91 protein-coding genes and 3 pseudogenes (1 of these 94 running past the window's edge) are annotated in these 115,343 nt (G+C 44.5%); 79 read left to right on the top strand and 15 right to left on the bottom strand.

Features of this window, described 5'->3' with window-relative positions; translation table 11 throughout:
* The 65 genes and pseudogenes from K8S19_05110 to K8S19_04790 form a co-directional block, all read left to right on the top strand.
* Nucleotides 1-406, top strand: the end of a protein-coding gene (locus K8S19_05110; protein MCD4813051.1) for a 4Fe-4S binding protein. Its footprint begins 668 nt before the window's first position; the window shows 406 of its 1,074 coding nt (coding positions 669-1,074); the start codon falls outside the window, past its left edge; it ends in the stop codon at nt 404-406.
* Nucleotides 375-1,676: a hypothetical protein gene (locus K8S19_05105; GenBank protein ID MCD4813050.1), complete on the top strand. Its 1,302-nt coding sequence runs from the start codon at nt 375-377 to the stop codon at nt 1,674-1,676. Before K8S19_05110 ends, K8S19_05105 begins: the two co-directional genes overlap by 32 nt.
* A gap of 235 nt (nt 1,677-1,911) precedes the next feature.
* Nucleotides 1,912-4,212, top strand: a complete 2,301-nt coding sequence (locus K8S19_05100) for an MMPL family transporter (GenBank protein ID MCD4813049.1) — start codon at nt 1,912-1,914, stop codon at nt 4,210-4,212.
* Nucleotides 4,209-4,997 carry an outer membrane lipoprotein-sorting protein gene (locus tag K8S19_05095; GenBank protein MCD4813048.1) on the top strand — a complete coding sequence of 263 codons (789 nt, stop codon included), beginning with the start codon at nt 4,209-4,211 and terminating at the stop codon, nt 4,995-4,997. The genes K8S19_05100 and K8S19_05095 overlap by 4 nt, the downstream gene beginning before the upstream one ends.
* Nucleotides 4,994-6,238: a hypothetical protein gene (locus K8S19_05090; protein MCD4813047.1), complete on the top strand. Its 1,245-nt coding sequence runs from the start codon at nt 4,994-4,996 to the stop codon at nt 6,236-6,238. The genes K8S19_05095 and K8S19_05090 overlap by 4 nt, the downstream gene beginning before the upstream one ends.
* Before the next feature lie 216 nt (nt 6,239-6,454).
* Nucleotides 6,455-8,638 carry a patatin-like phospholipase family protein gene (locus K8S19_05085; GenBank protein MCD4813046.1) on the top strand — a complete coding sequence of 728 codons (2,184 nt, stop codon included), beginning with the start codon at nt 6,455-6,457 and terminating at the stop codon, nt 8,636-8,638.
* 192 nt (nt 8,639-8,830) lie between these two features.
* Entirely contained in the window at nt 8,831-9,856 is a 1,026-nt protein-coding gene (locus tag K8S19_05080) for a hypothetical protein (protein MCD4813045.1), read from the top strand.
* Nucleotides 9,857-10,068: 212 nt separating this feature from the next.
* Nucleotides 10,069-11,340 carry a hypothetical protein gene (locus K8S19_05075; protein MCD4813044.1) on the top strand — a complete coding sequence of 424 codons (1,272 nt, stop codon included), beginning with the start codon at nt 10,069-10,071 and terminating at the stop codon, nt 11,338-11,340.
* A gap of 17 nt (nt 11,341-11,357) precedes the next feature.
* Nucleotides 11,358-12,221 carry a T9SS type A sorting domain-containing protein gene (locus K8S19_05070; protein ID MCD4813043.1) on the top strand — a complete coding sequence of 288 codons (864 nt, stop codon included), beginning with the start codon at nt 11,358-11,360 and terminating at the stop codon, nt 12,219-12,221.
* A gap of 568 nt (nt 12,222-12,789) precedes the next feature.
* A pseudogene (gene topA / locus K8S19_05065) lies at nt 12,790-15,078 on the top strand (type I DNA topoisomerase).
* Nucleotides 15,075-16,220, top strand: a complete 1,146-nt coding sequence (locus K8S19_05060) for a hypothetical protein (GenBank protein ID MCD4813042.1) — start codon at nt 15,075-15,077, stop codon at nt 16,218-16,220. Before topA ends, K8S19_05060 begins: the two are co-directional and overlap by 4 nt.
* Nucleotides 16,220-17,083: a tyrosine recombinase XerC gene (gene xerC, locus K8S19_05055; protein MCD4813041.1), complete on the top strand. Its 864-nt coding sequence runs from the start codon at nt 16,220-16,222 to the stop codon at nt 17,081-17,083. The genes K8S19_05060 and xerC overlap by 1 nt, the downstream gene beginning before the upstream one ends.
* An 82-nt stretch (nt 17,084-17,165) precedes the next feature.
* Entirely contained in the window at nt 17,166-17,699 is a 534-nt protein-coding gene (hslV, locus tag K8S19_05050; GenBank protein MCD4813040.1) for an ATP-dependent protease subunit HslV, read from the top strand.
* Between the two features lie 17 nt (nt 17,700-17,716).
* Nucleotides 17,717-19,090: an ATP-dependent protease ATPase subunit HslU gene (hslU, locus tag K8S19_05045; GenBank protein MCD4813039.1), complete on the top strand. Its 1,374-nt coding sequence runs from the start codon at nt 17,717-17,719 to the stop codon at nt 19,088-19,090.
* 163 nt (nt 19,091-19,253) lie between these two features.
* On the top strand, nt 19,254-20,120 hold the full coding sequence (gene argB, locus K8S19_05040; protein MCD4813038.1) for an acetylglutamate kinase: 867 nt from the start codon (nt 19,254-19,256) through the stop codon (nt 20,118-20,120).
* A gap of 55 nt (nt 20,121-20,175) precedes the next feature.
* Nucleotides 20,176-21,345, top strand: a complete 1,170-nt coding sequence (locus K8S19_05035) for an acetylornithine transaminase (GenBank protein ID MCD4813037.1) — start codon at nt 20,176-20,178, stop codon at nt 21,343-21,345.
* A gap of 92 nt (nt 21,346-21,437) precedes the next feature.
* Nucleotides 21,438-22,421 carry an ornithine carbamoyltransferase gene (gene argF, locus K8S19_05030; GenBank protein MCD4813036.1) on the top strand — a complete coding sequence of 328 codons (984 nt, stop codon included), beginning with the start codon at nt 21,438-21,440 and terminating at the stop codon, nt 22,419-22,421.
* Between the two features lie 106 nt (nt 22,422-22,527).
* The gene (locus K8S19_05025) at nt 22,528-23,736 is read left to right on the top strand and encodes an argininosuccinate synthase (GenBank protein MCD4813035.1); all 1,209 of its coding nucleotides are present in this window, start codon (nt 22,528-22,530) and stop codon (nt 23,734-23,736) included.
* A gap of 51 nt (nt 23,737-23,787) precedes the next feature.
* A complete protein-coding gene (gene argH, locus K8S19_05020) occupies nt 23,788-25,218 on the top strand; it encodes an argininosuccinate lyase (GenBank protein MCD4813034.1) in 1,431 nt (476 codons plus the stop codon).
* 198 nt (nt 25,219-25,416) lie between these two features.
* Nucleotides 25,417-26,517, top strand: coding sequence for a sn-glycerol-3-phosphate ABC transporter ATP-binding protein UgpC (ugpC, locus tag K8S19_05015; protein ID MCD4813033.1), 1,101 nt, complete (start codon nt 25,417-25,419; stop codon nt 26,515-26,517).
* Nucleotides 26,518-26,542: 25 nt separating this feature from the next.
* Nucleotides 26,543-28,780, top strand: a complete 2,238-nt coding sequence (locus K8S19_05010; GenBank protein ID MCD4813032.1) for a hypothetical protein — start codon at nt 26,543-26,545, stop codon at nt 28,778-28,780.
* Nucleotides 28,781-29,267: 487 nt separating this feature from the next.
* The gene (locus K8S19_05005) at nt 29,268-30,557 is read left to right on the top strand and encodes a UDP-glucose/GDP-mannose dehydrogenase family protein (protein ID MCD4813031.1); all 1,290 of its coding nucleotides are present in this window, start codon (nt 29,268-29,270) and stop codon (nt 30,555-30,557) included.
* A 33-nt stretch (nt 30,558-30,590) separates the two neighbouring features.
* The gene (locus K8S19_05000; GenBank protein MCD4813030.1) at nt 30,591-31,331 is read left to right on the top strand and encodes an NTP transferase domain-containing protein; all 741 of its coding nucleotides are present in this window, start codon (nt 30,591-30,593) and stop codon (nt 31,329-31,331) included.
* An 8-nt stretch (nt 31,332-31,339) separates the two neighbouring features.
* Nucleotides 31,340-32,359 (top strand): dTDP-glucose 4,6-dehydratase, encoded by a 1,020-nt coding sequence (rfbB, locus tag K8S19_04995; protein ID MCD4813029.1) that lies wholly within the window; start codon nt 31,340-31,342, stop codon nt 32,357-32,359.
* Between the two features lie 283 nt (nt 32,360-32,642).
* Nucleotides 32,643-33,665 (top strand): GDP-mannose 4,6-dehydratase, encoded by a 1,023-nt coding sequence (gmd, locus tag K8S19_04990; GenBank protein MCD4813028.1) that lies wholly within the window; start codon nt 32,643-32,645, stop codon nt 33,663-33,665.
* Nucleotides 33,666-33,747: 82 nt separating this feature from the next.
* Nucleotides 33,748-35,439: a hypothetical protein gene (locus K8S19_04985; GenBank protein ID MCD4813027.1), complete on the top strand. Its 1,692-nt coding sequence runs from the start codon at nt 33,748-33,750 to the stop codon at nt 35,437-35,439.
* A gap of 28 nt (nt 35,440-35,467) precedes the next feature.
* On the top strand, nt 35,468-35,818 hold the full coding sequence (locus K8S19_04980; GenBank protein ID MCD4813026.1) for a hypothetical protein: 351 nt from the start codon (nt 35,468-35,470) through the stop codon (nt 35,816-35,818).
* 188 nt (nt 35,819-36,006) lie between these two features.
* Nucleotides 36,007-36,780: a glucose-1-phosphate cytidylyltransferase gene (gene rfbF, locus K8S19_04975; protein ID MCD4813025.1), complete on the top strand. Its 774-nt coding sequence runs from the start codon at nt 36,007-36,009 to the stop codon at nt 36,778-36,780.
* A gap of 6 nt (nt 36,781-36,786) precedes the next feature.
* Entirely contained in the window at nt 36,787-37,665 is an 879-nt protein-coding gene (rfbD, locus tag K8S19_04970) for a dTDP-4-dehydrorhamnose reductase (GenBank protein ID MCD4813024.1), read from the top strand.
* Nucleotides 37,666-37,883: 218 nt separating this feature from the next.
* Nucleotides 37,884-38,912, top strand: a complete 1,029-nt coding sequence (locus K8S19_04965) for a flippase-like domain-containing protein (GenBank protein MCD4813023.1) — start codon at nt 37,884-37,886, stop codon at nt 38,910-38,912.
* Nucleotides 38,909-39,853, top strand: a complete 945-nt coding sequence (locus K8S19_04960; protein ID MCD4813022.1) for a GDP-mannose 4,6-dehydratase — start codon at nt 38,909-38,911, stop codon at nt 39,851-39,853. Before K8S19_04965 ends, K8S19_04960 begins: the two co-directional genes overlap by 4 nt.
* A 79-nt stretch (nt 39,854-39,932) precedes the next feature.
* Nucleotides 39,933-40,868, top strand: a complete 936-nt coding sequence (locus tag K8S19_04955) for a GDP-L-fucose synthase (GenBank protein ID MCD4813021.1) — start codon at nt 39,933-39,935, stop codon at nt 40,866-40,868.
* Between the two features lie 31 nt (nt 40,869-40,899).
* Nucleotides 40,900-41,655 carry a hypothetical protein gene (locus K8S19_04950; GenBank protein MCD4813020.1) on the top strand — a complete coding sequence of 252 codons (756 nt, stop codon included), beginning with the start codon at nt 40,900-40,902 and terminating at the stop codon, nt 41,653-41,655.
* A 24-nt stretch (nt 41,656-41,679) separates the two neighbouring features.
* The gene (locus tag K8S19_04945; protein ID MCD4813019.1) at nt 41,680-43,032 is read left to right on the top strand and encodes an O-antigen ligase family protein; all 1,353 of its coding nucleotides are present in this window, start codon (nt 41,680-41,682) and stop codon (nt 43,030-43,032) included.
* A gap of 71 nt (nt 43,033-43,103) precedes the next feature.
* Nucleotides 43,104-44,471 (top strand): flippase, encoded by a 1,368-nt coding sequence (locus K8S19_04940; GenBank protein MCD4813018.1) that lies wholly within the window; start codon nt 43,104-43,106, stop codon nt 44,469-44,471.
* Complete coding sequence (locus tag K8S19_04935; GenBank protein MCD4813017.1) at nt 44,468-46,822, top strand: polysaccharide pyruvyl transferase family protein; 2,355 nt, start codon at nt 44,468-44,470, stop codon at nt 46,820-46,822. The genes K8S19_04940 and K8S19_04935 overlap by 4 nt, the downstream gene beginning before the upstream one ends.
* Before the next feature lies 1 nt (nt 46,823).
* A complete protein-coding gene (locus K8S19_04930; GenBank protein ID MCD4813016.1) occupies nt 46,824-47,990 on the top strand; it encodes a glycosyltransferase family 4 protein in 1,167 nt (388 codons plus the stop codon).
* Nucleotides 47,987-49,156 (top strand): glycosyltransferase family 4 protein, encoded by a 1,170-nt coding sequence (locus K8S19_04925; protein ID MCD4813015.1) that lies wholly within the window; start codon nt 47,987-47,989, stop codon nt 49,154-49,156. The genes K8S19_04930 and K8S19_04925 overlap by 4 nt, the downstream gene beginning before the upstream one ends.
* Nucleotides 49,153-50,319, top strand: a complete 1,167-nt coding sequence (locus K8S19_04920) for a glycosyltransferase family 4 protein (GenBank protein ID MCD4813014.1) — start codon at nt 49,153-49,155, stop codon at nt 50,317-50,319. The genes K8S19_04925 and K8S19_04920 overlap by 4 nt, the downstream gene beginning before the upstream one ends.
* Before the next feature lie 368 nt (nt 50,320-50,687).
* Nucleotides 50,688-50,981, top strand: a complete 294-nt coding sequence (locus tag K8S19_04915) for a nucleotidyltransferase family protein (protein MCD4813013.1) — start codon at nt 50,688-50,690, stop codon at nt 50,979-50,981.
* Nucleotides 50,978-51,313 (top strand): DUF86 domain-containing protein, encoded by a 336-nt coding sequence (locus K8S19_04910; GenBank protein MCD4813012.1) that lies wholly within the window; start codon nt 50,978-50,980, stop codon nt 51,311-51,313. Before K8S19_04915 ends, K8S19_04910 begins: the two co-directional genes overlap by 4 nt.
* A 293-nt stretch (nt 51,314-51,606) precedes the next feature.
* Nucleotides 51,607-52,191 carry a T9SS type A sorting domain-containing protein gene (locus K8S19_04905; GenBank protein MCD4813011.1) on the top strand — a complete coding sequence of 195 codons (585 nt, stop codon included), beginning with the start codon at nt 51,607-51,609 and terminating at the stop codon, nt 52,189-52,191.
* A gap of 105 nt (nt 52,192-52,296) precedes the next feature.
* Nucleotides 52,297-52,674: a GxxExxY protein gene (locus K8S19_04900; protein MCD4813010.1), complete on the top strand. Its 378-nt coding sequence runs from the start codon at nt 52,297-52,299 to the stop codon at nt 52,672-52,674.
* A 65-nt stretch (nt 52,675-52,739) separates the two neighbouring features.
* Nucleotides 52,740-53,543, top strand: a complete 804-nt coding sequence (locus tag K8S19_04895) for a hypothetical protein (GenBank protein ID MCD4813009.1) — start codon at nt 52,740-52,742, stop codon at nt 53,541-53,543.
* A 476-nt stretch (nt 53,544-54,019) separates the two neighbouring features.
* A complete protein-coding gene (locus tag K8S19_04890) occupies nt 54,020-55,945 on the top strand; it encodes a glycosyltransferase family 39 protein (protein MCD4813008.1) in 1,926 nt (641 codons plus the stop codon).
* A 38-nt stretch (nt 55,946-55,983) separates the two neighbouring features.
* Nucleotides 55,984-56,685: a glycosyltransferase family 2 protein gene (locus K8S19_04885; protein ID MCD4813007.1), complete on the top strand. Its 702-nt coding sequence runs from the start codon at nt 55,984-55,986 to the stop codon at nt 56,683-56,685.
* Between the two features lie 199 nt (nt 56,686-56,884).
* Complete coding sequence (locus K8S19_04880; protein ID MCD4813006.1) at nt 56,885-57,523, top strand: hypothetical protein; 639 nt, start codon at nt 56,885-56,887, stop codon at nt 57,521-57,523.
* Nucleotides 57,520-58,314, top strand: coding sequence for a nucleotidyl transferase AbiEii/AbiGii toxin family protein (locus K8S19_04875; protein ID MCD4813005.1), 795 nt, complete (start codon nt 57,520-57,522; stop codon nt 58,312-58,314). The genes K8S19_04880 and K8S19_04875 overlap by 4 nt, the downstream gene beginning before the upstream one ends.
* Nucleotides 58,315-58,343: 29 nt before the next feature.
* Nucleotides 58,344-59,522 carry a glycosyltransferase family 4 protein gene (locus K8S19_04870; GenBank protein ID MCD4813004.1) on the top strand — a complete coding sequence of 393 codons (1,179 nt, stop codon included), beginning with the start codon at nt 58,344-58,346 and terminating at the stop codon, nt 59,520-59,522.
* Nucleotides 59,523-59,623: 101 nt separating this feature from the next.
* Complete coding sequence (locus K8S19_04865) at nt 59,624-61,000, top strand: sugar transferase (protein ID MCD4813003.1); 1,377 nt, start codon at nt 59,624-59,626, stop codon at nt 60,998-61,000.
* Nucleotides 61,000-62,337, top strand: a complete 1,338-nt coding sequence (locus K8S19_04860) for an O-antigen ligase family protein (GenBank protein ID MCD4813002.1) — start codon at nt 61,000-61,002, stop codon at nt 62,335-62,337. The genes K8S19_04865 and K8S19_04860 overlap by 1 nt, the downstream gene beginning before the upstream one ends.
* The gene (locus K8S19_04855; protein MCD4813001.1) at nt 62,334-63,077 is read left to right on the top strand and encodes a glycosyltransferase family 2 protein; all 744 of its coding nucleotides are present in this window, start codon (nt 62,334-62,336) and stop codon (nt 63,075-63,077) included. The genes K8S19_04860 and K8S19_04855 overlap by 4 nt, the downstream gene beginning before the upstream one ends.
* Nucleotides 63,074-64,507, top strand: a complete 1,434-nt coding sequence (locus tag K8S19_04850) for a flippase (GenBank protein ID MCD4813000.1) — start codon at nt 63,074-63,076, stop codon at nt 64,505-64,507. Before K8S19_04855 ends, K8S19_04850 begins: the two co-directional genes overlap by 4 nt.
* A 5-nt stretch (nt 64,508-64,512) precedes the next feature.
* A complete protein-coding gene (locus tag K8S19_04845; protein MCD4812999.1) occupies nt 64,513-65,538 on the top strand; it encodes a glycosyltransferase in 1,026 nt (341 codons plus the stop codon).
* A 397-nt stretch (nt 65,539-65,935) separates the two neighbouring features.
* Nucleotides 65,936-66,421, top strand: a complete 486-nt coding sequence (locus K8S19_04840; protein ID MCD4812998.1) for a hypothetical protein — start codon at nt 65,936-65,938, stop codon at nt 66,419-66,421.
* Nucleotides 66,422-66,474: 53 nt separating this feature from the next.
* On the top strand, nt 66,475-68,583 hold the full coding sequence (locus K8S19_04835; protein MCD4812997.1) for a methyltransferase domain-containing protein: 2,109 nt from the start codon (nt 66,475-66,477) through the stop codon (nt 68,581-68,583).
* Nucleotides 68,580-69,716: a glycosyltransferase family 4 protein gene (locus K8S19_04830; GenBank protein ID MCD4812996.1), complete on the top strand. Its 1,137-nt coding sequence runs from the start codon at nt 68,580-68,582 to the stop codon at nt 69,714-69,716. The genes K8S19_04835 and K8S19_04830 overlap by 4 nt, the downstream gene beginning before the upstream one ends.
* A 761-nt stretch (nt 69,717-70,477) precedes the next feature.
* The gene (locus tag K8S19_04825) at nt 70,478-71,587 is read left to right on the top strand and encodes a glycosyltransferase family 4 protein (GenBank protein ID MCD4812995.1); all 1,110 of its coding nucleotides are present in this window, start codon (nt 70,478-70,480) and stop codon (nt 71,585-71,587) included.
* 1 nt (nt 71,588) lies between these two features.
* Complete coding sequence (locus K8S19_04820) at nt 71,589-72,728, top strand: glycosyltransferase family 4 protein (GenBank protein ID MCD4812994.1); 1,140 nt, start codon at nt 71,589-71,591, stop codon at nt 72,726-72,728.
* A 4-nt stretch (nt 72,729-72,732) separates the two neighbouring features.
* On the top strand, nt 72,733-74,226 hold the full coding sequence (locus tag K8S19_04815; protein MCD4812993.1) for a glycosyltransferase family 39 protein: 1,494 nt from the start codon (nt 72,733-72,735) through the stop codon (nt 74,224-74,226).
* 2 nt (nt 74,227-74,228) lie between these two features.
* A complete protein-coding gene (locus tag K8S19_04810; GenBank protein ID MCD4812992.1) occupies nt 74,229-75,362 on the top strand; it encodes a glycosyltransferase family 9 protein in 1,134 nt (377 codons plus the stop codon).
* Nucleotides 75,363-75,493: 131 nt separating this feature from the next.
* Nucleotides 75,494-76,648, top strand: coding sequence for a glycosyltransferase family 9 protein (locus tag K8S19_04805; protein MCD4812991.1), 1,155 nt, complete (start codon nt 75,494-75,496; stop codon nt 76,646-76,648).
* 53 nt (nt 76,649-76,701) lie between these two features.
* Nucleotides 76,702-77,799 carry a glycosyltransferase gene (locus K8S19_04800; protein MCD4812990.1) on the top strand — a complete coding sequence of 366 codons (1,098 nt, stop codon included), beginning with the start codon at nt 76,702-76,704 and terminating at the stop codon, nt 77,797-77,799.
* A gap of 4 nt (nt 77,800-77,803) precedes the next feature.
* Nucleotides 77,804-79,210 (top strand): undecaprenyl-phosphate glucose phosphotransferase, encoded by a 1,407-nt coding sequence (locus K8S19_04795; GenBank protein ID MCD4812989.1) that lies wholly within the window; start codon nt 77,804-77,806, stop codon nt 79,208-79,210.
* Nucleotides 79,211-79,336: 126 nt separating this feature from the next.
* A complete protein-coding gene (locus tag K8S19_04790; GenBank protein MCD4812988.1) occupies nt 79,337-82,807 on the top strand; it encodes a hypothetical protein in 3,471 nt (1,156 codons plus the stop codon).
* A gap of 91 nt (nt 82,808-82,898) precedes the next feature.
* On the opposite strand, the gene K8S19_04785 is transcribed toward K8S19_04790, so the two are convergent.
* The 6 genes from K8S19_04785 to K8S19_04760 form a co-directional block, all read right to left on the bottom strand.
* Nucleotides 82,899-84,146: an ISNCY family transposase gene (locus tag K8S19_04785; GenBank protein ID MCD4812987.1), complete on the bottom strand. Its 1,248-nt coding sequence runs from the start codon at nt 84,144-84,146 to the stop codon at nt 82,899-82,901.
* Nucleotides 84,147-84,396: 250 nt separating this feature from the next.
* Nucleotides 84,397-85,047: an HAD family hydrolase gene (locus K8S19_04780; GenBank protein ID MCD4812986.1), complete on the bottom strand. Its 651-nt coding sequence runs from the start codon at nt 85,045-85,047 to the stop codon at nt 84,397-84,399.
* A gap of 20 nt (nt 85,048-85,067) precedes the next feature.
* Nucleotides 85,068-85,376 carry a helix-turn-helix transcriptional regulator gene (locus K8S19_04775; protein ID MCD4812985.1) on the bottom strand — a complete coding sequence of 103 codons (309 nt, stop codon included), beginning with the start codon at nt 85,374-85,376 and terminating at the stop codon, nt 85,068-85,070.
* 58 nt (nt 85,377-85,434) lie between these two features.
* A complete protein-coding gene (locus tag K8S19_04770; protein MCD4812984.1) occupies nt 85,435-85,800 on the bottom strand; it encodes a type II toxin-antitoxin system RelE/ParE family toxin in 366 nt (121 codons plus the stop codon).
* Nucleotides 85,801-86,014: 214 nt separating this feature from the next.
* Nucleotides 86,015-88,450, bottom strand: coding sequence for a metallophosphoesterase (locus K8S19_04765; protein ID MCD4812983.1), 2,436 nt, complete (start codon nt 88,448-88,450; stop codon nt 86,015-86,017).
* 18 nt (nt 88,451-88,468) lie between these two features.
* Nucleotides 88,469-88,819, bottom strand: coding sequence for a hypothetical protein (locus K8S19_04760; protein MCD4812982.1), 351 nt, complete (start codon nt 88,817-88,819; stop codon nt 88,469-88,471).
* A 227-nt stretch (nt 88,820-89,046) separates the two neighbouring features.
* Here K8S19_04760 and K8S19_04755 point away from each other — a divergent pair.
* The 3 genes and pseudogenes from K8S19_04755 to ahcY all read left to right on the top strand — a co-directional run bounded on the left by K8S19_04755 (nt 89,047) and on the right by ahcY (nt 92,184).
* Nucleotides 89,047-89,418 (top strand): annotated as a pseudogene (locus tag K8S19_04755) (TrpB-like pyridoxal-phosphate dependent enzyme).
* 74 nt (nt 89,419-89,492) lie between these two features.
* Entirely contained in the window at nt 89,493-90,473 is a 981-nt protein-coding gene (locus tag K8S19_04750) for a transposase (protein ID MCD4812981.1), read from the top strand.
* A 280-nt stretch (nt 90,474-90,753) separates the two neighbouring features.
* On the top strand, nt 90,754-92,184 hold the full coding sequence (ahcY, locus tag K8S19_04745) for an adenosylhomocysteinase (GenBank protein MCD4812980.1): 1,431 nt from the start codon (nt 90,754-90,756) through the stop codon (nt 92,182-92,184).
* 107 nt (nt 92,185-92,291) lie between these two features.
* Here ahcY and K8S19_04740 read toward each other — a convergent pair whose 3' ends face one another.
* Nucleotides 92,292-92,684: a nucleotidyltransferase substrate binding protein gene (locus K8S19_04740; protein MCD4812979.1), complete on the bottom strand. Its 393-nt coding sequence runs from the start codon at nt 92,682-92,684 to the stop codon at nt 92,292-92,294.
* Nucleotides 92,672-92,956: a nucleotidyltransferase domain-containing protein gene (locus K8S19_04735; protein MCD4812978.1), complete on the bottom strand. Its 285-nt coding sequence runs from the start codon at nt 92,954-92,956 to the stop codon at nt 92,672-92,674. The genes K8S19_04740 and K8S19_04735 overlap by 13 nt, the downstream gene beginning before the upstream one ends.
* A gap of 106 nt (nt 92,957-93,062) precedes the next feature.
* Between K8S19_04735 and K8S19_04730 the strand changes: the two genes are divergently transcribed.
* The 5 genes from K8S19_04730 to K8S19_04710 all read left to right on the top strand — a co-directional run bounded on the left by K8S19_04730 (nt 93,063) and on the right by K8S19_04710 (nt 97,590).
* Complete coding sequence (locus tag K8S19_04730; protein MCD4812977.1) at nt 93,063-93,311, top strand: hypothetical protein; 249 nt, start codon at nt 93,063-93,065, stop codon at nt 93,309-93,311.
* A 206-nt stretch (nt 93,312-93,517) separates the two neighbouring features.
* On the top strand, nt 93,518-94,318 hold the full coding sequence (locus tag K8S19_04725) for a DUF3575 domain-containing protein (GenBank protein MCD4812976.1): 801 nt from the start codon (nt 93,518-93,520) through the stop codon (nt 94,316-94,318).
* 21 nt (nt 94,319-94,339) lie between these two features.
* Nucleotides 94,340-95,317: a HEAT repeat domain-containing protein gene (locus K8S19_04720; protein ID MCD4812975.1), complete on the top strand. Its 978-nt coding sequence runs from the start codon at nt 94,340-94,342 to the stop codon at nt 95,315-95,317.
* The gene (locus tag K8S19_04715; protein ID MCD4812974.1) at nt 95,317-96,657 is read left to right on the top strand and encodes an amidase domain-containing protein; all 1,341 of its coding nucleotides are present in this window, start codon (nt 95,317-95,319) and stop codon (nt 96,655-96,657) included. Before K8S19_04720 ends, K8S19_04715 begins: the two co-directional genes overlap by 1 nt.
* A gap of 15 nt (nt 96,658-96,672) precedes the next feature.
* Nucleotides 96,673-97,590 (top strand): PorV/PorQ family protein, encoded by a 918-nt coding sequence (locus K8S19_04710; GenBank protein MCD4812973.1) that lies wholly within the window; start codon nt 96,673-96,675, stop codon nt 97,588-97,590.
* Between the two features lie 202 nt (nt 97,591-97,792).
* Here the strand turns inward: K8S19_04710 and K8S19_04705 are convergent, their stop codons facing one another.
* The 4 genes from K8S19_04705 to K8S19_04690 form a co-directional block, all read right to left on the bottom strand.
* The gene (locus K8S19_04705; GenBank protein ID MCD4812972.1) at nt 97,793-101,053 is read right to left on the bottom strand and encodes a T9SS type A sorting domain-containing protein; all 3,261 of its coding nucleotides are present in this window, start codon (nt 101,051-101,053) and stop codon (nt 97,793-97,795) included.
* A 21-nt stretch (nt 101,054-101,074) separates the two neighbouring features.
* Complete coding sequence (locus tag K8S19_04700) at nt 101,075-101,461, bottom strand: hypothetical protein (GenBank protein MCD4812971.1); 387 nt, start codon at nt 101,459-101,461, stop codon at nt 101,075-101,077.
* Nucleotides 101,462-101,830: 369 nt separating this feature from the next.
* Nucleotides 101,831-103,189: an Ig-like domain-containing protein gene (locus K8S19_04695; protein MCD4812970.1), complete on the bottom strand. Its 1,359-nt coding sequence runs from the start codon at nt 103,187-103,189 to the stop codon at nt 101,831-101,833.
* Between the two features lie 18 nt (nt 103,190-103,207).
* Entirely contained in the window at nt 103,208-104,911 is a 1,704-nt protein-coding gene (locus K8S19_04690) for a hypothetical protein (protein MCD4812969.1), read from the bottom strand.
* 282 nt (nt 104,912-105,193) lie between these two features.
* On the opposite strand from K8S19_04690, the gene K8S19_04685 reads away from it, so the two are divergent.
* The 6 genes and pseudogenes from K8S19_04685 (at nt 105,194) to K8S19_04660 (ending at nt 109,497) form a co-directional block, all read left to right on the top strand.
* Nucleotides 105,194-106,129: a sugar nucleotide-binding protein gene (locus K8S19_04685; protein MCD4812968.1), complete on the top strand. Its 936-nt coding sequence runs from the start codon at nt 105,194-105,196 to the stop codon at nt 106,127-106,129.
* A gap of 54 nt (nt 106,130-106,183) precedes the next feature.
* A complete protein-coding gene (locus tag K8S19_04680) occupies nt 106,184-106,378 on the top strand; it encodes a YwbE family protein (protein ID MCD4812967.1) in 195 nt (64 codons plus the stop codon).
* Nucleotides 106,379-106,586: 208 nt separating this feature from the next.
* Nucleotides 106,587-107,585: a hypothetical protein gene (locus tag K8S19_04675; protein ID MCD4812966.1), complete on the top strand. Its 999-nt coding sequence runs from the start codon at nt 106,587-106,589 to the stop codon at nt 107,583-107,585.
* Nucleotides 107,586-107,627: 42 nt separating this feature from the next.
* Nucleotides 107,628-107,933 carry a hypothetical protein gene (locus tag K8S19_04670; protein ID MCD4812965.1) on the top strand — a complete coding sequence of 102 codons (306 nt, stop codon included), beginning with the start codon at nt 107,628-107,630 and terminating at the stop codon, nt 107,931-107,933.
* 49 nt (nt 107,934-107,982) lie between these two features.
* Nucleotides 107,983-108,312: a hypothetical protein gene (locus tag K8S19_04665; GenBank protein ID MCD4812964.1), complete on the top strand. Its 330-nt coding sequence runs from the start codon at nt 107,983-107,985 to the stop codon at nt 108,310-108,312.
* 291 nt (nt 108,313-108,603) lie between these two features.
* Nucleotides 108,604-109,497: pseudogene (locus K8S19_04660) on the top strand (ORF6N domain-containing protein).
* Between the two features lie 79 nt (nt 109,498-109,576).
* Here the strand turns inward: K8S19_04660 and K8S19_04655 are convergent.
* The 3 genes from K8S19_04655 to K8S19_04645 form a co-directional block, all read right to left on the bottom strand.
* The gene (locus K8S19_04655) at nt 109,577-111,526 is read right to left on the bottom strand and encodes a TIGR03545 family protein (protein ID MCD4812963.1); all 1,950 of its coding nucleotides are present in this window, start codon (nt 111,524-111,526) and stop codon (nt 109,577-109,579) included.
* Nucleotides 111,523-112,044, bottom strand: a complete 522-nt coding sequence (locus K8S19_04650) for a TIGR03546 family protein (protein ID MCD4812962.1) — start codon at nt 112,042-112,044, stop codon at nt 111,523-111,525. Before K8S19_04650 ends, K8S19_04655 begins: the two co-directional genes overlap by 4 nt.
* A gap of 185 nt (nt 112,045-112,229) precedes the next feature.
* A complete protein-coding gene (locus K8S19_04645) occupies nt 112,230-115,175 on the bottom strand; it encodes a T9SS type A sorting domain-containing protein (protein ID MCD4812961.1) in 2,946 nt (981 codons plus the stop codon).
* Nucleotides 115,176-115,343: the final 168 nt, after the last annotated feature.

Below are 115,343 nucleotides of genomic sequence, written 5' to 3'. Positions count from 1 at the left end.
TACAAATATTTATAAACATTATGGGCCGTTTAAGGTGGCTTTTAATTTGTTTTCTCCTAATCTGATCGGTTACATTTTATTAGGCGTACTGTTGCTTAGTTCTTTGTTCATTTACCGCCCATTTTGTCGGAGTATTTGTCCGATCGGCTTGATTTTGGGTTGGATTGCAAAAATTCCCGGGGCCAGTATTTTGGGGATTAATCAGACCTGCATAAGTTGTACCAGCTGCAACACCAGCTGCCAAGTCAATGCGATTACCCGCAGTCCGGAAAAAATCAGTCATTTGGATAATCAGGATTGTATTGTCTGTGGAGATTGCCTCGATGCTTGTCCAAAATCGAGTATTTCATTTTATCGAAAAGGAAATGAACATCATGTTAAAATTAAAATGCAAAAATCTAAGTAGGCTAATACTGCTGGGCCTGGTGCTTGGTTTGGCGGTGAATGCCAATGCCAAGCGGGAGTGCCGGAGTATTTTAGGCGCTCATTTAACTCCGGTGATGGAAAAATCTTCTTTGTTGTGGGCGATCGAAGGGACGATGGGACCGGGGAGAATCGGCGATAAAATGATAACCGGCGGGATGCTTTTGGGTGCGCTTAACTACACTTTTTTTTCATCACACCAACTCTATTTAGAAGGCGGGTATAAACATTGGAGTGTCACTGATATCAGTGGATCGGACGACAGTAACCAACCAGCGGTTTTGGAATATGAAGACAGCCGGCATGTAGGGTTGCGGCAGGTTTTTTATCATTATCAGGAAAAGGATATCATCGCCCGTCTCGGGTTGCAGGAGATGAAGATGGGTAACTCCATTCTGTTGGATGAACGGGTTTTGGGGTTGAGCTATAATCAGAGCTGGCAAGCTTTCTCAGTGCAGGCACAGGCCGGTACGGTGACGGACCATTTTGCCCGCATGGGAAAGTTTTGTGCCAATCGCCATCTTTATAATCTTCTGGCATTGGATTATACCGGGGGTGTGGGGGAAGTCATGGGTGAGACCAATTTGTTAGGGCTAACGATTAGTTGGAACCCGGGTTATGTGCCGGGTGATGACGCGGGCAATGAGTTCAGTGAGTTTTCGGACAGTGATAGTAGTGGACCAGTAAGCCACATTAGTGTCAGTAATCTGAGCGTACTTTTTTATGAGGAGTTTGGAACCATTATTGAGGATAACCGGGTTTATGTTGGGTTGCTGATGAACGGTAAATTACACAATGCTCTGGATTGGGCCATTAGTGGTATCAATCAAACTATTGACAGTGAAAGCACATTGGCTTATACCATAGAATTAGGCAAGGACTTTATTTACGACTCAGGAGCTTTAACCAGCATCAGTGTTGGCTATCTGGGACAATCTGAATGGAATGGAGATGCAAAATTCCAACCAACTTTTAGTAATCTGTTTTTTGGAGAAGTCATGCGTTTAGATGCCGTTAATTTACCTCTGGCATTTGCTGAAGTCAGACATCGATTCCCCGGAAAACTCAAACCTTATGTACAGCTAAAAGGTGTAAAACAACTGGAAGATCAGCAGACTATGGAAATGAATTTTGAAGCCGGCGTAAGTTTATTTGGTCATGTTGAACCGGCGGTGATACTTAGCCGAATAGAGGCGCTGGGGTTGGAGGAGGTGATCCATATGGTGCGATTAGAGCTGAAAGTGGCTTTTTGATGGGCGCGCCTATTTTAGTAGAGATAGAGGTTAATTAATAAAACAGATTTTATAAAAGCTTTAAAACAAAGAGATGATCCACAGATTTCGCAGGTTTTTTGGATTAGGTCATAAAAACAAATGTTTTGAAGTGTCTTGAAATCGGAGTAATCTGTGTAATCTGTGGATAGGATTTTGATTTTGTTTGGACAAGAATGATAGTAAGTATAAAATTATCCTTGAAAGGACTTAGACTATGGAAAAAATATTCAATAAACTGCTGGAGAGGCCCAAGACGGTTTTGGTTTTAATTCTAATTACTTCGATCGCCTTTTTTGCAGTCATGAAATCAAATACACGCATGGAGACCGATCTGGATAAATATATGCCTCAGAGCCATCCGGCATTTGTGTACAGCAACCAGGCTGAAGAATGGTTTGATATTAAAGACGGCATCATTATTGCTGTTGAAAATCCGGATGGAATTTACAACACCGGAACTATTCAGAAAATAAAGCAATTGACCAAAACATTACAAAAGATGAAAGAGATCAATAAGAACGATGTTACGTCGCTGTACACAGCGGATAATATTATTGGTACCCAAGAGGGTATGGACGTAAAAGCATTTTTTAAGCGTACACCGAAAACAGAGGAAGCATTGGAGCAACTTCGTTCCAATGTCCGCAATAATGAGATGATTTTCGGGCGATTGGTATCAATCGATGAAACAGTGACCATCATTGTTGCTGAAATTGAAGATGATGTTTTTTCTCAGGAATTTTATCACCAGATTTTGGAAGTAAGCAAATCTTTTGAAGGACCTGAAAAAGTATATGTGGCCGGCCGTCCAATTGTGGAAGGCAACCTGGCGATGCTGGGTCCGGCTGATATGAAACGCATGGTCCCGATTGTTATTTTGGTTATTGTCGTGGTTCTTCTGATTGTTTTGCGAAGCTTCAAGAGTACCTTTTTCACATTGTTGGTGGTTTTGTTCAGTGTGGTTTGGTCGTTTGGGCTCATGGCGGCAGTGGGTATTCCGATCTATGCGGTTTCAACCATGCTCCCGGTCATGCTCATCGCCATTGGCGTGGCCTATGGAATCCATTTGTATAATCATCTCCACCTTTTTATGATTAAAAATCCGATTGCTTCCAGAAAAGAAGCGGTGTTGGATATGATTCAGGGGATGTGGAAACCGGTACTCATGACGTCGGTGACCACGGCGGTGGGTTTTATTTCATTGCTGACTTCGCAAATTTATCCAATTAAATATTTTGGGATGTTCACAGCTTTTGGTGTGATGATGGCAATGGTGTTTTCGTTGGTATTGATTCCCGCATCAGTGATGGTTTTTGGTTTACCCCAATGGAAGAAAAAGCAGGAAAAAAGTAACGAAAACAAACATAACGACAATTTGACATTTTCAGAGAGGATTATTAAATACAAATATATAACCATTGTTTTAACAGCGGTTATTATTGTTTTTTCGGTCATTGGCATTGGAAAAATATGGATCAATTCCAGTTTTTTGGAAAAATTTGAAAAAGACAGTGAAATTGTGATAACGGATAAGTTTATTAATGAAAATTTTGGCGGCACATCTACGCTGAACGTTATTTTTGATTCCAAAGATAAGGATGCCTTTAAAAATCCGGACATTCTTAAGGCTATTGATAAATTGCAGGACGATGTTGTCGGAACATTGGATGTTGTGGGTAATTCATTCGCTTTGACTGATTATTTAAAGCGGATGAATAAAGTCATGCATGCTGACAAAGAAAAGTACAATGTTATCCCTGAATCGCAAGAGCTGATTGCCCAGTATTTACTGCTTTATGAAATGTCAGGGGACCCGGAAAACTTGTGGAAGGTTGTGAATTATGATTACCAAAAAGCTAATTTGACATTTCAATTGAAAAGCGATAACTCCAAGGCGATTAATAGTGCTATCGCGATCATTGAAAAACATATGCCGGCATTTAACGCGAAAAATGTTGAGCTTAAATATGCCGGATCCGGTTATAAAAGCCTGGTATTTACCGACTTGATTTTAAAGGGGCAAGTTACCAGTCTGTTAATGTCTCTGGTGATTATTATTATTTTGCTTTCCTTAATGTTTAAAAATATTATGGCAGGCTTAATTGGTGCAGTGCCGGTTGTGATTACAGCCGTCATTAGCTTTGGGGTGATGGGATTGCTGAATATTCCCTTGTCCACAACCACGGCCTTGGTTTCCAGCATCGCCATCGGTATTGGTATTGATTACGCGGTTCATTTTATAGATCGCTACAAGATTTCCGCGGCCGAAACAGGCGACAAGGTATTGGCCGGTCAGTATACGATGCAGCATACCGGCAGGGCAATTGTGTTTAATGCGATTGTGGTGATTGCGGGATTTTTAGTGCTGCTGTTTTCCGGATTTCCGTCAAATCGTGCATTGGGTGCATTGGTTTCCTTGAATATGTTTACAAGTTTCCTGGGGACAGTGACGATTATGTATCTGGTGCTATTTGGCTCGAATATTTATTTCAAAAAAAATGGAGGCTTAAAATGATTATTAAAAGAACACTACTCATGGTAATGGCACTGTTAATCATTGTGCCGACGCTGGGGCTTTCGCAAGAAAAAATAAGCGGCTTGAAGATTATTGAAAATGTTTACAATCGCGAAACCGGTAATGACATGCAAGGTGATCTGACCATGTCGCTTATTAATTCCCGTGGTGATCAACGCGTGAGAAAAATTAAACAGTTTATTAAGGATTTTGGAAAAATGGAAAAGAAAATCATGTTTTTTGTTTCGCCGGCGGATGTGCGCAACACTTCTTTCATGAATTGGGGCTACGACGAGGCCGGCAAAAATGATGATCAGTGGATTTATCTGCCGGCTTTGAAAAAAGTAAAACGCATTTCCAGTGACAGTACCAGTGATTATTTTATGGGATCTGATTTCACGTATGATGATTTGGGTGATCGCTATCCGACCGATGATACCCATAAACTGGTGCGTGAGGAAAAAACGGGGGATGAAGATTGCTATGTTGTGGAAAGTATTTCCAAAAATGAAGAGTATATGTACTCGCGGACTGTTTCCTGGATCATTAAAGACAAATGGATCAGTCTTAAAAAAGATTTTTATGATGAAGACGGTGAATTGCTGAAAACACTGACCGTAAAAAAATATGATAAAATCGGGAGCTATTGGACAATACTGGCAAGTGAAATGCGTAATGTTCAGAAAGACCATACGACAAAAATGGAACTGGATAATGTTAAACTGGACACAGGACTTTCGGCGAACAAGTTTACGGAACGAATGATGAAAAGAGGTTTGAAATGAGAACGTTGTATTTCGGACTATTCGGGGGTGTTCTTGCGCTGTTAGTTTTCATAAGCGGGGCAGCGGCGCAATCGCTGAATTGGTCGGGTTATGTGCGCAATTATACCGGAATGCTGTTAACCGGCGACAATGAGTATCCCATTGTTCAAAACACATTTAATTTGAACATTGAACAGAGTAAAGAAAAGGTGGCTTTCAAAGCAAATCCTTATATTTATCAGTATCCCAATCAGGAAATGGAAATCGGGTTACGTGAAGCATATGTGGATATCTTTTTTGACTCAATAGATTTACGCCTGGGAAAGCAGCAAATTATTTGGGGAAAGGCTGATGGTGTGTTTATCACCGATATTGTTTCTCCCAAAGATTTAAGTGAATTTTTGTTGCGTGATTTTGACGAAATTCGTATGGGTATTACAGCCCTAAAGGCCGATTATTATTTAGGTGACAATACCATTGAATTTGTATGGAACCCGATGTTTACTTCGACTCAAATGCCTGGGGAAGGTTCCATCTGGTTCCCGGGATTGGATTTTCCCGTGTCACCATCCTTTGATTATAGTCAAAAAGAAGTTGGCGCGGCATTGGAAAATAGTGAGGTGTTTGCAAAATATTCAATTATCACATCTGCGATTGATTTTGAAATTATGGGTGGATACATGTGGGACGATGATCCGACGATGCACATTACAAAAACCATTGATCCTGTGACATTTCAACTGGCAGGGATAACCGTCACACCGAGGCATCATCGTCTGGGATTGGGGGGCGGTAGTTTCAGCACCGCGCTGGGTGGCTTTATAGTGCGCGGAGAAGGAGCCTATTATCACGATAAATATTTCAATTCAGAAGATATGACACTTATTGATGGCACGGTACGGAAAGACTATATTCATTATTTGGTAGGATTGGATTTTGTAATGTGGGACGTGCGGTTTAGCGCCCAATTTGTTCAGCAGGCAATTTTGCAGTATGATGAAGCCATAGCGAATGATGAATTTGAGAATACGATGACTTTTCTGGCGAGCAAAGATTTTCTGCGGGAAACGCTGCGATTGGAATTGTTTTCATACATTGGACTGAATAATTCCGATGCCCTGATTCGTCCCAAAATCACTTATGCTTTGGTCGATGGATTTGAATTGCTGCTGGGTGCCAATATTTTTATTGGGAGTGAAGGCAATTTCGGGCAATATGATGACAATGATATGGTTTATGCTAAAATAAAGTACAGTTTTTAGAAGTGATTCCGGGGATAGTAACTAGTGTTTTTGCTGCAAAATCTCCTTTTGCTGTCATTGCGAGGAGCGATAGCGACGAAGTAATCTTGATTTTATAAGGATGAAATGAGATTGCCACGCGCCCTCCGCTCGCTCGCAATGATTTTTTAGGGGGGCAGCAGAATCACTAGCAAGGAAAACAATCATCAGGCGCCGGAAAGGAACGAAAGACTTCTCATGACGAATCGATTAGGTCTGTCTTTGATCTTTTTCTTTTTTGGCGCTCTATTGGTAAGTGCGCAACCGGTTTTTTCAACAGATGATCCGAAAATCGGCTTGGTTTTAAGCGGCGGCGGTGCCAAGGGTTTGGCGCATATCGGTGTTTTAAAAGTGTTGGAAGAAGAACAGATTCCCGTCCATTATATTACAGGGACCAGCATGGGTAGTCTTATTGGCGCCTTGTATGCAATTGGATATACTGCCCAAGAAATCGAAACCATCGTCATCTCTCAGAATTGGGATCATTTATTAAATGATCAGCGACCCTTCCGTAATTTATTACTTACTGACAAATATCAGGATACAAAATATTTCGTTACCCTGCCGATTAAAAATTGGCGGATTGGTTTACCGGTAGGTGTTGTAACTGGACATAATATTCAATCCTTACTCGCAAGACTTACCTGGCATAGTCGCCATATCAGGGATTTTGATGATTTCCCCATTCCTTTTCGATGCATTGCAACGAACCTGGTCACCGGAGAAGCCCATGTGATGAGCAAAGGAGATTTGGTAACAGCACTGCGTGCCAGTATGTCCATCCCGGCGGCTTTTACACCTATAGAACGGGACGGGCAATTATTAACTGATGGCGGTGTGGCCAGGAATTTACCGGTGACCGATGTTTTGGCCATGGGTGCGGATATTGTCATCGGTGTTGATGTAGGGAGTTTCACTTATCAAAAAGATGAACTGGATGATTTGGGTAAAATTCTTGAACAATCCATGTCCATACTTGAGCAGTCCAAATCCACAGCAGAGCGGGAACAGTGCCGTGTTTTGATCCAACCGGATATGAAGGGTTACCGTTCGAGCAGTTTTGCGGCTGCTTCAGAACTGATTATGCGCGGCGAAGAAGCTGCCCGGAGAGCGATCATCCAGCTGCGCGCCATAAAAAAATCCCTCGCTTTGCAAACGCAATTTCGGCCACAAAAAATATCCCGCCCGGATGATGCGGCGGTTATAAAAAAAGTGGAATTGATTGGTTTGGGGCGCTCATCCCATGCCATGGTCCGCGGTCCGCTGGGGATTAAACCCGGTCAAGAAATAACAGCTGAGCAATTGGATAAAAATATTCAAAATATTTTCGGTACGGGCTATTTCAAAAGCGTTCATTATGTTTTAACACCCACGGAAGATAAAGAAGAAATATTGCAGCTTTTTTTAAATGAATTAGACCAGGATGTTTTTCAATTTGGATTTAGCTATAATTCAGAATTTAAGTCATCACTCTTATTAAATCTGACTTTTTTAAATCGATTGGGCAGTGGATCAATTACAAAGCTTGACGGCCGGTTAAGTGAAAATCCGGCGATTGAATTGGGTTATTTATATAAATTGGGCTGGAATCCCGGTTTTGGTTTTGGGCTTAATTTAAGGTACGATCAAGAAAAAACGTCTGTTTATGCCTTGGACGGTAAAATTAACGGTCTCTTCGTTTTTTCGGATTTCGTAGGTGAAATTTATACGGAGATGTATTTATGGAATTCAATTGCTTTGGGGCTTGGTATTGCCAGAGAAAAAGCACTCATTGAACCTTTGGTTGGCAGTAATTTCAGCACCCATTTCGTGAATTATAGTGATGTTTTTGCTTATATTAATGTGAATACTCTAAATCGCTCTTTTTTTCCTTCGCGGGGTTTTCAGTTGGATGGCTATTTAAAACTATTTAATGATTTTGAAAATTCTAATAGAGTATTTGGACAACTCGATGCTAAAGGGCAATTCATTATTCCTTTACCTGCCGGATTTTCCTGGAAGAACCTGTTTTACTTCTCAGCCATAGGAAATAGCCCTGTCACTGAAGGTGATTTATATTATTTAGCAGTTTCTTTTTTTTCCAGGCAGCGTCAAATACCGGCACTTAAATTTTATGCAACAGAAGAGGCCATTAAAAATCACGCTTTTTTTGAATCCTCAGTTCAATTTAAAGTATGGGAAACCCTTTACTTTCGATTATCTGTTTATGATGCTGTTGCAAGCAATAGGCTGGAAAAAATAAGTAATTTAGAAAAACTTGCCGGTGGCTATGGTTTGAGTTTTGGATGGATGACACCCATTGGACCATTGGAATTGAATTTTTTAAAAACTTTTTATCGGGAAGACTATATTAGTGAAATACAATTCGGTTATCGTTTTTAGAGCGCTTTATTAAAGTCAAGGTGATGTGAATAACCAACCCGTCATTTACGATTACAAAAAAAAGCTGGCTCTTGTAAATCCGGTGCAGCTTTTTTCCCTGAGTCGGATGGCGTATGATAAAATTGGTGAAAGATTTTAATTTTGTATCTGTCGAATAGATGGCGGTTGGACAAATTAAAAGGGGGATGGGAAATGTTACAAGCAAAATGGATTATTGGTGTTTTAATTACAGTAAGCATGTTGGTCGTATCAGGTTGTGCAACTACGCGAGTCAATCAAGCTGCATTATCCAATTTGAAAAAAGTAGGTCTTTGTGCAGTCACCATGGATAAAATGGGACAACCCTCAGCCAATAATCAGGCAATTACGCAAAAAGCTGCTGATTACGCATTGAAGCAATATGATCAAGCTTTAAGTAGCATTACCAGTTTTCAATATATACCCAGACAGCAGTATCAAAGCCATGCCAGTTTACGCAGTATTACTGATTTTAAAAATTCTCCGGTCATGAAGAAGATGTTGGAGAAAAATGCCGGTCAAGCAGCCGCATCTGCCATGATGTTGCGTTTGATGGGTAAAAAAGGCGGGAGCACCGAAGAAGTATTGATTAATACGTTTAAGGATGATTATGTTAAAAAAACCGGGAATCAATTAGCTGCCCGAGGATGTGCCAATGTTACGTACCATTTATTTAGAGATGATGCCGAAGGGGTGACAGTCAAAAAAGTCTCTTATGGAAATGCTGCAAAGAATAATAAAAATAAAATGAAGCAGGTGATGTTGGATTCCGTTGCGTATGCCTGTCAACAAACCGGTTTGGACGGCATGTTCGTGGTTTGGAATAAAGCTGCCGCTTTCAAACATGTGAAGGGTGTCAATGTGGTTAATATTAAAACCCGACGAACCAATGGTACGATTCGCTTGAATCCAACATTGATGCTAATTGATAAAAACGGGGAAATTGTGGCGGATTTAGGCTGGCCGGGATTTGATGATTTATCACCCACCAAAGGAAGTATTCCGATTATGGTGGTGGTCCCCAAGGACCCTAAAAAAGCCAATCGGAGAAATTTAAAATTAAAAGACCTGAAAACGACAAATGAAGTTGATTTGAAAGATTCCAAAGGTTACGCGTATAAAGCATTGCGCGGGCTTATTGATGAAACGTCGGTTAAATTAGTGACAAAATTCCGGAAAACCATTGGTGAGATCGAATAATTGTTTTTAAAGCATAGGTCGGATCATGGTTTGGTTGTTGTTTTTAATCCCGCTCCACAGAGCCCCCCGGGCTTGCCCGTGGGGCTCCATGTGATAATGCAATACGATGATGTGTTGGTGAAGGGATTGATTTCTGATGACCAAGCTGTTTGATAAAAGGAGTCGTCTTAAACATACTCTGAAATAATGCTGGATAAATAAAAGGAGGGGAAATGAAACGACTAGTTTTAATCAGTTTGTTATTATTTGCGGCAGTTGCGATATCTGTACCTGGTTTTTCCGATATTAACCAAACCATGAGTTATCAAGGTCAGCTGACAGATAGCGGAGGTAGTCCGTTAAATGGAACCAAAAATTTAAGATTTGTGATATATGACGCCTTAACCGGCGGAAATATTTTGTGGTCGGAAACGCATAATAGTGTTCCGGTTATTAATGGTATTTTTAATATTATATTAGGTCAGGGTACAGTGCCAATGCCAATTAAGCTTGCCATGCGTAAAAATTTATTTCTGGAAATCCGGGTGGATCACACCGGTGCTGGTGCCTGGGAGACCATGTCACCTCGTCATAGCCTGGTATGCGGCGCTTATGCCATGTCTACGCTTAATGTTGTTCATCGTCAGGTGTTGACTGTTGCGCATCACGGCGGCGATACCACGACTGCCAGTCGTGCCATTGATATGCTGCTTGGTGTGGGCGGTTATACAGCGCAGGGTGCTTTGTCACCCACGCCATCAGCTGATACACCATGGGTAATAGAAGTAAAAGCCGGTGATTTTATAGAACCAGGTACAACCGGCGGCGGTGGTACTATTGTGATACCTGACTATGTTACTTTGCGCGGTCAGGGCTGGGATGCAACAGAATTAAGAACCGGTGGTATTGGTATGGCAGGAGTTGGCAGGGCTTTGGAAGCATTATTTATAAATTGTACTTTTGATTCTTCCACAGTTATTAATATGAATAGTGCTATGGAATGCTATGTCAGGGAAGTTAAAGTTGTGGCTTCATGTCCTGTGCCGATAATTGATATGAGCAATGCATCTTTTTGTGAAGTTATGGAAAATCATATGATAGGTCATGGTCCCATGTCAGCTCAGGGGATAATGACGGACGGCATGTCTGAATCCAGAATTGAAGACAATGTTATTAATTTAAACCATGCATTGATGGGCTCCTCCGGCACGATGGGTTCCTATGGCATTAGTGATAATGGAGCAGCAATGCTCAATTGTTTTATTCTTGAAAACACCATTCGTTATGTTACCACCGGTGTGGCAGGACCAGGACCTTCGTATGGTATTGGTTTGTCAGGATCAGGTATAGCTCAGGTTAGTTATAATGTTTTTATGGATGGTACAATTAATAAAGATATTATTGACGCTAATAGCGGCAATCCTCCACTCTGGACAGCACCGGGTACTGGAGAACATGGTATTGATAATCAGCATAGTGACGGCACACGAGTAACGTCATTCTAAATAAAGGAGCAAAGCTTATGCATAAGCCTATGATGATGGTCATCATCATGCTCCTTAGTATGATGGCGCCCTTAACAGCAAGCAGTCACAGTAATTTTTCATCCACCAATTATACTGGTATTGATGATGTTATTGATAGTGGCGGTGGATTCACAACTTCGACCAATTATGATGAATTAGCAGCCATTGGCCAGAGCGGGCAAGGTACGGTAATATCAAGTAATTACAGTTTGCATGCAGGGTTTTTACATCCGATTCCACCCAGCCCAACGCCGACTGTGACACCAACAGCAACTCCTGTTTTTTCGCAGACATCCACCCCCTCGTCGACAGTAACACCGTTTGTCACTGAAACGCCAACATGGACAGTGACGGAAACATCAACCGCAACCCCGAATTATACTGCGACAGAAACACCATTTGTAACCGAAACACCTACGGCAACAGTTACATTAACACCAACGATAAGCGGGACGTTTACGCCGACATCGACAACAACAGTGACTGCGACCATTACACCCACCGCAACCACATCTCCAACCGCAACTATTTCAGCAACACGGACAATAACAAGAACTCAGACGGCTACGGCAACCAGACAACCTTGGTCCGGGGATGATGTTGTTTTTTATCCTAATCCCGGTCTGGTTGGACAACCTTGTTGGTTCCAGATTAAGATTGATGGTGATGAAGCAAAAGCGGTCACGATAAAGGTTTACAATATAGTCGGTGAACGTGTTGTGGCGTTACAGGCAACCTGTTCCAGTGGAATAAATCAAGTGGCTTTTGATTCCGGCGATTTATCGCCGGGTATTTACTTCTATAAAGTTAAGATCGGAGATAAAGAGGCGGAATTCAAAAAACTGGTATTAATAAAATAAAAGCAAAGACAAAATGGCGTAATTGTAAGGGCGTATTGTTATACGCTCTTACAATTGTTTGTTCGGAATGAAAAGGGCCGGGTTTAGTAATGCGAGGTGTTGTTGGAAAATTTGACGTTTAAGGAATTTGGATGTCCTTTGTGGTAACGTTTTTTTGTTCATTGAGGAAGTGTTTTTTGATTTCATCTTTTCAAAATCTGTGTCCATCTGAGTAATCTGTGGACAAATCTCTTGATTTTATCAGTGGCTAGTAGGGTAAAGGCAAAAGGACATGGCTGGATGCTGTGTTCTTTTTTATATAATATAGAAGGCAGTTTGTATCAAAATCTGAAAACCCTGTTATTTCCAGTGTTTTGCTTTTTATTGACTTTGGTTAATCCCTATGCTTAAATTGTAATTCAGTACCTTGAACGGTCCTGGGATGTAAAAGGGGGCTGTTTGTACGGATTTTCTCCGCTGGATACGGCGGGATGTTGAGAATCGCTATTTTTAATCCGCTTAATACCTATCATGATGCTGGTATGAAGCTGGGAAAAGGAATAAGGATTTGGCTACTAAAAAAACACAAAAAAACCTCGTTATTGTTGAATCACCGGCAAAAGCCAAGACAATCAACAAATTTTTGGGAAAAAAGTTCAAAGTGGTGGCCTCAATGGGGCATGTGCGGGACTTGCCCAAGAGCAAGCTGGGTGTGGATATCGAGAATAATTTTGAGCCGCACTATATTACCATCCGGTCACGTTCCAAAATTTTGAAAGAGCTTAAACGTCTGGCCGGTGGTGTGGACAATATTTACCTGGCGCCTGATCCGGATCGTGAAGGCGAAGCGATTTCCTGGCATTTGCATCATGAGCTTAACAACAAAAATAAAAAAGTTTACCGCATCACGTTCAATGAGATCACCAAGCATGCGGTTGTGCAGTCAATTGAAAATCCGATGGAGATTGACCAGAATATGGTCGACGCCCAACAGGCGCGCCGGATTCTGGACCGGATCGTGGGTTACTCGCTCTCACCGCTGCTCTGGAAAAAAGTGCGCAAGGGTTTGAGTGCCGGCCGGGTACAGTCGGTGGCAGTTCGGCTGGTGGTGAATCGCGAACGGGAGATTGAGGCGTTTAATCCCAAAGAGTACTGGAAGATTGAGGTGGACCTCGAGACCGAGGAAAAAAAGAAGTTTACCGCCCTGGTGCTGCATAAAGATGGCAAGAAGTTTGAAGTTCATACTGAAGATGAGAGCAAGACGGTTGTAGATGTGCTGGAAACGGCTGATTATAAAATCGTTAAGATTGAGAAAAAAGAGCAGAAACGCAATCCGGCACCGCCGTTTATCACCAGCAAGCTCCAACAGGAAGCTGCCAATAAGCTGCATTTTACCGGAAAAAAGACCATGATGGTGGCGCAGCAGCTTTATGAAGGTTTAGAGATTGGAGACGAGGGTCCGGTGGGTCTGATTACCTATATGCGTACTGATTCGGTGCGCGTGAGCGGGGAAGCCCAGACCCAGGTGCGCGAGTTGATCACCAGTGAGTATGGCGGGGAATATGTGCCTGCCAAGCCGCCCAAGTATAAGTCCAAGCGACAGGTACAGGATGCTCACGAAGCCATCCGGCCGACTTATATTTTTGCGGACAAGTCGCCTGATGCGCTTAAGAAATTTCTTTCGCCGGACCAGTTCAAGCTCTACCGTTTGATCTGGCAGCGGTTTTTGGCTTCGCAGATGAACCCGGCCAGGTTTGACGCGACGTCGGTGGATATTCAGGCGGATCGTTACACCCTGCGGGCCGGCGGATCTATCATGAAGTTTAAAGGTTTTATGATGATCTATACAGAGACTGAGGAAACGAACGGTAAAGAAGTTGAACCCGAAGGTGATCGGTTGCTGCCGCCGCTGGAAGAGGGGCATCCACTCAACAAGTTGGAGGTCAGGCCGGAGCAAAAATTCACCCAGCCGCCGCCGCGTTACAATGACGCCACCCTGGTGAAGGCGCTGGAAGAAAATAATATTGGACGCCCCAGTACGTATGCGCCGATCATTAGTACGATTTTGACCAGGACTTATATTGAACGTTTAAACGGACGGTTTATGCCGGCAGAGATCGGGATTATCATCAACGACCTGTTGGTTGAAAATTTTCCGGATATTATGGACATAGAATTTACCGCTCAGATGGAGAGCGGACTGGATGACATTGAGTCCGGCAAGGTTGCCTGGGTGGAGGTGTTGAAAAAGTTTTACAAGTCTTTTAAGCAGGAGATGGACAAGGCACAAGTGGATATGCATGATATTAAATCCGAGGTTGAGGTCGAGCTGGAACAGATTTGTGAGAAGTGCGGGGCCAAGCTTACGGTTAAATGGGGTAAGCATGGTAAATTTATTGCCTGTTCCAATTACCCGACTTGCCATAATACCAAGGCCATGGGTACGGATGACGAAGGTAAGATTGTAGTGAAGGCGGAAGAGACGATTGAGGAAAAATGTGAAAAATGTGGGAGCGTACTCCAAATAAAGTACAGTCGTTTTGGCAAGTTTATGGCATGCAGTAAGTATCCGGAGTGCAAGTACACCAAGTCCATCAATAAAGAGGTCGGTGTGGGGTGTCCTTTGGACGGGTGTGACGGTCAAGTGATTGAACGTAGAAGCAAGCGCGGCCGCATGTTTTTTGGATGCAGTAAATACCCTAAATGCAATTTTGTTTCCTGGGACCGGCCGGTAGCGGAAAAATGTCCCCAGTGCGGCAAGGACTATTTGGTACAGAAATATTCCAAAAAAGCCGGGGCTACGATTGTCTGCCCGGAAGCAGGCTGTGACTATAAACGTTCGGTTAATCCCGAAAGCGCTGAGGAAGAAACGAAATGAGTCATGTCAAATTGCCCTCTGTGCGGACTGTGGTGGAGAACATCCCGTTAAGCACCGCCAAGCTGGATAAAATTCTCGCTGAAAGTCAGAGCCGGGTGGCGAGCTATCTGGATGTGCGCTATGAGGACTCGCAGGACATTATCTTTCTGTTGGGCGGCAGAGGTGTCAAGGCCGGACGGTTTTCGGACGGGCATCGTGAGATTATGACTGTGAGCGAGGCGCTCAAAAAGCTGCGAACAGAGAAGCAAGGAACCATCAGTTTTTGTGAAATTTCCAAGTTGCTCATGGTGGTGATTATGGGTACGTTTATTTTTGAACCCACTCATGGCGGACTCAAAACCAAGCTGATTAATTTTAACCAGTTGTTAAGCCTGTTTGAGAGAAAAAAATTTACCGGATATTTGGAACTCAAAATTAACAATGCCCTGCATTACCTCACGTTTTTTATGGGTCAGTCGCGGGAAGGTTACTTCTCGCGGGAGGTCACACCCGAGCAGTCTGAGTTCCCAGTGAAATTGATTTCTGAAATGCTGGAAACTGCAAGTGAACGCGATGAAATTTCAGTGTATGAATCCGTCGGCGAGGAAGATCTGCATGATGACAGCACGGCGCGGCAGCAACAGCAGGCGGAACCAGTCGCTCAGGATGAAGAAGAAAAAGACCAGTTTACCACTGAGATTTTAGATTTGTGTCTGGTGGCGATTTATGAGGAACTGTTTCGGATTATGGTGAAAACCTGTTCCAGACATTTGGCCAAGGACGAGATTGATGTTATGTTTACCGAGAGTTTTGAGCAGACCCGATTTAAGCACACGGCGATTTTTAAGGGTGTGGACCGGCGTGATGACGGCTCGCTTCTGTCGGGCGGGTTGGTTAATTTTGAGATTTTGTTGAAGATGAAAAACAGTCTGCCGGCCTCCGGGCGTGATGAGGAGTTTCAAAAGGCAATGAACGCGTTGGTCTGGTTTAGGTTGGTTGCCATGAAAAAGAAATTACCTGCCAAAATTTTGAAGCAAGGTTTGACGGACCTTGCGGATAAAATTTCTTCCAGCAAGAAGAACTATCAGGGAAATTTCACCATTATTAAGTATCTTTACGAGCTTTCAAGACTATTGGAGAAAATTCAGTCGGAGGAAAGCTAGTGGCTGACCCGGTCGGGGAATTTCTCGCATACCTGCAACATGCACGGAATGTTTCTATGCACACACTTCGGGCTTATCGTCAGGATCTTGAAGATTTTCACGGTTTTGCAGGAAAGATTTTTCCGGTGGATGTGACGTTTAGGACAATACGCGCCTATTTGGCAAAACTGCGTGATACCCATCAAGCCCGTGCCAGTATTATGCGGCGGCTTGCGAGTTTGCGGTCTTTTTACCGTTATCTCAAGCGCGAAGGCGTGGTGAAGGATAATCCGGTGGCAGGGGTGAGTACGCCGAAAGGCGACCACGCGCTTCCGCGTTTTTTAGATCAGGAGACCGTCACCATACTTTTAAATGCACCGGACGCAACGACACTGCAGGGCAAACGGGATGCCGCGATTTTGGAGACCTTTTATTCGACCGGTATGCGCCTTTCGGAATTGACCGGGTTGACAGCAAGTGCGATTGATTTTTCCGGCGGGCTGGTCCGGGTACTTGGCAAGCGCCGTAAAGAAAGAATTATTCCGTTGGGGAATCCGGCAATGAAGGCGCTGCGCGTTTATCTGCAAGCTGAAAAACCGGCCGGAGACAATAAAATTTTTCGCAATGCGCGCGGAGGCGCTTTGACGCCGCGCAGTATTGAACGGATTGTCGGTAAGTATATCCGGCAAGTTAGTGAACAAAACGGGCTCTCGCCGCACAGCCTGCGGCATTCGTTTGCGACTCATTTATTGGATAATGGCGCAGACTTACGCTCAGTCCAGGAGTTGTTGGGACACGCCAACCTGACAACCACCCAAATTTATACTCATGTGACGGCGGAAAAACTCAAAGCTGTTTATCGCAAGGCACATCCCCGGGCTTGATAAGCAGGTGAATCGGCGGTGTTCCAAAAGCGAGGGCAATATGGTTTGTGAAAGAAAAAAGGTAGGTGACGATTGTATGACGATTGAACAATTTCATGCGACAACGATTGTGGCAGTGCGCAAGGATGGTAAAGTGGCGTTGGCGGGCGATGGTCAGGTGACCCTGGGTAATATTAAAATGAAGCGCAAGGCGCAGAAGATTCGGCGTTTGGGTGAGGATAAAATTTTGGCCGGGTTTGCCGGGTCTGCGGCAGATGCGTTTACGCTGTTTGAGCGGTTTGAGGAAAAATTACAGCAATACAGCGGGAGTCTCACCCGGGCTGCGGTTGAATTGGCCAAGGATTGGCGCATGGATAAATATCTTCGCCGTCTTGAGGCCTTGCTGCTCATCGCGGACAAGGAACGTACCCTGATGATTAGTGGTTCAGGCGATGTGATTGAACCGGATGAAGAAGCGGCAGCCATCGGTTCGGGCGGGCCTTATGCTTTGGCGGCGGCTCGCGCACTATTGCAATATAGCAGCTTGACTGCACAAGTGATTGCAGAACAAGCGCTGCATATTGCGGCGGATATCTGCATCTATACCAATCATGAAGTAACGGTGGAAGAATTATGAAAGAGAAAAAAAACGAAATGTCCCAATTTGACTTGACACCGCTGCAAATTGTTGCGGAGTTGGATAAATACATTGTAGGCCAGGATCAGGCCAAACGGATTGTGGCAATTGCACTGCGTAACCGTATGCGTCGCCGCCGTTTGGCAGAGGCAATGCGCCAGGAAGTGACGCCGAAAAATATTATTCTGATCGGCCCCACCGGTGTAGGCAAGACCGAGATAGCACGTCGTCTGGCAGCCTTGGTAAAAGCGCCTTTTGTAAAAGTTGAGGCCTCCAAGTACACGGAGGTCGGTTATGTGGGGCGGGATGTGGAATCCATGATTCGCGATCTGGTAAGCCAGGCACTCAATTTAGTGCGTGAGGAAAAATTCAGCAAGGTTCGAGCCAAGGCGGAGGAAATTGTCAATGAACGGTTGGTGAATTTGCTGGTGCCGGTACCGGGGAAACGCAAGCCAATGGATGCGGAAGGTGAAGCTGCGCGCAAGCATTTACATGCGGAAGCGCGCGAGAAAGTTAAGCGGCAATTGAAAGCCAATGAGCTTGAAGATGAGATGGTGGAGTTTGAGACCAAGGAACAGCCCACCATGCCCATGGTGGAAATTTTTTCCGGTGCCAATATGGATGAATTGGGGATGAATATACAGGATATGATGCAAAATCTTATGCCGGGTGGCCAGCCGGGACAGCCGCGCAGCAGGAGAATTAAGGTGGCACAAGCGCGGCGCCAAATGGTTCAGGAAGAATTGAGCAAAATGGTGGATATGAGTGAGGTGAAATCCGAGGCCGTCAGGCGTGTTGAGGAAATGGGGATTGTTTTTATTGACGAGCTGGATAAGGTGGCAGGGAAAAGCGAACAGGGCCGCGGCCCGGATGTGTCGCGCGAGGGAGTACAACGCGATTTGCTCCCGATTGTGGAGGGGACGACGGTAAACACACGCCACGGCGAGGTCAAGACACAGCATATTCTTTTTATTGCTGCCGGTGCGTTTCATGTTTCCAAGCCTTCGGATTTGATTCCGGAATTGCAGGGGCGGTTTCCTTTGCGTGCGGAATTGACCTCGTTGAAGGCGGAAGATTTTAAACGTATTTTGATAGAGCCCAAGCAAGCGCTGACCAAACAGTACAAGGCTCTCATGGAGACAGAGGGAGTTAATCTGGAATTTACAGAGGGTGCAATTGATGAGTTGGCCAATGTGGCGTATCAGGCCAACAAGCTTGCAGAGGATATCGGTGCCCGCCGTCTGCATACGGTGATGGAACGGGTATTGGAAGAGGTGAGTTTTAATGCCAGCGAGATGCCCGGTAATACGGTGGAGGTTACACCGGATTATATTCGGCAGCGCATTGGTGATTTGTTGAAAGATCAGGATTTAAACCGGTATATTCTTTGATGGATGATGAAATCTCCGTGCCGCAGTGTAGGGATGATTATTACAGGTTTGAGAAAGATTGAGGAATGAAGCCTACTGCCAAACCCACACAGCGCAGGCGACCAACAATTTGTATGGATAGGCATAAGGAGCTGGGTGGGGTTTTTTTGAAAAGGAGTAAGCAATGGAAGCATTAATTTCAAAAGCAAAAGTGCTCATTGAGGCATTGCCGTATATAAAAGAATTTTATGGCAAGACGATTGTTATTAAATACGGTGGGGCTGCCATGATTGATCCCAAGCTTAAAGAAGAGGTCATGCAGGATATTGTACTCATGAAGTATGTGGGCATGCGCCCGGTGGTGGTCCATGGCGGCGGTCCGGCAATTACTCAGACCATGGAGAAGATGGGTAAACAGGTGGCCTTTGTGAAAGGCAGGCGGGTTACGGATGCCGATGCCATGGAGATCACTGAGATGGTTTTGGTGGGTAAAGTGAACCAGGAGATTGTGGCCGCGATCAACCGGCATGGTGGTAAGGCGGTGGGGCTTTCCGGTAAAGACGGCGGGCTGCTTACGGCCGGGAAAGTGATTGAGGATGGTGTGGACCTTGGTTTTGTGGGTGAAATTATCAAAGTGGTTCCGGATGTCATCAACACGCTGGATCGGGAAATATTTATTCCGGTGATTGCACCGGTGGCGGTGGATGTCAAAGGTCAAACGTACAACAACAATGCCGATGATGTGGCTGCCGCGATTGCTGTGGCATTGCATGCGGACAAGCTGATTTTGCTTACCGACGTTCCGGGTATTTTGCGGGATAAGGATGATGCGAAATCTTTGCTTTCGACGTTGAAAGTCAGTGAGATCGAAAAGCTTATTGATGCGGGTGTGATCCAGGGCGGTATGCTGCCCAAGGTCAGGGCTTGTGAAAAGGCGCTTAACGCCGGCGTGGAAAAAACGCATATTGTGAATGGCAAGGTCTCACATGCGCTTTTGTTGGAAATTTTTACCGACAAGGGCATTGGGACCCAGATGGTGAAGGGGGCATAAGTCGTTGAAAACCAATGAAGTGAATAAGGAAGCACTTTTTAAACAAGAGGCGCAGGTGATTGCCAAGACGTTTAACCGTCAGCCCGTTGTGTGGCAAAAAGGTTTTGGCTGTCGGCTGACAGACAGCGAGGGCACGGAATGTTTGGATTTTTTTTCCGGGCACGCTGTCATGAATCTGGGTTATGACCATCCCGCACAGATGGCAGCGATGCAGGCCCAGTTGAAGAGCCTGGTGCATACCGGCAATCTTTATTATCTTGCACCTCAGGTACAGCTGGCCCAAAAGCTGGTGGATGTTACATTTGGGGATAAGGTGCTTTTTGCCAATAGCGGCGCAGAGATTGTGGAACTGGCCGTTAAGCTGGCACGGAAATGGGCGCGCCGGGAACAACCGCCAGAGGCGCAGTACGAAATTATTACATTGCGGAATTCGTTTCACGGCCGGACATTCGGCGCCCTTTCCGCCACCGGTCAGGACAAGTATCATAAGGGGATTGATCCCATGCTGCCTGGTTTTAAGCATGTGCCGATCAATAATTTTGCCACCACAGCGTCGGCGATTACCAACAAGACCTGTGCAATTATGGTGGAACCCATTCAAGGCGAGGGCGGCATTCATTTGGGGACGCAGAAGTATCTTCGGGATTTACGGGGGCTTTGTGATCGTAACCGGCTGCTCCTGATTTTTGATGAGATTCAATGCGGCCTTGGTCGGAGCGGCTATATGAATGCTTACGAAGCGTTTGGCGTACAGCCGGATGTTTTGTTGTTGGGAAAACCCCTGGGTGGCGGATTTCCGCTTTCCGCATTAATCACGACCGAAACAATTGCCTCAGCCTTGGAGCTTGGTGAACATGGCAGTACATTCGGAGGCAATCCGGTGGCGGCAGTCGGGGGCGTGGTTTTGCTGGGAGAATTGGCCAAACCGGGATTCTTGGAATCTGTTCGGGAAAAGGGTGCCTATCTGGGAGAACAGCTGGCAATTTTGGCGAAAACCTATGCAGCCAATTGTGTTGATGTACGGGGCATTGGCCTGATGTGGGGAATGGAGCTCAAAGAAAAAGGGCCGGAGGTTGTACGGCAAGCGCTGGCAGCCGGCTTGGTGATGAATTGTACTGCCGGCAATGTATTGCGGTTTCTGCCGGCTTTGATTATCACAAAGCAGGAGATTGACGAGGCCTTAAAAATTTTGGAGAAGGTGATGGAAAAAGTATTTAGAGTATAATTCCGTGTTCCCGGCGGAACGCGGGACTGGTTTGCGAACGCAGCCTGGGAAAATTTAAACGAGTTTGAGTGTTGCATTGAAGGGGGCATCATATGACAGCGAAAAAAGCAGTGAAAAAAACAGCAAAAAAAAAGACCGGCAAAGGATTGTCGGTTGACCATCTTTTGACTATTGCACAATTGAGTGTTCAAGATGTTGAATTGATTTTAAAGACGACGACGGAATTGAAGATTGCATATCAAAAGAAGAAAAATGATCAACCGCTTAAAGGCAAGGTGATGGCGGCGATTTTTGAGAAAAGTTCAACCCGTACCCGGGTTTCTTTTGAGACGGCAATGTATCACTTGGGCGGCACTATGCTTTATCTGGCAGGTCGTGATTTGCAAGTAGGCCGGGGAGAGACGATTGCCGATACAGCCCAGGTGCTCTCGCGCTATGTGGATGGTATCATCATCAGGACCGATGCACATCGCAAGGCCGTAGAATTGGCGCGCGATGCTTCAGTTCCGGTGATTAATGCATTGACTGATTATGCGCATCCCTGTCAAGTACTGGCAGATCTTTTGACCATCAAGGAACGTTTCGGAAAACTCAAACGATTGCGTGTCGCTTATGTCGGTGACGGCAACAATGTGGCCCGGTCGCTGATTTTTGGTGCAGCCAAGACCGGGATTGAACTGGCCATTGCGTCTCCTTTGGGGTTTGAGATGGACAAGCATACCATTGAATTAAGTGAGAGTGACCGGCGGAAAAGCGGGGGTGCTGTGTATATGACCATGGACCCGGTCAGGGCCGTATCGCATGCTGATGTGGTCTATACGGATGTCTGGGTCTCCATGGGGCAAGAGAAGGAACAGGCACAGCGGGCCAAGGCGCTAAAAAAATATCAGGTCAATGAAAAACTCATGGCCCATGCTTCACCGCGTGCCGTGTTTATGCATTGTCTGCCGGCCCATCGCGGTCATGAAGTGACAGATGAGGTGATTGACGGCAAACAGTCAATTGTTTTTGATCAGGCGGAAAATCGGCTGCATGCGCAAAAAGCGATTTTGAAACTATTGCTCCAGAACCGGTAAACAGCGAATACCGGTTGAAGGATTCAGCATGGAAAAAGTATTGGGAAATCCGGGCGGTTTATTGTGTTTGCGCTGGTACGATAGTTACATTTGAGAGGATAAGTCTATGAAAATTAAAAAAGTTGTTTTAGCCTATTCCGGCGGGTTGGACACGTCGGTGATTATTCCCTGGCTTAAGGATAACTACCAGTGTGAAGTTATTGCCTGTGCAGCGGATGTGGGGCAGGAGGAAGAATTGCGCGGATTGCAGGCCAAAGCAAAGAAAATCGGCGCTTCAAAGTGCTATGTGCTTGATCTGAAAAAAGAATTTGCCAATGATTACATTCTGCCCATGCTCAAATCCGGTGCGGTGTATGAGAATAAGTATCTGCTGGGAACTTCAATTGCCCGGCCATTGATTGCCAAACACCAGATTGCCATTGCCAAAAAAGAAGGTGCGGATGCCGTGGCGCACGGTTGCACAGGCAAGGGGAATGATCAAGTGCGTTTTGAGCTGACCTATCAGGCACTGGCACCTGAGATCAAAGTTATTGCGCCTTGGCGTGAAGCACACTGGGATATTAAATCCCGGGAAGATGCGCTGGCGTATGCTAAGGCAAAAAAAATACCGATTGTACAGACACTGAAAAAACTCTATTCCCGTGACCGCAATCTTTGGCATATCAGCCATGAGGGGGGGGAGCTGGAAGATCCCTGGCAGGCACCAAAAAATCAGGTTTGGATGTTGACCGCAGATCCGGAAACAGCACCCAACAAGTCAGAAGTGGTTACCCTTGGGTTTGAAGCCGGGAAACCGGTAAGTCTCAATGGTCGTGCCATGGAGTTGGTGGCGCTGATCCAAAAACTGAACAAATTGGCGGGCCGTCATGGGGTGGGGCGGAGTGATTTGGTGGAGAATCGTTTGGTAGGGATGAAGTCGCGCGGCGCTTATGAAACACCGGCGGGTACGGTTTTGGTGGCGGCCATGCATGAAATTGCCAGTTTGGTTTTAGACCGTGAGACGATGTATTTGCGCAATCAGCTGGCATTGAAATATGCTGATCTGGTTTACAACGGGCAGTGGTTTACACAAGTCCGGGAATCATTGGATGCTTTTATGCATGAAACCATGAAGACTGCGACCGGTGAGGTGCGCATGAAACTTTACAAAGGTCAGGCGACGGCAGTAGGCCGCCGTTCACCGTACTCACTTTTTTCTGAACGACTGGCCACTTTTGGCGAGGATGATGTGTATAAGCAATCCGACGCCACTGGTTTTATTTCGTTGTACGGATTGCCGCTTAAAGTACGGGCGGGATTAAAAAAAAGAAAATAAATGTGTAGGGGCGACCCTTATGGTCGCCCGTCATGCAAAGGATGAACCACCATGACCCCTAAACCGAAAAAAAAGACTGCCAAAGCTAAAAAAGCCTGGTCCGGCCGGTTTACCGAAGGACCGGACCCGCGCGCCGAGGCGTATTCCTCGTCATTGGAAATTGATGTGCGACTGCTGCCGTATGATGTTGTGGCCAGCCAGGCACATGTTGAGATGCTGGGCAAACAGAAAATAATTGCCCGGAGCGAGGCGAAAAAAATTCAGCAGGGATTGGACAAGATTTTAGCAGACTGGGAAAAAGGGGTCGTGCCTACCCAACCTCAAGATGAAGATGTTCACATGCTGGTGGAACGGCGGTTGTACGAAAAAATCGGCGATGTTGCCGGCAAAATGCATACCGCCCGGTCCCGCAATGATCAAGTTTTGACTGACCTCAAACTGTATCTTCAGGATGAGAGTGAAGAAATTATTTGTGGATTGCTCGCTGTACAAAAAGCGCTTTTTACTCTGGCCCGAAAGCATACCGGGTGGATCATGCCTGGATATACGCATATGCAGGTGGCGCAACCGGTGTTGGTCTCGCACTGGCTCATGGCGCATCTGGAAGCGTTTCACCGTGATGAGATGCGTTTTGTTCAAGTGCTCCAGGGAAGTCTGGATGAATTGCCTTTGGGTTCAGCCGCACTGGCAGGGACCAGTCACTCCATTGACCGGAAGTTGGCAGCTGAGTTGCTCGGTTTTTCGCGTGTGAGTGTCAATTCTATGGATACGGTGGGAGATCGCGATTTCTGTCTTGAGTTTTTATCGACAGCCGCCATTTGCGCCATTCATCTCTCACGCCTGACTGAAGAATTGATTTGGTTTTCCGGCAGCGAATACCGCTTTGTGACCATGCATCAGGGTTTTTCCACCGGCTCTTCGATTATGCCGCAGAAGCGCAATCCTGATATTGCTGAGTTGATTCGCGGCCGCAGCAGCCGGGTAATCGGTGATTTGATGACATTGCTTACCGTGCTTAAGGGTCTGCCTTTGACCTATAATCGCGATTTGCAGGAAGACAAGACACCGGTTTTTGATACCTGTGATGTTTTGGTCCAAACATTTATTGTGCTTGCGCCCATGTTGGAGAGTATGACCCTCAACCGTGAAGCCCTGGAGACAGCTTGTGAGCGGGGGTTTCCTACAGCAACAGAGGCTGCTGATCACTTGGTTAAAAAAGGTGTGCCCTTCCGGGAAGCCCATGAGGCGGTCGGCCGGATCGTGACGTATGCCTCTGAGCGGGGGATTACCCTTGATAAATTTCCTCTGGACTTATGGCAAAAGTTTCATCCTAAATTTGGAAAGGAAATAATTATCGAGGTAACCTTGGAAAATACGGTGGCTCGGAAGAAATCAGCCGGCGGCACCGGCCAGGAACCAGTCCGCAGCGCCATGGCCCGGACACGGAAACGGCTTTTTGGGACGAAAAGAGGAAATAAATGATTGACATGCGCATTATTTAGTCTGTAAAATAACAAAAAATTTGTATTTTTCCTTTTTTTAGGTCATGTCTAGCAATGTAGTTTTTGCAGATCGGACCCTGCATGGAAATGCGGGGAGATAAATAATCATCTATTTCAAAGCGAAATGCCCTGTAAACAGGGATACTACTTTGTCTTGGAAGTTTGAGGAGGTTTACCATTGGCACGCGTTGTATTAAAAAATGTCTGGAAACGGTTTTCCGGTGTGGAAGCTGTAAAGAATGTCAATTTGAGTTGTGAAGATAAAGAGTTTATTGTATTGGTTGGTCCTTCGGGGTGCGGCAAATCAACAACATTGCGCCTGATTGCCGGTTTGGAAGATATTTCCGAGGGCGAGGTTCATATTGGCGATAGATTGGTAAACGATGTTCCGCCCAAGGACCGCGATATTGCCATGGTTTTTCAAAATTATGCATTGTATCCGCATATGACAGTTTATGAAAATATGGCATTTGGTCTAAGATTAAAAAAACTTCCCAAAGATGAGATTGATCAACGGGTTATGGAAGCTGCCGAGATTCTTAATATCAAGGAACTGCTCCAGCGCCGTCCCAAAGAGCTCTCGGGCGGTCAGCGTCAGCGCGTCGCGGTGGGTCGTGCAATTGTACGTAAACCCAAGGTCTTTTTATTTGACGAACCACTTTCGAATTTGGATGCTAAATTACGTGTGCAGATGCGTGCCGAAATCGGGAAGCTGCACACGCGACTCCAGGCGACCATGATCTATGTGACCCATGACCAGGTCGAAGCCATGACCATGGGTGACCGCATTGTGGTGATGAAGGACGGTTATATTCAACAAATTGCTGATCCAATCACGCTCTACGATCAGCCGAGTAATAAATTTGTGGCAGGTTTTATGGGGTCCCCTTCGATGAATTTTATGGAAGGTTCTCTGATTAAGAAAAAAGATGCGGCTTATTTTACGGAAGAAAATTTTACCGTCAAGGTGCATGATGAGCATGTCTCGGCACTGGAGGAGTATATGGGCAAAGATGTTCTGTTCGGCATCCGGCCTGAGGATATTTTTGATAAAGTCTATGCATCCAACGCATCATCCGACAATACCATTACCGCGACGGTTGAAGTGGTTGAACCCATGGGCGCGGAGGCTTATCTCTATTTGACCACCGGCAAAAGTCCTTTTATCGCCCGGGTGGATTCTTATGAGCAACTGGAAGTCAACCAAGACATTGACTTGGTGCTTGATATGAGCAAAGCTCATTTTTTTGACAAAGCGACCGAGCAAACCATTATCTGATGCAGTGCGTTTTAGAGAGTTGACAATGAAACGAAACTTTTTCGGCGTGTTGTTCTTCAACAGCACGCCGTTTTTTTTAATTCTTTCTGCTGCTTTTCTACTGGCTGCCGGGACCGGACCTGCGTCTGCCGCAGTTTCCGGCAATACTGCGGCGGCGTTTGCAATCAATTCCGACTCCCAAATGATTGAATCTGAAGGAAATACAACAGGTGCTGATGCTGCGCAGCCGCGCGATAAGATTGTTATTTTTGCGGATCGTTTTATTTACCATGATGATAAAGAGCGCCTGAAAGCCAGGGGCCATGTCAGGGTTTGGTACGGCAACATTACCCTGACGGCAGAGGAAGCGGAATCAGATTTACAAACCCGCTGGGTCAATGCACAGGGGAATGTGGTGCTGATTGAGGCGGACAGGAAGATTCGCTGCGCACGTTTGGATTACGATCTCGAAACCCGCTCTGCCAAAGCACAGGGAATTCTGTTTGCCACCCATCCTTGGTATTACCAGGGAGAATCGGTTGAAAAAGATGGTGAGAAAAGCGTGGTGATTTCCAAAGCAAGTTTTACCACCTGCAATGCCCGTTATCCTCATTTTCACCTGACTGCTGAGCGGATTGATATTATTCTGGGTGAATCCTTAACCGCCCATCATGCGGTTTTGTACATCGGTACCACACCGTTGTTTTATTTGCCCTGGTTTAGGCGGTCTTTGGAAGATGGCCGGCCGCCTTTTTCCATCCGGGTGGGATATAATAATTATGAGGGTTTTTATGTTAAATTAAAATTCAGTTATTTTTTGATGTCTGAAAATTACGGTGCTGTTTTATTGGATTTGATGGAGAAAAAGGGAGTGGGCGTGGGGCTGGAAAATCATCATCAGTATGAATGGATGGGAAAAGGGACGGGCGATTTTTCCATGCTTTATATTAATGATCAGGACGAAGGCATGGAGCGCTGGACAGCCACGCTAACCAATCAGCACGAATTTTCTAAACGGGACAGCCTTCAGATGAATTTTGATTATGTGACCGACCATACCTTTAACCGCCAGTTCACCACCAACCTGGTTGATTCGTTTCAGCAAAAATCGTATCTGTCCTACTCGCATCGCGGGGACCGGTTTTACTTTAGTGCCGGGATTAGTAATGTCGAGGAGTATGACTACGATTTGGATAAATATTTAACCAGCAGCCGCGATCTGCCGGTACTCACCTATTCACTAAGCTCTCGCAAGATTGCACAGGTGATTAGTCCGATTTATTTTAGTATGAGTTCGAGTCTGAATCGTGAGTTTCAGAAAATCAAGTCCCTGAAAGACGTAAACAGTACAGATACGTCGGATGATTTTTATGATTTGCGTTACCGGTATTCGGATGGATTCAATGTGACGCCGGCGTTTACCGAGACGTATGCTTTTCCGCTGCGTGTGCCGACCCAACCCAGTCTTTCCGCTTCAATCTCTTTTCCGATCAGAGGTGTATACAAGGAAACTTTTTATCCGGACGAAATAATTGATGCAGGCACAGACCAGACACAGCTGGATTTTTCCTATACAACCAGTGTTTCCTTAATCAACAAGTGGGTGAACTACCGGTATTCCAATCCCACGTATCTTATGCAGAGTCGGTTGACTCACTCTTTTTCCAGAAAATTTCCCTTGTTGGAAGCATCTGACCTCCAGTATGCCGGTGTGACCGGGCACAAACTCAGCTTGGCGACGGATTATTATGTTGGCAGTTTTTTTACTTTGCAAGCATCTACCGGGTACAGTTTTTTATTGGATGAGACGTATATTGACTGGAAAAAGCGGGTTGATCCGATCAGCGTGAACGGCCGGGTCACATTGTTCAATACGATGAATCTCAGTTGGCAAGGGCAGCATGACTGGCTCAAGGAGCGAATTACATCCGGTTTTATATCCACCGGGATGAGCGGAAAAAAATGGGATGCCTCTGTTAATGGTTCATACTCTTACTTGGGTTCTTCCACTCAGGAGCACTCAATTTTTACAACCTTGAGTGCAGGGTATAAACCCGGTTTGGGTTTGGCGCTGCGTAGTGGATTGCAATATGATGTTGTTCAAAATGAATTTACCAATTTATCCCTGAGCCTCTCCCGGGACCTGCACTGCTGGGATATGCAGAGTTCTTTTAAGATATATAAGGATGGAACCTATGAATTGGGTTTTGGCATGAATCTGAAAGCATTTCCCGAATTCAAGGTCGGGACGGGAAATGCTGATGGTTTGGCTGTTGGCAACTAAAATCCAGGTGAAAGCGTGCCTTTGATCTTGTTGGATATTTGGAGAAATGCTATAATTCGTTTTCTTTTTAAGGAAAAATTATGTTTGTTCAAATTTAAAAATACGGCAGCTAACCGGAACGTCCTAAGTGCTGATTTTTAAAGGAAAAAACGCACCACAAGTTTTGGTGGAGCATCAGTGGAATTTATCGTCAAATCCGGCTCTAGCGTATGGGTACAGTATCAATTTTCCTTTAGAAACTAGCACTTAGGACGAATAGCAGACAGGGTGTTGTATAACTTGTACAGTAGTGAGGAAACATTATATACTGTGCTCAAAAACAGTATATTTTCCCCAGAATGATATTAGGCAAATGATTTTTTGGTCTCGTATGTAAGAAATCACTGGAAAAAATGCGTTTATTTACGAAGGCAGGTCATCGTTAGGTCTGTAGAAGTTGGTTTTGACTTAAATTACTTCATTTTAAGGAAGTTTTGGAGGTAGGGTCGTGAAAATTTGTGTAGTTGGAACCGGGTATGTAGGACTTGTGTCCTGTGCTTGTTTTGCGGATCTGGGGAATGATGTAATCGGGGTGGATATAGACCCCAAGAAGATTGCAAATCTTAAGCAGGGAAAAATTCCTATTTTTGAACCGGGGTTAAAAGAATTGGTGGATCATAATTTGGGAAAGCGTCTACATTTTACCACCGACTTAAAAGAAGGTGTGGAAAAATCCGACTTTATTTTTATTGCAGTCGGGACACCTCCCATGGAGACCGGGGAAGCGGATTTGACCTATGTCAAGCAGGTGGCGACGGGTATTGGTAAGCATCTCAACGGCAGGAAAATTGTAGTGGATAAAAGTACGGTACCTGTGGGGATGGGAGATCTGGTTGTCAGTATCATTGAGGAGCATGGTGGTACAGATCATCAGATCGATGTGGTTTCCAATCCGGAATTTTTGCGCGAGGGTTCGGCGGTCCACGATTTTATGAATCCTGACCGCGTTTTGATCGGGACGAATAATTTAGATGCAGCCGAACGGGTGAGTGAGCTTTACAAACCATTGGAAGCCGATATTATGGTGACGGATTTGCGTTCTGCTGAGATGATCAAGTATGCCAGCAATGCGTTTTTAGCCACCAAGATCACGTTTATCAATGAAATTGCCAATCTGTGTGAAAAGGTCGGGGCGGATGTCACCAAGGTGGCGCATGGTATGGGTCTGGATTCGCGTATTGGGCACCCCTTTCTTAACGCAGGTGCAGGTTATGGCGGGTCCTGTTTTCCGAAGGATGTCCTGGCGTTGATCGAGAAGGCAAAAAAAGAAGGGTATGATTTCAAAATTCTCAATGCGGTGATTACGGCCAATGACTTTCAGAAGAAATCAATGCTGACCCGCATCAAAGAGGTGTTGGGGCCGCTGGAAGGAAAGCAGATTGCTGCACTGGGTCTGGCTTTCAAACCCAATACGGATGATCTGCGTGAGGCGGTGGCCGTGGAAGTTATTCAACTGTTACAGGAAAATGGAGCACGCGTTCGTGCTTATGATCCGGCGGCGATGGCACTTGCCAAGAAGTTGCTCCCCGAGGTCAAGCTGGCGGAGAGTGCTTATGATGCGGTAAAAGGGGCACATTGCGTTGTCGTGTTTACAGAGTGGAATGAGTTTAAGGAAATGGATTTGGAGCGCGTGAAGTCATTGATGAAGACACCGTTGATCGTTGACGGGCGGAATATTTTCAATCCGGAAAAAGTCCGGGAGATGGGATTTACCTATCGCGGGGTAGGCACAAAATAATTTTTTTGCCGACCGCAAAAGGGGGCAGCTGCTGTGAAAAAAGTAAAAGGTGTTATTTTGGCCGGTGGACTGGGTACGCGGCTTCAACCTTTGACAGATATTACCAATAAGCATCTTTTGCCGGTTTATGACCGGCCAATGATTTTCCATCCCATCGAAAAAATGGTCGAAGCGGGCATCGATGAGATCATGCTGGTTACCGGCGGCAATAATGCCGGTGATTTTCTTCGCTTGCTGGGTGACGGCCGTCGTTTCGGTGTGAAAAGGCTTCAGTATACCTATCAAAGAGGCGAAGGGGGTATTGCCGAGGCATTGGGCATGGCAGAGGAATTTTCCGAGGGCCATCCCATCATGGTTTTTTTGGGAGACAATGTGGTTTCGGGATCATTGAAGCCCTATGTAACGCAATATTCCCGGCAAGCTTGGGGCAGTATGATTTTGCTTAAGGAAGTGGACAATCTTTCCGCCTACGGTGTCCCGCAGTTCAAAGGCGATAAGATTGTGAAGATTATTGAAAAACCTAAAAAGGCACCCTCGCCCTATGCGGTGATCGGAATTTATTTTTATGATAGAAGTGTTTTTAAAATTATTAAGACGCTTAAACCTTCCGGTCGTGGTGAGCTTGAGATTACAGACGTGAACAATGCCTATATCCGGCGCAAGCAGATGGCCTGTGGTGTGCTCAAAGGGCATTGGGCGGATGCCGGGGAGTCAATCGATTCCTGGTTCGAAGCAAATCTGATGGCCCGTAACGAGAAAAAAAATAAAAGGTAGGTCAGGCAATGCGCGTATTGGTGACCGGGGGTGCGGGATTTATTGGTTCTCATTATACCGACCTCCGTTTGAAAAAATATCCCCGGGATTGGGTGGTGGTACTTGACAAGTTGACCTATGCCGGCAATCCCGCCAATCTGAAGGATGCGAAAAAAAATACACGTTTTAAATTTGTAAAAGGCGATATCTGCGATGCTAAGCTGGTTGATCGGGTGGTAAAGGCCCATCGGATTGATTGCATTGTCAATTTTGCGGCCGAGACCCATGTGGACCGGTCCATTCTTTCGCCGGAAGATTTTGCGCGCACCGATGTTTTGGGTACGCAAACGCTTTTGGAAGCTGTGCGTAAATACAAAGTAAAGCGGTTTTTACAGATCTCGACTGATGAGGTTTACGGTTCAATCGAAAAGGGCGGGTTTCGCGAGAGCGATCCATTGCAGCCATCCAGTCCGTATTCGGCATCCAAAGCAGGCGGGGATTTGCAGGTGCTGGCCTACCGGCATACCTATGGTCTGCCGGTAATCATTACACGTTCCTCAAATAATTTTGGTCCGCGGCAGTATCCGGAGAAATTGATCCCGCTTTTTGTCACCAATGCGATTGAGGGCAAACCGCTTCCGCTTTACGGCGACGGGCTGAATATGCGGGATTGGATTTATGTGGAGGACAATTGTCTGGGTTTGGATCATGTTTTGGAAAAAGGCAACCCAGGTGAAATTTATAATATCGGCGCGGGAAATACGCGTACCAATCGGGAAATTACCCGATTGATCTTAAAGTTGTTGAACAAACCCCAGGCCCTTATCAAAAAAGTTCCGGATCGTCCGGGGCATGACCGGCGCTATGCATTGAATATGAAAAAAACCCGTACCTTGGGCTGGAATACGCAGTGGTCGTTTCGTGAGGCCATGGCGCATACCGTGCAATGGTATTTGACAAATCAGACCTGGTGGGAACCGCTGAAATCAGGAGATTATTTAAAATACTATGAGAAACAATATATGGGCCGTCAGCGTACGAAAAAATAGTTGGTTTGAAATTATTTTTATCCAGTGATATAACCGGTCAGAACACTTGTTTTTTTAAAGAAAAAAACGCATCATCAGTAAAGGTATAGCCTTCGTGGGTCGGATCGTCAAAGCTTACTTGGTTGTGCGGTGACAGTATCGGTTTTTCTTTAAAAAAACAAGTATTCTGACCGGCTTTATAACAGGGCGATTAGCAAATACGATGTTTGATTAATTTTGACAACAGTGGTAGGAATAATAAAAAATATTCAGGTATGACAATAGTCGGGGAGGGAGTTATTTAATGACAAAAAAAACAGTTAAGAAAACCAAGCGGCGCGCACTGATTACCGGCGTCACAGGACAGGATGGGAGCTATCTGGCTGAGCTTTTGCTTTCCAAGGGATATTCTGTTTGCGGGGCCGTGCGCCGCAATTCAACTGAAAATTTTGAGCGTATCGAGCATCTGAAGAATAAGATTACGCTGGTTGAGGTGGATTTGCTCGATCAGATGTCCATTCTCACGGCGTTGAAGAAGTTCAAACCGCATGAAGTCTATAATTTGGCAGCCCAGTCGTTTGTGCCCACGTCATGGGACCAGCCGCTTTTAACCGGCGAGTTTACAGCTTTGGGCGTGACCCGCATGCTGGAAGGTATCCGCGCGGTGGACCCGAAAATACGCTTTTATCAGGCCAGTTCCTCGGAAATGTTCGGCAAGGTTCAGGAAGTTCCTCAGACAGAGGCAACGCCCTTTTACCCGCGCAGTCCCTATGGTGTGGCCAAGGTGTACGGTCATTTTATTACCGTCAACTACCGGGAAAGTTATAACCTCTTTGCGGTTTCCGGTATTTTGTTCAACCATGAATCCCCCCGGCGGGGTAAGGAATTTGTGACCCGCAAGGTTACGGATGCTGTGGCGCGCATCAAGCTGGGTGTGCAAAGCACTTTGCAGATGGGAAAACTGGATGCCAAGCGCGACTGGGGTTTTGCCGGCGACTATGTGCGTGCCATGTGGATGATGCTCCAGCAAAAACAGCCCAAAGATTATGTGGTGGCTACCGGAGAGACACACACTGTGAAGGAAATGTTGACTATTGCATTCAAGCATGTGGGGCTGGATTGGAAGAAATATGTGCGTATTAATTCAAAATTTATCCGTCCGGCGGAAGTCGATCTGCTTTTGGGAAGTCCCAAAAAAGCCCGGAAAGAGCTCAAATGGAAGCCGGAAGTCAGCTTTGAGCAGATGATTAAGCTGATGGTGGATGCTGATCTGGAACGCGTCCGTGCTGAGATTAAGTATAAAAAAGAGCACCCCGTGGTGCTGTAGGAAATCCGAAGGGCTCGTGAACAGGATGTTTGATTAATCTTGACTGCTGTGACAAGGAACAATAAAAACGGAGAAGAAATAAATGCTTAATGCAAATCCGGTAAGAAAAAAAGAAAACAAGAGGATGATTCCAATTGCGTTTATTATCACTTTACTTACCATCTTGTCTTTCAATTCGCTTGTTTTGGCTGATCAACAACAGGACGAAGCATTAAAAAAAATGCTGCGAAGCCAGCTGGGCCACCTTGGGAAAATAATGAAGTTAAAAAAGGAATATCCGGTTCCGGAAGAAAAATATGAAATAGTAAAATCCATGAAAATGACATCAGGTCACTTGAATGGTGTGTTGCATACAAGGCAGAGGGATATAAAAATCGGGTATGATATTCAATTAAAAAATATGGTCTACAAAAAAACAGTTAATCAGAAAGAAATAGATAAAGCACAGTCGGAATTGGAAGCGGCTACCAGGAAAATCTATGCGGGTACCAATATGGGAAATCAGATAAAATCCATGGAGGAAGATACAAAAAATAAATTAAAAAAATGTAAATCGCCGGAGTACAGACGTGTTGTGAGCGGTGATGCAATCATGACACTGCGAGTGAACCAAGCTTCCAAGCGGATGGGGGTTCTGAAAAATTTACCCGCTGTTATTATTGCATGTCCCTTTAAAGCGACCATGAATGATGCCTGTTTGTTGTTGGGGTCGCGTGAGGTCGCCATGCAAATGATGTCAGAATTATTTCAAAACGATCAAACAAATGCCGGCATCAAGCCGGATGTAGTCATTAACTTTATATTTGATTTTGATAGAAAAGTAAATTATATCTATCAAGAAAGAATCGCGGGGCCTGTTTATGGTGGTAAAGGCGGGGGTGATTTTTCCTCCGGGCCTTTAAATGATCCAAGGCAGAGTGTGCTTGATTTTGAACAATTTTTTTACACCTTATCGGCATTTGGAATATTTACTAATAAAAATAAGCAGCTCTCCATATCTGTAAGAGAAAAAATACCCTATTTCAAAATGATGGAGCGTGGCCCCTTCAAGCGACTGGGGGCGGACAAAGGAACCGGTGCGATTAGCGCTGAATCTAAATGGCCAAGGCCGAGAGGAAAAAAAGCCCAGCCAGCCAGAACAAAACCAGAGGAAATGGATTACCCGGCTAAAAAAGAAAAAAAACGAGAAAAACCAAAGAAATCAGAAGAAGATGGGAAGGATGATTTTGATGATATCGAGAAAACGTTAGCCGAAACCATAGAAGAAATACTCGGAAAATATAATATTGATATTTCTGCAACAGATATTTTAACAGGCATCGCAAAAACAATCATTGATCCGAGAAACTTAAAAACAGTTACTGAACCAGTGAATGAAATAGTGCTTGCAATAATGGACGAAATTATTTTGAAGGATGCGCGAAATGCGCATTATAATAGAAATGAAAATAATGATGTTCCGGAATATGAAGGAGACATCCCGGAAGACTGGATTGAATTTCCGGGAGAATTAAAAATATATCATACTCAAGGAATAAGTAATGCAAATAATTTAAAATATAGCTCTCTAGATGGAGAAATGGAAGGTGTGTATAAAGATGGTAAATTAGTTGCAGATTCGCTTAATATGGGAACATATAATTTTGGTTCTCCCAAGGATAATTGGTTTGGGCATCTTGTTTTGGATTTGGTTCCATATTACTTATGGGGTAATAGCCCTGATGATCCATCTACAATGAAAGATAGGTTATTATTGCCGTTGAGGGCGAAATAGTAAAAAGAAAGCGCAGAGGATGAATTTGATGAATAATCAAAATAAAATTAAAATAAATGTCATTCATTTACTTCTTACAGTACTAATTCCCTTGGGAGCGACATTAATATTTGACTTTGGCAATCGATTATTCACAAATGTTTGGGAATATTTTCATTTTTTAACAGGTGCGCTTGGATTGTTTTTCTTCTATATTCCAACAAAGACATTACTGTTTATTTTGCTTACAGTGATGTCCCGGTTGCTTATTGCATATTTATTTGTAAAAATCAGTTATAAAAATTTAAAGACAGAATATTTGATGTATATAGTTCATTCAATAATTTCAGTTTTAACAGTGTTTGTCGGATACTACATTATGCTGATTGCTAGATTGTAATTAATCCCCAAATATTATATTTATTCATAGGTACAGAATTAGTGTTCGCCCTTGGGCTTGAGGTCACTATCGCTGAGAAAACGGGCCGATGGACGGTTTTATTTTTATAAAAGGCAAAAATAGGCAGAGGATAGTTGATTGTTGCTACTACCATTGAAAATTAAATAACCCGCACAGGGGGGGGATTGATGAAAACCATTATTTTATGCGGTGGAACCGGTACGCGGCTGCGTGAGGAGACGGAATACAAGCCCAAACCGCTGGTCGAGATTGGCGGTATGCCGATTCTTTGGCATATCATGAAGCACTATGCCCGCTATGGCATGACTGATTTTGCACTGGCATTGGGGTACAAGGGCAGCATGATCAAAGAGTATTTTATGAATTTTGATTGGATGAGCAATGATTTCACTCTGGATTTAAAGGCCAAGCAGGAAAAAATCATCCATTTTGATCATCCCCCCGAAGACTGGCGTGTCACCTTTGCTGATACAGGTCTGAAAATACCGACCGGAGGGCGTATCAAGCGGATGGAAAAATATATTCAAGAGGACACATTTTTAGTCACCTATGGTGACGGTGTTTCGGATGTGGATATTGGTGCCTTGGTCTCATTTCATAAACACCATGGTAAAATTGCGACGCTGACCGGGGTCCATCCCTCTTCGCCATTTGGCGTACTCGAGTCTGAAGATGGATTGGTGAGCTCTTTTAAGGAAAAACCTTTTTTGGCAGGCCTGATCAATGGCGGATTCTTTGTTTTTGATAAACGTATTTTTGATTATCTTGAGGATGATACCGTGCTGGAAGAAGCGCCTTTGCGCCAATTGGCTGAAGAAAAACAGTTGGCGGTTTATCAGCATGAAGGATTTTGGGCATGCATGGATACATTCAAAGATGTTGAACGGCTCAATACAATGTGGGAAAAAGGGAATAGTCCCTGGAAAACCTGGCAGGGTTAATTATTTATGAAAATTGTTGTTATGGGTGCAGAGGGTCAGGTGGGAACGTTTTTACTCCGCAAACTTTCAGCGCGGCATGAGGTTATTGGGACGGCTTTGCAAGGCATGGATGGTTTGCAGCAAGTGGATATATGTGATCTCAATGCAGTTGAACAGCACTTAAAAGAGGTCCGGCCGGACTATGTTATTTTGACCGCAGCAATGACTCACGTGGATCGCTGTGAAGAACTCCCTGAGGCAGCTGAGCGGATTAATGTGAAGGGCACGGAAAACGTGGCCAATGTCTGCAAAGCAATGAATGCCGGCATGGCTTATTTTTCCACGGATTATGTTTTTGATGGTGTGGAGGGGCCATACGCTGAGGAGGATAAACCCTATCCGCTCTCGGTCTATGGTAAGACAAAATTGCAAGGCGAGATGATTGTGCGAAATACGGTTGCTAATCATTTGATTATCCGGCCTATGTTTATTTTTTCTTATTTACCCGGTTCTATGAATTTTTTTATGCAAATCAGCCAACGGTTGGACAAAGGCGAACCCATTACAGTGCCGGATGATCAGCTGGGCAATCCGATTGAGGCGGGGAATTTGGCCGCCGCTTTGGGAGAGTTGATTGAGCGTCAATGCACAGGGATTTATCATTTGGCGGGTCTGTCCCGGGTGAGCAAGGCAGCTTGGGCCAGGCAGATTGTTTCGGGGCTGGGACAGGACCCTAATTGTGTGCGCATGGTAGCTACCTCGGAATTGGGACAGCGTGCTCCCAGGCCGCTTAATAGCGGTCTCAAGACGGAAAAGGCGCAGCAAGTTCTTCGGGAAAATCCACTCTGGAATTTGGGGCAGGCACTGATTTACGCATGCACACAACGAAGGGAAATGTTTGAATAAAATTTTACGCTTTTAGAAAAAAACACAGTAATGAATTGAGTCGTCCTAAGCACTTATTTTTAAATAAAAAAACGCACCATCAGTGAAGGTAGGATAGTAGGAAAGGGTATCGTCAAAGCGGGCTTGGACGCGTGGAGACAGTACCGGTTTTTATTAAAAAATAAGTGCTTAGGACGATTTAGCAATCGTGTGATTTGTTTGGACTGGAGCGATATAAAATGAATTCAGAAAAATTAGGTAAGCAAGGTTCTTCTTTGGGAAAGTATTTCAAGATTGCGATTGGGATTGTCATTAGTCTCGTGTTTGTGGGATTGGCATTGCATAATATTGATTTCGGGAAGCTGCTCAATACTTTTGTCAATATTAATTTATTCTGGGTGGCGTTGGCCGGGATCCTGATTTTTGTCACTTATTTTTTGAGGGTTTTAATTTGGCGCCAGTTGCTCCATCAATATCCCACCAACATGTGGAACTTGTTTCGCATTATGACCTTAGGGTATTTTGCCAACAATCTTCTCCCCTTGCGTCTCGGGGAGGTAGTCCGTATCTGGCTGTTGGGAAAGAAAGAAAATTTACCGGCCGGGATATCTGTGGCCACGGTTGTGATTGAGCGTGGTGTGGACCTTTTTTCTCTATTATTTTATTTCGTGCTTATGATGTTTTTTATACCCTTTGAAGGTTGGCTTAAATTATCCGGGTTGATTTTGGCGGGTTTTGGATTGGTTTTTGCTTTGGTTCTGGTTTTGAATCACCGTTTCGGCGGGCATCTGATTGAGTGGATTGAAAAACCCCTGGAACGTCTGCCCGGCGGGGTCGGTGTTTGGATCCACAAGCAATTCGGGAAATTTTTAGGCGGACTGAAACTTCTGGATAGCTTCCCGCAATTGATGAGGGTTTTAGTGCTCGGACTTATCATATGGCTGACCTGGATTACGGTGGTTTATTTTTGTTTCCTGGCCTTGGGGCTGAATCTCTCTTTTCTGGCGGCGATTTTTTTAATTGTGGTTCTTAATTTTGGACTCATGATACCTTCTTCTCCCGGCGGGTTGGGGGTGTTTGAATTTATGGTGATTCTTGCACTCAAGCCTTTTGGTGTGGAGAAAGAAGTTGCTTTGGGCGTGGGATTCACGTTTCATATGTTACAGTATATTTTAACGTTTATTGTCGGTTGGATATTTGCCGTACAGATGAATGTTTCCATGTTGAAGGTTTCCCGAGAATCAACCCAAAGGGAAGGAATGCAATGAGAATATTGATCACAGGCATGGAGGGATTTGTGGGCAGCCATTTGGCTGAATATGCCTTGGCTAAAAAAGCCGAGGTCCACGGTACGGCACTGCCGGGGGCGGGATTGGATAACCTGCAGGCTGCAAAAGCCGCCAAGGTCCATCGCGCGGATATTACGGATGCCAAGGCAGTTGCGCGGCTGGTGGCAAAAGTGCGCCCGCGCTGGATTTTTCATTTGGCCGGTCAGAGCAGTCCCAGTCATTCGCGCCAGGCACCGGATCAGACCCTTCAGGTGAATGTGCTCGGCAATCTTCATGTACTTGAAGCCGCACGTCGGTTGGATAAACACACCCGGGTTTTAGTGGTGGGCAGTGCGGATGAATATGGCAGTATTAACCCTCCGGTTATGACCATCAGGGAAACCCATCCCTTGAATCCTGAGACACCCTATGCGGTTTCCAAAGTCTGTCAGGACCTGATGGGACGGGCATATTTTAAAAATTATGGACTTCAAGTCATCCGTACCCGGCCATTCAATCATATCGGACCCAGGCAAGCCAGGGGGTTTGTGGCAGCTGATTTTTCTTACCAGATTGCCATGATTGAGAAGGGCCGGCAAGCAAGTATGCAAGTGGGGAATACTGAGGTTATCCGGGATTTTTCGGATGTGCGGGATATTGTTGCCGGCTATTGGTCGTTGCTCGAATCAGGCAAGCCAGGCGAGGTTTACAATCTGGGAAGCGGAAAAGGCATTACCGTGAGCCGGTTGCTGGAGATCTTGATCGCGCTCTCGTCTTTAAAGATTAAGGTGAATGTCCAGCAGAGCAAAATCCGCAATGAAAAAAAGCGTAAAGTTGGATCAATTGCGAAAGTTGCCAGGGAGACCGGCTGGAAACCAAAAATGAAATTACGAAAAACCCTTGAAAACACATTGGATTATTGGCGCGGACAGGTAAAGTGAAAAACAGGTCCATTTATTTTGACAGAATTGTACAATTTTGATATAAATATTTTTTTATATATATGTAGGAGGTATCAATATGGAGTATTTAAATGGAAAACGAGTGATTGTCACTGGTGGTGCGGGATTTTTAGGCTCTCATCTTCTAAAAGAGCTTTCTAATTACAATTGCGAACAAATAGTTGTTCCGAAAATAGAGGATTTTGATCTTACCAAAGCAGAAGACATTAAGCGGATGTATGAACAGGTCAAACCGCATACTGTGATCCATTTGGCCGCGGTTGTGGGCGGTATTGGGGCAAATCTGGAAAATCCGGGAAAATATTTCTATGATAACCTCATGATGGGTGTCCAATTGATGGAAATGGCACGGCAGTATCAGGTCGAAAAGTTTACCGCAATCGGTACCATTTGTGCGTATCCCAAATTTACACCGGTTCCTTTCAAAGAAGATGATCTTTGGATTGGCTATCCGGAAGAAACCAATGCACCTTATGGATTGGCCAAGAAAATGCTTTTGGTCCAGTCGCAGGCCTATCGGCAGCAGTATGGATTTAACAGTATTTTCTTATTACCGGTTAACCTGTACGGTCCCAGGGATAATTTTGATCCAAAATCATCTCATGTTATTCCTGCGTTGATTAAAAAGTGTGTTGAGGCCAAGGAAAAAGGCGAAAAGGAAATTGTTGTCTGGGGAGATGGTTCGCCGACACGCGAGTTTCTTTATGCCGGGGATGCAGCACGGGGAATTGTGCTGGCAACCCAGAAGTACGATGGTGATCAGCCGGTCAATTTGGGGTCGGGCAGAGAGATCTCCATTAAAGATCTGGTAACCCTGATCGCCCGTTTGACGGGATTTGAAGGAAAGATTGTCTGGGACAAAGACAAACCAAACGGCCAGCCGCGGCGTTGTTTGGATACGAGTCGGGCCAAAGCGCTATTTGATTTTGAGTCTAAGACGGAATTTGAGCAGGGGTTGAAAGAGACCATTGCGTGGTATTTGAAAAATCGCTGAGTGAATTATTAGAAAGGATACCTGGAAAAATATGATTGAACATGAAGCGGAATTAAATGATTATCTTGAGGTGTTTTGGAAATACCGTAAAACGATTTTTAAAATTTTTGTAATCGTTATGTCGCTGACCGCGCTGGGCGTAATTTTGGGACCTAAACGATATACAGTGGATACTTATTTTCGGGTCGGGAAAATTGCCGGCTACTCCAACGAAGGGGTGCTGCCTAAGTTTATCGAGCATCCTTCGTCATTGGTAGAGCGCCTGAGTTCTATTTACAAGATTAGGCATGTGGTTTCGCTTTCGCCGTCGTCGGTCATCAAGACGACATTTAAAGGATTCAATAAGAAAAATGTAACCCAAGAAGCAGAGACGTTTAAAGTATTTCTTTTAAAAGAGCATGGAAATGAGTTTAGTAAATATAATAATAAGCTTTTAAAGGATATTGAGATATTAAATAACCGTATCGAACAGATGGAAAACGAGATTATTATTCTGGAAAAACGGGGGAAAAATAAGGATGCGCTTTGGGCATTGGATGCCAACGGGCAAAGCGTTCTTTTAAAACGACGTGATGAATTATGGATACAAAAACTTGATTTGAATGAAATTCAAAGTCTTTATGAAGAGAAAATTGTATTTCCTTCCAGCTTTCTTGAAGCTGATGGGACACCCGCATATGATCCGGTTTGGTCGATTGCGCTGATCGCACTTGGCTTGGCTCTTAGCCTGGGGGCATCGGTTTTTTTGATTCTGTATAAGGAAGCCACCCTAAGAAATCGGCGGTAGTTCGGATAGGTAAGGATAAGGGCCATGGAACATATTATATTTCTCGGCATTTTGTGTGTTGCCGTATTGAGTTATTGGTACAAACCCTATTTGGGATTAATTGTTTTAGTCGCAAGCCTGGTTTTTTTTCGTGAAGGTTGGCATCCGGATATGGCTGGGGCCTGGACACTCTACCGCATGGATATTTTTAATCTGCATTTGACCGAGCTGATCGTTATCTGTTTTTTTAGTATTTCTCTGATCAATAAAAAAATTCTGGGGAAGGGGAAATTTTATTTACCACCGTTTACGGGCGGGATTATTCTGTTTTTAGTTTTAGTTGTGTTTTCCGCTTTTCGCGGGTATATGGGCGGTGCGACACTCAAATCGGCTTTCGGCTATGGCGAGTGGCGGTCTTTTTTTTTCGCCATGCTGATGATTTTATTGGTTCCCAATATTTTGACAACACGAAAAAGGATTCTGAGATTTCTTAATTGGATTTATATTTTAGCTTTTCTACGAGCCTGCCAGGGTGTGTTGCTGTATTTGATGGGGAAAGGGCCGATACATGCTACGTTGAAGTCCCAAGTGGTTTTTTGGGATTCGGCGGAAAACATGTTGTTTGCGGTTTTAAGTGTTTTGGCTGTTGCTGAATTTTTTTCCCGCCGTCCGGTTTTATTACAGACCTGGGTAAAATTAATTGCCTGTCTACCGATGATGTTTAGTGTGATTTTTTCTTTGCGCAGGAATGCATGGGTACAGTTTGGCATTTCGCTGGTCCTTGTTTTTTTTACTTTTCAACTCAGACAAAAAATAAAATTTTTTATTGCCATGTTCTTAATTTTGGCAGGAATGTTCTTTTGGGTGTTTAGCGGTTTAGGAGGTGAGAAGGCGGAAAGTGTTCGCGGGCGCCTGGCATCATTTGTCAGTACCCGTACTGATACTAATTATTTTCATCTGTATGATATGTATGATGCTTTTTTAGCTATCAAAGAAAAACCTTTATTCGGCGGTGGTTTTGGTCATGGGTTTAGGCGGGTTAAAACCAGTCGCTTTGGCGGTCAGGGCATTAATCCTAATATTGTTCATAATACCTATTTACATCTGTGGCTTAAAATGGGGCTGTTGGGATTGGCGGCATTTTTGCTTTTTTGGTTCATGCTGATAACTTATGGATATCATGGAAGCCGGATGATTCGTGAAGTTCAGGATAAAGTAATTGTGAAGTGCTTGGTGGCAAATATTTTTGGTATTTTGGCGGTTATCATATGGGGGACGGATATGGTGGCAAATACACGTGTGCCGTTTCTTTTTTATACCCTTTTTGGGATTCTACCGTCCATGATTATTGTTCATCGTAAAATAAACAGCGACTCTTTACAAGGCTCTCGAAAGTGAGTCGCCTTGCCTTGGTTGCAAAAAATTCTCTCTTTTTAATATTGGATCGGTGCATTCGCGGTTTTTTACTTATGTTTCTGACCATTGTTATTGCCCGCGTTCTGGCGGTGGAGACATTTGGCGTCTATGCCTTGGCAATAACGATTAGTGGTATTTTTCGGGTGGTCGCGGATTTTGGGACGACTTTTTTAACCACCCATGAGATTGCCAAGCAACGATCACAAGTTTCGACACTTTTTGTGCATGGATTGGTTTTAAAACTAATCATTTCAGCGGTGGGGATGATCGTATTGGTCGGGATGAGTCACATATTTTATCCCGGGCATGTGCGCCTGGCGCTGTATATTGGTGGTGCGGCGGCGGTTTTGCGTTTGTTGGTAGAATTTGTGACCGCGTTTTTTGGCGGACATGAAAAAATGAACTATGTGTCTTATGTTATGATGATCTATATGATCCTGGTTTTTTTGATTATCGGGGTTATGTTGCTAATGGGTGTTCGTTCACCAGCGGGATTAATATCCGGATATGTTTTCGGTGGATTGATAACGCTGCCGATCGCCACGAGTATTTTATTTAGTAAAATTGAGATCAAATTCGTGTCCATTAAGTGGCGTGAGATGCGTAGGATTTTTATCCTGGCCATTCCATTTGGATTATATTTTATTAGTGATATCATCTATTTTCACACGGATATTTTGATGCTTTCAGTGATGCGGGGCGAGCACTCGGTGGGATTGTATCAATCAGCAATGAAAATCAATCAGTTGCTTGAGGCCTTTCCGCTCTTGATTGTCAGTGCACTTTTTCCGACCATTAGCCGGATTTATGCACAATCCAAAACAGAAATACATCGTATGCTTGAAAAAAGTCTTGGGTTTATAATTATACTATCGGTGCCTTTATCAGTTGGGGCGGTTTTGTTGGCCGACGGCTTAATCGTGGCAATCTATGGAAGTAAATATGCTGATTCGGGAGATATCTTTCGGATTTTGAGCATGATGATTCCTTTTCGGTTCATCGGTTTTATTGTAGGGATGGCATTGACGGCAACGGGCGGACAGACCAAAAGATTAATCGTGGTTGCCATCACAGCCGGATTAAATGTTCTGCTCAACAGCCTGTGGATTCCTATGGCCGGTGTTCAAGGGGCTGCCTGGGCCAGTGTGGTGAGCGCTGTTGTCTTGACTGTTTGTTTTATCGTCTTTGCCCGGTCGCTTTGGCCGATAGGTAAAAGCCGGGGAGTGATTGTGAAGGTGATGCTGGCAAGTGGAATCATGGGAGGGATTGTCTATGTGCTTCGCCCGATGATATCATTGTGGCTGGTCATTGCGATTGGGGTTGCAGTTTACGGAGTGCTGATTGTTTTGATGAAGGCCTTTTCCCGGGAGGATTGGCAGCAAGTCAGAGCATTGATAAGCAAAAAGGAAATTGTACAATGAATTTTATACGATTGTTTCGTGGATCTAAAACAGGTGATGCTTTGAAAGCCCTTTACCAGTGGGGGCGTCAAATTTCGCGTTATCGCATTCAAAGAGTATTTGGTGCGCTTTATCCCAATGTTATTAACTTTCCGGTCACAGACCGATGCAATTCGCGCTGTGTTATGTGCAACGTTTGGAAAGAGGAAAATGTAACGGATTTGGCAACCGAGGCCATAGCTGGAATTCTTTCCGATCCTTTATTTAAAAAAGTCCGCTCTGTTGGCTTGAGCGGGGGGGAGCCGACATTGCGCAATGATCTGGCCCAGTTGGGACAGGTCATGATCCGTAAGCTGCCAAAATTAAAGGGTTTGAGTATTATTAGCAATGGTTTGCAACCGGAAAAAGTTGAAAACAGTATCAAGGCATTGGCGCAGGTCTGTCAACAGCACAGAAAAACGCTGAGCGTGATGATTTCAATTGACGGCATCGGAGACGTGCATGACCAAGTGCGTGGTGTGCCCAAAGCATTTGTGCGCATGCAGGAAACGATCGAACGACTTCAGAAGATGCCGGCGATTTCATTGGCCTTGTGTTGCACGATTATGAGACAAAACGTTGATGAGCTCAATCGGATCTGGAATTTTGCCAAAGCGCGGGGGTTGTATATAAAATTCAGAGTGGCAACACGGGTTGACCGTCTTTACAATTTCGATTGTACTGGTGGATATACACTGAATGAGACACAGCGTCACTGTGCGGCGCAGTTTTTGGAAAAATTGGCGATGACCTATGAACAGGACTGGGAAAGAAAACTGTACTATGTATCCTTGCGGGACATGCTGGTTGAAAACAAACCGCGAACCGTGCCTTGTCTTTGGGAAAGGGACGGAGTGACATTGGATGCCAAAGGCAAAATTTATTATTGCGCCGTCAAGAGTAAATCGTTGGGAAATGCGCTGGAAATTTCAGCTAAAAAACTGTATTTTCAATCTGCAAATTTGGAATATCGCGGCAGTATTAAAAAGACGGCATGTGCCGCGTGTTCGCATGATTATACGACTTTATTCACGCGCCGGCTTTTGTTTCAGTTGCTTAAGACGACATATCGGAAAATAATTTTGCTGCCGCTATTGGATCGTGGGATGGTTTTCTTCGCGGAGCTGCTGCGCTTGGTGTTGTTGGAAAAAAAACCACGAAACAAAAAACTGTTGAAAAAGTTATTCGTGATGGGATGGTATGGTACGGAAACGACAGGAGACAAGGCGATTCTTACAGGAATACTTCAAAATATTCAGCAAGATTTTGGTGAGGTTGATACGACGATTGCATCGTACCATCCGTTTTATACTCGGCGAACAGTTTCGGAAATCGGGAATGTAAAAATAAAAATTGTTTCGATCGGGACAGCGTCATGCAGTCGTGCGTTACATCAGTCTGATTTGATTGTTATGGGTGGCGGTCCCTTGATGGAAATACGTGATGTGGTTGATGTGCTGCGCTTTGTGCTTAAAGGCCGATTGCAGAGAAAAATCACCATGCTTTATGGTATTGGTGTCGGGCCTCTGTACAGTAAACGCCTCAAACGCGTGGTGAAGCTGATAGTCCAACTTGCCGATATTGTCACGGTTCGGGATCAGCGGTCGATGGATTGTTTGCAAGCCATGGGGGCGGCAAAAGGGGTTGAGCTTAGCATTGATCCTTCGACGGTTTATTTGCTTGGTCATCCGGGACGGCATTTGAGAAAAACAGAAAAAATTAAAAAAATCGGATTTTCGATTCGTGCTTGGCCCCGGAATTATGCTGCGACACTTTCGGAAGAAGTTTTCAAGGAAAAATTAATGATGTTGGTGCAAGTGTATGCGGAAGTTATTGAGTACCTTGTGAAAACGCAGCATGCGGAAGTGACCCTGGTGCCGATGAACACTTTTTATGTTGGTGATGATGACCGGGATATTCTGGAACAAATACAGGCAGCCTTGCCGGACGAGGTTAAGACCCGGATTGTTACTGGAACGGGAGCTCCATCAGAGATTGCCGGAGAGATCGCGGCACAGGATTTATTTATTGGTATGCGGTTTCATTCAGTCGTATTTGCTGCAACCTTGGGAGTGCCGGTGATTGCACTGGATTACACACACGGTAAAGGCAAGGTCAGCGGTTTTATGGAAATGATGGACCAGGCAGAAGCGGTGATAGATATCAATGATTTGACCAAGGAAATGATGCTGGAAAAAATAGCCGGTTTTTCAAAAAAAATAAATGTAATAGGTGAGCAGCTTATGTGTATGCAATCCGTGCTGCTGGATAAAAATGATATAAACCGGCATCAGTTGCAACTGTGGTTTGCAGCGAAGAAAAGCGGGGTGTAAGATGCGAGTTGCCATGTTGGGGGAGTTTTCTCCGCAACAAATTGAACCACTTGTGAAGCGGAGCGGAACTTTTGTGCATCCCAGTACATGGATAAAAAATCTCTGTGAAGTTTTGGGACAAAAAAAAGGATTGGAATTGCACGTTGTCTCGCAGACGACCGAATTGAAGGAAAATCAAACCGTTATTTATCAAGGGGTGACATTTCATTTTGTTAAGCGACCCAGTCGACTGCGCGCTGCCACGCTATTTCAATTTGATCGATTGCGGATTATGCGGGTTTTGAAAAAAATCCAACCGGACCTGGTACATGCGCAGGGGACGGATGAATACGGTTATGCGGCCATGTCGGGTCCCTGGCCGGCAGTGCTTACCCTGCATGGTATTCGGCGGATGGAAGCCCAGTGGTTAAGTACTTCTTTTTTTTCTCGCTGGACGCTCTTGAAATATATTGAAGCGTATTGTATCCGGAAGGCGAAGCATATTATTTCCATCAATCCCTATGTGGAAAGGTTGATTCGGCATGAGACCCGGGCAATCATTCATCCGATAGAAAACCCCATTCATGATGATTTTTTTAATATGCAGTCTTCGCGTGATATAACGCGGTTTGTTTTTGTTGGGACACTCGATCCCCGTAAATCTCCACTTATGTTAATGCGTGCATTTTTACGCGCTAGAAAAAAGTTCGCCAATATCCGACTGACAGTCATTGGCCCTTATGATGAGCATTATCCTGAATACCGCCGTGAAGTAGAACAGTTTGTGGAACAGCTTTCCGGAAAGGATGGTATTGAATTATTAGGTTGGTGTCAGCCCGAGAAGGTGCGTCGGGAAATTGTCAAAGCCGGTATTTTGGTATTGCCTTCAAAACAGGAAACAGCACCCATGGTGATTGCCGAAGCGATGGCTGCCGGTCTGGCAATTATTGCCACCCGGGCAGGCGGTGTGGAACACATGGTCCGGCAGGATGAAGAAGGGTATCTGCTTGAGGTTGATGATGAAGCAGGACTGTATGCGGCTTTGCTGCAAACCCAGCAAAATAAGGAAAAAACCATTGCCATGGGTAAAGCAGCGCAGGTATCGGCCAAAAAGCGATTTTCCGCTTCGGTAATTGCTGAAAAAATTTACCAAGTTTATCAAACCATCCATCAAGAACAGCAGTCATGAATATTCTCATGCTGGGGCATCAATACCGGAATTATGGAACCTATTGGCGGATCTGGTTTTTGGCCCGGGGGCTTGTCAAATTGGGACATCAAGTGACCTTGGCAACGGTCTCGCCGCGGTCTAAATGGCACCCGCGCATTACAGAGGAAGACGGTGTAACCATCTGGGAGGGGCCGGATTTTTTGCATGATCTTCCCGGTCAGGGTACCGGACCATTGGATATTGCAGGACGAAAAAAATTGATCCGCCTGAACCGCTATGATGTTATTCACGGATTTGAATTTCATCCGAATGTGCGATTTCCCATGCAGATGGGATTGCGTCAGCGTAAACCGATTGTAATCTCCGATTGGTGTGATTGGTACAGCCAGGCGGGTTTGGGTCCGAAATGGGGGAAAGTCCCCGGTATCAAGGCTTTCATCGCGCGCCAGGAGGATAAACTTCGGACGCAGGTGCATGGTGTGACTGTCATATCTCATCTGTTGGAAGAACGGTCAAAACAATTGGCCAAAGATCCGGACAATGTCTTATATCTCCCGGGCGGGGCACCGGTGGATGTTATTCATTCTGAAGATAAAACAGCATCCCGGAGTCGATGGGGGATTGATCGCGGCAAAAAGGTTGTCGGCTTTGTCGGGACCAATCAGGAAGACCTGGATATTTTGGTCGAAGCTTTTATTAAGCTTGCGCTACGTGATTCCCGCTGTTTGCTTTATCTTATTGGACCGGACAATGCCAAAGCAAATAGTTTGCTAAAAAAATATGGATTGCAAGACCGGATAAAGGTTGTAGGAAAATTTCAATATGAAGACCTGTCTACGATGATGGGATGCTGTGATGTTTTTGCCTTACCCCTTCGCGCCACTGTGGGCAATGCCGCCCGGTGGCCCAATAAAATTGGGGAGTATTTATCTGCAGCCCGTCCGGTGGTTGCATCCAATGTAGGCGAGATGAAATGGTTTTTTAAAGATCATCAAGTGGGTACAACCTGCAGTAATGCCCCGGAAGCATTTGCTGAAGCCTTGACAATTTATCTTGAAAATGACGCATTGGCTCGCCGGACAGGCGAAGAGGCGAGGGAAATAGCAGAGAAAGTATTGGCATGGGATACATTGAGTGGTCGGTTGGAAAGTTTTTATGAAAAAATAATGGAGACACATCAGTGAATATTCTTTATGCCATGACCGCGTTGCCACCCGCGACCGGTGGCGCGCAAACCCATTTGTTCGAGATTGCCAAGCAGATGAAAAAGGCACACTCAGTCCAGGCGATTTGTCATTGGTCGGAAAATCGGACCGATTGGCTGCGCGGTGTAACCCTGAATGCTCCGGGTGATAAAGACTATCAGCATGAGGGGATACCTATTCGCCGGTTTAATTTAACGCCCCAACAAAAAAAGCATTTGGCATTTTGGAGTCGGAGTTATTACCTGACAATGGAGACATCGGTTTCCAAAATATCCGATGTGATGTTGGGAAGAATGGACGAAATGGCAGGGGCAATTGATGTTGTGCATGCCGGAAGAATCGGGCGGGAATTTTTGGCATGGGCAGCATATAAGTTTGCGAAAAAACGCCAAATCCCCTTTGTATTTACGCCGTTTCATCATCCGCGTTGGAAGGGTTGGCGCTATCGTTCTTACATCCGGCTATACCAAGCAGCGGATGCAGTGATGGCTTTAACCCATGCTGAGAAAGTGACTCTGGTTTCATTGGGTGTGGCCAGGGAGAGAATTCATGTGATTGGGCATGCGCCGGTGGTATCTCAACATGCACTACAGCCTGATTATTTTGGTCCTGGCGGACCGGTGATATTATTTCTTGGGCAGAAATATCGCTATAAAGGATTTGATCAGCTATTGAAATCAATGCCAATCGTGTGGAAACAGAAGCCGGATGTGCGTTTTGCATTTGTTGGACCGCGGACCGGGTATTCAAAACACCGTTTTGCAAAAATCAAAGATTCCCGGGTGATCGAAATGGATCGGGTATCAGAACAAGAAAAGGCATCGGCATTGGACGATTGCACCATCTTCTGTTTGCCTTCTCAGCAGGAAAGCTTCGGCGGGGTGTTTGCCGAAGCCTGGTTGTTCCAAAAACCCGTGATCGGAGGAGGAATTCCTGCGATCACCGAAGTGATTGACCATGAGCAGAACGGTTATTTGGTAGACCGCTCACCAGAGAAACTGGGGCACTATTGCCTTGAGCTTCTAGGAGATCAGAAAAAAAGAGATCAATTTGGAAAGCATGGCTTGGAAAAAGTCGAAAAACAGTATTCCTGGGATGCGATCGCGAAAAAACAGTATGCGGTGTATGAGAATTTGTGTTAAGAGTGCTTTGCGCTGAAAAGGAAAAATTGTTTCGAGAATTAGTCTTCCTTTCTTTGATATAATATTTGGCAAAATACTTTGGCAGGCAATATTTTGATACCATCTTCGGTTTGATACCGTTTGTTACCCCGGTAAACTAAAATGGATTCTGTTTTTGGAAATTCTTCCTGGAATGACCTAAGCGCATTTAATTCGTGTTTTTTTGACGGATATTTGCTGGAAGCATCCTCTTGGAATCCAAGCATATTAACTGGTTTTTATTTTATTGTACTAAAATGAACGATTGAGAGACTATATTTTGTATTTGCTTGTGTTTTTGTACTTTGTTGCGGTAAAATAAAAATATCGTTGTATGAAAGGGACACAACATGCAGTCTATAGAAGAAATTGTCGCGGAATTAAGGAAATACGAAAGTGCTTTGAAAATAAAATACGCGATCAAGAGCATGAGTGTTTTTGGATCCTATGTTCGTGGGGAACAGACGCCGGAAAGTGATCTGGATGTTCTGGTTGAATTTCAAAAACCTGTTGGTTTTTTTAAATTTTTGGAATTAGAGGAAGAATTGGAATATCTTTTGCATAAAAAAGTGGATCTTGTCAGTAAAGCGGCGCTTAAACCTGCTATTGGGAAATATATTTTACAAGAGGCTTATCCAATATGAAGCGTGATTATTCTGATTATTTGCGCGATATTTTGGATGCCATCCGGGAAACCCAGGAGTTTACACAGGACAGTTCATTTAAATTATTTCTTTCTGACAAAAAAACAATAAATGCTGTTGTAAGGAGTCTGGAAGTTATCGGTGAAGCTGCAGGAAAAATCCCGGAAGAAATTCGTCAGAAATATCCTGAAATCCCATGGAAACGTATGATTGGTATGCGCAATAAGCTCATGCATGAATATTTTGGTGTTGACTATACGATCGTTTGGACTGTAGTAAAAGAAGAACTGCCTTTGTTGTTAAATGAATTTGAGAAAATTATCCAACCGTAATTTAGCTAATTTCTGTTGCGGAAAGTGTATTTTTTAAGTTGTCATACCCCCAACTTGATGGATGTCATATATTTGGGACGCTATCGCAGCCGAATGATCTTATCCCCGACAAAGTCACCCGGCATCCGGCATACGCCGGACACGGTGCGGGAATGACGCCAAAAAAATAAATATTAAAAAACGCTGGAGATATAAATTAGGAAGCGTTTGATAAAAAGTTTGAAAACTACTTGTAGTTGCAGGCAATAAAAAACTCAGTGAAAATTTTAAAAGCAACTAAAATTGGAGAAATAATGAAAATTATCACTAGCATAATTTTAACCGTCCTCGTCTTTTATCCCATGACTGTTTTTGCCGCTCAATCAGCAAATTATATTTTAAAAGATTCAGTTGTCAATTCAGGCGGCAATACCCAATCCACAGCAAGCCGGAGTGTTTTATCATCTGTCGGCGAGACCATCGTCGGCCAGATTTGGGGCGGCACCACGTCTTCTCAAGCCGGGTTTTTCAATGATTATTTTATCGCGCCGCCCACCCCGACAGTGACACCTACCGTAACGGTCACCATGACCCCCATCAGGGAATTTGGCGGGGAATTGATAACCAAAAAATGGGTTTATGCAGCACCCAATCCTATCCGCGGCCATATTGGGCATATTTATTTTCATTTGTCAGAACCTGCTGATGTTGAGATCAAGGTTTATACCACTAGTAATCAGTTGGTAATATCTAAACGCTGGGACATGAGACCGGCTGGAAAAAATTATTGGCAATGGAATATGTCGAATTTGGCCAATGGTGTGTATATCATGCGGGTAAAAGCTAAAAATGGTAATAGGACAACAATTGTGAAGAAAAAAATTGCCCTGATCAAATAGTGACTATCCTCACGCAAAGTCGCAAAGACGCAAAGGAAAAGCTAAAAAGCTAAGAAGCTAAAAGGCTAAAAGCATCAGGCAATGACATAAAGGAAAACTAAAAAGATGGATGAAAATGGATTAGCAAAAATGATTATTCATAAAGCATTTCAAATACATAAAGATATTGGACCAGGTTTACTGGAAACGGTATATGAAGTGATTTTGGCAAAGGAACTGGAAAATGAAGGATTGAATGTCAGCGTTCAACAACCCATTTCAGTAAAATATAAGAAATATATTTTCGAGCAAGGATTTCGTGCTGATATTGTTGTTAATGATTGTGTTATTATCGAGTTGAAATCGATTGAAAAAATTGCACCGGTTCATAAAAAGCAATTATTAACCTATTTAAGATTGAGCCATAAGAAATTAGGGTTATTAATCAATTTTGGAGAGCATTTAATAAAAGATGGAATGCATCGAGTCGTCAATGGACTTTAACTTAGCGCCTTTGCGTCTTTGCGTGAGGCCGGTCTTGCATTCAATACAATCAGGAGGAAAAACAAATGAAAAAAATAGTAATGTTATCAATTTTGGCAATCAGTCTGGCAGTTGCCGCTATGGCAGATATTCCGAAAACCATTAATTATCAAGGACGTTTGACGGATAGCACAGGCAATATTTTAGCTGACGGAACCTATTCCGTGGCGTTTCGATTATGGACCCATCCGACATCAGATGATGAAGGGACTTATCGGGTATGGAATGATTCCTATCAGGTGCCAACAAAAAACGGATACTTCAGTATTGAACTCGGGTCAGGACTCAACACACTGGATAGTCTTGATTTTAATACCACGTATTATTTGGATATGCAAGTTGGCACAGATGAATTCATGGCCCCGCGGCATAAACTCAACAGCGCAGCTTATGCCATGAATGTAGCTGATGGGGCAATTATAACGGATAAGATAGCAGATAATGCGGTCACGAATAAATGGATTGAGACAGATATACCGTCAAAAAACTGGAATACATTTGGAAGCCAACAAATATTGAGCCAAGAGATCACGTTGACAAAAGATGCTACTGTTGTTGCGTTTGCAAAATGCAATTACGCACTTGTTACAGGTGCAACAGCTTCGGTATGTCAGTTTCATATTGATATGGAAGGGATGGGGGGAGATAATGGGGAAAATTCCATTAATACGGGTACGCCTTCAGCAATGGTAAATTTGATAGGGACCGCTATTTTGACGGCGGGAACACATACTATTACACTTAATATCAATCCTATCAGTATTTCGCCTTCAGGGGAATCAATTAGAACTAATCGTCATGTGATGGTTATTATGGTATTTTATAAATGATAAAATTATTTTAAGGTAATTTAACACAACACTTGCGGAGTATAATAACCGGTCATGTTACTATTTGTGGTTTGAATTCGTATAGAGCGCACAAAAGTTAAGTAGCCTTTCTAATGCTGACCAATTTTTGAAGTCTTTAGCTTGTAGTTGATTTCCGGGCTTCAGATGCCGCCCAAGTAAGTTTGAGCACCTTCAATTCGGAATACATGGTGCTCTAGTAGCCTGAAACCGTTGGCGCAACTCAAAGTTTAAGCGTTCCAGGAGATTGTTAACGCAGAACAGTCCCAAAAGGAATAGGTGTGGTGCGTGATTTTGATATGGACGTGAAGTTTGAATTGCTAGGGCACATTTTTTTATGGTCGGTATCGGGTCAGAGTCCAAGGATCCACGCTACTATGGCGGCGCAGGCCTATAAATGATATATCTGGCCGAGAGTGTTCGACGAATAAAATCAAACAAATCTGAGGAATAAAACAATGTATTTAATCGGATTGCTAATGCCAATGGTATTTTGGCTTGGGAATTTTGGGTGGTATCAATCTGTGTATAAAAACTGGCGCGAGTCTGTTTTGAAGGCATCCATAAGTACTATGGTCGCCGCTGTTTTACTTACAGAAATATCCAGTCTGGTCGGGTTGTTTAATTTTACAGGGTTGATCATTGGCTGGAGTATTTTGAATTTGGTGGTTTTGATCATTTTATATAAAAAAAGATTGAATGTTTTTTTGTTTGCAACTCGTTTTCCTTCGTTAACGAGTATTGAATGGTTATTTTTGATTGCAGCAGCATTAATAATTATACTAACAGGTTTTCTTGCGATTTATGCACCACCCAATAACTGGGATTCAATGACCTATCATTTGGCGCGTATTGGACATTGGATTCAAAATGAAAGTATTGCACATTATCCTACGCATATACTACGGCAGCTATATCAACCACCGGCAGCGGAATATATTGTTGCTCAATTGATGATATTGAGCGGAAATGATTTTTTTGCAAATAGTGTGCAATGGTTAGCAATGATTGGAAGTGTAGTGGCGGCATCCCTTATTGCAAAACAATTAAACATCAATCGAATTGGTCAGATAATAACAGCTGTATTTGTTGCGACGATTCCGATGGGGATTTTGCAGTCTACAAGTACGCAAAATGACTATGTTCTGGCGTTTTTTTTGTTATGTCTTCTATATTTTATGATTGAAGCGATTAAAAAAGAAGAATGGGTCATCGGTTTGTGGGCCTCGCTGGCATTTGCAGTAGCGATTTTAACCAAAGGGACTGCATTTTTATATACGCTGCCTATAATGGCGATATTTGGAATTATACTGACTATTAAACTCAAAAAGAAAGCAATACTGTTGTTGGCAATTAGTCTGTTACCGGTAATGTTAATTAGTGGTGGTCATTACTTTAGAAATCACCAAACATTCGGACACGTGTTGGGGAAACATGAGACTAGTTATAATAATGAAGAATATAACATGAATACCTTTGTTTCTAATGGAATCAGAAATACAGCAATGCATCTTGCTACAACAAATCCCAAAATAGACAATATGACCAAATTTAATATTGAAAAATTATTTATGAAATTTAATATTCCCTGGAATGATCCGAAAACGACATGGCCGGGGTCGAAATTCAGAATTTATTCAGAACTCACCAAACATGAGGATTATGCCGGTAATTTTTTCCATACAGTGCTAATAATTATTTTAGTTTTAGTGGTTATAATTTATTATATTTTTATCAGGAAACAGGATCGCTTGTGGTTGTATTATTTGATTTCCGGTATAAGTATGTTCGCGATATTCTGTTTTTATTTAAAATGGCAACCATGGCACTCAAGATTGCAGTTGCCAATATTTGTCGTTTTTACACCCATACTTGCTTTCGCTTTATCTAAAATAAAAATCCAATGGATTCTTTATATTGTTCCTGTCTTACTGCTTTATCAGTCAATTCCGTATTTATTGGAAAATCAAACACGTCCATTAACAGAAAAAAACAGTATTTTTCAACATTCAAGAGAGTTTAATTATTTTAATAATCGTAGCGCGATACGACAAGAGTATTTGGATGTGGTTGAATTTATTAAAAATAGTAATGTTCAAAATATAGGCGCTGTTTTTGGACAAGATAGTTGGGAATATCCGATTTGGAGAATGCTTTATAATAATAATGACAAAATCACACTTGAACATGTTGCTGTGACCAACGAGTCAATAAAAAATAAGAAGGCACATAGTAAAAATGAGATGAAGTCGATCATTATTGAGATTCCAGTACGGACTGAAGAAAATCCTATAATTAACAATGCGGTTTATCAGCGGGTTTGGGAAGGGCAGTATTGCGCAGTTTATGAGTTGGGATCTAAGAAGATAAATATAGGTGAATGAATAATTGCTTTTAATAATTTAAAAAAGGGGCATATAAAATGAGTGATGTTAACTATCCTTCGATCTCGGTCGTTATTCCTGCTTACAATGAAGAAGCGACGATTGCCGAAATTATTAGTCGGGTCCGTGACATAAAAATAGAAAAAGAAATTATTGTGGTCAATGATGGTTCCAAAGACAGTACGCTAAAAATATTAGAATCTTTAAGTGGACCGGATATGCGCATCATTACATTGCCGGGTAATTCCGGAAAAGGAGGAGCGATTCGCGAAGGATTTAAACATGCGAAAAATGATGTAGTAATCATTCAGGATGCTGATCTGGAGTATGATCCTCAAGATTATTATGAACTTATTCAGCCTTTTGTAACTGATAATGCGGATGTGGTTTATGGTAGTAGATTTATTACAAATAAAATCAGACGTCTTCACTTTTTTTGGCACTATGTGGCAAATAGCATGTTAACGCTCGCCTGTAACATGGTCAGCAATCTCAATATGTCAGATATGGAAACATGCTATAAAGTCTTTAAGCGTGAGCATATCCAAAGTATTCAATTAAAGGAAAAACGCTTTGGGATTGAACCTGAGATGACAATCAAACTTGCCAGAAAGAAGCTGCGATTTTATGAAGTGGGTATTTCATATCATGGACGGTCTTATGAAGAAGGAAAGAAAATTGGCGCCAAAGATGCCATTCGCGCATTATATTGTATTATAAAATATGGGTTGTTTAGTTGAGACGATAAGATGGGAAAATTATTGGTAAGGTATGTTTGTTGGGATGAAAAATATTCGCGCTATAAACCTGTGGTGTTTTCATCAGGCCACTAATGTATTGTCCCTTTGGAAAAACTTTCAAATAATATTTGACGGACACAAGGAAAACATGTTACGATGTTTCCGATATTACTAATAAAATAGTAATAAAGGAAACGATATGAAATACGATGATTTTCGACAAAAGGTGCAGCATTTACCGGTGATTTCCGGGGAAGCGATGAAATTGCTGTTTCAGGAGAATCCCCATACTTTAAAAAATCAGCTTCAGAACTGGATTCGTCAAAAAAAAATTATTAGATTGCGCAAGAGTGTGTATATTTTAAATGAAGATGACCGCAAGATGAATTTGTCCCTGATGGCGATTGCTATGAATTTATATTCGCCGGCCTATGTAAGTTTGGAAACTGCGTTATCTTTTTATGGTCTTATCCCGGAAAAAACGACTGCGATCACTTGTATTACAACCAGAAAAACAAAAACATTTCAAAATGAATTGGGGCGCTTTGTTTTTCAACATGTAAAACTGGAAGCATTTTCAGGTTATCGTCAGCATCAGGATGGAAATCAGTCAGCTGTCTATTCTATTGCAATGCCTGAAAAAGCATTAATTGATTATATATATTTACATCGCGAATTTCGACTGGCAACAGTGGATGAAAAAATTTGGGAAGAAAATCTCCGATTGCAACATGTTGAAACATTAGATCCGAATAAAATTCGTGGATACGCTGCATTGTTTCAGCGCGCAGATATGCGGTTGGCAGCAGAGGCCTTGTGCCGAAGGATGGAAAAATGAAGGACACTTTATTGGCCGTAGCCGGGGCAGGCCGGGATGATAGAGAAAAATTGAATCTGGCCAGAGAATATTTACAACGATGGATTTTAAGAATTATTTTTAATAAGGGTATGTTTGAGCATCTGGTTTTTATTGGCGGGACAGCTTTGCGAATTTTGTACAATCTTCGCCGGTTTAGCGAGGATATGGATTTTTCTTTGATCAAAAGCAAGGGGTACTCTTTTTCGAAATTGAGTAAGGAAATAATTCAGGAATTGCGGCTGAATGGACTGGAAACTGAGCATGCGCACAAGGAAAAAAATACGGTAAATAGTGGTTTTTTAAAATTCCCGGGATTATTGAAAGAATTGAGTCTTAGTCCTTTGGCTGGGCAAAAATTATCCATCAAACTGGAAGTGGATGTCCGCCCACCCAAAGGCGGGGTAATCCAAGTGACGCCGGTTACGGGAGAGTATTTAACTGTTATTCAACATTATGATTTGCCGTCCTTATTTGCCGGGAAGCTGCATGCTCTGTTTTTTCGCCCTTACACCAAAGGCCGCGATATTTATGACTTGATTTGGTACTTGGGCAAAAAAGTAAAACCAAATTATTTATTTTTAAATAATGCCATCAAACAGACCCGGGACAATCATCCTGAAATTAGTTCAGATAATATGAAAGTTTTTATGCGGGAACGGTTTGAAAAAATAGATATGGCAAAAGCAAGGGCAGATGTAGGCCGTTTTCTTGAAGATGAAAATGAATTGAAATTGTTTGATAAAAAATTAATTTTGGGAATGATCGAATAATAAATTGTAATGAAATGGACACTTGACTAATGAAAATACTCATGCTTAACCACAATATGATTTGGCGCTCAACCTTTTTCCGCTGTTACCATTTTGGGCGTTATTTGGTGCGCAAAGGACATGAGGTCACGATCTATACCATTCATCCCACCCACCGGCGCGGAATTGAGGAAATTGAACTCCAAGGTGTACGGGTGGTCCAGTTTCCTGATCTGCTCTGGGGAATCGGGCGGTCCGGCTGGGATTTATATGATACCCATATTCGAAAACAGTATTTAAAAAAAGAAAAATATGATCTTGTACACGCATTTGATTCCCGGCCGGCGGTAATTCATCCGGCCATGCGTTTGAAAAAACAGGGAGTACCTCTGGTGATGGATTGGGCGGATTGGTGGGGGCGCGGCGGTGTGATTGAGGAACGCTCCAACAAGTTGATCAAAGTTTTTTTTAGCGGGATTGAGACCTGGTATGAGGAACACTTTCGTACCCAGGCAGATGCCACAACCGTGATATCCACCGCACTGCTGGAAAGGGCCGTGAAACTTGGCGTCCCCCAAAAAAGCATCTGCAAAATTACCGGCGGGGCGGATGTCGAGAATTTCCAACCCCGCGACAAACAGGCTTGTCGTAAAAAACTAGGTATTGCCTTGGATGCCAAAGTGGCGGGATTCATGGGATTTGTGCATTATGATCTGGATTTGGCATTACGGGCGTTTGCCCGGATTTTTAGGAAGGACAAGGATGCCAGATTAATTCTGGTCGGGAAACCGTCCCCCATGACCAAGACCATTGCCAGGGAAGAAGGCTGTGAAAAGGGTATTTTGGAATATGGTATCCTGCCATATGAAGTGATTTCAGACCATATGGGTGCGGCAGACGTGTTCTTGCTGCCGTTTGCCGATAAGCAGGCCAATATCGGGCGCTGGCCCAACAAGGTCGGGGATTATATGGCCATGGGCAGACCAATTATATCTTCTTCAGTGGGGGAGATGCGTCATTTGTTTGCGGCGGAAGATATTGGTACTTTGGCTGATCCGGATGCCGATCATTTTGGTCAGGCAGTCTGGCAGATGCTGGAAGATGAATCTGCATGTGAAACCAAGGGGCGCCATGCTCGTACGGCTGCGGAATTACGCTATTCATGGGAACATTTAACTGAAGTACTGGAAACGTGCTATCTGCAGCTGGGGTCCGATCATTCCGGGTGAAAGACTAAAAAAACCTTTCAAAACAAGCATATCCATTGAGAAATATTTATGAAAAATGGTATGATAATAGGCAAAACGCATTCATAGAACAGGAATCCACAATGAAGGCCAAGACCAACCACTTTATTATGACATTGATGCTGGTGTGTATTGATTTAATAACATTGCTGCTCTCTTTTCGGATTGCTTATTGGATTCGGAGCCGGCTGGAGATGTTTGTTAATGTACAGCCGGTTGGGGAATACATAGTCTCTTTTTCCATTTTGATCGTGATTATTATCGCTTTTTTTGGAAAACAGGGGTTGTACCGCGATATTCGGGATCTCTCCATGATTGAGGAATATTCCAATATTATTAAATCCTTAACCTATGCATTGCTGATGGCTTTGGCGTTGACATTCTTTTTTAAACTTTACGAACAGTCGCGGGTTTTGGTATTGATTGTTTGGATTGTTACAAACTGTTTCGTGATTACGACCCGGTTTTTGTGGTACCGGTTTTTAAGGCGCATGCGATCCCACGGGTGGAATCAACGGCATGTGGCTGTAGTCGGTTCTGAAGAAAAAGTGAAGGCGATTCATAAATTGCTTAAACAATATCCTCAGTTAGGCTACAACATTGTTGCGCGCGTTGTCCTGCCCCGGGGGATTTCGCCGAAGATTGGAAAACTCCAGGAAAAAATTGATCAGGCCGTACTAGCGCGCTTTAAGCGCGGTGAAATTGATGGTGTGATCGTATCCGATTCAGTTAAAAATTATAAACATACGTTGGAAGTCAATGAGCTTTTTAATGAATATGGCATTTCGCACCGCAATGTGACCGAAGCATTTGATCTCTCCGGATTTGACGCTCCCTCGGGTGCGGGACTGGAAGGCTTGATCAGCAGCCTGCAGGAAGGTCAGCTTGGGGGCGGCTACAAGGTTTTGAAACGGTTTGTGGATGAGGTGGTTTGCATTGTAGCATTGATGATTTCATTGCCGATTTGGGTGTTGATTATGCTTGCCATCAAGGCAGAGTCCAAAGGACCGGTGTTTTTTCGCCAAGAGCGAGTGGGCTACCACGGCAAGAAATTTTTGATTTATAAATTTCGTTCCATGTATGTTGATGCACCGCAATACGCCAAAACACCCAAGGGTAAAGGTGACCCGCGCGTGACCCGGCTGGGTGCCTTTTTACGCAAAACCAGCCTGGATGAGCTGCCGCAACTGATCAATGTGATTAAAGGGGATATGAGCGTTGTCGGGCCGCGGCCCGAGATGCCGTTTATTGTGGAAAAATATAAAGCCATATACCGTTATCGGCTGCTTGTTCTCCCGGGCGTAACCGGATTGTGGCAGGTCTCGGGGCGGACGGATAAACCGCTTGAAGAGAATATTAAATATGATTTATATTACATCAAGAATCAATCATTGTTGTTGGATGTGGTGATTATGCTCAGAACGCTTCCTGCAGTTTTGTTTGGGAAGGGTGCTTATTGATGGTAGTCGGTATAGTCATTTCGGCAGTTTTTGTGGGTGCCGGAGTGAGCGCATTTTTTTATCCCCTGTTGGGGGTATTGTTCCTCATGGCCTGCATTCCCTATGATTTGCCCTTTGAAATTGGTTTAACGGTTTATCTCAATCAAATGGTTCTTTCTGCAGTTTTAATCGGAGTTGGGTTAAATCGTTTGCGGGGAGGAAATGTTACGCGTTTATTTTCCAGGTTTTGGATTATTGCAATTGCCGCATTTAGCCTGGCAGTGTTTATTTCGGCTGTCAATGCCGAGCAGTTTAACACTGTCATCAAGCAGTGGCTGCGCTGGATGGAAATTATTTTAACTGCCTGGCTGGTTTTCAGCGTGGTTGTGACCCGCCGGGAGATGAAAATGATCGCCGCCGTCATTATCGGGGCGGCAGTGATTGCATCGATTATAGGAATTGTGCAGACGATTGCCGGTCCGGAAGCCGGGTTCAATACAGGGAAATATATTTTTACAGTGGACAGGGGTGCGACCATGCGGGCGTACTCTACCTTCGGTCATCCCAACCAGTTTGCCGGGTACTTAATTCTGGCAATACCGATAGCCTTTATTCAATTTGTGGAAATGAAAAAAATTGGACAGCGGATGGCGGTTGGTTTTTTAGCGGTTATTATGCTTACTGCGCTTATCTTTACTTTCTCGCGTGGCGGCTGGCTGGCAATGACGCTTATCGGCGGCATCCTGATTTATTTGAATATTCCCAAAAAAATGAAGATGATTATTGCCTTGGTTATAACTGTGGTCGTGACTGTGGTGGTTTTATATCAAGGGCCGCTGGAAAAGACCCGGCAAGCGGTCATGCACCGGGTGGCGTCCTTTACCCAGCCGGAAAAAGAAGATTCCTTCGGTTTTCGCGGTGTTTGCATCAAGACGGCGGTAAAAATGATTCGGCAGCATCCCTGGGTGGGATTCGGTGCGGGCGGGTATGAGCATAATATCCGGAAATATTTTGATGAAAAATATTATGCCTGGGAAGCGATCAATAAACATATTCATTCCTGGTATTTACAAATATGGATTGAAATCGGTCTGCTGGGATTGGTGGCATTTTTAGTGCTGTGTTTTTCAATGCTTTTTCGAATGGGGCGAAGTTTTTTTAACAACCCGCCGGACTATGAGCGGCAATTGCTCTCCGGTGTGATCGGTGCTGTTTTGGCGTTTTTAATTCATAATTTTTTTGATGTTCTTAGTATGTATGCCCGGGGTATTCATTTTGGCGTGCTCGTCGGTCTGGGCATCGCAATTGTTGCCTACATGGAAAGCAATCAACCACGCCCGGAGCCATTGCCATCATGACACATATTTCCCGGCCGGCACTTTCTATTGTTGTTCCGGCGTACAATGAAGAAGCCCGGCTGGCTAAAACGCTGATGACCATTCAGACGTATTTGCAAAAACGAGAGGACTCGTATGAAGTTATTGTGGTTAGTGACGGCAGCTCAGACAATACAGTCGGCCTTGCCCGGCGTTTTGCGGAGCAAGGTTTAAATATTCGGGTTTTACATAATAAACGCAATCGCGGCAAAGGCGCCTCGATTCGGCGCGGTGTCGCTGCCAGCCGGGGAGCGCGGGTGTTGTTTACAGATGCGGATCTTTCCACACCAATCCAGGAGCTTGAGAAACTGGAGGCGGCGATGCAGCAGGGGGCAGATGTGGCGATTGCCTCGCGTGCGCTGCAAGGCGCGGCCGTTACTGTTCGGCAGCCGTTTTACCGTGAGATGATGGGGAAAACATTTAATCGTTTTGCGCGTTTGATTACATTGTCCGGGATTCATGACACTCAATGTGGTTTTAAATTATTTACCCGAAAAATTGCCAGAGATATATTCCGCCGAATGACGATTAAGGGTTTTGGGTTTGATGTTGAAATTCTTTATCTTGCCCGGCAATCCCAAGCACAGATTGTTGAGGTTCCGGTGATATGGAACAATGTCATGGATTCGAAAGTTTCCCCGATTGCCGATTCTTTCCAGATGTTTGTGGATCTTTTTTTGATTCGCATGCGCCATTTTAAAAAAAATCGGAAAATATCATGAGTTTTTCGCGGGCATTCGCAAAAAATGCGGTGTTCAAAGGGCTGGGTGAAGTGATCATCCGGCTGCTTTCCTTTGCTTTTGTGGTTTTGGTGGCCCGGGTGGTGGGGGATGAGAGTTTTGGTATTATTAATTTTGCTTTTTCCTTTTCACTGTTATTTGTCGTGATTGTTGATTTTGGCTTAAATCCGCTGCTCATTCGGGATGCAGCCAAAGATCCGGCACAAACCCGAAATCTTTTCTTTAATCTGTTGTTGATGAAATTGGTGCTGGCAACGCTGTTTTTTTTCACAGTGCTTATTGGTGTACGCTGGGCGGCATCCGATGCGGCAACCGTGCGGGTGGTTTTATGGATGGCATTGTTTGTTATGCTTAATTCCTTTACTGAGTTTATCAATTCGGTTTTCCATGCCCATCAAAAAATGCAGTATGAAGCTCTGGTGATGTCACTCCAGAAATTGGGATTGCTGCTGTTTGGTATTGGCGCCTTGCAGGCCGGACTGGGTATTCAAGGGGTTGCCATGGCGTATGTGGCAGCGGGTGCGCTGGGAGTTTTACTGGCAGCCGGATTGTTGCTGAAGGGACGGTTTTTACCCGGCGCCTGGAAATGGGACATTACTTTTTTTAAATATGTCTGGCAGCAGGCGCTGCCGCTGACCGTGACAACGCTTTTTATTAATCTTTATTTTCGCATTGATATGACGCTTTTGGCCAAACTTAGGTCCAGTGCCGAGGTAGGGTGGTATGGCGCGGCGCACAAGTGTATTGAGGTATTGATGGTGATTCCGGCAGTTTTGGTTATAGCTGCATTTCCGGGATTTTCAAAATTATTTCGCGAAAACCGGGAACAATTGATTCGGGCCAATACTAAAGTCATCAAGCTGCTTTTACTGTTGGGCGCGCCGATTGCCGGCGGTGCGTGGGTAGTGGCCAATCCGCTTATGATTTTAATTTTTGGAGAGGCCTATGCGCCTTCCGGTGCAGCGCTCGGCTGGCTCGCCCTGGCATTGTGTATGATTTTTTTAAATTATGCGTTATCTTATTTGCTGATATCGTGTGAGCGTCAAATGGTCAATGCGGTCGTTTCCGGTATTGCAGTCATTGTAAGCATTGGCGCCAACCTGTTGCTGATTCCCCGTATTGGACATGTGGGTGCGGCCATGGCAGCGGTGGTCACCGAGGTATTTTTATTTGTCGCGTATTTGACCGCGGTGCATCGTTTGTTGTTTCCTGTTCCCGTTTTTAAGATGGTTCTCAGAGTGCTGGTATCGGTGGGGTTGATGCTGAGTGTTATTGTCTGGATGAGAGAGCTCAATGTGTTTTTAGTTTTGGCAACCGCAGCCGGGGTCTATACGGTTGCGATTTTTGGCACCCGGGCAATTGAAAAAGATGATCTGGAATTATTCGTCCGGATGTTTAAAAGGAAGGTCTGACAGCAATGATTCGATTGAGTATTATTATTCCAACCTATAACCGCAAGACATTGCTTTTAACTGTGTTTGAGTCGCTCCGGCAACTGCGTCACCAACCCGGAGAGCTGGAAGTGGTGGTTGTAGATGACGGTTCCAGTGATGGGACCGTTGCTGCGCTGGAAGCGCGCAGGGACCCTTTTCCAGTCATTGTGATTCGTCATGAAAAATCCTTGGGACCTGCTATTGCAAGAAATCGGGGTGCTGAGGCGGCACGCGGAGATGTTTTAGGATTTTTAGATTCGGATATTATTGTCGGTTCTGATTGGTGGTGTGCTGCGGAACCGTATTTTCAAGATGAACATATTGCCGGTGTGGAGGGGTTAACCGCACCATCCAAGTTGACCGCACCGCCGACTCCGTTTACGCATATTGTATCCAATGTCAAGGGCGGTAATTATTTGACCTGTAATATGCTTTATAGAAAAACGGTTTTTCAACAGGTAGGGGGGTTTGATGAACGGTTTCTTCGTGCAAACCGTGAGGATTCTGATATTGCTTTTAGCATTTTGGAGAAAAATAACCGTATTGTATTTGAACCGAAGTGCCGGGTTGAACATCCCCTGTTCGTATCATCGCCTTGGGTTTATTTTAAGGAAGCCCGGTTCGGTATGCATGAAGCTCTGTTGAGGAAAAAACATCCGGTACTCTATAAAAAGCACCTGAAATGGATCGATGGACGGGCGTTTCCGGTTTTTTATTGGGGCATGTTCATTGGTTTTCCGGGGATGTTGCTTGGTTATCTCTTGGAACAACCGTTGGCGGGTCTGCTTTTTGTCGGTGGATTTGTGATGGGATGGGCCGGATCGGTTTATGCGGTATGCCGGAAACGTACCACCGGATTGCGTGACCTGATGCTGCTCGTGCCGCAATATTTACTAATACCCTGGGTGCGTCTGTTTTGGGTACTGCTGGGTGAGTGGAAATATCGCAACATCAAACCGGGTATTCACCGCAGAGACGCTGAGGACGCAGAGGAAGTTCAGATAAGATGAAAAGCAAGGGCGGGAAAATAAAAACAAAAAATTTAACGTGGAGACACTGAGGACGCAGAGAAAAGCAAAGGCTAGGTAGGATAAAGTTTAAAAACAAGAGTGCCCGTTGCAGAGGCGAAACATAAATAAAATCATTGGATGTTTAAATTTTATATTAGAATTTGATTTTATCGTGCCAGCGCGAACACAATGGGCAGTCACGTGTGGAGACGAGATGAATGATTATATATCATGCGTCTTAAGCCCATTGAGGAAGCGAGTCAATACCGCCGAAGGCGAACATCTCAGGACAAAAATCTACAGGCAGCCTGTCCGGCGTATGCCGGATAAGCCTGTGGATTTTTATCTGCGTCCTCAGCGTCTCTGCGGTAAATGTACTTGATAAGGAGGTGGAGGAATGAAAACAGATTGGACGATTCGCTGGTGGGATGTGATTGCCTTGACAGTTGCCATGGGTGCGGCGGTGATGGCGGTGCAATACGCCATCTCGCGGGGAACAACACCTTCCAAAATTTCTAAAGTGGCAGTGATTGAGGTTCGGGTTACCAAACCCCTGCCGGAAATTGTGGCCTTAATATCACCCGCAGATGCAGTGGTAAACCGCCAGGGGAATAAAGTCGCGGAAATAATATCCGTGCAACCTGTTCCGGCCAAAGACGGATTGCCGTTGGCGGTACCACTGGCCGGACAACAGGATGTGATTATAAAACTTCGCGTGGAAGGTGCGTTGCAGGTTGTACGCAACACACCCGGATTTCCCAGAGAAGCAACCGGGCTCAAGGCCGGTGCCTGGTGTTTGATCAGTACGCAGAAAGTTGAACTGTCCGGAATCATTATCAGTGTTATCTACGTTCAAGAAGAGCATAGTGTGGCTTTCCTTTGAATATAAATAGCCGGACAGTAAAGTTGTTTGCGCCAGGGAGTCCTTATACCGGAATGGCAAGGCAGCGTTGGGACGGCATCACCACCTTGGCGGTCGTTCTGGCCTGGTCGGTTTGGTATTTTTCGGGAAATGGATTCAGTATTATTTTACTGAGTCTGTGTGCCGGGTTACTGGCTTTTTTTCAACCTTCCCAGGCGTTGGTCCTGCTTGCTCTGGTTGTGCCATTTGAAAATCAGGCGGAACTGTTTGGTTTTGGCACCGTGCATACCGGAGAGTTGCTACTGGTTGTGATTCTTCCGGGTTTGTTCAGAAACATAATACAACACCGGGCCTGGCAGCGCAGTGCGCTTCCCATTGCGATTTGGGTACTTCCTTTTGTGATTATCACGATCGCAGCTGCAGTGAGAGTCCTCTCGCCGCAGTCTCTGCGCGGAAGTTTGAAAATATTGGAAATGGTGCTGGTATTGGTCGTCGGTGTCCATGTGCTCCGGCGGGGTCGGGAAGCGGAACATGTTATCTGGGCGCTGGTTTTGGCCGCCATGGTGAGTGCAGGTCAGGGATTTTTTGAGACCACGATGGGACGGATTTCCAATCCTGATTTATTGACCATTGTGACCGTGCATGGTGAATTGATCAGGGCCAGTGCCGGTTTTGGACCCAACACACTTGCGGTTTTTGTGGGGATGGTATTGCCGTTTACCATGGCAGCTGCACTTTTTCATCCGCGTAATTTTTTCCGGTTTGTCGGATTGGTCGGCAGCTTTATTTTGACGGCCGGGTTCATCACCACGTTTTCTCTGACCGGATTCATTGCCCTGGCAGGGGCCTTGCTGGTTATCCTTCTGGGTTTGGCAAAACAATCACCACGACATATAATTTGGTTGATGACGCTCGGGGCAACCGGATTCGTATTGATTTTGGTCCAGCTGCCGGACCTGGTTACCGGCTCTTTTTGGCAGACCAAGTTGGCTTCTTTGGCTGACCGGTTGGATTATTTACAGGTGACCGGCAAGTTGGTATCTGATCATTTTTGGCTGGGTATTGGGCCTGGTATGTACCGTTTTCTTGCGCCCATGGTTGCCGGGAGCGACATCAATCCTATTGGTGTCATCACTCATCCGCATTCTTTCTGGCTGACCGTGATAGCAGAAACCGGTTTTCTGGGTTTGGCGACCCTGCTGCTGTTTACCATGCGCATGGTACTCTATTTTTTTCGGAAGATTGGCCGACTCCGCCCCGGGTGGCCTGCCATAGGTGGTTGGGCACTGGTTGCAGGGCTGGCCGGTTTTTTTATTGCTAATTTTACAGAACATTGTTTAATTCATGACCGGGGGGTGCATGCTGCACTTTTTTTAGCAGCCGTGATTGTTTTTGTGAAACGCCCGCCCAGAGTAGGGTATCAGGAGCGGCGCAGATTTTTTGAACATGTCTGGGAAACACAATCGCTGCAAGAGCTGAAAAAAGATATTGCTCTGCGGGTTCAGGCCAGACAACCCTTGCATGATTTCATTATCTATGCGCTCTTGCATAAAAAAAATGCCGCAGTTCTTGAAATGGGCTGCGGTCCGGCACGGGATGCACTTGTGGTTGCCAAAAATAAACAAGTCCGGGTGGTGGCACTGGACAGCGCATCTCAGGCAATCCAATTGGCGAAAACGGACGCACACCGGCTGAAAAGAAATCTCACCTGTATCCAGGCGGATGCACGGCATACTGGTTTGGCGCCGGCATCATTTGATCTGATTTTTTCGCAAGGGTTGCTGGAGCACTTTGCAGATCCTGCGCCTGTTTGGAGCGAGATGATGCGGCTGCTTAAACCGGACGGTGCCATGATTGTTGATGTTCCGCAGACCTGGAATCCCTATACGGCGGCAAAACTTTGGCATGTTTTTCGCGGTGACTGGCCTTGGGGATGGGAGACACAGTATTCATTGGGGGATATGCGGAGTGTTGCAGCACGGCTTGGCTTGACGGTAGTACGTTTTAGCGGCTATGGATATCGTAAGGGGAAATTCGATTGGACGTATGCCCTGCATAATTGGTTGCGGCCTTTGGCGCCAAAACAGTGGGACCGTTTTGAATATAAAACCGGCGCTTACTGGATGATGAATTTGGTGGTGATGCTGAAGAAGCAAACAAAGGGGAAAAGAGGCGGAGTATGAAAATTTGCATGGTTTCAGGTTCTTACCCGCCCATGCACTGCGGTGTCGGTGATCAGACACATCATCTTTCAAAGCAGTTGGCTGCCAAGGGTGAGCATGTATTGGTTTTGACAACCCGCACCGACCGGAAAACGGATGACAACCATGGCGTGACGGTGCATGCCGTGGTTTCGCAATGGTCTTTGTCAGCGCTTTGGAATCTTTTTCAGGCAATATGCTCTTTGAAGCCGGATATCTGTCATTTGCAGTATCCCAGTTTGGGATTCGACCGCGGATTGACCCCCAATTTTTTATTTGCACTTATTCGTTGGCGCGCACCGCAGATTAAATGTGTGGTCACATTACACGAATATGCCACCTATACCCTGGCAGGCCGGATACGGCTTATACCGGCCTTATTGGCTGCACACCGGATTATTTGTACTAATTCATTGGACTTGGAAAATGTTTTGGAAACAGCCGCAGCGTATGCACAAAAAATTCAGGTGATTCCCTTGGGGAGTAATGTGGGTGGTTTAAAAGAGAAAAAAAACAGGACAAATAAAAAAATGATTGCATTGGACCGGAAGTACCCTTGGATTCTTCATTTTGGGACTGTCATGCCCAACAAAGGATGGGAGTTTTTGCTGCCGGCACTCAAGCGGCTAAAGGAACAAAATTTTCCGGTAGGCGTTTTGGTTGCCGGTGAGTTGGCTCCGGAAAAATATAGCTATCATCATAAAATACATTCCCTTATTCGCGAGTATGGATTGACAGAATGGGTTCGTTTTACCGGATATCTCGCTGCCGAAGATTTACCCGAAGTATTTGCACAATGTGCGGTTGCGGTCCAGCCGTATACGGAGGGTGCCAAGTTGAATCGCAGTAGTCTGGTAACCTTGTTGGCCCATCATCGGGCGGTGATTACAGTTGATCCGAGAATCCAGATGGAAAACCTCAAGCATGGCCGGCATTATTGGGGAGTGCTGCCGCATGATCCTGCCGCCCTGGCCACCGGCATCCGGCATGTATTGAGCCATCCTGAGCTGGTGGAAAAATTACAAACCTGCACCCGAGAGGTCGCGGATTATTTTTCCTGGGAGAGTATTGTGAAGAAATATCGTGCCGTTTATCAGCAGCTGATTAATAGCTAGCCGGTTTTGAAAAAGTCGACTAAAAGACAATTTCTTGATGAAGCCTGGTCAAACTATTGAGCAAGTACGCTGCCGGGATTCGGATGTCGGCATTTCTCACATCCGGTTTCATTATCGGTTTTTATTTATACACGTCCCCGTCTTGGGTAATGTCCTTTGGCAGCACGCGCGCTCAACAGATTGACCAGGTCATTCCGTGGTTTTTATATCAGTATATAGGCCGGACCCGTGCGCATTGTTTCTCTGCTTTTCTGCAAAGGGGCCGTAGAATGTTACGGGGGCATGAAAATAACAGCCTGCAATAAGCTGCTAACTGCTAAAGAAGTTTGTCAGGCCATACCCCTGCAGCGTATTCGTTCAACAATACACACAGGTCCGCTTTGCCCTTAAAGGCCACACTTTGCAAGAAATTTTAGCTTTGTTACGTGATTGTTTGCAAATGATGACATGTACTTTTTACTGTTTTTTCAATAGTCACAGAACTTTTTATGTTTTTCAGGACCGACTGGCTGGATGCGTCGTGCTGAAGAACGATGTCCTTTTTAGTCTGCTCCGCCGGCCGGGTCGCAAATATTTTGCATTTCCATATATTTCCATGTAAAATTGATGCACCTTGATGATTCGTTCAATATACGAAGGAATCCCCGTGCTCTTGCCCGGCGTAACTTGTCCGGCGGATGCCGGGGGAGTGCGGGGATGATTTATTACGGTTTATTTTGGACAGCAGGTTGCAGGCAGTATGGAGGGATTATAAACCACTGATGAAAATTTTAATTATTTCACATAGCGCGGTTGTGCCTGTTTATCGCGAAAAGTATCACTTATTGGCCGGGTATGGTTGCGAGGTGCATCTGGTGCTCCCGACCGGCTGGCCGGAAGGCGGCCGCTGGGTGGAGGCACCTAAAAGCGGGGAGGAAAAGGGTATTCATATTCACCGCTTACCGGGGCGGTTCTTGGGCCGGGTGGGTGGATTTTATCTCATCGGTCTGAAGCGCCGGATTAAAAAAATTGCGCCGGATATTCTTCATGTTGAGGAAGAACCCTATTCTCTTGTATGTGCACAGGCGCTGCGTATTGCTAAAAAATTAGCCATTCCTTTTGTGTTTTTCACTTGGGAAAATATTTACAGACCCTATAAACCGCTTTTGAACTGGATTGATAACTGGGTTTTAAAAAATTCCCGCTGGGCGATTGCCGGGAACCGGGAAGCGGGGCTGGTGCTGAAAAAACGCGGTTATCAAGGAAACTGCGACGTGATCCCCCAATATGGTGTTGACCCCGACGTTTTTCGTCCTTTTGCAGTGATGAACGCCGTACATCACAAGTTTACGATTGGTTATTTTGGCCGCCTGATTGAAGAAAAAGGATTGGTAACACTGTTGAAGGCAGTCCGTGAATTAAAATTTGACTGGAATTTAATTATAACCGGCAATGGTGAATTGCGTGATGTTCTGAAAAAAACAGCAGCAGAATTTGGTGTTTTGGAAAAAATCCGGTTCGTTACCGCAGTGGATAATAAAAAAGTCCCGCATAGTATCCAACAATTAGATGTGCTTGTCCTTCCTTCGGAAACCCGCGACCATTGGAAAGAACAATTCGGCCGGGTTCTCATCGAAGCGATGGCGTGTGAGGTCCCGGTGGTGGGGTCTGACTCCGGGGAAATTCCCCACGTGATTGCAGATACAGGTATGGTTTTTCCGGAAGGTGATTGGCAGGCTTTGACCGGGAAGCTTATTTCCGTTCATCAGGATGCACCTGCCAGCCTGCGTTTGGGAAGAAAGGGCCGCCTGCGTGTTTTGGACCACTATACCACTGGACGCATTTCTTTACAGATGTATGCGTTTTATAAGAAAATGTTTAAAAAGGATTGATGTGCGTATCGCATTGATTGCCAGAGGATGCCGGCCCGGTGCCGGCATTGAACTTTATACGCATGAGTTGGCCAACCGGCTTAGCACACGTCATGAGGTGACTGTGCTGACAGATCCGAACGAAGTCCTGGGATGTCAAGCCGAAGTGGTGCCTGTGAAGGCGCCCCGGCGTCCCTTGTGGCACTCCATTTCCGCATTTAGTACCAAGGCCGGTTTTTTAGCACAAACATCCAGATATGATGTTGTCCACACGCAAGGGTCGGACGGACGCTGGGGAGATGTGGTGACTGCTCATTCCTGTCATTTGGCAGGGATGCGTGCTTCTTTGAAACAAAATTCTTCTTTCAACAATAAATTGCGGAAATTTTTCAGTCCGGCTCACCGGGCGGTGTTGAACATGGAGCGCAATGCTTTTTTTAGCGCCCGCCGGATGATCGCGGTCTCAAAAAGGGTGAAACGGCAGATAAGGTCGGCCTATCCGGATACGCGGAATATTCCAATAGAGGTGATTTATCCCGGGGTGGATATTCAAACGTACTCACCTGCTAAGCTGGCATTGACGCGTATGGCCATTAGAAAGCGGTATGGATTTCGAGAAAACCAGGTTGTTTTTATTTTGGTAGCCAATATGCCGCAGCTCAAAGGTGCCGTCCGGTTGATTCAAGCGCTGCGGTTATTAAAAAACCCCGATGCTCACCTGATGATTGCCTCCGGATCAGGACGGCATAGAGACCTGATGAAGCTGGTGAAAAGAAATTGTTTGGAAAAACAGGTACACTTTGTTGCTGCCGGGCAGAATGCATTTCAAGTCTATGCTGCCGGGGATGTATATGCAGCCTTGCCGGAATATGAATCCTTTGGTTTAACGATTTTAGAAGCGATGGCCTGTGGATTGCCGGTACTGCTGACCAATAATGCCGGTGCTGCGGAGTTGATGACACCCGGTTTGGAGGGGTTTGTTTTTCCGGCGCGGGTGGACGATCAAACCGTTGCCAATGCCATGGACTGCCTGGTGCGTGATGTGGATGTGCGCAGGCAGATGGGAATCCAGGCGCGGCTTTGTGCTCAACAGCATACCTGGGATAAGATGATTCACCAGGTGGAACAGGTCTATGCAAAACTGCTCAGCGAAAAGAGATAGCTCCATGTTTGAAAAACACACTATTTTGCGGATGGTTCGGCATCCGCTTTTTTATTTCATCTTTATCGCTTTGGGGTTGCGGCTTTTTCGGGTTGAATTACGGTCTATATGGTTGGATGAAGCCTATAGTCTTGTGCTGGCATCAGCAGATTGGCAGGGAATTTTCCGGGGCGCGGCCACGGACATTCATCCGCCTTTTTTTTATGTTTTATTGGGTGGGTGGATCAGGATTTTTGGGACAACTGAATTTGCGCTGCGTACATTCTCGGCTTTTTTCGGAGCAGCCTTGGTCCCGCTGGTATTTATCTTAACCCGCGACTGGGCCGGCCGCCGGGCGGCATGGTGGGCTGCCGGACTTGTTTCGGTTTCGCCCTATTTTGTCGAGCTTTCCCGGAGCGGGCGGATGGGCAGTATGTTGGTTTTTTTTTCCGTGCTTTCGGTCATGTTTTTTTGGCGCTTGCTGCGGAAACCTGATTTTTTTAATAGCCTGGGATATTGTTTTGCCACGCTCGCGGCGATGTATACGCATTATTTTGCGTTTTTGGTTTTTGCCAGTCAGCATAGTTATATATTTATGGGAATCGGGAAGCTTAATCTTTCGCGCGAAATCAGAAAAAATTGGTTTCTGCTTCAGATGTTTTTAATGATTGGATTTGCCCCCTGGTTGCCGACGCTGTGGGACCACATTAGCAAAGGCGGCCCGGCTTGGCGGGGTGCCGGTGCTGCTTGGTGGGAGCCGCTTCACTCACTCTATGTCTTTTGGGCCGGCACAGCCTGCTGGACCGGGATGCATAAGATTTTATTCCTGGCATTTTTCGGTGCGGCAATGGTTCTGATCCTGCAGGCGTGTTTGCCCCGCATTCGGAACTGTTTCATGCTGGTCAAGCCGCGAGTTTGGGGAATGGGATTAACGCTGGTATTTGTCCCCTTGGGGTTGGTATGGGGTTACTCCAGTGGAAAACTTAATGTTTTTGATAACCGATATCTCAGTATTAGTGCACTCTCCCTGATCATTTTTAGCGCGGTCGTGATTGCCGGGTTGCCGGCGATTCGGCGTCGTTGGGTTGGTGTGCTTATGCTGGCTGCAGTGAGTGTTCCGCTCTTGAACCAGTTTTTTGTAGATGGGTATTATGATGACTGGCGGCGTATTGCTGCTGAGATTTCCTCGCAGCCGGGCCGGGAAGACATTGTCGCAGTTTACCCGGCTTGGAATGCGATCCCGTTAAACTATTATCTTGAAGACAGCATTCCGATTCAAGGAATCCCGGGGAATTACACTCCGATAACAGGCCGGTCTGAACATTTTTTTAACATTGATCCGGAAAATATGGATCAATTACAATCAGTGTTTCCTGAGCGGAAAGCACTTTGGCTGGTGATAGTAAATGCCGGGTTGGAACAAACCCTGATTCACGATTGGTTTGTCGGGCAGTATGAGAAAAAATTTGAAAAACGGTTCCAGAGTATTTATCTTATGCGATTTGAGAAGGAAGAGTAGACATGGGAACTTCAAAATTGTTTGTGGCGCGCGGGACGCGCCGTTACATTTATAAATCTTTGGGAAAACGCTTTGCAGCCGGGGTGATTGATTGTTGCGGCACATTTTTAGTATGGGTGTTTACGCTGGGCCGGGGTTTGCGCCCTGATCCGAAAAGGCTGGCACATCCGAAGAAAATTCTGGTAATACGTCTGGATCATATCGGTGATGTGCTTTTTTGCCGTCCTGCTTTGCAGGCATTGCGGTCATTCTACCCGGAGGCTAACGTGACACTGCTAACCTCAACCGCAGGGGCGAGTTTACTGGCGCGAGAAGACGTGATTGATCACGTCTTGGCTTGGGACGCACCCTGGTTTAGCCGTGCTCGGAAAAAAAATCAACTGTCGTGCTTTTGGGACATGATGAAGCGCTTGCGGGCGGAGAACTATGATCTTTCACTTGATCTGCGCGGTGATCTACGGCATCATATACTTCTTTTTTTTGCCGGGGTTTGTATAAGGGCCGGTTATACAATTACCGGCGGCGGATTTTTGCTTCAGTTGCCTTGCAAATTACCCCAGGGAATGCACGAGGTTGAACGGAATTTGCATATTGTTCGCCGACTGGGCGCACAGCAAGTGCCGGATCGTTATGCGCCCCTGGCACTGACGCCGGATGAAAGCCAAAGCGGTGCCGCCCTTTGGGAAAAAAAGGGGCTGCGGGTGGTGGTGCATCCGGCATCCGGGGACCCTGCCAAGCAATGGGCGCCTGAATATTTCGCGGCAGTCTGTGATCAATTGATAAAGGTTGGCTGTGAAGTTATTTTGGTGGGAACAGCGGAAGAAAAAATCACAACGTACGCGGTGATGGATAAGGTCCAAAGCACAATTCGTGATTTTTCCGGCCAGACCGGTTTGCGGCAATTGGCAGCCATCATTGCGGCGGCGGATTGTTTTGTCGGCAATGACTCCGGTCCGGCGCACATGGCAATTGTTCAAGAATGTCCGGCCGTGATGCTCTGGAGCGAGACCAATGCACCGGAAGAGTGGGGTCCCTGGGGGGAAGACGTCCGGGCAGCCGTGGTACGGCGCAGCGCACCTGAGCAGGAAATTGCGGAGACCGTGGAAGTGGTCAAAAAGTTTCTCCGGGAAAAATGACCTCGCGCTAAGACGCCAAGGTACTAAGGAAAATCTTTTTATATTTTTTTTCTGTCTTTGCGTTCTTAGCGTCTTTGCGAGATGCCAAGGTTTATTTATAGAATTGAAACAGTGATGAAGGGACAACCATTGTGAAGCAATTGTTTTATTGGTTGGGAAAAATAGTTTTTTATTTTTTTCCGCGTAAGCCGTTGGTGCGTGCTACGGTGGATCATGTTCTTGTCATTAAATTGTGCTGTATTGGTGACATCATGTTTACCACCCCCCTTTTGCGGGCTCTGAAAAAGGATATGCCGCGCGTAAAAATTACCTATATGGTTTGTTCCTGGTGTAAGGAGCTGGCAGCTGCGGATCCGCGTGTGGATGATGTGATAGAATTCAATGCTTATGCAAAGATAGGTTTTTTTGGGAGAATCAGGCAAGTTATTCAAGTCCTGGCGGAAATACGCCGCCGGAAAATTGATCTGGCCTTGGTGCTTCATCGTACACCTTTTTCAGGGATGTTGACTGCCTGGGCGGGCATTCCGGTGCGGATAGGATTTGATTGGGAAAACGGGGGTTTTGGTTTGACGCACCGCATACCGTTTAGAGCTGAAGCGCATGAGGTGGATCGTCATCTGGATTGTCTTGCGCCATTGGATATTCGGCCGGATGGGATTGAACCTGAGTTGATGCCGCCACAGGCAGCTGATGAGGCAGCCGAGGCTTTTTTAAATCAGTATTCCGGTAAACAGGGCAAGGGTCCTTTGATTGCCGTGTTTCCCGCCGGCGGGGTCAATCCGGGAACCGTCATGACCACCAAGCGCTGGTCTCTGCAAGGGTATCGGGAGGTTTGCCGTGATCTGGTGGAACGCTATGACGCCAGGATATTACTGGTGGGCAATCAGGGTGATCTCAATACCGGGGATATGTTGTTAGCCGGGCAGACCTGGGAATCACGCGCCATTCGTTCTGAGGGGAAAACCACGCTATTGATGCTGGCAGCTCTGCTCAAACGCTGTGCGCTGTTTATTGGCGGTGATTCCGGACCGCTGCATCTGGCCGATGCTGTGGGCATTCCTACGGTCTCGATTTTTGGGCCGACAGACCCGGCCTTGTTGGCGCCGCGGGGACGGCAGCACCGCGTCATTCATAAAGTTATTCCTTGTTCACCGTGTTATAATCCAATAACTGTTCAGTATGGGGATGCAACCATTTGCAAGGAAAAGACCCTGGCCTGTATGAAGGCAGTTACACCGGCGGATGTCTTGCGGGCGGTGGATGAGTTGCTCAGCAGCTCGGTATAAATTCTCCGCGTTCGAAAGCGGGGTTGTTTTACGACGAAAGGATTTTTCTATTCATGAAAATTGCCCTGGTTCATGATTGGCTCAACGGTATGCGCGGCGGCGAGAAAGTACTGGAAGTCCTTTGCGAGATGTACCCCGAGGCTGATTTATTTACATTGTTATATGAACCGGAGAAACTCTCTGCGACCATTCGTAAGCACAAGGTAACAACCTCTTTTATTCAAAAGTTGCCTTTTGCCGGAAAACATTATCGTAATTATTTGCCGCTTTTTCCTACGGCAATTGAGCAATTTGACTTGCGCGGTTATGATTTGGTGGTGAGCACATCGCATTGTGTGGCCAAAGGTGTTTTAACCGAACCGGATACGCCGCATATTTGTTACTGTCATACACCCATGCGGTATGCTTGGGAGCAATATCACGAATATTTCCCGGTCCATAAGATGGGTTTTTTCAAGCGGTTGATTATTTCGGCGGCCATGAGCCGGTTGCGGGTCTGGGATGTTGCTTCCGCTAATCGGGTAGATGCTTACATTGCCAATTCCCGGCATGTGGCAAAACGAATAAAAGCTTATTACCGGCGTGAAGCGAAAGTGGTTCATCCGCCGGTCGAAGCCGCCCGCTTTAAACCGGTGAAAGCCAAAGGTGATTATTATTTGGCGGTTTCAGCGCTGGTGCCTTACAAGCGGATTGATCGTGCCATTGAAGCATTTAATCATCTGGCCCTGCCGTTGGTTATTGTAGGGAAGGGGCCGGAACTCAGGACACTGCGCCGTATGGCCGGTCCGACCATCACATTTAAACAGAAATGTTCACCTGAAGAATTACAGCATCTTTATGCCGACTGTCAGGCATTTATTTTTCCCGGGGAAGAGGATTTTGGGATTACACCGCTGGAAGCCATGGCATCCGGCAGACCGGTCATTGCTTTTGGCAAGGGCGGTGCACTGGAGACCGTGGTGCACAAAAAAACCGGTTTGTTTTTTAAAAGTCCGACTGCACAATCGCTGGCAGATATGGTGAAACAATCCCGGAAGATGAAATGGGACAGCCAGGTGATTCGGAACCGGGCATTGATATTTGATCGGCCTAAGTTTAGAAAAAAAATGGAAATGACGATCGCGTCTTTTCTAAAACAGCGCACGGAGTAATCAGATGGTACACCGGGGATTTTCCAAAAATTTTTATTATCTGACTTTTTTAGCCGACAGCATAGCAGCCGGCGCGGCACTGCTTTTGGCCTATGCCCTGCGTTTTTCCGGCTGGCCGGTACCTGTGACCCACGATGCCCCGGACTTGATTATTTATCTGCAAACCCTGCCGATCGTGGTGCTGGTTGTGCTCGTCAGTTATCAATATGCCGGGTTGTATATTCAGCGCCGCGGCATCTCCGGGGTTGATGAATTTTCACGCATTACGCGGTCGGCGATTGTGGCATTCCTGATGATTATCGGGATGACTTTTTTTTACCGGCGGGATGAATACTCTCGTTTGGTGATGATCTATGCCTGGCTCTTTACCATTATTTTAACGACAGTATTTCGTTCCTGGGTACGGCGGATTCAGGTGGTGCTGCGGCGCAGGGGTGTGGGCATTTCCCGCTTGGTACTGGTGGGTCTGACGCAAACAAGTAAGCGGGTTGCCGAACAAGTCAAACGCCATCCCGGTCTGGGATACCGTTTGGTCGGTGTGGTTTCAGAACAAGACAAGTCTCCCAAGATGTTTGCGACAGTGCCGGTACTAGGCGGTTTAGAAACTCTGCCGGATATCATAAAAAAACATAATATTGACGAGGTCCTTTTTGCACTCCCTGCCACGGCCCATGCCGAGATGGAGGATATACTTTTAGCGGTTGAGGAAACCGGAGTGGAATTTAAGATTGTCTCTGATTTGTTCGGGATTATCACCAACCCCATGTCAATTGATCAGATTTACGGTATTCCGGTTTTTGCGTTAAAGGAATCCCCTTTATCAACATTAAGCGCACGCGTATCCAAGCGGATGTTTGATCTGGCGTTTACCGTGCCGGGCATGATTTTAATATTTCCTGTATTCCTGTTCCTGGCACTGATTGTGAAGTTGACCTCGCCGGGTCCGGTGTTTTTTAAGCAAGAGCGGGTGGGCCGGGGGAACAAATCTTTTGGGGTTTTCAAATTTCGTTCCATGCGGATGGATGCGGAAAAAGAGAGCGGTCCGGTCTGGGCCACCAAAGGGGATGCCCGCACGACTAAAATTGGTTCCTTTATGCGCAGAACATCTTTAGACGAGCTGCCCCAACTGATTAATATCCTGAAGGGTGAGATGAGTCTGGTCGGACCCCGCCCGGAGCGCCCCTATTTTGTAAAACAGTTTAAAACATCCATTCCACGTTACCTTGACCGGCACAAAGTCAAAGCCGGTTTGACCGGCTGGGCGCAAGTGCACGGCCTGCGCGGCGATACCCCGATTGAGGAGCGGACCAAGTATGATCTGTGGTATGTGGAAAATTGGTCATTGGTTCTGGATCTTAAAATTATCATCCGCACAACACTTGAAGTTTTTCATCATACGGATGCGTATTAACCAAGCAGCATAACATTTTGCCGGGGAACCCGGCATGCCGGGCTTCATGCGCCGATACGATTGGCAGCCTGCGAGACATGAGAAATATTTTTGTGGAGATGTTATTAAATTTATTCGGGAGGCATTATGGCAAAACAACCTATTCTTTTTTATGATTTTAAAAACGGTCTCGCCCAAAACAGTAATACGGGCTACAAGGGAACGGTTTTCAATTGCAGCTATCAATCGGTTTCGCCGGCGCTGCAGACCCAGACATGGGGAGGCCTTGCGCATTCTCTGGTTCTAACCGGTCCTGGCAGCTATGTTACCCTGCCCAATGTTTCTTCATTGCAAAACATGAGTGCATTTACTTTGGAAATGGTGATTCATCCCAAGAAGAATGTAACCGGGAATATGATTCTTTTTAGTGGTCAGACCTTGCCCTTGGAATTGGCTTTGAAGCAAATAGGAAAACAATATTATGTTGATGCTGTCATTCACTTGTCGACGGGTTGGGGGGCTGCAAAAACATCGAGTGCAATTGTGCTCAATAAAGCAACGTGGTTGTCAGTTGTTTTTACCGGGGATGCGCTGGTGATTTTTATCAATGCTTTTCCTAAAGCACGCCGTGTTTTTCAAGCAGCTCAGTTGGAAGCAACCGGTAGTAAACAGAGTCATTTAGGAATCGGCATCCATAGCCTGCAACAGCAATTCAAAGGGTCCCTGCACGCAGTGCGTATTTGGGATGGCATTGCCCCGCATCTGGAAACCGGTCTGGCAGCGGCAGAGAGTCAGGGGATGGGCGAAATTGAAAGTAAATATTGGAATATGGGTGGGACGCAAAGTATGCTGCATCACGCAGTGCTCCCGGAAAAAAAACTGGGTCAAGGACGGTACCGTGAATATCAAGGCGGTTCGATTTACTGGTCACCCAAAACCGGGGCGTGTGCGGTCATGGGTCAATTGCGCGAATATTATATTAGGACGGCCGGAATGCAAGTCAAACTGGGATTTCCCACCACGGATATGCAAAAACTTCCTTTTAAAACTCCGGTTGGTTACGTATCGCACTTTGAGCATGGCGCAATTTATTTCTCAAAGGAAAGCGGTATTCACGCGATCTACGGAGATTTGTATGCGGATTATGTTTTATGCGGTGCGGAACAAACATGGTGCAGGTTGGGTTTGCCTACATCGAATCCGATACCCATGCCCCAAGGCGGCAGCAAGTGTCATTTTTCAGGCGGCACACTATACCGAAATTCTGACTTTGGATGCGTGGCGTTGCATGGGGCGATTCGGGATTATTATGAGTCGCTGGGATCTAAAAAAGGTTATTTGAAACGACCAGTAGGTTCAGATCAACAGCAAAAAGATGATCATGGCTCTATCAAAGGATGGTTTGCACGATTTGAGGGTGGCAGAATTCATTCGCACGTCAAGTATGGTGCAGTCGCGCTACCTAAGCCAGTTGTCACAAAATTTATGGCGTTGGGTGGACCTGCGGGGACATTGGGATTTCCTGTTCAAAATGCAGTTTATCACGGCAAGTATGCATTTTATGTTTTTGAGCGGGGGATCATCCGCTATGACGGGAAAAAATGTCACGCACTGACTGGTGTTCGTTTGCGATTAGGGTTTATCCGAAGTGGTACAATCAACGACGGCCTCTTTGATGATAATAGCGCGGAACTGATTACGTATACCAGTGTGAAGATCAACGGGAAATGGATCGAACAAAAAAAACGACGGCCGGAAAACAAAAAACATGGTTATACAGCTTTTGAGCTGGGAACCTATTATCCCGGAAAAACGAAATATATTTCGCCTGTTTGCATGGATACGAAAATAGAACTGAAGGTATCGGTGTATGATTACGATAAAGGATCTAAAAATGATTATTTGGGAACCATCGAAAAAACGTTTACGATTGATCATATTTTTGATATTGCTCCTGAAGTAGGCATGGGGACGCTCTCGCTTACCAAGAAAGGGAAAGGGATAAAATCTATTCGAAAAATAAAACTCGAGTATGCCTTGCAGAAGCAAGAACTTCTATCCGAGAATATGGCAGCTCAAAAGCATTTTCGAAATTATCATTGGTGGGCATTTGATAACTTTAAGACCCCGCTATTGAGTTGGAAACAATGTGCTGAAACATTTACAGACTTGGATGCTGATCGTCCGGTGTTTCGATTGCGAGAGGCGGCATTTTATGAATTGTTGTATAAAGGTAGCTCTGCGCCAGGAAACTGTTTTGGCATGAGTTTAGAAGCAGTGTGCTGTTTAAGGGGTGAATCGGATTTTTCCACACCTTTGTATCAGTACAAAAGTTTGAAACATATACGTGAAGTCGAGAATAAAGATCTGTCTTTGCAGTATCGTCATCGAATTGAACGTCGGCAGGGGTATCAATTGGGCTGGGCTTTTGTAGACGATTACCTAGAAAAACTCGAAAGCAAGAAGAATTCGCTTTCGCCGAAAAAAGTATTCAAAAAAATAAAAAAATATATTGATTTAGGTGAGTATCCTCTGCTGAACATGGTTGATTTTGCTGATGATTATTGTATGCATACGGTTGTTGCCTATGCTTATGAAGAAGGCAAAAACGGGCAATCCCATAAAATATGGACTGCTGATCCGAATATTCCATGGCATGATAAAAAAACGAAGTACCAAAATGATTGCACTTATATAGAAATTAAGCCCAATGACTATTTTTTTCAGGTTTCCCCAGATTCGAAGTATAAAATATTCGGAACAACTGATTTGCTTTCAGAAGAGCTGATCGCATTTAATGTTTTTCCGAATGAATATATTTTTGAAACATCCTATGCTTTGGTCAGTGGTCCTCAAATCTCCTTGGCGCATAAAGTGGCGAATATTGCAGCGATGTTTACAGTGTTAGTCATATCCGGGGATGCATCAACCCAGCAAATTGAGGTGGATGGGCAAGCGCAAAAAATCGCTTATCGCGGGAAGCCGCGTTGGCGTTATCCCAAAGCAGGCGCGCTGACACGCATTCCTTTGGCTGGAGCAGGAGGGGAATTATATGTTGCGCGTAGTCAAGCGCCGCAACAATTGAAAGTCAACCTCAAAGGGACCAAACGTGGTAATGCCAATGCCCACTGGTCTACTCCAAACCTGGCCTTGTCAGTACAAGTCCCCATGACCAGCGCGGATCAGGATAGTATTCATATTCAAGGTAGCCATACTGCACGTCCTGAGATTTTTCTGCATACCAAGCGAACCAAGAAAACGGCGTTACTTGATATGGAAGTTGAACGGGATTCCTATGGGAATGATGCGTGGTTTTATAAAATTGATCTTCCAATTACCAAAGCCAGAGCTGCAATTGTGCGACGCGCAAAACATGGTGGTGATTTGGAGATCGAACCTGCGGTTGCCAATGATGCCGTTACCATTACTGTTGAAAACAGAGCAGGTAAAAAACAGACAAAAAAACTAGTCTGTAAAATCAACCAAATTGGCGAAAAACTCGTTATTCGTCCACAAAGAACCAAACGAGGCCTTCAGAATATTGTGATTGAATATCGCCAGGTTAAAACGAATCAACTGCGTTTGCGTCAGATTAAGCGAGTTGCTCCACGCGCATAAAATGGTTTGGAAAAAGTGATGGATACCGACACGCATTCTGTCAAGGCAAAGTAGAAATGTCCTATTATGAGCAAAGTAAGGATGTCCTAATTTAAGAAGTATACTGAGCCGGAACCTCCTTTAAAGTAATAGGATCAATAACAGGCATAAAAGGTAAATTCTTTTTGTTTTTATTATTGGGTTGAAGATGTTTGTGAGTAACATCCATGAATTTGAGAGACTTGTCCTTGTGAAAAACGGCAAGAGAGCTGTTACAAAATAAATGAACCATAACCTGTTTTGCAATGGTGGGAACAGCGAGTTGAAGAATTTTGTTTTCGTAGCGCACAGTGAAATCTTTAGCAACAGAGCGTTTTTCCTGGATACAAAGAAATTTATTGAGTGTTGAGACCGGGAGAGCGCCTCTGTGCAAATCGGTCTGATTAGCCGGTGCAACAGCAAATCGGCGGTTATGGTCTTTCAGAAAGCAGGTGTCCAAAAAAGCGTTGGCTTCTTTGATGGAAGAAACATTTAAGCGATGAAGTTTTTTGACAAGCCTGTCTTGAAAAGTCTGGAAAGTCCGTTCGACACGCCCTTTGGCTTGAGGAGAATAAGCCGGGATATAGTTAACCGATAATTGATTAAGTGCACGACTGAATTGTGTGTCGGCGCGCACCCCGGCCAATTGTTCTTCAATAGAAAGCTTTTTGTTGTTATTTCTATAAGTGCTGTGAAGATCAGCATAAATGGCCATAGGAATACCATATCGTTGAATATAACGACGAAAGGAATCCATGGCAGGGATAGTTCCTTCATAAGTGTAGAAGCGGGCATAAACGTTGGAAGAGGCGTCGTCAATGTAAAGCATAAGGACACAGTAGCCTTCAGTGCCGTCAAACCACTGATGAACAGAGCCATCAAGTTGAACAAGTTCGCCGCGATGAAGTTTCCTGGGTCGTTTGGTTCTGTGTTTGAGCCTTTTTTTTCGAACAGTCCAGAGATTGTGTTCAGCCAAAATAAGGCGGACGGATTCTTTACTGATGGAAATATCAAACTCAGAGGTAAGTTTTTCGGTGAAAAAAGTAGGTTTATAGCCTAAAAAATCCTTTTGATAGATGGAAACAATGGATTGCTTGAAATGATCGGAAAATTTTCTATTAGAAGATTTGCCGCGTAGTTGATGAACGAATCCGCGTTCTCCAAAAAGACGATAATTTTGAATAATCCGTCTGAATTGACGCTCGGTTATATTCAATAAATCGGCTGCCTGGGCTTGAGTAATAAGTTTTTCGTCAGCTTTTTTGACCAGATGTAATTTTTTAAGTTCTTTAGTGCTCATGGGGATAATATCCTTTCGCATAGCCAACTCCCTTTCTTGGATTAGTTGGCGACATTATACAAAATAGGACATTTCTATTTTGCTGGAATAGGACATTATCACTTTGCTGCGACACTTTTCCTTTTGGACTTTACTTACACTGTTTTCCATGCATTATTATTGCAATTTTTTTACTTTATTCAAGAAATGTTTAAATTTATAATCATAATCGCAATAAAAAAGGACAACCTGCCTATCAACAGGTTGCCCTTTTTTATTGCACAGCTAATTTTCATATCAGTTCAATTAATTCTTTTGGCTGATGAATAATTTTATCTGCACCAGTTGCTTTTAATTCTTCTTCAGACCGAAACCCCCAACTTACCCCCACGGCAAATATTCCAGCAGCCTTGGCGGTTTTCATATCGGTCCCAGAATCACCCACATAAAGAATTTGTTCAACCGCGAGTCCTAAGGCTTTGGCAATTTTAATCGCCCCATCCGGTGCTGGCTTTTGCGGTATCGATTCCTGTGCCCCCATCACCTGATCAAAATTACTATCAGATAATAATGTTGCAACACACACTTCGGTAAAGGCGTGCGGTTTATTGGAAAGAACGGCTAGCTTTAATCCCCGTAAGTTCAATTGCTTCAAGAGTTCAACCACACCAACATACGGTTTACTTTTATTTTGCCAACGCTCGGAATACGCCTGCTCCGCCTCCTTTGTCACCATGCTCACGGTGGTGACATCTCTGGCTGTTTCAGGTAGCGCATCAATGATGAGTTGCCCCATCCCCAGACCCACCAGCATTTTATATTGCGAAACAGTATGCGTAGGATAATGACGTTTTTCCAGCACATGGTTGATTGCCTCCGCAATATCCTCAATCGTATCCAACAACGTTCCATCCAAATCAAAAATCACTGCTTGGTAAGACATGAAGGGCTCCGATCTAAAATTTAAATTCTAGTAGTATGTACTCTTTTGGGAATGATTTCAATTTTCAATCTGGCATTGAGTGCTTTGGCAATCTTTTGTAAGGATCGAATCTCAATATTTTCATAATTATCATTTTCCCACTTTGATATGGTTTGCTGTGTTGTATGTATTTTCTTTGCGAGTGCTTTTTGAGTAAGTTGTTGTTTGCGACGCAACGCAGCAATTTTAATTGCAACCGATGCCATAACTAGTTCTTCTTCATAGTGTTTTTTAAATGTTGGATTCTTGAGTTCTTTTTCGAGAACGTCTTTATGCTGTATTGTCTTCATAATAGCCTCCTTAACACGGTATCATCGTACACCTTATAAGGTGTTTTGTCAACATTCGTCAATTCAGTTTAAACTTCCCCTTGACAATCAAATTTTTGATGTTTTGTCGATTCAAAATTGCTTTTTTTATCTCTTTTTGAGGAACACTTGAACCCCTTTTGTTAAAAGCATGAGAAATAAAGATATTTCGCTGATGCATAAAAAAACAGAGAATTCTTTCCTGGTGTTTATAGTTAAATCTCAATTCATGAATGCCTTCGCGCAATGTATCTGCAATCGGACGTGGTAATAGAGGTCCTTCTTTTGAGAGCTGGTGAATATAAGCAAAAAACCGTGCTTTAAATCGAGTTCCCAGGGTTTCAACAAAATCCAGTACCTGGCATTTTCCTTTTTCATCAGCAACATAGTAGATCTTATACTCCATAAGTGTAGCCTTCCACGCAACTTTTTTAATTACACTATGGAGTTAGACCAAATTCATTATATTTTATTGCGCCACTTTAATATTAAATTTCCTCTGGTTTTAAGAAAACCTTCCGAATTAGCAACATGCTCAATCTCGCGGACGCTACGTTGAATTATGAAAAATAAGTATGGTGTCCTCAAGTTTACTATAGACGCTCCTTTTTATCTGTTGTTTATCCCCGGATATCGACCCGCGTAAATTTCGCGGCTGCGCCGATCTGTTTGGATGTGGCCACCAACCGTTTCTCACGATCCAGCGCAATATACTGTCCATTTTTCGATTGAAAAATAACCTGATTGGCTCCCTTGGAAAACATATAAAAAGTCTCATGCGCTTGAATGTGTTTCTTGTCTGCTTTAATCGCCTTACCACCGCCGCCTTCGGCACGCCAATAGTCGCCCTGATGACATCGCACGGCAGCTTTGCCCCCTGCCCATTGAAAAAGCTCAAACGTTTCCCATTTACGACGCTGGGCGCGATTCGCAACCAGCCAACCGCCACCACCATGATCTGCGCTTACATAGTTGCCATTGGCTGCACGCAAACCAACAGGTCGACATCCCGGTGTTAGGGTTGTGGTCAAAGGCCTTGCTTTTAATAGAACTCTATCGATACTGTGTAGTTTGTCGTTTTCAATTTTAATTTCCCGATAATGTTCCTCATATTTGGGTGCCATGGCAACCTTGTTTTTCATGCCTCCGGAAGTCAGCAGCAAGGGACTGTTCTTTTTAAACCAAACCCATTTTTTAGCAAGATTGCTTTGTTGCTTTATTTTTTTTGAATAGTCATCAATAAAATAAGCATAGATATGATTCTTTTTTTCCTGCACCGTCTTAGGCCCTTCAATCCGAAATTCATGCGCTTTATGGGTATGCCCGGAGAGTACCATCACAGGTTTGGCAGCGGGTCGACGTATCAAACCAAACAATTGAAATAGTGTGTTGGTTTGAAGGCTATCCGCACACCCAAAATTGAGCTGTGGATCACGCTGGCCGCGCATAAAATATTTTTTTTGGTGAAGTGGATAACCCATTTTGTTCAACATCGCAATGCCAGACGTAAACGGACCGCGCATAAAATTCAATCCATAAAGATTACTAAAAAATCGGCTCACAAGATTCGGCGGCTTGGGCATCTGTGCGTGTTGCTCTTCAAATAACACTTCGTGTCCTTGGGTTGGATCATTTTGCAGACCCACCAGGGGTGCGTGGGTAAAAATCAGCACTGCGCCCCGCGCGGTTTCATTTTTCATTGCCGTGTTTACCAGCTTGATATGCTCGGTTGAAATTCCCCGATTATGCGGTCCACCGTGAATATAGTCGTGTACATAATCCGGTGCGCTCCCGATTCCGGAGCTGGCGCTAATAAAATCCCCTTTTGTTCCGTAACGATCCGGCCCGGTATTCAGACAGATCAACTGCTGCTGTCCTAAAGTTATAGAAAAATTTACATCATAATTTATTTTCTCAAGATAGAACCCCAAATGTTCATAGTGGGGTTTTCCCATCCAGTAAGAATGGTTCGTATCCAAATCGACATCCCGGCGAAGATGAAAAGGCTGTTTGCCTTTTGGCATTTCACTATAATTCTTATACAACTTTCGCTCAGGCAGTGAAGGTGATTTGCCTTTGTTTTTGGGATAAGCCCAAAAACAATACTCCCGGCCCTCTTGCACAGTAAGTCCAAAAGCACGATAAGAATCCTTGTCACTCAGTTTGATGGATAACGCATTGATATCCACATTCGGCAAAGTTTCATGAATCAAGTAATCATGATTGCCTAACACCGTAAAAATAGGACACTGCAACCCAGCACCCTTTCCATCGCTACCAATAAGAATTTGGTAAAGCTTGTTAAAATTACAATTCTCCCAACCAATCGCTTTTCCTTTTTTCCAGATAAACTCACTATCCCAAAACCCATCATAATAGTAATCAATCAAATCACCGGTCGCCGCGACCACAATCGCCTCGCCCTGTTTCACCCGTTGATTAATCTGCGCAATTGCTGTTCGAAGATGATCATTGAAATTAATATACCGGCTTTTTAAGGTCTCGCATTCTTGCGGTGTTCTGACCTCACTCAACAGTTGAGGAATGGTGTCATTGCGATGCGCCACATGCAAATCTGAGAGTTGAATAATAGTAAACGTCTGATTGTCTTTCAATGCGTTGTGAATATACAGTGCATGCATATTATGTTTTTGATTATATTCCAAATTACAGAGTACTGGCCAATCGCCCTGGTCTTTGATTTGTTGAATCCGGGCTTCTGTCAACCCGACTTCAACAATAAATTCAAATCGAAACCCACGCGTATACTGATGATCCGTATTGGTAATGGGCAATTTTTGGCTACTGTAATCAGCCTTGAAGCCGGCATAATTTTTTAGTTTCTTGACCTTTAAAATAGTCAGCGCATAGGTCTTATCGGGTTTGTCTGTTCTGGCTATTTTGGGCGGTCTCGCCATTAGCAATCCCCTTACCAAAGCCAGGTTCCTTAACACCGGGTTCTTGGCCGCAATCGTCACCTCGAAATGTGTCAATTTTTCAGGTGTTAACATCATCGGATTTCCTAAATTGGGACGGACTAAAAACAACTCTAGCATGGCAACGTCCTCCTATTTCTATTTTTCATTCCGGATATCCTTCCGAACCAGTATCAAACTGGTCAATGCCAACAAGCTCAATATCATTCCAACACTATCCAGAATACCTTGCTGATCGATTAGCGCGAGCACGGCATTGGAAAGTGCCAGTAACATGGCCAAAAAAATACCCAGTCGCCAGCGTTTGACCACTGCAAGATAGGCTCCAACACAGAGAATGACTTCCATAAAAAGTAATATGCTAATGATCAAATGACGCGGCAAATCATGCTTCCCTGTCGAATAGAGGATCGCAATCGCAAACCAAAAAGCCGTATTGATCATCAACATTGTTTTACAAAATAGCAGTTTGCTATTGATTCGCTCCATGACCATTTGAGTCCTCTTTCTTTGCTTTCCTAAATTATTTGAAACAACCTGTTCAAACTATTTCGGAATTCATTGCATGATAACCAATAAATGAATGCAAATAAAACTTTTTTTTAAAGTCAATCCCGGTTTTTTGGGTTTCATTTCTTTTTATTATGGCTTATCATATTTCAATTGTCGATTTAATTACAGTTCTGTTTTTGGCACCATCATTCAAGGAGGACTTCATGAGCTTAAAAGTTTTGTTAGACGAGGATGAAATTCCACGCCAGTGGTACAATCTGGCTGCTGATCTACCCACACCGATGCAACCGCCTTTGGGTCCAGATGGAAAGCCTATCACGCCTGAAATGTTGGCTCCCATATTCCCGATGAATTTAATTGAACAGGAAGTTTCGCAGGAGCGCTGGATTGATATTCCTGAAGAAGTCCTGGAAATGCTTTATATGTGGCGGCCATCACCGCTCTATCGTGCCACCCGTTTGGAAAAAGCGCTAGGAACACCTGCAAAAATTTATTATAAACATGAAGGTGTAAGTCCTGCGGGTTCACACAAACCCAATACCGCGGTGGCACAAGCTTGGTACAACAAACAATTTGAGTAATTAGGGACGTTGTTTCCTAGCTTGCATAAATATTGACAGCCATTTATGAAAGATTTAAAATACCCCTCATGCCACGTCAAGCTCGCCTGGACATTTCCGGTGCCTTGCATCATATCATGGTGCGCGGTATAAACAAATCAGCGATCTTCAAAGATCGTCAGGATAGAAATAATTTTCTCGACCGGCTGGGCCAGAATATCATAACCGGGAAATGCTCGGTCTATGCCTGGGTGCTGATGAAAAATCATGTTCACATTCTGTTTAAAAGCGGCCAGGCAGGAATTTCTGAAGTTATGAGAAAACTTTTGACCTGGTATGCCCAATATTTTAATCACCGCCATAATCGTACTGGGCATCTTTTTGAAAATCGTTACAAATCAATTCTGTGTGATGAAGAAAATTATTTTTTGGCTCTTGTCCGCTATATACATTTGAATCCTATACGAGCAAAGATAATCAGCAGCCTGGCGGAATTGGACCGGTATCCCTGGAGTGGTCATGCAGCGCTAATGGGCTGTTCTAAAATTAAATGGATGGATACTGCTTCGGTGCTGGCCCGGTTTGGTGATAAAATAAAATCAGCACGTCGGGCATATCGTTTATTTGTGGAGGATGGCATTGATATTGGTAGCAACCCGGAATTAATTGGCGGCGGATTGATCCGGAGCAAAGGCGGTTGGTCGCAAGTATTGTCAGCTCGGCGAAAAAGTGAAAAGGAAGAATTTGATGAACGGATATTAGGTGACGGTGATTTTGTAAACGCCATACTCCGGGAAACAGAAGAAAAGATGCGGCATCAACTTAAGTCGCGGAAAATGGGACGGACTTTGAACAAAATTATTGCCGAAGAATGCCAAAAAGGAAAAATCAGCGTAAAAGAACTCCAAAACGGGGGACGAAGAAAACAAGTCAGTGAAATTCGCGCAAAAGTTTCAATACGAGGTCAGGAAGAACTCGGCTTAACTATGGCAGAAATAGCGCGGCAGACAGGTGTCAACACTTCCAGTATTGCCAGAGCGCTTGAACGGAAGAGAGAAAAAGCAAGCTAAGAAACAACGTCCCCGAAGCTTACTCCGGACTTCTAAAAAAGTATTATTTTGAGTGATACTCATTCTTGACAACATGGTAGGTTTGCCCTATTGTGTCTGATGACTGTTGAAACCTCTGGAAGAAAGCCGGTCTGGAAATGTGACTGTCATTGCGGGCGAAGCGCAGCAATCCCGCTTTTTTTTAAAATCTAAGATTGCCACGTCGCCCTTTGCAGGCTAAGGGCTTCTCGTAATGATTTTTGTAGAGATTTTATATTATTAATTAATGAAGGAGATTTTTATGGCACCGAAAGTGGAATTATTTAAAGATCAGCCCAATGTTGTGGCGGATATGTCCTTGGCGGATTGGGGCAGAAAAGAGATCATGGTTTCCGAGCATGAAATGCCCGGATTGATGGCGATTCGTGAAAAATATGCAACCAAAAAACCGTTGCAGGGCGTTCGGATATCCGGCTCGCTGCATATGACGATCCAAACAGCGGTGCTCATTGAGACACTGAAGGCCTTGGGCGCTGATGTGCGCTGGGCATCGTGTAATATCTTTTCGACTCAGGACCATGCCGCGGCGGCGATCGCAGCGACCGGCACACCGGTTTATGCCTGGAAGGGTGAGTCCCTGGAAGAGTACTGGGCATGTACATTGCAGGCACTGTCTTTTCCCGGTAGTAAAGGTCCTCAGCTGATTGTGGATGACGGCGGGGATGCGACCTTGCTGATTCATAAAGGCTATGAACTGGAAGCTGGCTCCGACTGGGTGAATACGCCGTCTGATGCTTATGAAGAGACGGTTATCAAAGATATGCTGAAAAAAATTCATGCCCGGGATGCTGAATTTTGGCACACCATCGTGGCTGAGTGGAAAGGCGTTTCCGAGGAAACCACCACCGGCGTTCACCGTTTGTATCAAATGCTGGAAGAAGGCAAGCTCCTGGTTCCGGCGATGAATGTTAATGATTCGGTGACCAAGTCAAAATTTGATAATCTCTATGGATGCCGTGAGTCGCTGGCAGATGGCATCAAACGCGCCACGGATGTCATGGTGGCGGGCAAGGTTGTGGTGGTCTGTGGTTACGGTGATGTAGGCAAAGGTTCGGCCCAATCCATGCGCGGATTCGGTGCGCGGGTGATCGTGACCGAAATTGATCCCATCTGTGCGCTTCAGGCAGCGATGGAGGGTTTTGAGGTCGCCACGATTGAGGATACATTGGGTGCGGCGGATATTTATGTCACCACCACCGGGAACCGGGATGTCATCACAGCCGAATATATGTCCGGGATGAAGGACCAGGCCATTGTCTGTAATATTGGACACTTTGATAATGAGATCCAGATTGACCGTCTCAACGCTTGGCCCGGTGTGAAGAAGATCACAATTAAACCCCAGGTCGATCAGTACACCTATGAAGACGGACACGTGATTTTTATGCTGGCGGAAGGCCGATTGGTTAATTTGGGGTGTGCGACCGGACATCCTTCCTTTGTGATGTCCAACTCTTTCACCAACCAGACCCTGGCGCAGCTTGATCTTTGGGCGAACAAAGACACCTACAAAGTAGGGGTTTACCGCCTGTCAAAGCAGTTGGATGAGGAAGTGGCCCGGCTGCATTTGAAGAAAATCGGGGTCAAATTAACCAAACTCAGTCAGGCACAGGCTGATTATATCGGTGTGCCGGTTGACGGGCCGTATAAACCGGAGCATTACCGGTATTAAATAAAGAGTTTACGGGCTATTAAAAGGACGGGTCATGTGACCCGTCCTTTTAATAGTATTGTTTTTTGGTTTAAAATAGAAGTTCAAGAGATATGTTTTTCAGTTATTTAATCAATATTGTTTCCCATAAGCAGTTTTATTTTATGTGCCAATTTCCAATAACCATCCAAACGCTGATAAAGCGCATCCGCCATTTTTTCGGAATAAGTATGGACGGAATAATTACGGTCATCCGCCATTTTCAAGCAAGTTTCCACTTCATCTTCACTTAAATTAAATATCGGTTTTATCTCCCGGAAACAAGAACGCGGCGAATGGCATCCTATTTTTTCAATTTCCTTTAGATATAATTTGATGCTTTTCCATAGCAATTCAAAACTGAATTCAAAGCGCTGGATGGCGGCATCGCGATTCAAATCAGTAAAAGCAGCTTCCAAGGCTGCTTGCCACTTGTTCAGGGCTTGCTCAAGTTGGCGGGTTTTTTCCTTTAAGTAATCCATAATATTTTCCCCTTTAATATCTTTTCTTTGAAATCCGGTTCTACCTGATTAAAATCCACGACATCTATCTTGTAAGGAATTGTGGATTTTTCCAGAGCATCGTGGAGTTTCGTCAAGGTTTTACCGTCCGGACAACAATCAAGTACGCCAACATCAACATCATGAAAGGAATCGGATTCCACGCTGGAACCGAAGATAAATAATTTGGTTTCAGGGGAACAGAATTGGTTGAAAATAGTTTTAATTTGATTGATGTATTTTTCCTTTAACATGAAGTCATGTTAGCATTAATTTTTTTAAATTTCCACTGTCATCATGCAGTACATGGGAATAGGGAGAGACATCCGGTATTCAGCTCCTGGATGTTTTGGACGGGTCATGGATCCGCCCAAATGCAGCAATATTTTATTTCACGATCGCGATTTTTTTGATCACACGCTCTTCCTTGCCATTCGTTTTGGCCCTGACCAGCAGGAGATACACCCCATTGGCCAAATTGCTGATATTGATGCGCTCAGTGTGTTTGCCTACGGAATAATGTTGTCTAAAGTTGGAGCAAAACAGAGTAAATGGAGCCTGTATCAATCTTATTTGTGCTTTAAAAACAAGCACTGCACATTTTTTTAAACTTTCCATGCTATAATTGGTGCCAGGCACCAGAAACTGAAGAAAAAAATAAAAAAATCTTAAAATAAATGCATAAAAATATGAATAAATTAGTCAAACTATAATAGGAAGAAAATACTTTCACGGAATTGAATATGACCCTTAAACTCATTTTCATCACATTACTCATTCTAATTTCAAGCACACCTCAATTTCTATGGGCAGCTGTGATTGATATAAAATCATCAACAATAACCGCTTCCCAGGTTTCCCAGCCTATAAAAGAGAACGAAAGACAACTGTTGCTTGATGAAATCAAACGATTAAAAAAACAACTTCATGATGCGGAATTGGAAGCCTGGGAAGCTCAGAAAGCACTTGAGGACTATAAATCCTGGGCAGAACTTGAAATGCACCGGAGAACGCTTACATCGAATGATCCTTCTTCAGAAACGATGCCCATTGAATCAAACCCCTCTTTTAAAGAGACGGCTGGCACACAACTCCCAGAATCATTACAAAAAAACAATAGTTTATATACTGATATTCTTGGCTGGTCACATCTCTATCAAGAAAAACGGCATTCTTTCAACTTAAATTATGAAACCGCACTCTTCAATTATCTTTCCCTGACCTTAAGCATACTCTCCTCCGGCTATCATGTAAAAGAAAGTGATTTTGAATATACGGTGTCAGAGTTCGGCTTTGGCGGCGGCATTAAATATTATCCTTTTTACCAAAGTATTTCCCAGGGTGGTTTTTGGGTAGGCTCAAACGCAAAAATAATCTTTTGGAATGATGAATATAAAGACACTCTTGGCGCCATCGGAGAGAGCGGATCACAGTACCTGCTGGGTACGGAAGTCGGTTATAAATGGGTATTGGGCAATCGTCACTGGTTTTTCATCTCTCCCTTTATAGGATATTACTATTCAACACTTCAATTTGAAACACAGTTGGATGATAATAATTCAGATTTTTTTCAATTTTTTTTCTATACCGGATTGAATATTGGTATTGTTTTTTAAAATTCATCAAGGAGTTTTATCATGAAATCCAAAAATTTAATTAGGTTTTCTCTTTATGGAACGTTGGTATTCATCCTGGCACTAGCAGGTTACACCTTTGCCGGACAGAAGATGTCGTTTGAAGAGGCATTTGCCAAAAAAAATGCTGCTAGCAAAGCCGCATATCAAAAAACCGCAAAAAAAACAGAATGGAACGCTGATATCCAGGCACACCAATTGCAGGAAAAATATGCAAAGGAAGTGGAGGCAAACATCCAGCGGGTTGAAGAAGGATTAGCATCAACTGAAGTAAGGTGTGATCGAGCTATACTCAATTTAGCGCGGGCTAAAGACCCGAAAGCCGTTCCAATATTATCAAAATTCATACTACAAGACGATTGTGCCTATGATCGAAAAACCGCAGCAGAAGCTTTGCAAGCAATCGGTGATCCTATCGCGATCCCAGCATTGGAAGCAGCTTTAGAAGATAAAGATTATCGCGTGAGAGTGAATGCTGCAAGCGCCCTGGTTGCCTTTAAGCAATATGATGCGGCATTTCCAACATTAAAAAATATAGCTTTGAAAAAAAACATTGAAAATTGGGTGATTGATTATTCCGGAGAAGGACGTATTAAAAACCAACCCGACTACAAAGGTGATATCCAAATTATAAATGATTTTCTTCCGAGCGAAGCTCTATTGGCACTAGGCGATATCAATGATAAAAAATCGATTGAAGTCATCAAGCAGTGTTTGCAAGACGAAAACAGTTTTGTCCGGTTTCACGCTGGCTTTATTCTGTTGGAAAAAAAGGATACTAAAAAAGCTTTACCTGTATTGGAAAAAATAATCAACAACCCAAACATCACCATTTCAGTCCGAGCATCCGCAATCCGCGCAATAGTCCAAAGCAACGGAACCCAAGAAAAAAAACTGATCAATGATTTTCTCAATTCTTCAGATCCACAAATTGTCAAGCACACCAAAAGAGCGATCAGCCTCCATAAAAGGGGCCTATAATGGTGCGGAATTTATTGGTTGGTCTATTTATTTTTTTCAGTCTGGTTAATTTTTCGTCATCCGCTGCTGCCTACAATGTTGCTGCCGTTGAACAATATGCAGATAATTGGTGGTACCGGAATAACCCGGACTTCGATTCATTTCCATTGGCAGATTGCGCAAATTTTGTTTCACAATGCATGATTGCCGGCGGGATGATGCTTGGAACTGATGAAAACAAAGCATTGTTGATTAACGGTGTGCAAGAAAATCATATAAAAAAAGGCGGAGCTATTTCGACAGTGGTCAGTTTGATGCCCTACATCGAGAATTTTGAGCATGCTGAAAAAATAATATCGACTTCTCTTGAATATTTAAATTCCGTGCTTGACGTGGGTGATGTCATTGTATTTGGCTATGATGATGGAGATCATTTGCATAATGAGTATGATGAATTTTCACATTCTGCGATTGTTCATAAAAAAGCCGCTGGCGAAGTATTTCTGGCATATCATTCCAATTATCGTAATGAAATGCCGATTGAAGAGGTGATCGAAAACGGAAATGATCCAAAATATACTCGCGTCATTGCCTATCATTTTCCAAATAGCACTGAAACCGGACAACATATGCGGATTTACGGAACCGGCAATTATTACGGAGACAATTCATTAGATTTTATTGTGATGGATTCCGGGTACAATTACGAAGGCTATATCGTCAATAATACTGATCCCAATGAGCAGGATCTTGTTGTTGGTGAGAACACAACCCCACTCAATGGTTGTGCCCACTATATCAGCGCTTATTGCACAGATGCACATAAGGGCATTCCTAGTGATGGCCAGACATTTGGCCAACCCTGGACCAATTCTTCGCCTGAACACTGGTCCTATTGGGTACGTAAGGCTGTAATACTTGGAAATCAATACAATGCCGAAAGCATGGATATTCTTTCCGCTGTTTGGTATATCACCGACCGCTCCGGAGATTACAATTCCATATTACAGGATATTGGTTATCCTGAAGATGGTCCGGATAAAAATGTTTCCGGCTCAGCCGGCGGTTTGACGGATAATTCGATCAAACTGGTTCACAATAAATTCAATCCCAAGCGCGGCGAGTCTGTCAATATCCATTTCAAACTCACGGAACAAAGCCGCACGACCATCAAAATCTATACCATTGATGGTGTTCTCGTTTACACCGTGCTGGATAATGTTATTCTGGCTCCCGGAACCTATCTTCACTATTGGACAGGCAAAAATTTGTATTCCGATTTTGTAGCAAGCGGTATCTACTATTTGCACATAACGACAAATACTTTTAAATCAACAAAAAAAATATGTGTCATTAAATAATCCAAAGAGGCTGATATGCGTTCCATCAAATTTTCCCTACTCAGTATCCTGGTCATCATGAGCCTTCCTGCCCAAGCTTTGTCTTTCTGGAATTCACCCGGTAGTGATGGCGCAAGAATTCTAAAACAATCCATCAGTGCGCGAGCCCAAGCTGCCGGAGAAGCTTTTGTAGCTGTTTCAAATGATATCAGTGCACTTTATTACAATCCTGCCGGATTGGGCTATATTGCTTCTGCAGAACTAAGCGGTTCTTATATCAAAAGTTTTGAAGATACTTATTACAGTCATTTCGGGTATATTCAACCGATTGCTTCAGGTGCTTTGGCTGTCAGTTATTTGGGTTATGATGGCGGTTTAATGGAAATCAATGAAGAAGACGGATCTTCGCTGACATTAAAAGCTCAGCAAGATGCGGTCTTCAGCTTAGGTTTCGGGTGGCAGTTTGACAGCTTCCCCAAGGGCGTGGCCATCGGGACAACACTGAAAATAATTTCATCCACGCTGGTTGAGGAATATGCCGCAATAGCCTATGCCATTGATTTTGGCCTGTTTTATCCAACACCGGTCGAAGGACTTGCCGTCGCCTTTGCACTACAAAACATCGGTACAAAGTTAAATTATTTCAGTGAAAATGATCCCTTGCCGCTTACTGCCCGTGTGGGAACGTCCTACAAATTAACCTTAAATCAATATAATAGTCTGCGCATTTCCTTGGATTTGGTGAATAATAAAATTAATTCAGGTATTGAGTACTCACTCAATGATATTTTACTCGCAAGAATTGGATATAAACTCAATCAGGACCTTGCATCCTTGACATACGGTTTTGGTCTTTGCTTGGGGCCTTTCAAGCTGGATTATGCTTTTGGAGATATGAGTGATTTAGGGAATTTACATCTATTCTCATTGACTATCGGGAATGCCAATTATTAAAGCCAACCACTGATGAACACTGATTTTCTCTGATATTCACTTCCACGAACAAACACGAATATTCACGAACAGATGAGGTCAAAATCTTAAAAACAATATAAAAATGATTTTGTGTCTTTACCCTATTTGTGTTTATTCGTGTTCATTGGTGGACGTCTTTGCCTTTGGCCGGGTCACGGACCCGCCCTTACACGGCAATACTTTATTTCACGATTGCAATTTTTTTGATCACACGCTCTTCCTTGCCATTGGCTTTCGCTCTGACCAGCAGGAGATACACCCCATTGGCCAAATTGCTGATATTAATACGCTCCGTATGCTTGCCTATGGAATAATGTCGTCTAAAGGAGAGCACCTCCTGGTTGGAGGTGGTGAAAAGCTTGGCACTCACTTCAGCCGGCTGCTGGGTATAGATCACGATATTGGCGTGATGGCCTCGCACCGGATTGGGAGCGGCATAGATATGGTCCTTGGAAATAATTTGTCCTTCAAATCCTAGTACAGGTGTGCGGGTCGGCGTGGCTGTCGGAACAGCATAGGCGGCATTGATTTCATACACATGATGGTTGCCTGCCAGCGCATAGAGTTCAAGCAAATAGTCATTGTCCCCATCTCCGGCTGCCAAAGCATATACATCATCCGGGACTTCCAGCAGGGGCGTCTCGGTCCAGGTGCTGCCGGTAAACTGATATTGGTAGACCGTGCGATCCGAACCGGCGCTGTAAAGCTCTGTCGTACCATTGTTGTCCGCATCGGTGACCACCAGACCCAGCGCATCTCTGGCAGTAATGGTCAGGGGTGACCAGAAAAAGCCGGTTGACCATTTGGCTTGATAGATATGATCGTCTGAATTGGCAGTATAGACCTCATTTTCGCCATCATTGTTCCCGTCGCCGACTGTCACAACACGCGCAGATGAACCGCCGGTATGCACAATACTCTGTGCCCAAGCGGTTCCGTTGTAAATATACTGGTACACCTTATTATCCGCGCAAGCTGCATAGATCTCGTTGATGTCATCATTATTGCCATCCGCGACTGCGATGGAATAAATTTTCTCGGAAGTCGATGCGATCACCGTATTGGACCATCCGGAGCTGTAAGAAAACTGGTAGACATAGCCCTCGTTGTTGTCGCCACCCGCAGCATACAACTTAGGGGCATGGTCATTGTTGCCGTCCCCCCAGGCCAGGTCAATGATTTCATAACCCAGATCACCAGCAACATCGGTCTTGGTTGAAAAATTGGTACCGGAAAACGCATAGACATGATGATCCAGGGTCGCGCCATAGACCTCATTCTCGCCGTCATTGTCCATATCTGCGGTCAGTACAGCAGTATAGTATTCACCGATACTCCCGCTGGGCAGCGGTGCGATCGACCAGGTGTTGTCCAGATCATACTTGAGAATATTCTGCAAAAGTCCGGCAGAAAACACTTCCTGGCTGCCGTCATTGTCACCGTCCGCCACCCATACCCCGCAGGTATCATCACTCACAGCCGGAGCACCTGCCTGACCCATATCGGTTATATCCCAGTGGATCGGCGAAGGTATGGTACCCAATACTTTGAGACCATTGGTCAAAGTACCCTTTACACCGGCGGAAGTAACCACCACATTGCCCGGCCCTGAAGCTATATTGCTGAGATCAAAGGTACATTGGAGTGTATTGTAATCGAGCACAGTCACATTGGAGGCTGTGGCGATATCCGCACCGGATCGGGCAAGCTTGACTGTCATCGGTACTTGATATCCAGATCCACGGATAATCACTTTTTGCTGGGTAGCAGCGCGTTTGTATTCCGGTGAGATAGAATGAACCTGGACCTGACCCACCGGGGTTGGTGTGGGTGTGGCTGTCGTCGTGGGAGTCGATGTAGGTGTCGGTACCTGGACCAGGGCATTGAGAGAGAACCCGGATGAATTGTTGCTGCTGTCTGTGGCAATGGCTGAGACATATTCACCGCCTGCAAGCCCGGTGGGTACAATCGACCAGTTGCCGGATACCGCAGTTGTGCTGCCGACCAGGCGCAGACTGCCTCCGTACACACCTGCACCCCGGTCAGAGACAAATAGCTCAATATAATCATCTGAGCCGGAGGTGGTGCCGGAGATCAAAGAAACATCCGGAGCAGGGGAAATTAAAATGACAGGAGCAGCTTTGTTGTTGTTCGCGCCATCCCCAGCAAGTGAAATACCTGATCCGGAAAAAGCACAGATGGTGTTGGCGAAAAGACCATTGTTATCTGTAGTTGCACCTAAAAGTCCAATTCCAATAGGAGCATTGGTGATTAAATTCCCACTATTCCAAGTATTTTTAATTCCGATATTATTATGATTTGTCGAGGCCTCTAAGTAAATAGATGCAGTTATAAAACTTTGGGCGGCTAAAGCGAGATTTGTATAAACACCAAACCAGTTATTATAAATAGTGTTGCTTGTTGTAGCTCCCCCTAATATATAAATCCCAACATCTCCACAGCAAATGATGTTTTTTTCATATTCAGAATCACCGCCAATAATATTATTGCTTGCACTAAGATAAATCCCATGAATGATATTTGGGATGGTCGCTGTTCCAGTGGCGTCAATTCCAATATAATTACCGATAATAACATTGAATCCTCCGCTCATACACATTATGCCTCTTTCCGAATTTCCGGAAACAACATTACCCCTTGAATTTTCTGAGGTGTTGGCACCACCGATGATGTTATTACTACCAAGGAGAACAATACCGGTTACATTACTGATTGCTGAATTGCCGGATATATTTGTTCCAATATAATTGCCACTGACTGTATTTGCTTGGCCAGTTATTTGTATTCCACTTCCATTTCCTGAAATAATATTTTTTTCAAAATAAAGATCATCATGCCTTCCACCAACAATATTATTGTTACCTGATATATCTATTCCTGTTCCATTTGAAAAAGAGCTGTTATCTGAACTGATTCCAATTAAGTTGTTATTTACATGACTATTGTCACTGTTTAATCTAATTCCGTATGATGTATTTCCAGATATGATATTTCCGTAACCATCTTGGGAAAGGCCGATAAAATTACTGTCTGAATTTATTTCGACCCCCGGGCCTTCGATAGAGATGCTGGCAGTTTGGGATTGGTTTAAACCAATAGTATTTCCGCAAACCGTATTGCCTCCGATACCGTCAATTGTAATATATCCAGACATGACATTGCCCTCGCCTGCCAGACGGTTGCCACCGATCATACATGATCCGGCACTGCCGCTAATAATGATTTTCACCTTGTTAATGTAATTTCCGCGAATACGATTGCCAACACCATTGCTTATGGTTAAATTATTATTAAATATTCCTATACTATAGTATGCGGTAATTGTATTGCCTTCCGAAGCAAGTGCGCCGCCTATGTCATTATAATTTCCTGAAATAGATATATTCTGGTCAATATTTTGTATTGTTCCGGCCCAGTCCATGCCAATTCTGCATCCAATAATTCAATTGCAGTTGGAGGATACTTCAATAGCTGTACCGCAGTCAATGAGGGAAATTCCGGTCAATGTACTGCCGTCGCTACCAGTTTGAAATCGCAATATGCCATAAATTTCATCGTTTGCACCAATGATAGGTGTACTTGCGCCGCTGATATAAACGCGGCTGGTAATATCGATAGGGCTGTAGACAGTAATTGAATTAGCTAAGGAAAATATGATGATATCGTCACCCGGCATTCCATTGGCAAATTGCACAGCCTCGCGCAAGGTGCCGGCGCCGCTATCCTCACGGCTGGTGACAGTATAGGTAACTGCCTGTGCCACCGACGCGGTGATCAGTATGAGAAACAGTCCCAGGGTAATGATCGGGAATTTACCGGTTTGTATCATTTTCAAACTCCTTTTTAGAAGAAATGGGTGCCAATGTATTAGACGGAGAAGTGATGATTTTCATGCACTTTATTTTCATTAATATACCATTTTTTTATGCAAATATCAGGAAATCGTAGGGAATGGGTCGCGACCATTCCCTACAGGAGGGTAATTTGGCTATAATATTGCTCACTTCGACAAGCTCAGTGAGCGGGTATTCAGTGACTTTTAATTCCTTTAAAATCAAAGCCTCTGGATTCCCGATAAGAGCATTCGGGAATGACAACATCCAAAAACCGATTTAATGCTCAAGCTCCTAGGGAGAAATAAAAAAGGCTGACCGGAAATCCGGCCAGCCTTTTTTAAACAAGTTCAATCTAGTGAAGCTTATAGTTGTGAATCAACCGTTGAGGTACCACTGCGGTAATCATCCTCAGTGCCTCCGCCAATACCATCGCCATCACCGTCCAGCTTGATGCCGTCCGTTGACTTAACATTGCGGTTTACAATTACCCGCATGGAGACATTGTCACCGTTGGGATAGAATGAATCCGGCACATAGAGTCGCACGGTGGTATCATTTACGATCTCAATGGCTTTGATACCCACATTGTAGGTTTCATCCGGGATGGGTGTCGTATAAGTCGCTTCCAATTGGAAGTTGGCTGTTGTTAAGGTTGTTTGGTCCATGGTATCACTAAAAGAAACAGTCCAATAACGAGGTGTGGATGAGTAGGAGGCACTGGCTGTCGGCGGTACATTGGTGAGTCCACCGCCTGCCTGGACTGTGGAGATATAGCGAGTCACTTTGTCAGCGGCTTCAATCACAGTATCTTCGCCACCATAGAGCCGGCCGCGGAGAAGATTGTAGGTGCTGCCGACTGCTGAGCGAACACCGCTTGTGCCGCCCATGATAGTCAATTTATACTGGGCATTCGCTGCCAAGATAAAGACGCCCTCGATAGTCTGATTATCAATCATCGTGACGCTTACCGGAGAGACCGCAGCATTGGTTGCATTATTCACAATACCGAAATTGTTATGCAACGTAGTTGTATTAACGAAAATAGTGCTTTGGTCCACATCCTCGCTAAACGTTACGGTGAGGGTGACATGGATATAGGAACCAGCCTGCACGCTGTTGAGGTTGGTGGAAGTGAGATATTTTAGTACTGGGTCATCATCATCCAGCGCTGCGCCGGCAGTGATTGCGATGAAAGTATAAATGATTTCTACGGGTGCGCCGATTGAAATCGCCATATTTTTATTGTCAAATGTTCCGCTTTCAGCAATTCCATTGCCATTGCCATCCAGAGGCGCACCGGCTGCGGTCCGGATACCGGTGGTGAAAAGCACACGGTAGCGGGTATTGTCAGTCCAACCGCCGGAAGGTGTGATCTGAACCTGCTTCAAAGCAGCATTGTAGGAAATGCCGAGCCCGGTTACCTGGGTTTCTTCTGTATCCGAGGTTTTGTAATAGACCTGGATGTTGCTGCTGTTGATGGTCGAGGCATCCATGGCCATCCGGGCGCTGGTGACCTGGTTTTCAAAGTAATAAACCGCCGGGTTGGTCAAAGCTGCAGATGATGGTACTGAAGATTCATCCACAATGGGTTTTTGCGTACTCGTGCTGTTTGACTGTCCGATCAGCGTGGTGCTTGGGCTGAGCGGACTCTGCTGCACAGCGCAGGACACCAAAAGTCCCAGACTGATTAAAACGGATAAGGCAAGAAAACTTTTTTTCATAATTATTAAACCCCTTTCTTAGAAATGGAATGTAAAAGACAGTTCAAAGTCGCGCCAGTAGTCCAGGCGGTAGACATTTTTCATATCAATCTGGATATTTTCCATGGGCCACCAGGTTAAGCCATAATAATAATAGGTAGCATGGTTGGTTGTGACTGTGGAGTCGGCACGGGCATCAATGGCATTCGAAATATCTGTGATGGTGCTGGTTGAGGTGCCGTCGCCCGAGACCGTGGTGGTGGTTTCCTGGGTACGCTCGGTAACTTCATTGGAGTTACTATCTTCCGTGATAGTGATCCGGTGTTCCGCTCCAAAATAAATCGGCATGTTTTTGAGGATGTCAATTTGGAGTCCAACTGGGAAAGACAAAGTGTCGACATTGGAGCGATAGGTGTAGTCGCTTTTTTCACTACTAACAGTTGTTACCGTTGAATTATTGACTGCTACCGGACGACCGGATGTTGTGTTGATATTGGAATAGGTGGTTGTGGTTGTGCATTCGGTGGTACTGGTGTCAGAAGAGGCTTTGATACCCATACCCAGGCGCCAGCCTTCTCCCTGGTAAATACCGCGCACGCGTAGGTCAAGCAGTGAATCCGTGACCGAGCCTTCATAGGTGTCGGATTCAGTATCCACAATTTCATCGGTATACAAATCCAGTCCGGACATATAAGTGTTGCGATAGATATCTTCACGTTCCTGCTTGGCATCAGTGATACCGCAGCTAATAATTTCATAAGAAGCCTCACCGATGATCTTTACTTGCTTATTCCATTGATAATCGCTACGCAGATCAATTAAGCCGCCCAGGCCGGTGCCCGGATAATATCCGCTGTCCGGTTCAATACCGGTTTCGGAGTATTTTTCATAGAGTTCGCCGGTGGTGGAAAGATCACTGTCCATATTGCGTTCATAGATATATTCATAGTCATTGCCGTGAGGATTTAGGATAAATCCGAGATTGGCAACCAAATCAAAACCGGAGAGCAGCGTTTGGGAGCGTCCGCCAACCGTAAGGTCATAGCGTGCATAACCATAATCCAGGTTACCGGTACGTGTATAACCATCACGCGATGTCTCGGTATTGGTGGTAAGGTCATAGGTATGTTCCTCATAGTTTTCATTTAAAGAAAGAGAACTATTCCAGGGATTGTAAGTGCTGTTGTAACTACGCCAAAAAGCACGGAAAGAAGCACCGGCATCCAGGCCCATGAAATCGCCGATGCCATAAACAAGGTAAATATCATTTCCCAAATAATTGTATATTTTTTCGATATCTGCAATCCGCTCGGCCCGTACATCAATGATGCCGTCCGAATTGGTATCCAGATAATCCACTTCCGTGCTGCTGACAAATCCTGAGTCAGACTGGCTGTTGTTATCTGTAACACCTTGGGGAGTACTATCACTGTCCCAATCCAGCAGCATACCGGCACGTCCCAGGTCCATAAGATTCATCTGGCCGCCGAAGACCAGATAGCTGGTACCTGAACCATCCATGAGATCATCGGATGTGTTGAATAAGTTGGAGAGCTGGGTCCACAATGCGGCTTTTTGAAAAGAGGGAAGATACGCGGGGGAGTACTTAAATAAATCATAGACATCTTCAAACATTCCTGCGGAGTTGATGTTCGTAAACGAGCGGTCCTGCGCGGCATGACTTGCCGTTGCCAGGAAGCAACCGGCCAGCAATGCCAAAACGAGTAAACCTTGTTTTCTCACAATGCTACCTCCATATAATAGAATTTTTACTGCAATGGGAATAATTATACAGGAATGCGATTTGTTGACAAGTTATTTATTATATATATTATGGAAAGGGGTTTTTAAAAATATTTACGAATCCCGTATATTTATGATATTATTCGCAACTATTTTTAGATCGAATCTGAGAAATTTGTGCAATCTGTGGATAGTGCCTTTGTTTTCGAGGGGCTTAAGGGATCGATTTACTCAGTGGGACAGCACGGGTCGATTATTGATTGTTGAAAACGGAGTGGTGACATGAAATTTTCCAGTTTTTTTACAAATATATTGCATGAAGTACCCAAACCTCAAATCCCCCAGGATTGGCGGGTCTTGATGACAGGTGTCACCTCGATTCACGGGTGGCCGATTTTTCAGCGGTTAAGCGAACTTTTACCGGCAGAACAACTCTATGCTGTCCGGCCCGTACAAATGGCCATTCCGGAAGGGGAAAATGTCTATTCCGTATGCATCAATGACTATGCAGCATTATCAAAAATTAAAGACACGTTCCGCCCAACTCATGTTATTCACGGAATGGGCGTGTGTGATTTAGATGCTTGTGAAGCAAATCCGCAGTGGGCAAGAAATATCAACGTCAAAGGCACCACCAATATTATAGACCTTTTCGGATTATCCGCCTATATCATGTATTTAGGCAGTGACTTGGTTTTTTCCGGAAATCGTCCGCCTGCCAATGGCTATTTGGAAAAACATGCAACAGACCCGGTCAGTGTTGTGGGCCGGACATTTTTGGAGGCGGAAAAAGAAATTCAAAAAGCTGAGAAACATTGTATTGTTCGATTGGCCTTGCCGACCGGTGATTCCGTCACCGGGACCAAAGGCGCGGTTGATTTTATCGAGAAACGCTTCAAGCGCAAGCTGCCCATGACCTTGTTTTATGATGAATTGCGCAGTTGTATTGATTGCCAGGAGCTGGCCGAAGTCGTGATGCATCTTTTTTGCAAAGAAACCCCGGGATTGTTCCATTTGGGGGGAGAAGAACAAGTTAGTCTCTATGATTTAGGAGAAAAAATACTTAAAAAAGGTAATTATTCTGAGCATTTATTACAGCGCTTATCCCGGCATCAAGAAAAAAACGGCCCGCCCCGGATTGGCAATGTCGGCTTGGATTCGACGAAAATAAGCAATTGGTTTGCGAAAGAATTCCAAGTGGTGGGGTGCCGGAGTTGATGTGTGCACAAACACCGCTTAGCAAGATCAGTAACTAAAAGGATGAATAACCAAATGAACGGACAACGACGCGCGGACATAAAACCCGGGTTAAAGGTTGCGATTGTTTTGAAGCAGGATCAGCGCAGCGGGCAATTAACCGAGGGGATTGTAAAAGATTTGTTGACCAAGTCGCCCTCGCATCCACACGGGATCAAAGTCCGGTTAATTGATGGACAGATCGGCCGGGTGCAAAAGATTTTATTGTAGGGGCGCGGTTCCCGCGCCCAATATAGATATCATGTTCCGGCCGCGCTGAAGCTCCGAATATCCAGTCACCGAATAATAAATTGATCGGATGAATAATATCCGGCATGATTGGTGAATGTGATGGAGTTCAAATGTTCAATTAAGGGATATATTTGACTATTTGAACTCCTGCACCGATTATGTTGCGCATTAAAGAAGGAGCCGGCTAGTGAAACTGAAAATAAATACATGGAAAATTATCGCAATCGTCGCGGTTTTATTTGCCACTCATGCAGTGGCATATGCGACTGATAATTTTGTGCAGGTTAGTCTACCCAAGGGTGTGTCAATAGAACTTCCGAAAAATTGGGTTGTTCTTTCTGGAAATCAACGAATCACATTGGATTCTGCTGCTGAATCTGGACTTGATTTATCTGGAATTGAACAAGAAGCCTCGAAATTACCATTCGCCGCAAATTATTATGACGATAAAGGTAATACGTTGGGCATTCTTAATGTTCGTTATTACCCACAGCTTTTATTGACGCAAGCTGATGCTCTGGCTACAAGTATACAGGATGTAAGAGAAGTAGATGCTGCGTTAAAGAAGAATGTGATTCGTTCAATGAAAGCAGTTGATAGGAAGGTTATTTTATGGGTTGGTACGCAGAAAACATCTATTAACGGTATTATCGTATTTTTGATCGAATATAAGAGACAAGCCGTGAAAGGGAACGGAGAGTTTAGAGTGCGGCTCGTAAGAATAATGGCTGCTGAAAAATCAATCACGCTCACAATCTCATATCATGAAGCTGCATCTTTTTTGTTGAAGCCGATTACAGACAGAATAATTAATTCTCTCAACCTCGAAGGGGTAAGGAAAGTTGGTGTTAAAGAAACATCTACCGCTGATGCAAATCTGAAGGAATCTCCGATTATGTCATATTTATTTGGAAAGCAATGGGGCTTGGCTCTCTTTCTTTCATTTTTTATTACATGGAGTATAGGGCTTGCTCCACCAATACTCATTCGGTTCGTATTTATGCGGCGCTCAATTGGAAAGGCTTGGACTGTTGGAATAGTAGCTCTATTTTGGGTATTCAATATTGTGCTCTTCACTACGCTCGGAAGTCAAAGTAAACTCCATGGTGCTTTGGCTCTAGTTGCGTTTGTGTCCTACGTAATCCTCAGGAAAGGTGCAAAAAAGAAGGCAGCGTTGTTCGGATAATCGGTATAATTGACACTAAACATAGAAATTAGGAGAAAAAATATGGATGGTCGATACGATCACGAATCCGATAAGCGTCGAACGCCACAAGAAAAATATGTAATTTTGTTTGATACTGCCAAAAAGTGTCTTTTGATTTTAGATCAATTGTATATTGGTTTTGAAAAAGCTATGATTCAGGCTACTGATGATTCAAAAGTTGCGATTGATTCCACAATAGTAATAAGAAGTTATATTTCAGCGCACGGATTGGTGGATTATTTTGACCGCTTTTATGAAATTATAAAGGTAATTCCGTTAATTCCGAAAAAGCATCCGAAACGCAAAGAATTGCTAGAATATGATTAAACCAGTAAGAAACTGTAGAAATTATCTACAACATATAAGCAAGGAGCTTATGTCTGGCGGTGATATTAGCTATCCAATACTTGGTACTATTGCTTGGATACATGAAGGGCATAATTATTGCTTGTTTTCTAATCAACCAACTGTGAGTTGTGGCGCACCCGGCATTGTTTATGATAGATTAGATCAAAAATATATTTGTAAATATCAAATTACTGTCGGAGAACATGAAATAAAGCTTGATGTTGTCTATGATCAAGTAAAGTTATTTTGGGAGTGGCTTGTGAATATTAGTGAAATAAATCCGCCACAAATCAAAGAGTATACTTGGGGTAAACCAACGATTATCTGTGCCCAATTAATAGAGAGTAAATTTCTGTAATCTGTTCTACAAATAGTCAAATAGTCTTTTTAATTGAATATTTGAACTTGGACACCGAATAATTCATTCCATTTTTTTCATCATCCCGGACAATTTTACGCCCAATGCTTGTGCTACTTTGAGTGCGACGCTCATGGTGGGGTAGCTGTGCAAAAATGAATTGTCGACTATCCTTTTCTAAAAATATCAAAAAAATCAAATCAAAGTGCATTGTTTTTTCTTTTTCATCGTCTAACTACAGTAGAGCTATACTGTGGGTATTTTCAAGCGATTGAAAAAAGGAGAAAGATGATGACCAAGGAATTGGCAATGATTAGCAAAGAAAAAATCAGAGAAAAAATTTATACAATACGTGGGTTGCGGGTAATGCTGGATAAAGATTTAGCTGAGCTTTATGAGGTGAAAACAATACGATTAAGAGAGCAAGTAAAAAGGAATAGGAAAAGATTTCCTGGAGATTTCATGTTTCAACTGACGGGCGATGAAGTAAACATTCTGGTATCGCAAAATGCGATACCTTCGAGGAGGAATTTTGGAGGGTTTTTGCCATATGTTTTTACAGAGCAGGGTATTGCAAACATATCAAGTGTTCTTACAAATGATAAGGCGATAGAAGTTAATATCAGAATTATACGTACTTTTGTTGAGATGCGGAGGTTTCTACAATTAAACCAAGTTCTTTTTAATCGGATGAATGCTGTGGAGCACAATCAGTCAATGTATTGATTAGATATCAATAAGAACTTTGAAAAAGTCTTTAAAGCTCTGGAAACAGCTAATATCCAGCCCAAGCAAGGGATCTTTTTTAACGGACAGGTATTTGATGCATATCAATTTGTCGCGGATGTTATCAGAGGTGCGAAGAAATCGATCATTCTCATTGACAACTATGTCGATGATACAGTATTGACATTGTTTGCCAAGCGGCGCAGGAAAGTTGCGGCAACGATTTTGACGAAAAGTATTTCTAAAGAACTTCGTCTTGATCTGGAAAAATATAATACTCAATATTCATCTATTGAAGTAAAGATATTCAGAAAATCACATGATCGATTTTTGATCATCGACAAAAAGAATGTGTATCACATCGGGGCTTCACTTAAAGATCTTGGTAAAAAATGGTTTGCTTTTTCAAGACTTGATAAAGACGCATTGAATATTATGGAAAAGCTCAAATGGCTGTAAGAATTACATCGAAGCAGATATGTTGAAATAAGTACTAATGATGATTTCGATTTGTTGCCGCTTTTTTGGACACATATGGTTAAAATAAATTTTTCAACTGATCGTTTGCTTTTTTCTTCAATTCATCTTCCGCAGCTTTTTTCTTCTGGTCAGCCGCCTGTTTGCCGGCATTTTGTTTTTCGCTGATCTGTTTTTTGAAATCATCAATTTTTGCCTGTACGGAATTTTGCGCACCTGTCAGGTTGTTCAGTGTGCTGTTTTTGGAAAGTCCGTATTGGTCCATGAGTTCTTTTTGTTTGTCTTGGCTGTATTTGTTGATCTCAGCTTTGAGCTTGTTGCGCAATTCTCCCAGTTTTTCACCTGCCATGTCATTGAGACGCTTATTGAGAAGTTTGTCCAGATCAGATGTGATTTTGATATCCAGATTATCACCGATTCCGGAGACCGTGGCATTGATGTTAACTTTGTCCACACCCTGCCAGAGATCAGCTACCAGATCATTGTCACCGGATTTTTTGGCAGGTGCTTTGAGATTGCCCAACACAGCCTTGAGCGTCGCAGTGAGTTTTTCACCATCCATCATGAAGCTGCTCTCGATTGCCATGCTGCCCTGGTCAAAGCGGGGCAGGTAATCGGATTTTGGTAGTTCCATATCCGCGAGGGAAAGACCAGAGGCATTGAGTCTGACAGTATCTTTGGCAATATCCTGAGTATGGTCCAGGACAGCGGTCACCGTATAGCTGCGCCCGGATTGGCTGCCCCCAAGATCGGCTTTGGCCGGGATGCCCAACAAGCGGGGGTCGGATGTGAGATTGGAGGCATTGCCGGAAAAATTAATCGGGGTCCCTGCTTTGCCCTCGCCGCCGGTGGTGCCGGTCAAAATAATTTTTCCAATCAGGAAAGCCGGTGGTTCGGCTGGATGCGGGAAATAGACATCCACACCACGCATACGCGGCTGCTCGGTTTTTTTTGCATTTTTTTTGCGCGTTGGCATATATTTGCGTGCGGTGTTGCTTAGCGCCACAAATTTGTGGATTTTGGAAAGCCAGACAGGTCCGACCAGAGCTTCAGTGAGGCTGCCAAAGGAGAGCGAAGGTAGCTTGAGCTTGGTGGTCAGGGATTTCATATCCTGGTTCTGCCAGGTATTGATCCGGTTTTGTAGATTTTTGGTTTCACCGAAATCATTTTTTGCCTGTTTCTGAAGGTCATTGATTTGGTCTTTGAGCGCATTTAATTCTTTGATTTTTTGTTGCGCTGTTTCGATTTTTGTTTTGGCAGCGGCCGCATCCTGTAAGGAGTTGACCTGAATATTTTTTAGATCTTCCAAAGCCGGTTTGACTGCATCGAGCTTGGCCTGAATATCCAGGGAGTTTATATGCTTGTCATAAGCAGCCGATTTATTTTGATATGTCTGTTTTGCAGCTTGGGCCTGCTTGACACTTTCCAGTTCCTCCGGCTTGATCACGCCTTCCAGCGAGAGGTTGGCGATCTGGTCCTTGGCATTTTGCACATCCTGCCAGGCCGGCAGACTGGTGGCTTTGTCTGCGCTTTTTTCCTTGATGCCGGTGAGCAGTTTGGCAGTGCCGCTGTCTTTGCCTACCATACGCTCGGCGATATTTTTTTGACGCCCCGGCGGCAGCGCGCCGGAGGTTTTGCGGGCTGTCCCCCATTGCAATCCTGAGACTTCAAGTTCGGAAATTACAATTTTCTTCGAGAGTAAGGGCAAGGGCTTGAGTGCGCCCTGAATGCGCTCAGCCTGAATAAGATTTTTCATGGGTGCGTCTCTGTCAGTAATGGCCAGTTGATTAATCGTGATGGAAAGCTGCTTGAATTTAAAAGAGACCGAGGCAATGTCTACTTTGGCACCCACAGCCATCTCACCGGCTGCGATCAGACTGTATTTGAGTACTGTGTTGAGAAAGAAAAGATTGAAGAGCACAGCCAGTGCCAGCAGCACGACTGCCGGGATGGTATAGCTTAAACGGATGGGTCCGGATTTTTTAGGTTTTTTGTTTTTGGTCATCGTCATCCCTTCAGTCCTCCAAATCCAAAAAGAGTTGCAATTTTTGTCAGTTTGAGCCAACTCACCAGTTTGGATTTGGCCACTTTATCGCGCCAGCGGGCGCGGTAATAAACAATCAAATATTTGGTTGCGAGCATGACCGGAACAAATAGCAGCAACCCCAGTATCAGACTGCCAAGCACAACTGTGTTGTTAAAACGTGTAAAAGGAACAATGGGCATGTTGGCGAAGCTGGTCCAGAGCGGGGTCAAGGTCTCGTTGCCGCTTAGCAGGGCATACCCGATTTTATGGGCTACCGGGTCGAGTAAACCGCCCACCAAGGCAAAGAGGGCGGCACTTAAAAATGCGGCACCGATATTGACATTGAGAAAGAAGATGCAGATAAAGAGAACCAGACTTTGCGGGCCGTTGGCCGGCTGCATGCCCAGGACCACGCCCAAGGCAGCCGCGACAGCTACCTGCCAAGGCGAGGCATCTGATTGCAAAACTTTGGCCAGTTTGCTGATGGATTTGAGTCCGATCATAACAATCCTCCTGATAAAAATGATGAAAACAGGAGTATTGTACGCCAGTGGTGAATCGGTGGCAATCGGAAAAAAACATTGTAGGGGTGGGTCCGAGATCTGCCCAAAAATAAAGGAAACCTTAAGGTATTAGATTATTTTATCCCGCTCCGCAGCCCACCCCGGATTTGTCCGGGGTGGGCTATTTATTTTTGAATCGCTATTTTAAATTTCTCCGTTTGTCCGTTGTTTAATACCATAATAACGTAGTACACACCTGCCGGAATATCCTGACAATTCCAGATCAGGAGGTTGGTTCCGGGGTTGGTGGATTCATGCAATTGCGCTATTTGTTCACCATTGGGATTGAATACGGATATGGTCACTTCTCCGTGTTGCGAACCGCCAGGCACCACGAAATTCAGCGTATCTTTTGCAGGAATCGGATAAGCTGGAATTCCGCCGTACATTCCAAACTCCGGTAATTCCGTGCCGACAGCCAACGTGGGTGTGATGGTCACAGTAGACGTAGGTGAAATAGTAGCTGTGGGTGTGGCTGTCACATACGGGGTATTTGTGGAGGTTGATGTTATAGTTGCTGTTGCCGTGGCGGTTGGGGTAGCAGTAACATAAGGAGTATTTGTAGTTGTTGAAGTTATGGTGGCGGTTGGTGTGGCAGTCATATAGGGAGTATCTGTAACAGTTGGTGTTATGGTAGCTGTCGGAGTGTCAGTAGTAGTAATGGTATAAGTTGTGGTAAGAGTAGCGGTATCTGTCGCAGTCAAGGTAGGCGTTGCCGAAGAAGTATGGGTCGGCGTAGCTGAAAAGGTCGGCGTGGTTGTGAATGTGGCAGTGGGTGGCGCACTGACCTGATAGGCGGCGGAATACATTGAGGTATTGTTGCTAATATCCGAACAGGTTGCTGCAATCCAGTCGCCTGAAACATATCCACTGGGTTGGAACCAGAAAGTATTGCCAAAAAGATTAGCGGCAATACCCAAGTACCGCAAACTCCCTTCCGGATTATTGCCATAATCGCGTCCGGCCAGAAATACTTCCACATAATCCGTGGATGCATTGGCAGTGATGGTAACACCATATTCTGTGGTTGCCACGGATATTACAGGAGCCGCATAACCAAGATTCGCGCCACTGAGAAGATTAATTGGCAGTAGACTCATCCCTGTAATTGTATTCCCATATATTCCATTCTGAAGACAGGTGCCGCCATTAATGCGTATTCCATCATTTAAAGGTTGACCTGCAAATAAATTTCCCTGTCCACCCTTTAAGCCAAACATGTTTCCAGTTGCGCCATTCCAAATGGTAATACCTTCCGGATAAGGCGAGCTCCACGTAACCTCTGTCCCATTAGGCAGCACACCAAAGGCATTTCCTACAAAGGTGTTGCCATGCGCGTCAGAGAGACCGACCTCTGTGCACAAATAATTGTCTGCCACATAATTGCCATAGGCTGGATTCACGCCGGTCAGATTGTTCATGCGCAGGGATTCCTGGTTCTGAAAGGTCGTGTCCGATACGGTCCCAGCAGCATTACAATTGACATAATTATTGACAACCATATTATTACTAGAACCGACGCAGTGAATGGCAAAATTATTTCCATTACTACCGGCAATTACATTACGCAAATTATCGTGATTACCGCCAATTAAAGTCTGCGTTGCAGTGCTGCCGAGATAAATCGAATCATACCCATTGGCCAAGCCGGTCGCGCCATCGGCTGTCAGACCAAGGTAATTCCCCGCAATGCTGGTACCTACTGCGTCGCTTATTTGAATCCCACGATACGTGTTACCACTAATCACATTTCTCTGAGTATCCTTGGCAGTAAGCGTCACACCGACCATATTGCCGTCAGCTTCTATACTTATTCCGCAATAATTGGGAACCGCGTTGACACCAGTATCATCCGTGCCAATATAATTACCACTAATGGTATTGCCCTCATCCTGACATACAATACCACCTGAATTTACTGTTCCATCCGTATTGCCTGATATCACATTTCCCATGTTGGCATCACGAAATCCGCCGATTAAGTTGCCAACACCATTCATAATATAAATACCCTTTTGATTGGAAAAAGGCGCATTGGAAGTATTTAATCCAATATAATTATTCTGAATAAAATTCTCATAAGGAGCCGGAGATCCGCTTATAAAAATACCGGCATTGGTGATCCCCACACCGGTTCCATTGCCGGCAATCACATTGTAACTACCGGCAGCAGTAGTGCCAATAAAATTGTTATTAGCTTCATTGTACAGATGCACACCCATATCCGTATTTGCAATAGCTGAGGATTGATCAAAAGACAAGCCAATGATATTGCCTGAGACAGTATTATTGGTACAAGCAGTTCCCTCCAAAATAATACCATTTACATTCCCTGAAATTACATTACCATTGGAACCGGTAAAACTACCGCCTACAGTCACAGCCGTAGTATCATGCAGCATAATACCTGTGGTTTGGCTGCCTAGCACAGCACTTCCGGCATTGTCCACACCAATATAGTTACCCCAAATACGAGTATTGGTGCTGCCATTCAAATAAATACCGGCAATGGAGCTTTGCACAATAACATTACGAAACAAGGAGCCGGAACCTCCGTAGGTTGACAGGTTGCTCCCTACATCATAGATGCCGTAACTGTTCTGCCCGGCTGAAATATTGTCCGCCCAATCCGTACCAAACCAACAATGATAGATAATGACATTGCTGGATTGAACATGGACCGCGTAGTTAAATGCCACCAAACTTAGATCAGTGAGTATGATTTGTGCATTGGCCGGGTCATTAATCGAAATCCCGCTAAAAAACATGGCTCCGCCGCCAACGAGTTTCACAAAACTACCGCTATTGTTACCCAGGATTTGTACATTTTCCACAATAGTCGGCAAAGCTGAAAGCAAGACAATAACATTGCCGGGAAAAGGCAGGCTGAAGTCGATCGTATCCCGCACAGTAGGATTGCCATTGCTGTTGGCCAGTATAATTGCGTCCCGTAAAGTTCCGGGGCCGGCATCCAGATTGCTGGTAACAGTGAATGTCGCGGACCACGCGGCCGGCGTAATGCACATGCAAAAAAGTACGAAGCTAAATACCAGGATACTTTTTTTAAACATAAGCGCCCCCCTCAGACATGTAATTAAAATAATGAAGAAATGCTGGGTGTAGACGTAAATTATGACAAAATAGAGTAAAAAAGGCAATTCAAGAAAACAGTAATTGGAAAAAAGGTGAATTGTAACTTATAGTGCGACACATTCAACTCAGAAGACCTTTTTGCGTAA

It is taken from the genome of bacterium (assembly GCA_021108215.1).
GTDB lineage: Bacteria > Oederibacteriota > JAAXVQ01 > JAAXVQ01 > JAUVAV01 > JAIORK01.
This window is presented reverse-complemented; position numbering and strand designations above follow the sequence as displayed.

Bases quoted from the DNA above. Each gene is read 5' to 3' on its own strand.
- K8S19_04680 (MCD4812967.1), top strand. From the start codon at position 106,184: ATGAACGGACAACGACGCGCGGACATAAAACCCGGGTTAAAGGTTGCG.
- K8S19_04665 (MCD4812964.1), top strand. From the start codon at position 107,983: ATGTCTGGCGGTGATATTAGCTATCCAATACTTGGTACTATTGCTTGG.
- K8S19_04735 (MCD4812978.1), bottom strand. From the start codon at position 92,956: ATGTTAAAGGAAAAATACATCAATCAAATTAAAACTATTTTCAACCAA.
- K8S19_04955 (MCD4813021.1), top strand. From the start codon at position 39,933: ATGGAGTATTTAAATGGAAAACGAGTGATTGTCACTGGTGGTGCGGGA.
- K8S19_05010 (MCD4813032.1), top strand. From the start codon at position 26,543: ATGAAACGAAACTTTTTCGGCGTGTTGTTCTTCAACAGCACGCCGTTT.
- hslU (MCD4813039.1), top strand. From the start codon at position 17,717: ATGTCCCAATTTGACTTGACACCGCTGCAAATTGTTGCGGAGTTGGAT.
- K8S19_04915 (MCD4813013.1), top strand. From the start codon at position 50,688: ATGCAGTCTATAGAAGAAATTGTCGCGGAATTAAGGAAATACGAAAGT.
- K8S19_05075 (MCD4813044.1), top strand. From the start codon at position 10,069: ATGAAACGACTAGTTTTAATCAGTTTGTTATTATTTGCGGCAGTTGCG.
- K8S19_04840 (MCD4812998.1), top strand. From the start codon at position 65,936: ATGAAAACAGATTGGACGATTCGCTGGTGGGATGTGATTGCCTTGACA.
- K8S19_04910 (MCD4813012.1), top strand. From the start codon at position 50,978: ATGAAGCGTGATTATTCTGATTATTTGCGCGATATTTTGGATGCCATC.
- K8S19_05090 (MCD4813047.1), top strand. From the start codon at position 4,994: ATGAGAACGTTGTATTTCGGACTATTCGGGGGTGTTCTTGCGCTGTTA.
- K8S19_04860 (MCD4813002.1), top strand. From the start codon at position 61,000: ATGGTAGTCGGTATAGTCATTTCGGCAGTTTTTGTGGGTGCCGGAGTG.
- K8S19_04940 (MCD4813018.1), top strand. From the start codon at position 43,104: ATGTTTCTGACCATTGTTATTGCCCGCGTTCTGGCGGTGGAGACATTT.
- K8S19_04965 (MCD4813023.1), top strand. From the start codon at position 37,884: ATGAATTCAGAAAAATTAGGTAAGCAAGGTTCTTCTTTGGGAAAGTAT.
- K8S19_04700 (MCD4812971.1), bottom strand. From the start codon at position 101,461: ATGATACAAACCGGTAAATTCCCGATCATTACCCTGGGACTGTTTCTC.
- K8S19_04800 (MCD4812990.1), top strand. From the start codon at position 76,702: ATGAAAATTGCCCTGGTTCATGATTGGCTCAACGGTATGCGCGGCGGC.
- argH (MCD4813034.1), top strand. From the start codon at position 23,788: ATGACCCCTAAACCGAAAAAAAAGACTGCCAAAGCTAAAAAAGCCTGG.
- argB (MCD4813038.1), top strand. From the start codon at position 19,254: ATGGAAGCATTAATTTCAAAAGCAAAAGTGCTCATTGAGGCATTGCCG.
- K8S19_04890 (MCD4813008.1), top strand. From the start codon at position 54,020: ATGTATTTAATCGGATTGCTAATGCCAATGGTATTTTGGCTTGGGAAT.
- K8S19_04895 (MCD4813009.1), top strand. From the start codon at position 52,740: ATGAAAAAAATAGTAATGTTATCAATTTTGGCAATCAGTCTGGCAGTT.
- K8S19_04825 (MCD4812995.1), top strand. From the start codon at position 70,478: ATGAAAATTTTAATTATTTCACATAGCGCGGTTGTGCCTGTTTATCGC.
- K8S19_04685 (MCD4812968.1), top strand. From the start codon at position 105,194: ATGAAATTTTCCAGTTTTTTTACAAATATATTGCATGAAGTACCCAAA.
- K8S19_05100 (MCD4813049.1), top strand. From the start codon at position 1,912: ATGGAAAAAATATTCAATAAACTGCTGGAGAGGCCCAAGACGGTTTTG.
- K8S19_04870 (MCD4813004.1), top strand. From the start codon at position 58,344: ATGAAAATACTCATGCTTAACCACAATATGATTTGGCGCTCAACCTTT.
- K8S19_04810 (MCD4812992.1), top strand. From the start codon at position 74,229: ATGGGAACTTCAAAATTGTTTGTGGCGCGCGGGACGCGCCGTTACATT.
- K8S19_05080 (MCD4813045.1), top strand. From the start codon at position 8,831: ATGTTACAAGCAAAATGGATTATTGGTGTTTTAATTACAGTAAGCATG.
- K8S19_05060 (MCD4813042.1), top strand. From the start codon at position 15,075: ATGAGTCATGTCAAATTGCCCTCTGTGCGGACTGTGGTGGAGAACATC.
- K8S19_05095 (MCD4813048.1), top strand. From the start codon at position 4,209: ATGATTATTAAAAGAACACTACTCATGGTAATGGCACTGTTAATCATT.
- K8S19_04740 (MCD4812979.1), bottom strand. From the start codon at position 92,684: ATGGATTACTTAAAGGAAAAAACCCGCCAACTTGAGCAAGCCCTGAAC.
- K8S19_04815 (MCD4812993.1), top strand. From the start codon at position 72,733: ATGTTTGAAAAACACACTATTTTGCGGATGGTTCGGCATCCGCTTTTT.
- K8S19_05085 (MCD4813046.1), top strand. From the start codon at position 6,455: ATGACGAATCGATTAGGTCTGTCTTTGATCTTTTTCTTTTTTGGCGCT.
- K8S19_04880 (MCD4813006.1), top strand. From the start codon at position 56,885: ATGAAATACGATGATTTTCGACAAAAGGTGCAGCATTTACCGGTGATT.
- K8S19_04960 (MCD4813022.1), top strand. From the start codon at position 38,909: ATGAGAATATTGATCACAGGCATGGAGGGATTTGTGGGCAGCCATTTG.
- K8S19_04780 (MCD4812986.1), bottom strand. From the start codon at position 85,047: ATGTCTTACCAAGCAGTGATTTTTGATTTGGATGGAACGTTGTTGGAT.
- K8S19_04795 (MCD4812989.1), top strand. From the start codon at position 77,804: ATGGTACACCGGGGATTTTCCAAAAATTTTTATTATCTGACTTTTTTA.
- K8S19_04650 (MCD4812962.1), bottom strand. From the start codon at position 112,044: ATGATCGGACTCAAATCCATCAGCAAACTGGCCAAAGTTTTGCAATCA.
- K8S19_05025 (MCD4813035.1), top strand. From the start codon at position 22,528: ATGAAAATTAAAAAAGTTGTTTTAGCCTATTCCGGCGGGTTGGACACG.
- K8S19_04980 (MCD4813026.1), top strand. From the start codon at position 35,468: ATGAATAATCAAAATAAAATTAAAATAAATGTCATTCATTTACTTCTT.
- K8S19_04750 (MCD4812981.1), top strand. From the start codon at position 89,493: ATGCCACGTCAAGCTCGCCTGGACATTTCCGGTGCCTTGCATCATATC.
- K8S19_04695 (MCD4812970.1), bottom strand. From the start codon at position 103,189: ATGAAAAAAAGTTTTCTTGCCTTATCCGTTTTAATCAGTCTGGGACTT.
- ahcY (MCD4812980.1), top strand. From the start codon at position 90,754: ATGGCACCGAAAGTGGAATTATTTAAAGATCAGCCCAATGTTGTGGCG.
- K8S19_04765 (MCD4812983.1), bottom strand. From the start codon at position 88,450: ATGCTAGAGTTGTTTTTAGTCCGTCCCAATTTAGGAAATCCGATGATG.
- K8S19_04845 (MCD4812999.1), top strand. From the start codon at position 64,513: ATGATTCGATTGAGTATTATTATTCCAACCTATAACCGCAAGACATTG.
- K8S19_04935 (MCD4813017.1), top strand. From the start codon at position 44,468: ATGAATTTTATACGATTGTTTCGTGGATCTAAAACAGGTGATGCTTTG.
- K8S19_04655 (MCD4812963.1), bottom strand. From the start codon at position 111,526: ATGACGATGACCAAAAACAAAAAACCTAAAAAATCCGGACCCATCCGT.
- K8S19_04905 (MCD4813011.1), top strand. From the start codon at position 51,607: ATGAAAATTATCACTAGCATAATTTTAACCGTCCTCGTCTTTTATCCC.
- K8S19_04705 (MCD4812972.1), bottom strand. From the start codon at position 101,053: ATGGACTGGGCCGGAACAATACAAAATATTGACCAGAATATATCTATT.
- K8S19_04855 (MCD4813001.1), top strand. From the start codon at position 62,334: ATGACACATATTTCCCGGCCGGCACTTTCTATTGTTGTTCCGGCGTAC.
- K8S19_04950 (MCD4813020.1), top strand. From the start codon at position 40,900: ATGATTGAACATGAAGCGGAATTAAATGATTATCTTGAGGTGTTTTGG.
- K8S19_04930 (MCD4813016.1), top strand. From the start codon at position 46,824: ATGCGAGTTGCCATGTTGGGGGAGTTTTCTCCGCAACAAATTGAACCA.
- K8S19_04770 (MCD4812984.1), bottom strand. From the start codon at position 85,800: ATGGAGTATAAGATCTACTATGTTGCTGATGAAAAAGGAAAATGCCAG.
- argF (MCD4813036.1), top strand. From the start codon at position 21,438: ATGACAGCGAAAAAAGCAGTGAAAAAAACAGCAAAAAAAAAGACCGGC.
- K8S19_04875 (MCD4813005.1), top strand. From the start codon at position 57,520: ATGAAGGACACTTTATTGGCCGTAGCCGGGGCAGGCCGGGATGATAGA.
- K8S19_04945 (MCD4813019.1), top strand. From the start codon at position 41,680: ATGGAACATATTATATTTCTCGGCATTTTGTGTGTTGCCGTATTGAGT.
- K8S19_04925 (MCD4813015.1), top strand. From the start codon at position 47,987: ATGAATATTCTCATGCTGGGGCATCAATACCGGAATTATGGAACCTAT.
- K8S19_05105 (MCD4813050.1), top strand. From the start codon at position 375: ATGTTAAAATTAAAATGCAAAAATCTAAGTAGGCTAATACTGCTGGGC.
- K8S19_04710 (MCD4812973.1), top strand. From the start codon at position 96,673: ATGCGTTCCATCAAATTTTCCCTACTCAGTATCCTGGTCATCATGAGC.
- rfbB (MCD4813029.1), top strand. From the start codon at position 31,340: ATGCGCGTATTGGTGACCGGGGGTGCGGGATTTATTGGTTCTCATTAT.
- gmd (MCD4813028.1), top strand. From the start codon at position 32,643: ATGACAAAAAAAACAGTTAAGAAAACCAAGCGGCGCGCACTGATTACC.
- K8S19_04835 (MCD4812997.1), top strand. From the start codon at position 66,475: ATGGCAAGGCAGCGTTGGGACGGCATCACCACCTTGGCGGTCGTTCTG.
- K8S19_04790 (MCD4812988.1), top strand. From the start codon at position 79,337: ATGGCAAAACAACCTATTCTTTTTTATGATTTTAAAAACGGTCTCGCC.
- K8S19_04730 (MCD4812977.1), top strand. From the start codon at position 93,063: ATGGATCCGCCCAAATGCAGCAATATTTTATTTCACGATCGCGATTTT.
- rfbD (MCD4813024.1), top strand. From the start codon at position 36,787: ATGAAAATTGTTGTTATGGGTGCAGAGGGTCAGGTGGGAACGTTTTTA.
- K8S19_04720 (MCD4812975.1), top strand. From the start codon at position 94,340: ATGAAATCCAAAAATTTAATTAGGTTTTCTCTTTATGGAACGTTGGTA.
- K8S19_04865 (MCD4813003.1), top strand. From the start codon at position 59,624: ATGAAGGCCAAGACCAACCACTTTATTATGACATTGATGCTGGTGTGT.
- K8S19_04785 (MCD4812987.1), bottom strand. From the start codon at position 84,146: ATGCGAAAGGATATTATCCCCATGAGCACTAAAGAACTTAAAAAATTA.
- K8S19_04715 (MCD4812974.1), top strand. From the start codon at position 95,317: ATGGTGCGGAATTTATTGGTTGGTCTATTTATTTTTTTCAGTCTGGTT.
- rfbF (MCD4813025.1), top strand. From the start codon at position 36,007: ATGAAAACCATTATTTTATGCGGTGGAACCGGTACGCGGCTGCGTGAG.
- K8S19_04850 (MCD4813000.1), top strand. From the start codon at position 63,074: ATGAGTTTTTCGCGGGCATTCGCAAAAAATGCGGTGTTCAAAGGGCTG.
- K8S19_04670 (MCD4812965.1), top strand. From the start codon at position 107,628: ATGGATGGTCGATACGATCACGAATCCGATAAGCGTCGAACGCCACAA.
- K8S19_04645 (MCD4812961.1), bottom strand. From the start codon at position 115,175: ATGTTTAAAAAAAGTATCCTGGTATTTAGCTTCGTACTTTTTTGCATG.
- K8S19_04885 (MCD4813007.1), top strand. From the start codon at position 55,984: ATGAGTGATGTTAACTATCCTTCGATCTCGGTCGTTATTCCTGCTTAC.
- K8S19_04985 (MCD4813027.1), top strand. From the start codon at position 33,748: ATGCTTAATGCAAATCCGGTAAGAAAAAAAGAAAACAAGAGGATGATT.
- K8S19_04775 (MCD4812985.1), bottom strand. From the start codon at position 85,376: ATGAAGACAATACAGCATAAAGACGTTCTCGAAAAAGAACTCAAGAAT.
- K8S19_04900 (MCD4813010.1), top strand. From the start codon at position 52,297: ATGGATGAAAATGGATTAGCAAAAATGATTATTCATAAAGCATTTCAA.
- K8S19_04760 (MCD4812982.1), bottom strand. From the start codon at position 88,819: ATGGAGCGAATCAATAGCAAACTGCTATTTTGTAAAACAATGTTGATG.
- K8S19_04830 (MCD4812996.1), top strand. From the start codon at position 68,580: ATGAAAATTTGCATGGTTTCAGGTTCTTACCCGCCCATGCACTGCGGT.
- K8S19_05070 (MCD4813043.1), top strand. From the start codon at position 11,358: ATGCATAAGCCTATGATGATGGTCATCATCATGCTCCTTAGTATGATG.